This window comes from Vibrio ichthyoenteri ATCC 700023 (genome assembly GCF_000222605.1).
Taxonomy (GTDB): domain Bacteria; phylum Pseudomonadota; class Gammaproteobacteria; order Enterobacterales; family Vibrionaceae; genus Vibrio; species Vibrio ichthyoenteri.
Map to the genome: position 1 here is coordinate 1 of NZ_AFWF01000038.1, position 89,487 is coordinate 89,487.

At 44.6% G+C, this 89,487-nt stretch carries 75 protein-coding genes and 3 pseudogenes; 34 read left to right on the forward strand and 44 right to left on the reverse strand.

Translation table 11 applies throughout. The features are described from left to right. From RH85_RS03985 to RH85_RS03995, 3 genes are all read left to right on the forward strand, one after another. Positions 1–513: EAL domain-containing protein (locus RH85_RS03985; RefSeq protein WP_006710911.1), on the forward strand; the 513-nt coding region annotated here is incomplete at its 5' end. Between the two features lie 197 nt (positions 514–710). Further along, positions 711–2,015, forward strand: coding sequence for a flippase (locus tag RH85_RS03990; protein ID WP_006710912.1), 1,305 nt, complete (start codon positions 711–713; stop codon positions 2,013–2,015). A 201-nt stretch (positions 2,016–2,216) separates the two neighbouring features. Further along, complete coding sequence (locus tag RH85_RS03995; protein WP_006710913.1) at positions 2,217–3,251, forward strand: GGDEF domain-containing protein; 1,035 nt, start codon at positions 2,217–2,219, stop codon at positions 3,249–3,251. Between the two features lie 6 nt (positions 3,252–3,257). On the opposite strand, the gene RH85_RS04000 is transcribed toward RH85_RS03995, so the two are convergent. Next, on the reverse strand, positions 3,258–3,914 hold the full coding sequence (locus tag RH85_RS04000) for a DUF2726 domain-containing protein (protein ID WP_006710914.1): 657 nt from the start codon (positions 3,912–3,914) through the stop codon (positions 3,258–3,260). A gap of 373 nt (positions 3,915–4,287) precedes the next feature. Here RH85_RS04000 and RH85_RS04005 point away from each other — a divergent pair, with 373 nt between their 5' ends. The 4 genes from RH85_RS04005 (at position 4,288) to RH85_RS04020 (ending at position 7,667) form a co-directional block, all read left to right on the forward strand. Continuing rightward, entirely contained in the window at positions 4,288–5,019 is a 732-nt protein-coding gene (locus RH85_RS04005; RefSeq protein ID WP_006710915.1) for an amino acid ABC transporter ATP-binding protein, read from the forward strand. Further along, complete coding sequence (locus tag RH85_RS04010; protein WP_006710916.1) at positions 5,020–5,817, forward strand: amino acid ABC transporter permease; 798 nt, start codon at positions 5,020–5,022, stop codon at positions 5,815–5,817. Between the two features lie 9 nt (positions 5,818–5,826). Beyond that, complete coding sequence (locus tag RH85_RS04015; RefSeq protein ID WP_006710918.1) at positions 5,827–6,654, forward strand: transporter substrate-binding domain-containing protein; 828 nt, start codon at positions 5,827–5,829, stop codon at positions 6,652–6,654. 140 nt (positions 6,655–6,794) lie between these two features. Then, a complete protein-coding gene (locus RH85_RS04020; protein WP_241210353.1) occupies positions 6,795–7,667 on the forward strand; it encodes an amino acid ABC transporter permease in 873 nt (290 codons plus the stop codon). Positions 7,668–7,733: 66 nt separating this feature from the next. On the opposite strand, the gene RH85_RS04025 is transcribed toward RH85_RS04020, so the two are convergent. From RH85_RS04025 to RH85_RS04075, 11 genes are all read right to left on the reverse strand, one after another. Next, positions 7,734–8,915 (reverse strand): tetratricopeptide repeat protein, encoded by a 1,182-nt coding sequence (locus RH85_RS04025; RefSeq protein WP_006710920.1) that lies wholly within the window; start codon positions 8,913–8,915, stop codon positions 7,734–7,736. Next, positions 8,912–9,532 carry an energy transducer TonB gene (locus RH85_RS04030; RefSeq protein ID WP_006710921.1) on the reverse strand — a complete coding sequence of 207 codons (621 nt, stop codon included), beginning with the start codon at positions 9,530–9,532 and terminating at the stop codon, positions 8,912–8,914. The genes RH85_RS04025 and RH85_RS04030 overlap by 4 nt, the downstream gene beginning before the upstream one ends. After that, positions 9,532–9,936 carry an ExbD/TolR family protein gene (locus RH85_RS04035; RefSeq protein ID WP_005599193.1) on the reverse strand — a complete coding sequence of 135 codons (405 nt, stop codon included), beginning with the start codon at positions 9,934–9,936 and terminating at the stop codon, positions 9,532–9,534. The genes RH85_RS04030 and RH85_RS04035 overlap by 1 nt, the downstream gene beginning before the upstream one ends. Then, a complete protein-coding gene (locus RH85_RS04040; RefSeq protein ID WP_006710922.1) occupies positions 9,933–10,493 on the reverse strand; it encodes a MotA/TolQ/ExbB proton channel family protein in 561 nt (186 codons plus the stop codon). Before RH85_RS04040 ends, RH85_RS04035 begins: the two co-directional genes overlap by 4 nt. Continuing rightward, a complete protein-coding gene (locus tag RH85_RS04045) occupies positions 10,493–11,854 on the reverse strand; it encodes a MotA/TolQ/ExbB proton channel family protein (protein ID WP_006710923.1) in 1,362 nt (453 codons plus the stop codon). The genes RH85_RS04040 and RH85_RS04045 overlap by 1 nt, the downstream gene beginning before the upstream one ends. Then, complete coding sequence (locus tag RH85_RS04050) at positions 11,854–12,615, reverse strand: DUF3450 domain-containing protein (protein WP_006710924.1); 762 nt, start codon at positions 12,613–12,615, stop codon at positions 11,854–11,856. Before RH85_RS04050 ends, RH85_RS04045 begins: the two co-directional genes overlap by 1 nt. A 218-nt stretch (positions 12,616–12,833) precedes the next feature. After that, positions 12,834–14,942, reverse strand: coding sequence for a TonB-dependent siderophore receptor (locus RH85_RS04055; RefSeq protein WP_006710925.1), 2,109 nt, complete (start codon positions 14,940–14,942; stop codon positions 12,834–12,836). A gap of 460 nt (positions 14,943–15,402) precedes the next feature. Next, positions 15,403–16,791, reverse strand: a complete 1,389-nt coding sequence (locus RH85_RS04060) for a sensor histidine kinase (protein ID WP_006710926.1) — start codon at positions 16,789–16,791, stop codon at positions 15,403–15,405. Between the two features lie 3 nt (positions 16,792–16,794). Then, positions 16,795–17,460: a response regulator transcription factor gene (locus RH85_RS04065; RefSeq protein WP_006710927.1), complete on the reverse strand. Its 666-nt coding sequence runs from the start codon at positions 17,458–17,460 to the stop codon at positions 16,795–16,797. A gap of 179 nt (positions 17,461–17,639) precedes the next feature. Beyond that, the gene (locus RH85_RS04070) at positions 17,640–20,228 is read right to left on the reverse strand and encodes a TRAP transporter permease (protein ID WP_006710928.1); all 2,589 of its coding nucleotides are present in this window, start codon (positions 20,226–20,228) and stop codon (positions 17,640–17,642) included. A 146-nt stretch (positions 20,229–20,374) separates the two neighbouring features. Further along, positions 20,375–21,346, reverse strand: a complete 972-nt coding sequence (locus RH85_RS04075; protein ID WP_006710929.1) for a TAXI family TRAP transporter solute-binding subunit — start codon at positions 21,344–21,346, stop codon at positions 20,375–20,377. A gap of 615 nt (positions 21,347–21,961) precedes the next feature. Here RH85_RS04075 and RH85_RS04080 point away from each other — a divergent pair. The 4 genes from RH85_RS04080 to RH85_RS04095 all read left to right on the forward strand — a co-directional run bounded on the left by RH85_RS04080 (position 21,962) and on the right by RH85_RS04095 (position 25,800). Continuing rightward, positions 21,962–22,693, forward strand: a complete 732-nt coding sequence (locus RH85_RS04080; protein ID WP_006710930.1) for a glycerophosphodiester phosphodiesterase family protein — start codon at positions 21,962–21,964, stop codon at positions 22,691–22,693. A gap of 246 nt (positions 22,694–22,939) precedes the next feature. After that, the gene (locus tag RH85_RS04085; RefSeq protein ID WP_006710931.1) at positions 22,940–23,335 is read left to right on the forward strand and encodes a SulA-like leucine-rich domain-containing protein; all 396 of its coding nucleotides are present in this window, start codon (positions 22,940–22,942) and stop codon (positions 23,333–23,335) included. Between the two features lie 283 nt (positions 23,336–23,618). Further along, positions 23,619–24,722 (forward strand): phosphoribosylaminoimidazolesuccinocarboxamide synthase, encoded by a 1,104-nt coding sequence (locus RH85_RS04090; RefSeq protein WP_006710932.1) that lies wholly within the window; start codon positions 23,619–23,621, stop codon positions 24,720–24,722. A 169-nt stretch (positions 24,723–24,891) separates the two neighbouring features. Further along, on the forward strand, positions 24,892–25,800 hold the full coding sequence (locus RH85_RS04095; protein WP_006710933.1) for a LysR family transcriptional regulator: 909 nt from the start codon (positions 24,892–24,894) through the stop codon (positions 25,798–25,800). A gap of 25 nt (positions 25,801–25,825) precedes the next feature. Here RH85_RS04095 and RH85_RS04100 read toward each other — a convergent pair whose 3' ends face one another. From RH85_RS04100 to gyrA, 6 genes and pseudogenes are all read right to left on the reverse strand, one after another. After that, the gene (locus tag RH85_RS04100; protein ID WP_083824843.1) at positions 25,826–26,722 is read right to left on the reverse strand and encodes a YjjW family glycine radical enzyme activase; all 897 of its coding nucleotides are present in this window, start codon (positions 26,720–26,722) and stop codon (positions 25,826–25,828) included. Positions 26,723–26,727: 5 nt separating this feature from the next. Then, positions 26,728–28,269, reverse strand: coding sequence for a YjjI family glycine radical enzyme (locus RH85_RS04105; protein WP_006710935.1), 1,542 nt, complete (start codon positions 28,267–28,269; stop codon positions 26,728–26,730). Between the two features lie 175 nt (positions 28,270–28,444). Then, positions 28,445–30,317, reverse strand: a pseudogene (locus tag RH85_RS04110) (methyl-accepting chemotaxis protein). Positions 30,318–30,566: 249 nt separating this feature from the next. After that, positions 30,567–30,821, reverse strand: a complete 255-nt coding sequence (locus RH85_RS04115) for a hypothetical protein (protein ID WP_006710937.1) — start codon at positions 30,819–30,821, stop codon at positions 30,567–30,569. Between the two features lie 68 nt (positions 30,822–30,889). Continuing rightward, positions 30,890–31,519, reverse strand: coding sequence for a LysE family translocator (locus tag RH85_RS04120; RefSeq protein ID WP_039948552.1), 630 nt, complete (start codon positions 31,517–31,519; stop codon positions 30,890–30,892). Between the two features lie 294 nt (positions 31,520–31,813). After that, on the reverse strand, positions 31,814–34,471 hold the full coding sequence (gene gyrA / locus RH85_RS04125; protein WP_006710939.1) for a DNA topoisomerase (ATP-hydrolyzing) subunit A: 2,658 nt from the start codon (positions 34,469–34,471) through the stop codon (positions 31,814–31,816). 279 nt (positions 34,472–34,750) lie between these two features. Here gyrA and ubiG point away from each other — a divergent pair, with 279 nt between their 5' ends. The 4 genes and pseudogenes from ubiG (at position 34,751) to yfaE (ending at position 39,694) form a co-directional block, all read left to right on the forward strand. Beyond that, complete coding sequence (gene ubiG, locus RH85_RS04130) at positions 34,751–35,464, forward strand: bifunctional 2-polyprenyl-6-hydroxyphenol methylase/3-demethylubiquinol 3-O-methyltransferase UbiG (RefSeq protein ID WP_006710940.1); 714 nt, start codon at positions 34,751–34,753, stop codon at positions 35,462–35,464. A 451-nt stretch (positions 35,465–35,915) separates the two neighbouring features. Then, positions 35,916–38,198, forward strand: coding sequence for a class 1a ribonucleoside-diphosphate reductase subunit alpha (gene nrdA / locus RH85_RS04140; protein WP_006710942.1), 2,283 nt, complete (start codon positions 35,916–35,918; stop codon positions 38,196–38,198). Positions 38,199–38,283: 85 nt separating this feature from the next. After that, positions 38,284–39,416, forward strand: a pseudogene (nrdB, locus tag RH85_RS04145) (class Ia ribonucleoside-diphosphate reductase subunit beta). Beyond that, positions 39,416–39,694, forward strand: coding sequence for a class I ribonucleotide reductase maintenance protein YfaE (gene yfaE, locus RH85_RS04150; protein ID WP_006710943.1), 279 nt, complete (start codon positions 39,416–39,418; stop codon positions 39,692–39,694). Before nrdB ends, yfaE begins: the two are co-directional and overlap by 1 nt. Before the next feature lie 72 nt (positions 39,695–39,766). Here the strand turns inward: yfaE and RH85_RS04155 are convergent, their stop codons facing one another. Next, positions 39,767–40,015 (reverse strand): hypothetical protein, encoded by a 249-nt coding sequence (locus RH85_RS04155; RefSeq protein ID WP_006710944.1) that lies wholly within the window; start codon positions 40,013–40,015, stop codon positions 39,767–39,769. A gap of 165 nt (positions 40,016–40,180) precedes the next feature. Then, on the reverse strand, positions 40,181–41,446 hold the full coding sequence (locus RH85_RS04160) for a CinA family nicotinamide mononucleotide deamidase-related protein (RefSeq protein WP_006710945.1): 1,266 nt from the start codon (positions 41,444–41,446) through the stop codon (positions 40,181–40,183). A 175-nt stretch (positions 41,447–41,621) separates the two neighbouring features. Between RH85_RS04160 and RH85_RS04165 the strand changes: the two genes are divergently transcribed. Both RH85_RS04165 and RH85_RS04170 read left to right on the forward strand, forming a co-directional pair. Next, a complete protein-coding gene (locus tag RH85_RS04165; protein ID WP_006710946.1) occupies positions 41,622–42,515 on the forward strand; it encodes a DUF3943 domain-containing protein in 894 nt (297 codons plus the stop codon). A 228-nt stretch (positions 42,516–42,743) separates the two neighbouring features. Continuing rightward, entirely contained in the window at positions 42,744–43,256 is a 513-nt protein-coding gene (locus tag RH85_RS04170; protein WP_006710947.1) for a glycine cleavage system transcriptional repressor, read from the forward strand. 48 nt (positions 43,257–43,304) lie between these two features. Here RH85_RS04170 and nspC read toward each other — a convergent pair whose 3' ends face one another. From nspC to RH85_RS04185, 3 genes are all read right to left on the reverse strand, one after another. Beyond that, positions 43,305–44,438 (reverse strand): carboxynorspermidine decarboxylase, encoded by a 1,134-nt coding sequence (nspC, locus tag RH85_RS04175; RefSeq protein WP_006710948.1) that lies wholly within the window; start codon positions 44,436–44,438, stop codon positions 43,305–43,307. A 288-nt stretch (positions 44,439–44,726) separates the two neighbouring features. Beyond that, positions 44,727–45,971, reverse strand: coding sequence for a carboxynorspermidine synthase (locus RH85_RS04180; RefSeq protein WP_006710949.1), 1,245 nt, complete (start codon positions 45,969–45,971; stop codon positions 44,727–44,729). A gap of 15 nt (positions 45,972–45,986) precedes the next feature. Continuing rightward, positions 45,987–48,881 (reverse strand): pyridoxal phosphate-dependent class III aminotransferase, encoded by a 2,895-nt coding sequence (locus tag RH85_RS04185; protein ID WP_006710950.1) that lies wholly within the window; start codon positions 48,879–48,881, stop codon positions 45,987–45,989. 779 nt (positions 48,882–49,660) lie between these two features. Between RH85_RS04185 and RH85_RS04190 the strand changes: the two genes are divergently transcribed. Continuing rightward, positions 49,661–50,974 carry a TolC family outer membrane protein gene (locus tag RH85_RS04190; RefSeq protein WP_006710951.1) on the forward strand — a complete coding sequence of 438 codons (1,314 nt, stop codon included), beginning with the start codon at positions 49,661–49,663 and terminating at the stop codon, positions 50,972–50,974. Positions 50,975–50,976: 2 nt separating this feature from the next. Then, positions 50,977–51,597, forward strand: a complete 621-nt coding sequence (locus RH85_RS04195; protein WP_006710952.1) for an OmpA family protein — start codon at positions 50,977–50,979, stop codon at positions 51,595–51,597. A gap of 93 nt (positions 51,598–51,690) precedes the next feature. Here RH85_RS04195 and nhaA read toward each other — a convergent pair whose 3' ends face one another. The 5 genes from nhaA to RH85_RS04220 all read right to left on the reverse strand — a co-directional run bounded on the left by nhaA (position 51,691) and on the right by RH85_RS04220 (position 58,875). Beyond that, complete coding sequence (gene nhaA, locus RH85_RS04200) at positions 51,691–52,845, reverse strand: Na+/H+ antiporter NhaA (protein WP_006710953.1); 1,155 nt, start codon at positions 52,843–52,845, stop codon at positions 51,691–51,693. Positions 52,846–53,154: 309 nt separating this feature from the next. Then, a complete protein-coding gene (locus tag RH85_RS04205) occupies positions 53,155–54,276 on the reverse strand; it encodes a lipocalin-like domain-containing protein (RefSeq protein ID WP_006710954.1) in 1,122 nt (373 codons plus the stop codon). Continuing rightward, positions 54,277–56,730 carry an ABC transporter permease gene (locus RH85_RS04210; protein ID WP_006710955.1) on the reverse strand — a complete coding sequence of 818 codons (2,454 nt, stop codon included), beginning with the start codon at positions 56,728–56,730 and terminating at the stop codon, positions 54,277–54,279. Then, positions 56,711–57,382, reverse strand: coding sequence for an ABC transporter ATP-binding protein (locus RH85_RS04215; protein WP_006710956.1), 672 nt, complete (start codon positions 57,380–57,382; stop codon positions 56,711–56,713). Before RH85_RS04215 ends, RH85_RS04210 begins: the two co-directional genes overlap by 20 nt. A gap of 122 nt (positions 57,383–57,504) precedes the next feature. Then, positions 57,505–58,875: an MATE family efflux transporter gene (locus tag RH85_RS04220; RefSeq protein ID WP_006710957.1), complete on the reverse strand. Its 1,371-nt coding sequence runs from the start codon at positions 58,873–58,875 to the stop codon at positions 57,505–57,507. Positions 58,876–59,019: 144 nt separating this feature from the next. Here RH85_RS04220 and RH85_RS04225 point away from each other — a divergent pair, with 144 nt between their 5' ends. Next, positions 59,020–60,474, forward strand: a complete 1,455-nt coding sequence (locus tag RH85_RS04225) for a DUF2867 domain-containing protein (RefSeq protein WP_006710958.1) — start codon at positions 59,020–59,022, stop codon at positions 60,472–60,474. Positions 60,475–60,560: 86 nt separating this feature from the next. Here the strand turns inward: RH85_RS04225 and rnk are convergent, their stop codons facing one another. Then, a complete protein-coding gene (rnk, locus tag RH85_RS04230; protein WP_006710959.1) occupies positions 60,561–60,971 on the reverse strand; it encodes a nucleoside diphosphate kinase regulator in 411 nt (136 codons plus the stop codon). A gap of 645 nt (positions 60,972–61,616) precedes the next feature. Between rnk and RH85_RS04235 the strand changes: the two genes are divergently transcribed. Continuing rightward, positions 61,617–62,282, forward strand: coding sequence for a glutathione S-transferase (locus RH85_RS04235; RefSeq protein WP_006710961.1), 666 nt, complete (start codon positions 61,617–61,619; stop codon positions 62,280–62,282). 95 nt (positions 62,283–62,377) lie between these two features. On the opposite strand, the gene RH85_RS04240 is transcribed toward RH85_RS04235, so the two are convergent. The 4 genes from RH85_RS04240 to rsuA all read right to left on the reverse strand — a co-directional run bounded on the left by RH85_RS04240 (position 62,378) and on the right by rsuA (position 66,420). Continuing rightward, on the reverse strand, positions 62,378–63,340 hold the full coding sequence (locus tag RH85_RS04240; protein WP_006710962.1) for a hypothetical protein: 963 nt from the start codon (positions 63,338–63,340) through the stop codon (positions 62,378–62,380). Between the two features lie 269 nt (positions 63,341–63,609). After that, the gene (locus tag RH85_RS04245; RefSeq protein WP_006710963.1) at positions 63,610–64,275 is read right to left on the reverse strand and encodes a DUF2913 family protein; all 666 of its coding nucleotides are present in this window, start codon (positions 64,273–64,275) and stop codon (positions 63,610–63,612) included. Then, positions 64,275–65,477 (reverse strand): Bcr/CflA family multidrug efflux MFS transporter, encoded by a 1,203-nt coding sequence (locus RH85_RS04250; protein ID WP_006710964.1) that lies wholly within the window; start codon positions 65,475–65,477, stop codon positions 64,275–64,277. Before RH85_RS04250 ends, RH85_RS04245 begins: the two co-directional genes overlap by 1 nt. A gap of 211 nt (positions 65,478–65,688) precedes the next feature. Next, positions 65,689–66,420 carry a 16S rRNA pseudouridine(516) synthase RsuA gene (rsuA, locus tag RH85_RS04255; protein WP_006710965.1) on the reverse strand — a complete coding sequence of 244 codons (732 nt, stop codon included), beginning with the start codon at positions 66,418–66,420 and terminating at the stop codon, positions 65,689–65,691. Positions 66,421–66,493: 73 nt separating this feature from the next. Between rsuA and radD the strand changes: the two genes are divergently transcribed. The 4 genes from radD to RH85_RS04275 all read left to right on the forward strand — a co-directional run bounded on the left by radD (position 66,494) and on the right by RH85_RS04275 (position 70,742). Then, a complete protein-coding gene (gene radD, locus RH85_RS04260; protein ID WP_006710966.1) occupies positions 66,494–68,236 on the forward strand; it encodes a DNA repair helicase RadD in 1,743 nt (580 codons plus the stop codon). A 98-nt stretch (positions 68,237–68,334) separates the two neighbouring features. Next, on the forward strand, positions 68,335–68,748 hold the full coding sequence (locus tag RH85_RS04265) for a PepSY domain-containing protein (protein WP_006710967.1): 414 nt from the start codon (positions 68,335–68,337) through the stop codon (positions 68,746–68,748). Positions 68,749–68,752: 4 nt separating this feature from the next. Next, positions 68,753–69,412: a response regulator transcription factor gene (locus RH85_RS04270; protein ID WP_006710968.1), complete on the forward strand. Its 660-nt coding sequence runs from the start codon at positions 68,753–68,755 to the stop codon at positions 69,410–69,412. Next, complete coding sequence (locus tag RH85_RS04275; RefSeq protein ID WP_006710969.1) at positions 69,402–70,742, forward strand: ATP-binding protein; 1,341 nt, start codon at positions 69,402–69,404, stop codon at positions 70,740–70,742. Before RH85_RS04270 ends, RH85_RS04275 begins: the two co-directional genes overlap by 11 nt. A 110-nt stretch (positions 70,743–70,852) precedes the next feature. Here the strand turns inward: RH85_RS04275 and RH85_RS04280 are convergent, their stop codons facing one another. Beyond that, the gene (locus tag RH85_RS04280) at positions 70,853–72,040 is read right to left on the reverse strand and encodes a sugar efflux transporter (protein ID WP_006710970.1); all 1,188 of its coding nucleotides are present in this window, start codon (positions 72,038–72,040) and stop codon (positions 70,853–70,855) included. A gap of 190 nt (positions 72,041–72,230) precedes the next feature. Between RH85_RS04280 and RH85_RS04285 the strand changes: the two genes are divergently transcribed. Continuing rightward, complete coding sequence (locus RH85_RS04285; RefSeq protein ID WP_006710971.1) at positions 72,231–73,118, forward strand: AraC family transcriptional regulator; 888 nt, start codon at positions 72,231–72,233, stop codon at positions 73,116–73,118. Positions 73,119–73,143: 25 nt separating this feature from the next. Here RH85_RS04285 and RH85_RS04290 read toward each other — a convergent pair whose 3' ends face one another. Then, complete coding sequence (locus RH85_RS04290) at positions 73,144–74,454, reverse strand: LssY C-terminal domain-containing protein (RefSeq protein ID WP_006710972.1); 1,311 nt, start codon at positions 74,452–74,454, stop codon at positions 73,144–73,146. Positions 74,455–74,460: 6 nt separating this feature from the next. Next, positions 74,461–75,204: a glycosyltransferase family 2 protein gene (locus tag RH85_RS04295; protein ID WP_006710973.1), complete on the reverse strand. Its 744-nt coding sequence runs from the start codon at positions 75,202–75,204 to the stop codon at positions 74,461–74,463. A 356-nt stretch (positions 75,205–75,560) separates the two neighbouring features. On the opposite strand from RH85_RS04295, the gene rplY reads away from it, so the two are divergent. Then, positions 75,561–75,839, forward strand: a complete 279-nt coding sequence (gene rplY / locus RH85_RS04300) for a 50S ribosomal protein L25 (protein WP_005598831.1) — start codon at positions 75,561–75,563, stop codon at positions 75,837–75,839. Positions 75,840–76,092: 253 nt separating this feature from the next. Here the strand turns inward: rplY and RH85_RS04305 are convergent, their stop codons facing one another. Next, a complete protein-coding gene (locus RH85_RS04305) occupies positions 76,093–76,449 on the reverse strand; it encodes a PilZ domain-containing protein (RefSeq protein WP_006710974.1) in 357 nt (118 codons plus the stop codon). Positions 76,450–76,718: 269 nt separating this feature from the next. On the opposite strand from RH85_RS04305, the gene rarD reads away from it, so the two are divergent. After that, positions 76,719–77,609, forward strand: coding sequence for an EamA family transporter RarD (gene rarD / locus RH85_RS04310; protein ID WP_006710975.1), 891 nt, complete (start codon positions 76,719–76,721; stop codon positions 77,607–77,609). A 146-nt stretch (positions 77,610–77,755) separates the two neighbouring features. On the opposite strand, the gene RH85_RS04315 is transcribed toward rarD, so the two are convergent. Further along, a complete protein-coding gene (locus tag RH85_RS04315; protein ID WP_006710976.1) occupies positions 77,756–77,980 on the reverse strand; it encodes a hypothetical protein in 225 nt (74 codons plus the stop codon). Positions 77,981–78,325: 345 nt separating this feature from the next. Here RH85_RS04315 and RH85_RS04320 point away from each other — a divergent pair, with 345 nt between their 5' ends. Then, on the forward strand, positions 78,326–80,122 hold the full coding sequence (locus RH85_RS04320; RefSeq protein ID WP_006710977.1) for a putative bifunctional diguanylate cyclase/phosphodiesterase: 1,797 nt from the start codon (positions 78,326–78,328) through the stop codon (positions 80,120–80,122). Positions 80,123–80,189: 67 nt separating this feature from the next. Here RH85_RS04320 and RH85_RS04325 read toward each other — a convergent pair whose 3' ends face one another. Both RH85_RS04325 and RH85_RS04330 read right to left on the reverse strand, forming a co-directional pair. Beyond that, positions 80,190–80,666: a Dps family protein gene (locus RH85_RS04325; protein WP_006710978.1), complete on the reverse strand. Its 477-nt coding sequence runs from the start codon at positions 80,664–80,666 to the stop codon at positions 80,190–80,192. Between the two features lie 168 nt (positions 80,667–80,834). After that, a complete protein-coding gene (locus tag RH85_RS04330) occupies positions 80,835–81,182 on the reverse strand; it encodes a DOPA 4,5-dioxygenase family protein (protein WP_006710979.1) in 348 nt (115 codons plus the stop codon). Between the two features lie 198 nt (positions 81,183–81,380). Between RH85_RS04330 and RH85_RS04335 the strand changes: the two genes are divergently transcribed. The 5 genes from RH85_RS04335 (at position 81,381) to RH85_RS04355 (ending at position 85,554) form a co-directional block, all read left to right on the forward strand. Beyond that, on the forward strand, positions 81,381–82,379 hold the full coding sequence (locus tag RH85_RS04335) for a LacI family DNA-binding transcriptional regulator (RefSeq protein WP_006710980.1): 999 nt from the start codon (positions 81,381–81,383) through the stop codon (positions 82,377–82,379). Positions 82,380–82,609: 230 nt separating this feature from the next. After that, positions 82,610–82,918 (forward strand): PTS sugar transporter subunit IIB, encoded by a 309-nt coding sequence (locus RH85_RS04340; RefSeq protein ID WP_006710981.1) that lies wholly within the window; start codon positions 82,610–82,612, stop codon positions 82,916–82,918. Between the two features lie 20 nt (positions 82,919–82,938). After that, positions 82,939–84,279 carry a PTS cellobiose transporter subunit IIC gene (locus tag RH85_RS04345; protein ID WP_006710982.1) on the forward strand — a complete coding sequence of 447 codons (1,341 nt, stop codon included), beginning with the start codon at positions 82,939–82,941 and terminating at the stop codon, positions 84,277–84,279. 100 nt (positions 84,280–84,379) lie between these two features. After that, positions 84,380–84,676 carry a PTS lactose/cellobiose transporter subunit IIA gene (locus RH85_RS04350; protein ID WP_050799174.1) on the forward strand — a complete coding sequence of 99 codons (297 nt, stop codon included), beginning with the start codon at positions 84,380–84,382 and terminating at the stop codon, positions 84,674–84,676. Next, entirely contained in the window at positions 84,673–85,554 is an 882-nt protein-coding gene (locus tag RH85_RS04355) for a DUF7916 family protein (RefSeq protein ID WP_006710984.1), read from the forward strand. Before RH85_RS04350 ends, RH85_RS04355 begins: the two co-directional genes overlap by 4 nt. A 166-nt stretch (positions 85,555–85,720) precedes the next feature. Here RH85_RS04355 and RH85_RS04360 read toward each other — a convergent pair whose 3' ends face one another. From RH85_RS04360 to RH85_RS04375, 4 genes and pseudogenes are all read right to left on the reverse strand, one after another. Further along, on the reverse strand, positions 85,721–86,356 hold the full coding sequence (locus RH85_RS04360) for a response regulator transcription factor (protein WP_006710985.1): 636 nt from the start codon (positions 86,354–86,356) through the stop codon (positions 85,721–85,723). Then, a pseudogene (locus RH85_RS04365) lies at positions 86,349–87,688 on the reverse strand (cache domain-containing protein). The gene RH85_RS04360 and the pseudogene RH85_RS04365 overlap by 8 nt, the downstream one beginning before the upstream one ends. 137 nt (positions 87,689–87,825) lie before the next feature. Beyond that, complete coding sequence (locus tag RH85_RS04370) at positions 87,826–89,109, reverse strand: TRAP transporter large permease (protein WP_006710986.1); 1,284 nt, start codon at positions 89,107–89,109, stop codon at positions 87,826–87,828. A gap of 9 nt (positions 89,110–89,118) precedes the next feature. Beyond that, the coding region (locus tag RH85_RS04375; protein WP_006710987.1) for a TRAP transporter small permease subunit at positions 89,119–89,487 on the reverse strand (369 nt) is incomplete at its 5' end.

An 89,487-nucleotide genomic window follows, 5' to 3' on the forward strand; every position in this document is an offset into this window, starting at 1 on the left:
GCGCCTAAACAGCTACTCCATCCAGGCTTCATTGACTTGGTGGTTTCTACGGCTCAACGCCACAGGCTGAGCAATAATCTACTTGTTTTAGAGTTAACTGAAAATGTGTTTATCGAAGACCTTTGCGCGGTGCAACCAACCCTGACCACGTTACAAGAAATGGGATTTAGTATTGCACTTGATGACTTTGGTACTGGTTTCTCATCGCTCAGTTATCTTAATGCCCTGCCCATCACTGAAATAAAAATTGACCGCTCATTTATTATTAAGATGATGGAAGATCAGTCTAGCCTGAATATTGTCAAAACCATTATTGCGATTGCACAATCCAATGAACTTAATATTGTCGCTGAAGGGGTCGAAAACCTAGAGCAGCAAACTATTTTACAACGACTCGGTTGTACGACGATTCAAGGTTATTTCTATTCCAAACCCGTCCCGTTGGATAACATTATCGCCATGACTAACGAAGAAACATTCTCATCATCGTTACTGATCGGCTCCCCTACATAAATCATCGCATTATGTTTACGCATTCTCACTAAACAATTAAGACTTGTCTCATTTTTCAGACGCACGAACGGTGTAATATTGCCACTCAGTGATTTTTAGTTGGTTTGAGATTGTCGTACATATGAATAAGCTTCAACGTCTTGTACACGTGACGCACTCACCGCCCCTTCGGGGAACAAGGATGTTAAGTTGTTATTATGAGTTCTTTCGCTAAGTTATTTTTTGGTACCGCAAGTCTTCAATTAATCAGTCGCGGCTTATCTGTTATCTCTGGCGTCATTTTTGCGCGTTTTCTTGGCGCAGAACAATATGGCCTATATACCTATGTCTTTTCCATCATCTCTATCGCCGCTCTGCCTGTATTAGCCGGCATTCCTAATTTAATGGTGCGCGAGGTAGCCAATTTTCATTTAGAAAAAAAATGGTCACAACTTAACGGTATTATTTGGTGGTCCAGAGGCTACGTATTATCGGTTTCACTGCTTATTTTAGGCATAATGTCGGCTTTGCTTTATTTGGACTATTTCCAACCTCATGTCGCCGCACTAATTCTAATTGCCATGTGGGCAATCCCACTACGTGGCATTGCCAGCCAGCAGGATGCGGTACTTAACGGTTTTCAAAAACCCATTTTAGCTCAATTGCCGTCTAAACTCTTAGCGCCCGTGTTTACCTTGGTGGTACTGCTCTACTTTGTCTATTCTGACCGCCCTTTATCCTCGATGACGCTGGTTTCTATCGCTATCTTCGCTTTAATTCTAACCTGTGGTTTAAGTTATTTGCTGGTACGTCACGTGATTGCCAAATATAGCCAACCAGCAAAACCTGAGTATTTAACTAACTCTTGGGTAAAATCCTTACTCCCATTTGCGTTAATCACCTTTGTCGTCACGCTAAATGCGGAACTCGCTATTGTCCTGCTCGGCTGGCTTGGCAACTTAGAGTCCGTGGCCTATTTCCGTGTTGCAATGCAAGCGGTCATGTTAATTACCATCGTACTCTCTTCCATTAGCGCAGTTTTAATGCCTAATATCGCAAGACTGTACAAAAGTGCTGACATGGAAAGCACTCAAGCCTTGATTAGCCGTGCGGTCAAACTGACGGTTCTAGTCTCTCTACCGATCTTTTTGCTGCTGGTTTTCGTTGGTGATGTATTGATCCGTTGGTTGTTCGGTGCTGAATATCTCAATGCCTACCCGGCTCTGATTATTCTTTGTGTGGGGCACTTTGTCAGTATGTTACTTGGTCCGGTTGGCTTAGTGCTTAACATGACTCATAACGAAGGAAAAACGGTTCGCTCCCTAGCCATAACTCTGGCTCTCAACCTGGCACTTTTATTCAGCCTTGTACCTCTCTACCAAGAGATTGGCGCCGCGATTGCTATCGCTATCAGCCTTGTGGTGGGAAATCTGTTGATGACTCGTCAAGTATGGATTCAAACTCAACTAAAAACCTGGATTGGCTTTTCTCATTCTAAAAAGAACACGCACCAAAATGCCTAAACGTTCACCTTGCCGATGTAACCAGATCGAGTTGAACATCAGGAATATCAAAAGAGAGATATATCAAGAGCATACTTGTTGCAGACTTAACAACGAAAGTGTGATCTCGGTTCAAAACTTAGCTTGATCAATGGCGTTAAATGAATACCATTGTCGTTGCAATTAAATCGGCAGCATATGCAGACTAAGGAAAACTAATCAATGGAACCGGACATATTCAATCCTTCGCTGCATATTCGACGCGCGGTGCTATTTTGGTTGAGTCTTTTCTTGACTATCGCCTCTACCATTATGGCCATTTTGAGCATCAATTTGGCTCAGTCACTGTTCATGCCGGCTTATGAAGGGCTATTTGCACTCTTTTCAGCCTACATTTGCTACAAGACTTATCGCAATAATTGCCGCCAATATGTCGTTGATATTTACGCCTACTCACTGATTCTAATGATTGCTATTGGCGTTTCGGTTCACTCTATTCGCCACGGCATGCTCATTTGGGCATCGCTGTTCCCGCTGATGTTCTATCTATTGCTAGGCACTCAAAAAGGCACCGTCGCAACCAGCATTGGTATGATCACGTTAGTCACCGCGACCGCTTACAAAATGCTCCAGCACCAAAATGCCATTCATCCATATTTACTGGCAAACTTTGTACTCTGCTATCTCTGTATATGGGTTGTTTCGTATATTATTCAGGTGAAACGCTCACATTCAGACACTTCCTTGGGGCAATTGGCTTCGAGGGATTCTTTGACCGGAGTCTACAATCGACATGCTCTCGTACATCATTTCTCGCGCTTTCGCCAGCAAAGTCAGCCAATGCCGATGTCGTTGTTGATCCTTGATTTAGATTATTTTAAGCAAGTGAATGATAAACACGGCCATGATGTCGGTGACAAAGTGCTGATACAAGCAGCCGCCGTTATCGATGCTCATAGTGACGAGCATTCTGTTTATCGTATTGGTGGCGAGGAGTTTTGTGTAGCGCTTCGTAATACCTCAAATGGAGAAGCGATGGCCAGAGCAGAGCTGATAAGAAAATCAATCGAAGAATGCCCATTCTTCTCTGAAGAGAATCCGATTAAGTTGACGGCCAGTATTGGCGTCTATCAATGCGACCCTCTTAATAGCCTAGATAAGGTTCTGCATATTGCGGATATGGAGCTGTATCGAGCCAAGAAAAATGGCCGCAATCAAGTGATGGCTTACCAAGAAAATGAGCAAGCCATCTGTTGATAACGTCTATTCAACGTCCTCAAACACAACATTATAGTTTTCGGTATAAGTGCAATGTGGTTGACGGCTACAAGTAAAAAATCGCCGACCTTTAAAATCACCTTGGGCGGCGGTTTTCACTACCATAGGGCTGCCACAACGTTTGCAGAATCGCACTTCTTTATCCGGTTCAATCAAATCAATATGGGCAGCGAGCAAACGGCGTAATTTTCCAACCTGATAGCTATGCTTAACACTTGCACCAATCAAGGGAATGCCCGCTGATTTACACACGTGCATGAGCAACTTTTGCCGCTCTAACTTGCCTTTATTTAAAGCGTTACCATCATCCAGCTCAATGGCGACACGCACTTCTAGAGTTCGAGGATCACAAACCACATAATCAAAGTGGCTTTTTGCGATACGGTTGTTGGCGATAAACCAGCTTTTTTTATCCGTCGCCTTTGGTGCAATAACTTTAGACATCGCCACTTTAGACATCACAACGCCATGCTGTCCAACGGCCGAGATAAGCGCGGTATAAAATGCCGATTCTTTGCTGTTAAGTAACGGGCCATTTTTTTTGTACGCGCTGTCTTTAAGTTCGTTCTGGCCAAGGTATCGTTTCTGAACGAAAAGATAGAAACCAACAAACAGTAAGACAATGACAGCTACATATTCCATTGCGTGCAGGAGCTCCAAAGATTGAATTATTGATTAATTCTAACCTTAAATTCGCTGGCTCAAAATGGTTAATTGCCGCCAACTCAATGAACTGTGTGCCATATGACAGATTCTATGCCCTATTCCAGATTCGCTGCCGCTAACAATATTCCAAATCACACCGCGCTCCTTTCATCACTATTAGCGGGCATTAAAAGCATTAAGGCAATCATAACGACCAATGGCGACGTGCAAAAACTCACATATTTTGACTGCCAATTATACAATTTGACAACAAATCGCCAATTAGCTTCGCTTTCCAGCTATCAGCCAGTGCAAATCCGTTAATTAGTTGTTATTGTTTAAAAACAATAACAAAGAAAAATGTGTTCTGATGACTCAACCCCCCATCATTCAGTTTAGCAACGTCAACAAATGGTTTGGTGAATTCCAAGCACTCAAGAACATCAACCTTAGCGTTGTTAGCGGTGAGATTGTTGTCGTGTGCGGCCCCTCAGGCTCTGGCAAATCTACGCTTATTCGCTGCATCAACAATTTAGAGCAATTCCAGCAAGGTGACATCCGTGTATTTGATCACCCTACGGCAAGTAAAGCTATCAAACCGGGCAAAATTGGCATGGTGTTCCAACACTTTCATCTTTTTCCACATCTGACGGTATTGGAAAATCTCACGCTCGCGCCAATACGCACCCTAAAATTATCGAAGCAAGCAGCCAATGAACGCGCTCTAAAATACTTAAAACGTGTCAATATCGAAGAGCAAGCCAACAAATACCCTGTCCAATTGTCTGGTGGACAACAACAGCGAGTCGCGATCGCACGTTCATTGTGTATGGAGCCCGATCTGCTACTCTTCGATGAACCAACTTCTGCACTCGACCCAGAAATGATCAATGAAGTGTTAGATGTGATGGTCGAACTGGCACAAAGCGGTATGACCATGATTTGTGTCACCCATGAGATGGGCTTTGCTAAAAAAGTGGCTAATCGCGTGGTGTTTATGGATGAAGGCGAAATTGTTGAAATAAATTCGCCGACCGCTCTATTTGAAAATCCACAGCACCCGCGTACAAAAACGTTTCTCAACCAAATTCTAAGTTACTAGATGATTTTACGAATCGTTAAACCCGTCTTACAAGCCATGGTGCAAATTGCGCTTATCACCATTGCCATCGTGTGGCTATTGGATTCAGGTGCGCAAGCAATGGGTTACCAATGGCAGTGGCATCGTGTGATGGACTACATCATATTCTATGAAGATGGTGAATGGTGGCCTGCAGAATTGATCGATGGCTTAGTCGTTACCATAAAAATATCGGCCATCAGCTTGTGCTTCACCTTGTTGATCGGTCTTACAACGGCCTTATTGCGCCTGAGCGACTCTCTTGTCGGTCGTGCTATTGCAACCAGCTATGTCGAATTGATCCGTAACACACCACTGCTGGTGCAAATTTATTTGCTCTATTTTGTCTTTGGCCCAGTTATTGGTTTAGATCGATTCGCCACCGCGGTTCTGGCATTATCGTTATTTCAAGGGGCTTACACCGCTGAGATTCTCAGAGCGGGCCTCAATGGTATCCCTAAAGGCCAATTTGAAGCAGCCAAAACACTGGGGCTCTCACCACTGAACAGCTACAAAGATGTCATCTTGCCACAAGTGCTGCAAAGGACATTACCACCGCTGACTAATGAAGTGGTTTCACTGATAAAGAACTCCTCGATTGTCAGTGTGATGGCTATTTTTGATTTAACCACCGAAGCGAGAAATATCGTATCGGAGACCGCTATGCCCTTTGAAATTTGGTTCTCAGTGGCGGCAATCTATCTCGCTTTAACATTATCGCTTTCTGGCTTATCTGCATGGCTGGAAAGCAGACTAGGAGCCAGTTGGCGTAAAATATAAGGAGATAACATGAAGTTATTCAAGGCAACGATCACTGCGTTATTAGGGATAGCCATCGCGATCCCTTCGCTGGTGAACGCGCAAGAAAACACCGGTGCGAACTCGAACTTGGAGGCAATCAATGAGCGTGGAACGTTGCGCGTTGGTATGTCCACTTTTGTTCCGTGGGCAATGCGTAATAAACAAGGTGAGTTGATTGGTTTTGAAATTGACGTTGCTAAACGACTTGCGGCAGATTCAGGTTGGAAAGTTGAGTTTGTACCAACGGCATGGGATGGCATTATTCCGGCATTGTTAGCCAAAAAGTTCGATGTCATCATCGGCGGTATGTCCGTGACACCAGAGCGATCTAAGAGCGTTTTATTTACAGCGCCTTATTCACATTCAGGCGTTCAAGTGGCGGCGAGTAAAGAGTTAGCAGAAGGATTTAGTGAATTCTCTGATTTTGATTCTCGACGTATAAAAATAGCCGCTCGTCGAGGCGCTTATACGGTGCAAATCGCACGTGAAACATTCCCTAAAGCGAAAATCTTGCAGTTTGATGATGATTCTCAAGCGTTCCAAGAAGTTCTTAATGGCAACGCGCATGCCGTCATTGCATCGAGCCCAAAACCTGAGCACGAAGCCATCAAGCACGCAAATAAACTATTTATCCCGTTTGACGAACGCTTATCACAAGGTAATGAGGCATTTGCAGTGCGCTTAGGCGAAGATGATAAACAAGCCTTCTTTGATCAGTGGATCGAGCAACGGACTCAAGATGGCTGGTTAAAAGAGCGTTATGAATATTGGTTCTCAACCTTAGATTGGCAAGATCAGATCGCACAAGGCCAATAGAGCGCGATATCGTAGCGCAGTCGTCAACATTACCCCTGTAAACATACCGATTAGGCAAATGCTTAATCGGTAACTTCCAAGCTTGGAGCAATCGAGTGAGCGAGCAATTCCCATCCAAAACCCTAGCAGTAAACAAACCCATCGCAATATCACCATGGCGCTTTAAGCCATTAGATTGGGTTCTACTCGCTCTGTGTGCCGCCTTGTTTGCTTGGCTATATCATCGCTCGACCATTGGCGTAAATTATATCTGGCACTGGGAGGATGCTCTCAGCTTACTTTTTACCCCTCGTGCCGATGGCAGTCTACCCTATTTTTTCCAAGGGCTACTTTCCACATTACGACTCAGTTTGTGGGGCATCGCATTTGCTCTGGTAGTCGGAATAGCGTTAGGCATGGCCAAATTCTCGCGCTCAACGTGGTTCAATGTTCCCGCCAACGCTTTTATCCAGCTAGTGCGTAACATTCCTCCCCTTGTGTTCGTGTTCATTTTTTACTTTTTCATTTCGAATCAATTAATCCCGCTATTAGGGCTGGAAAACACTCTGCGTAATCACTCAGGAGAGTTAAACGGCTTGCAAGCCTTCCTCTTTGGCCCGGCCAATTTATGGGAAAATTTAGCCTCTGGAGTGCTTTGTATTGGTTTGCTTTCTTCTGCTTATATTGGCGAGATAATTCGTGCCGGGCTGCAAGGAATAGACCAAGGTCAATGGGAAGCGGCCGATTCACTCGGTATGTCACGTTGGACAAAATATCGTTACGTCATCGCTCCACAAGTGATCAAAGCTATCACACCAGCGCTTGCTGGACAGACGATTTCCTTGGTCAAAGACACCTCTATCGTATCGCTGATTTCGATACAAGAAATGACCTTTGTCGGCACTGAAATGGCCAATTCATCTGGGTATATTTTTGAAATTTGGTTGATTGTCGGCTTGGTCTACTTTGTGATTTGCTTTGGCTTATCACTATTTTTCCGCTTTGTTGAACACAGAAGTCATTTTGGTCACTAAGACATCTATCTTCAATTTTCTATTTTCCAGCCAAGAAAAAGGGAGCCTAAGCTCCCTTACTATCGATTAACTCGCTGCGGCTTGATTAGCACGACGCAGTTGAGTGAGGTATTTAATCCAGCTTTGAGACTGCTTACTCGGTTCAATATTATTAGCTTGTTTCGCTTGAATTAACGCCTGCTCAAATTGGTTCAACTTATAGTGAGCACGGGTTTTGGCCAATGCCACGTCAGCTTTGCGTCCTTGAACACGATCAAGAACAGTTAGAGCTTGCTGATACTGACCTTCTTGCACCATCAATTGCGCGACATTCCAATGGTATTTACCATCTAGCTTTGCCGCTAATTGCCACTGTTTCGTCGCTTGTTGCCATTCACGCGCTTGTTGCCAATAACTCGCCTGCGATACGATCAAATCAAGATCGGTAGTCGCACCATCTAATTGTGCTAATTCCATCGCTCCACGCTCAGGAATTCCTCTTTGCGCGTATAACTGCGCCAGTAGAATGCGATCTTGCTGTGATAACGCCACCCCCTGACCTTTAGCCAAAGCCAAGGTACTGAGCGCTTGCTTGTTTTGCCCCTGTTGAAGCTGAAGGCTGACTAACTGACGCCACCAATTGACTTTGTCAGGTTGCAATGTAACTAATCGCTCAAGCGTTGGAATGGCGTCATTCCAACGTTTTAATTGCAGTTGCGCACCCAATTTTAGTGACAGCGGTTGTAACTCATCTTTAGCTTGGAAGCGGCGATATTTATCCACGGCAGGAATCACCGCTTTCCACTCTTCAACTTGGTAATGAGCTTGGGCAATTCTCAACCAAATTTGGTCTTCTTTTTGTGTCGCTGGTACTTGCTTCACCAACTGATAGTAATGTGGTAAAGCTTGAGAAAACTGCTGGTCGCTAAGCAATAAGTCAGCCAGCATTTTTTCTGTTACCCACCCCTGCTCATCTTCCAGTTTGTTGCTATTCACCGCTAACGTAAGTTGCTTAATCGCTGGTTTTATTTGGTTATTTTGCCAGTAAAACACACCGAGCATACGAGCAACAAACGCTTGGTCATAAGCTTTAGATGTGTCAATTTTCTGCAATGCTTCAATCGCTGCGGAAAACTGTTCATCTTGCGCGAGTTGGTTAGCTTTTTGTACCCGAATAGCGGTGTATTGGCTCAGTTCTGCAGCATTTACAACGTTTACTGAGAGTGAGGCAAAGCACAAAAGAGCCGTTAAGAGATTACGTCCTATCATTTGGCTAATTTAAACTCCAATCGAACCGTTTGCCCAGCTTGAGCTAACGCATTGCCATCTTCCACTTTTGGTTGATACTTCCATTTACGCAGTGCTCGAATGGCTTCTTTTTCAAACATACGTTTTGGTTGAGCATCGACCACTTCAATGTCTTGTGGGCGCCCCGTAGGATCAATGGTGAATTTCAATACAACGTAACCTTGCGCACCACGTTTTAATGCTCGGGCAGGATAGCGCGGCTCAACCCGGTAAAGTGGCATCGCTTGCTGATTAACGCCAAAATCACCGAACGTCGGTGCGCTTATCGCAAGTCCGTCAATACTGGTACTCAAACCTAACATCGGCTGCATCGACATTGGCGATACTGTCGAGGCTTGGCTCTTCGCTTGTGATACCGGCATTTGCTCTGGCACCTCAGGCGCTTTTGGCTGTTCTGGTACACTCCGTTGGCGGCGCTGAACATCTTGCTCATCTTCAACCATCACCATGTTAAAGCTAAGAGCTTCACTTGGTTCAGGAGCACGACGGTGGCCATTATCCACCATCCACGCCATAAAGCTAAATAAAGCCAGCGCAATCGCTCCGGCTATAGGCAAAGCAAAAAGAACACGCAACACTACTTCTTCTCCGCCGCCAGCGCGATATTTTTAACACCAGCGCCCTTAGCCGCATCCATCACTTTTACTACCGTACCGCTATAAGCATGTTCGTCAGCCTGAATCACTAATGATGCATCTGGTTTATCTAATAGCAGGTGCTCTAGCGTAGCTTGCACTCGTTCTACATCCACGACTCGCTTATCGATATAGATATCGTTGGCAGAAGTGATTGCTACAAAAATACCGGCGTCTTTTTGGCTCACCACATTAGAAGCTTGAGGTCGATTAACTTCTACCCCGGACTCTCGTACAAACGAACTGGTCACGATAAAGAAGATCAACATGATAAAGACGATATCGAGCATCGAAGTAAGGTCGATTTGCGCCTCTTCTTGTTTATGTTGGCGTCTACCGAGTCTCATCGCTGACTCCTTAATGATTTTTCTAATTTAATTTCTCGAAGCTGGCAGGCTTTAGCTAAACGTGCATGCACAAACATGCCCGCCAACGCTGCAACCATACCAGCCATTGTTGGCAATGTGGCTAATGAAATACCTGACGCCATCAATTTAGGATTGCTGCTGCCTTGAGTGGCCATAACATCAAATACTGTAATCATACCGGTAACGGTACCGAGTAAACCTAGCATTGGACAGATAGCCACCAGCACTTTAATCATGTTTAGATTTTGATATAAAGCCATATGCGCTTGTGCGATCCAACTGTCACGGATGGCATGGGCATACCAAGAGCTTTGCTCTTGGCGCTGGTGCCACTGGTTTAGCCAGTCTTGGCGCAATTTAGGGTAGTGAACGAGCAAAAAAATCACTCGCTCTACAATCAATACCCAGCAGACCAATACCACAGCACCGAGCCACCAGAGTACTTGCCCACCCTGCTCCATAAAATGTTGCAGCGACATTAGCCAATCACTGGTTTGAATGCCATTTGGCAACCATGAGATTGAAAACAGATCCATTACGCAGCGTTCTCCACAGTACGCGCAGCGACCATTGGCTCAGCTTTTTCTGCTTGTTCAGCAACTAGACCAATGCCTTGTTTTTCTAGGATATTACGAATATTTTCAGCTTGAGAGCTCAACACATTGTGTGCCAACAATAGTGGCATTGCGGCAACAAGACCAAGCACGGTTGTCACGAGGGCCATCGAAATACCGCCCGCCATCACTTTAGGATCACCATTGCCGAACTGAGTAATCACTTGGAAGGTTTCAATCATGCCAGTAACGGTACCAAGCAGGCCAAGCATTGGAGCCAATGCTGCCAATAACTTGAGCATTGAAAGCCCTTTTTCGAGCTGAACTTGTTCATCAACAACCGCTTCAAGTAAGCGAAGTTCTAAAGCTTCAACACTGCGATTTTGCTCTTTGCTATAGACGGCTAGAATACGTCCTAGAGGGTTATTTCCTGGCACTGTTGGCGTTTTCAATTGCGCACGAATTTTTTGCAGAGCGCTTGCCAAACTCACACCACGGTAAACCGCAATGATGGCACCAATTGCCAGTAGACCAAGAATAATTTGGCCAACGACCCCACCCGCTTGTAAGCGATCTTTTAAGCTTGGTTCTAATGCCAATTGCTCAAGCATGATGCCGCGTGATGGGTCAACAACCAACGATTCAACCGCACCATTTTGCAGAGTGCTGACTGAGGCCAGTGTTGGGCCTTGCTCTGGCTGTTTTAGATACGCTTTCGCTTCACTTTTTTGACCATTCCAAGCTAGGTAACCGTCACTACCAATTAGTCCAATCGAACCCAAACGCGCCACTTCCACTTGGCTCGCTTTACCTTCACCATCAATAAAATTGACTTGAGTTAGCGCAATATGACCACTCGCTTGTACTTGCTCATCCAGCGCTTTCCAAAGTGCGGTCAGTTGTGGCATTGATGGCAAGCTAGTCGCAGCGATAATTTGCTCAATTTGCTCATTGTAACTTTGAGCATCTACACCCGTCACAGACTGCTGTAATTCGTTTTGCAGCTCTTTGGCATTTTGACGCACCACGCCAAATACTTCACCCAAGCTTCCCGTTTCTAAACGAAGTTGCTCTTCTAAGCGAGCCAACGCATCTTCATTCTCACCGAAAGTTTGCGCTAACTTGTCATTTTGAGTTTGCAGCTGCGCGCGCTTAGCATCGAGTTTCGCTTTCAGTACTGACAATTCTTTCTCTGTCGCTTTGAAGCCTGATTCGCGGACTTGATTGTGCTTTGCTTGCTGGTTGTTTTCGGTTGTTGCCTGACTGGTAAAATCACCGCTAGCGAATGCAGTCAAAGAAAGTACGCTTAGCGCACATGCTGAAACGAGTAATTTAAGTTTCATTATTTCGTCTCCGCAAGCAGTGAAACAGGAACAGTAATTAGGCTTGGCGCCGTTTGCTTCGCCGCCATTGCGTAGGCTTTATCAAGTTCAGACTTTAATGAACTGTCCACCTCAACCCAGTCGTTAGCTTGTTTATCCCACGCCCAAAACGTATTGCCATTAAGACTTCTGGCAATCAATGCGATACGGCCAAGATGTAAGATGTCCGCTTCGCGGTTTTCACCCGCAAGCGTAATTTGGCCTTGATACAAGCCAAGCTTAGTGCCGTAATCCATTTCGATTTGGTAAGCTTCAAGAATACGACGGTATTTCTCTGCATCACTGATATCAGCGCGAGTCATCAATACTTGTAGCTTTTCAACCCTTTTAAAACGTTGCTGTTTTTTGATTGGTGCATCAGCATCAATACGTAATTTAAGCGCATCAACCATTTGATACATCAAAGGCACAACGCCTTGGCGCGTCACTTTGATCTCTTGAACTTGCGCATCAATATTTGCCATCTCTTGCTCTTGATTAACGATCAGAGCATTGAGGTGTTTTTGATACACTTCTAAGTTTTTAACTTCTTCTTCTAGCTGTTCAATCTCAGCTTGCAATCTAAGTGAAGTATCAGCGCTATTATCAATACGCTTTTGACTCGAAGCAGACGCTGCGTTGGTTTTATTCTGGATAGCTTGAGCACTATCAAGGCTTGACGCGGAAACCGGACTCGTAGCCGCGGCGATAACAATAGCTAAACTGGTTTTAAATAAGTTCATAATCTTAAAATGTTCAGTAAATCAACAACCAAGCAAACTTGATTGACGCTTAAATTTCCAAATCCTATTTGATAAATATTATCATTAATATTTAGCATCGGATAGCAATAATCTTGTGTAAACGGCTACACACCAGGTCTACACGATGGTTTACGACAGATAGCAGAAAACACCGCTCCAAACAGAGCGGTGTTCATATTTATTTTAATTGGCGATATTTAGAATGTAGCATTCACAGAGAGCTTGAAGCGACGTTCGTTACCATAATGAACATCGGTCACGACATCGTTACTCACACTGCCGCCAGTACCTGCGACGTAATCAGTGTCAAATAGGTTCTCAATATTGAAACGGAAGTCCCAGTTCACATAATCACTGTGGATTGAGTGCGAAGCACCAGTATCAACACGAGTGTAACCATCCAATTTAACGGTATTCGCATTGTCAGCCCAGCGTTCTCCTTGGTAGAACACACCAAAGTTAAATGCTGTCGCTTCTGTCATTGAGTAACGCGTCCATACAGAGCCAGACCATTCTGGTACGTTAGCCGGAGCTTTGTCTTGGTATTTGTCATGTTTATCGTAATTTGCATCTAGATACATACCAGACATCATCACAAACCACTTATCAGAAATTTGACCTTGCGAACCAATCTCTGCACCGATATGGCGTTGAACACCATCCTGGGTTGTGATGCCGCTTTCAGTAATACTAATGTTACGTTTTTCAATATCAAATACCGCACCAGTTAGTAGTAGTCGGCTATCCATTAACTCCCACTTAGTACCCAATTCGTATTGGCTGCTTTCCTCTGGCTTACGCTCTGTAATGCTTCTATCATCATTAACGACATTGTTAACAGGGTTAAAACTCTCAGAGTAATTTACATAGATACTGCCGTTGTACGTTGGGTGGTAAATGATGCCCGCTTTTGGCGAGAATGATTCACTATCATTTGCCCCTTTTACAACTTCATCTGAATTGGTAGTACCGTCGGCCATGTACATATCATAACGACCACCAATCAGTGCTTGCCACTGATCATTGAAGGTAATTAAATCTTGTACATAGAAACCGTAGTAGTTGTTATCACTCTTATACGTAGTGTTATCGTTATGGTAATCAAGTCCTGGGTTTGCAGGGTTGTCACCTGGATTCACATTTACAGTGCTACCACTGACTCGAAGTTGCTCATAGTCGTAAAACTGGCCATTCACGCCCAGCAAGACTTGGTGGTCAACATTAAGTGCAGCAAATTCACCATGCAAATCTGCATGAAATGCTTGTGTTTTCCATGTGTCATGGCGATCAAATGGGCTAATCGTGTAGCTACCATCAACAGCAGTTTGGCTGGTTGGCTTCGGCGAAGAATCATAACGGTGACGCTTCATCTCTTGCGAGTTGAAACTAAAATTGGCACGCCATTGACTGCTTAGGTATACATCTAAATCCGCACCCCAGTTTTCAACATCATTATCGATGAACGACCAGTTCGCATCTCGAATCGCATCTCGATTACCGATGACATTGCCGTTAAGATCTAGCCACGCACCAGTGTCTAGTGGAGCTTTGTCATTGGTTTTTTCGTAGTTAAACGATAATAAACCCCAATCAGATAGATCGGCTTCAATCACACCGTAGCCTAAGAAGCGATCACGTTCGCGTTCATCACCCGTTGCATACTTACGGCTCTCAACAGAGTCTTGTTTTACAAGCACTGTACGCCCGCGTAATGTTCCCGATTCGTTTAATTTACCTGACACATCAATATGATGGTGGGTACTGCCTAAGTCATCAAAGTTTGTTCCAACATTTACTTGAGGCGCTTCCGTTGGTTTTTTCGAAACCATGTTGATTAGACCGCCTGGTGCGGTACGACCGTATAGCAAACTTGAAGGGCCTTTGATCACTTCGATGCTTTCAAGTGTCTCGATCGGCAACATGTAATGAGTAAATAACGAATGACCATTTCTTAGGTAGCCATTCGTTGAAGAAAGTTCAAAGCCACGAAGATAAAAAACTTCACGATTCCATTTTTGCGTACCCGCACTCACACTAGCATCGTTTTGTAGGGCTTCACCTAACGTTGTTGCTAATTGCTCTTCCAGTACAATCTCAGGGATAACATTGATTGATTGTGCCGTATCAAGCATGCTGGTATCAGTACGCATCGCACCTGTTGCACTATCAACTTTATAGTCATTGAAACTTTGAGCATGCACGACTATCGTTTCGTCTACCTGTATCTCTGTCTCTTGTGCATACACAACTGAGGTGCTAAGTGCTAATGCCACTGCACTGCAAATGGTTGTTACTTTGAAATTCATTTTAATTTTCCTACTCATTTTTGTCATTTAAAGTGAGATTGAACGCTCACCATAAATAAGAATGATTTTACGAGTCGAAATGTATTGGTAATGATCAGCCATCATGAGGGATACCCCTACGGCAGGACACATTAAGAGAGCATAAAAAACGGTTTGTCCGTAAAGTTTGAGTTATGCCCGATAGAGCCATTCTTCAACTGCAATGTCCCTTCAGGGAGTGACATTGTTGAAGAAGGTCATTCCTTCCACATCGTTCTGACTCTTAGTAAGCCGACCAACTCAGTTTGCAGTCCACTGCGACTGCCTGCATTTGGTGAAAAGGAATATAATTGATAATCACTATCATTTGCATTGAAATTTACATTCTTTGCATTTGTCAGCAAAATATTTCTGATAACAATAATGATCATTTCACTAATCAGTGCCGAATATGCTCACGATGAGACATAAAAAAACGCGCCTATTGGCGCGTTTTCTGTATTGGGAAAAGTAGTTCGATTCTCAAACCACCGATACTTCGATTGGAAGCTTGGACTCTGCCTTGCATTAAATGCATCGCTTCCTTCACAATGGCAAGCCCTAGCCCATAGCCACCTGACTTTTTGTCTCGTGCGGATTCAAGACGTGTAAAAGGCTGAAAAATTTCCCCCAGACGATTAACCGGAATACCTTTACCGTCATCTTGCACGGCTACAACACTGTATTCTTGTTCTTCTTGACGAAGTCCATAAATCAACACTTCAATTGTCGCCTTCTCTCCGGCGTACTTCGTTGCATTGGTGATCAGATTTCTTACACAGCGAACCACCAATCGCTCATCCGCAAGAACTTGCTGATCAAGATGGCTGGGAACAAAGTTTAAATATTGCTCCGCTCCAAGAGCAAATTGGCTTTGCCTAACTTGGGAGCCGACATAACTTTCTAAACACACCGGCTTTAGATTCACTTCATAACGAGAATTTTCGAGCTGGCTAAAAGTGAGAATTTCGGCCACCAGAGAATCCATCTCCTCCACTTCACGCTCAACGCGTTCAACCAATTCTCGATCTTTCTCGGGGACTTTGTGTTTTAAAAGGTGCAGTGCCAAATTTTGGCGAGCTAATGGCGTACGGAGCTCATGGGAAACATCCCGAATAAGCCGCTTTTGTTTTTCAGCTAACGAATGGATCTGGATGCTCATCTGATCAAAATCCTCAGCCAATTCATTAAACTCACGTGTATTCGATTTCAACTCAGCCACCACCTTCACTTTAAAGTCTCCTCGAGCAACGCGGTGGCTTGCCTCTCTAAGACGATCAAGTGGCTGCTGTAACTTACGCGCTAAAATAAGCGAAAACAGCGCCAAAATGAAAAAGGCGATGATAAATTTACTAATCGCTAGGTAGCTTATAAAACGATGGGCTGGATGCATTTGACTTGGCAGTTGAACCACTAGCGTATGACCGCCGTCCAGCGACTGACCTATCAATGGCTTAGTCACTCTATCGCCCATCATCTGGTCTAACTGACGTAGAAACTTCAATTTGAAGGCAAAATGCGGATGCATTTTTCGATGCGTAATCGGTTGATTATTTTTATCTAAAACAAACAAGTAGTAAGGTTGAGCATTGGCCCAGTCGGCCAATTCATTCATATCACCTTCGCCAATCATGACATTGGCTTGAGAGGCCAAATCGCGCAATTCAGTTTTGACTGAATCTGGCAGTACTAACACAGTACGAATTAAGGCTTGCTCAGTAATCCCTTGCAATAGCAAGATACTCAGCACTACCGCAGACATATAGCTAAACAGTTGAAACGCTAAACTGCCTTTGCGGTTTGCAATTATCTGCGACCATTTCAGTTTCATCAATTACTCCTGAATGCTGGCGACAAAACTATAACCGCGCCCCCTAACTGTTTTGATATGCTGCTTTGACATGCCCGCCTCAACTAGTTTGCGGCGAACATTGCTGATATGCATGTCCAAGTTTCGGTCAAAAGGGCTCAACTCTTTCTTCAGCACTTCGATTTGTAACTGTGCTTTTGAAATCACCACCCCTTCATTGCGCATTAGATAGTTGAGTAGATCCGCTTCTGTGCCGGTAAACGGTAAACCTGAAACGGATTCAGAAAAACCATGGGGATCAGCACAATAACTTTGACGCTGTTTTTCTAAACCCACACGGCGAAAAATCGCTTTAATTCGTGTCAGTAATTCAGGCACTTTAAACGGTTTAGCGACATATTGATCGGCGCCAGCTTGATAACCATCCAGCATTGAAGATTCATCGTTGAGTGCCGTTAGCATCAAGATAGGCGTTGCAAAGCGCTGACAGATTCGGCGTGCAACTTGTAATCCACTTAATTTTGGCAACATGACATCCAGCAAAACAAGGTCCACCGGATGTTTTTCAATATAGTGTAAAGCGCTTTCACCACAATGAACGCACTCTACTTGATAACCTTCTAACGTTAATACTTCTGATATCAACTCACACAGTTCGATATCATCATCAACGACCAAAATTTTCGACATTTTTATTCTTTCACAACGATGAAGGATGCGATTCTAAATCTCAATTATTATCAGTACAAGTAATTGTGGCGAATTACTTGTTGTTCTCTGCTGTGCTTCCATCTTCACTATGTTTTTTGTTTCACGCAAACACAAAAAACCCGGACAAGCCGGGTTTTCGATTGATTTAATGAGCGTGATTACGCCATCGCGACATGCTCTTGCTTGGCTACTCTTCGGCGTTGCATGACGACCACCAAACCAAATAGCAATAGCGCTGGTATCCACATCCACTCTTTCCGTACCCGCTCAACAGTGATTCTGACATCGACAATTTGTTGGTCAAATTGCAAACCAGCCGCTTCTGCAGGACTCGCAAAGGCGACGATATCAATCAGTGTTTGCTCATCTTGCTGATACGTTTCGATACCGAGTGCATCTAATCGGTCTTGGCCCGTATCCCCTTCAGGCACTTCAAGTAGCACGGAAAATTCACGCATCTTACCAACACTATCTTCTCCGCTAATTCGCATGCGTAGCACATCACCTGGTTCAAGCGACTCCAAGGTTTGAGTCATCACTTTTGGACTGGTTGATTGATAAGGATCAACCACCAAATCAACCCAATAACCCGGTCTAAACAAAGTAAAGGCCACTAAAAGCAATAACACGCCCTCGTACCATTTATTACGTGTTAAGAACCAGCCTTGCGTTGCGGCAGCGAAAATTAGCATCGCCACCGTTGAGACAATAAAGATCGCAATACCGTGCGCCCAATCGACATCAATTAAAAGCAGATCGGTGTTGAAAATGAATAAGAAAGGTAAAGCCGCCGTGCGTAAACTGTAGTAAAAGGCGGTTAACCCCGTTTTGATCGGATCACCTTTCGATACTGCAGCTGCGGCAAAAGAAGCAAGACCAACCGGGGGCGTTACGTCGGCCATAATGCCGAAGTAAAATACAAATAAATGCACCGCGATCAATGGCACAATTAAACCATGCTGCTCACCTAGCGTCACGATGACCGGAGCCAACAGACTTGAGACCACAATGTAATTGGCCGTAGTGGGCAGCCCCATACCCAGGATTAAACTAAGCACCGCCGTGAGCAATAGCATCAATAATAAGTTGCCCATTGATAGCATCTCGACGAGATCCGCCAGCACTAAGCCCACGCCCGTTTGAGAAACCGCACCAACAATGATACCGGCCGTCGCGGTTGCAATGCCAATGCCAATCATATTACGCGCACCAGCAACTAACCCTTCACGTAGGTCAGTACAACCCTCTTTAAAACTACCGTAATCATGCTTACCATCTTTGCGCATCCAATTGAGCAATGGACGTTGAGTTAGCACAATCACAACCAAGATTACTGAGCCCCAAAATGCTGATAATCCAGGAGACAAACGCTCTACCATCAAACACCACACCAAAACCACCACTGGTAGTAGATAGTGCAAACCAGAGAGCAAAACGTGGCGAGTATTTGGCAGTTGGTCTAGAGGCTGATTTGGGTCTTCTGCTGGCAAAGGTTCATTATTCGCCGCAATACGCAGTAAGCCTAAATAGCTTATCGCAAGCAAAACCGCGACACCCTGCAAGGCGTAGTCACCTAACATTGGTTTTAGCCAACCGAGACCATAATAGACGGCCATCGACAATCCACTCACGAGAGTAACGCCAAACGCAAAACCCGTTAAGCGAACTAACCAAGGTTTCGATTGCGCCGTTTCAAGTGGCTCCATACCGAGTTTCAATGCTTCAAGGTGTACGATATAGAGTAAGGCTATATAGGAAATCGCTGCGGGTAAAAACGCATGTTTGATGATCTCAACGTAAGGGATTCCGACGTATTCAACCATTAAAAACGCGGCCGCCCCCATAACCGGAGGCATGATTTGACCATTCACCGATGAGGCCACTTCGACTGCGCCCGCTTTTTCGGCGCTAAAGCCAACCTTACGCATCATAGGGATAGTAAACGTGCCGGTGGTCACTACGTTAGCGATCGATGAGCCCGAGATCAATCCCGTTAGACCCGATGCAACCACCGCCGCTTTCGCCGGTCCGCCGCGCAAATGACCTAACATACTAAACGCTAGTTGGATGAAATAGTGCCCCGCCCCAGCTCGCTCTAATAGCGCCCCAAACAGCACAAATAAGAACACGAAACTTGTCGATACACCTAAAGCAATACCGAACACACCTTCGGTGGTGATCCATTGATGGTTTGCCAGCGCATCCAGTTGAACGCCACGATGGGATAAAATGCCCGGCATCCATGGTCCAGCCAAGCTGTAAATGACAAACACTATTGCAATAATCGGCAGCGCTGGGCCAAGTACACGTCGCGCCGCTTCCAACAATAATGGCAAGCCAATCAGCGCAGTGACAAAATCACCCGTGGTCAATGTGCCTGGACGCTGAGCGAGAGCTTCGTACATCACAAACAAATACAAGGATGAAGCACAGGCAATTAAGCCAAAGACAATATCGCTGACAGGAACACGATCACGCGGGGAACGCTTAAACGCAGGGAAAACGAGGAAAGCAAGTAGTAAGGCAAAACCTAAATGAATCGCCCTGGTTTCTGTGTCATTCATGACACCAAAGCCCACGATAAACGGTAACGGCGAAGCGATCCAAAGTTGGAATAGTGACCAAAGTAGTGCCAAGGATGCTATAGATTTCTCCATAATGCCGCCTGGCAGTCGCGCACCTACATCCTGGGCGATCAACTCTTCAGCCGACGTCGCTTGTGTCGCGGTAGACATCGGTTTATCCATAGTTATTCTCTAATTATTGTAATACAAAGTAAAAAGACTAAGCCTTACGTAAATCACCAAGGTAAGGCTTAGTTAAAAAGGGGAAACGGCATTCCTCATGCATCAACAGTGTCATGGCATGAGGAAGATTATTATCGTGATCGAATTTACAGCCAACCACGTTCTTTGTAGTAGCGCACCGCACCTTCATGTAACGGAGCTGACAAACCAACTTCGATCATCTCACTCTCTTTTAAATCTTTAAATGCAGGGTGAAGACGCTTGAAGCGATCAATATTGGAGAAGACCGATTTAACCAGTTGGTAAACCAACTCAGGGTCGGTGTCTACTGTCGTTGATAGAACCGCTTTACCACCGATTGACGGCGTGTCGTCGGGATTACCACGGTACATGCCACCTGGGATCACCGCTTTAGTAAAGTAGGCTTTATCTGCTAAAAGTTGGTCGATTTCTGGACCAGTTACTGCAACCAATACTGCATCTGTCGTGGTCGATGCTTCTTGAATTGCCCCATTTGGGTGGCCTACAAAGTAACTCATGGCATCGATGTTATTATCACTCATCGCTGAAGCTTGCTCTGCCGGTTTCAAATCGGCCACCAAGCTAAAGACTGACGGTTCCCAACCTTTGACTTCCATTACCTGTTCAAACGTATCACGCTGGCCAGAACCAGGGTTACCGATGTTGACTCGTTTGCCTTTCAAATCATCTAGGTTGGCAATGCCTGCATCTTTACGCGCTAAAATGGTAAACACTTCACTTTGCAGTGAGAAGACGGCGCGAATATCAGTCATTGGCTCACTATTTTGAAACGGAGCAACACCTTCTAGAGCTTTATATTGGTGATCGGATTGCATAATACCGAAGTTATATTCACCACTACGTAAACCGTTGACGTTAGCCACGCCACCGCCACTTGCAGGCGCATTACACTTAATGTTGTGTTCGTCACCGCCTCTGTTTACGAAGCGACAAATTGATTGCCCTGCTACGTAATAAACACCTGTCTGGCCACCGGTACCGATGGTGATGTATTCTTCCGCCGCCTGAGCATTCCCAGCAAATGAGAAACCACTTAATGCCAACGCACACGTAGAGGCAAGAGTTAATCCTTTCATTCGAAAATTCCTTCTAAAGCACCAATGAGAATTTATGCATACACACTCATTTCCATGGACTTATCAATTACTACTCCGAATCATCTAACCACCAAACAAAACAAAGGTTAAACAACTCAATTAACCAATCAAGGCAGACTTAAATAATGCAAAATGGCTAGATAAATAAAATTTAACGCCATTTATAAGCTTTAAATTGAAACCATTGCACATCACCTTGCCAACAAAAAATTAACACAATAAAAAGAATTGTCAGCCAGACAAAAAAGCACCAATTCTCAACTGGTGATAATCAACAAGAATTACTTTCATGAAATAAAACGGTTTTTTGTAACAAAAACCTGGTAAGTATCTGTTTTGAAGGGATAAAAATTGATTATTCTTGTAGCAACGAAATCTCATTAGCGAAGAAACTAAACTTTGATCTACCTCATGCTTTACCCACGAATTAACTAAGTTGCATATGGTGATAATTCAATCGAATTTAAACAATCGTGTAATCCAGCCCGCTTTTATATCGTTCATGTATCGACAAAACCAAATGGATAAATCATATCGATAGCGCCCTATTCGATCTAAAATAGAATTCACCCAAATCATAAATATAGGTTTACCATGACGCTCACAATTGTTGGCCACCGTGGCGTTGCCGGCCAATACCCAGAAAATACCCTTGCCAGTATTCAAGCAGCAATAGATATGGGCTTAGAATGGATTGAAGTTGATATTCAACCGACACAAGACCATCAATTGGTCGTGTGCCACGATCACACCATTGATCGCTGTAGCAATGGCTATGGCCGAGTAGACAGCTATACCTTAGAGCAATTACAGCAGTTTGATTTTGGCGCTTGGTTTTCGCCGCAATTTAATTCGCAGCCAATCCTCACGCTAGAGCAACTATTGCGTTTAATTCAGCCACTCAAGATTGGCCTGAATATCGAAATTAAAATTGACACGCAAAACTTTGAACCCGTCATCAAAGAATTAAAACGCCAACTCGAACTGGTCGCCCTTCCAGCGGAAAGAATTTTGATTTCCAGTTTTGATCACCAAACCTTGAGGGAGGTCCACCAAGCACATCTTGGCTATCCAATTGCGGTGTTAAGTGAAAAACTCTCAAAACAAGATTGGCTATTACTGGCAGAAATTGACGCAGTAGCATGTAACCTAAATGCTCGTACAACCAATAAAAAACAAATCGCTGCCTTACAACAAGCTGGATATCAAGTTTGGTGCTTCACCGTGAATAATCCACATCAGCTAACCCATCTACAAAGCGTCGATGCTATCTTCAGTGATTTTCCGCAGCGCTTCTTAACAAGCCACTCATCACTGCTGGCATAGCGACCATATACAGCGACTATATAAAACTGCTGTATAAGATCAGGATATGAATGTGTTACTCATCACATTCTTATCCTCATGCCCTCTAGTAAAAATTAAACATAAGCCACTGATTTTTATTTAATTAAATAAAAACTCATCATTGATCGCATAAAAAAAGCGTCTATAAATCGAACATAATACTTGACCCATACGCGCAAAATAACTACTGTATAAGCGTACAGCATGTATATAAGGACAGTTATTATGATTCATACACAAGCACACAGTCACACTTACTCTAAGTACAATGTACTGGCGCAACCTACGCAGCCAATGAACATTGCAGACTCTATCTTGGATCGTTTGGCTGGTCTTTCTATGCAGCAGCAGTGGATATTTTTTACCGCGCAATGTCCACGCCCTGATCATGCGCAATTTTCTGCTTCTAATGTGAGTTGCCAAAAGATCATTCAATTGAAATCCTCTAACACTCAAACCGAAGTGGAAATTGTGATTAAAGCAATTCAATCAGGCAATGCGAGTGCTGTCGTTGCCTCAAACCAAATCGATCAGGCTAACAAATTACAATTGCAAGATTTAGCCCTATCCCATGGCTGTGAAGTCTTTTTCGTCGAGGGCAGAGTAAACCAGTATCATTAATAAGCTCGATGATTTACAGCATTGCCTTTTGCCTCTCTAATTTGAGAGGCTTTTTATTTGAGCCTGAAAGATCCTTCTTATTTCGATACCCCTTTGTTCTTACCTTCTCTTCCCGCTCAATTCACCTATTAATCTTAATTCTTTCTCATCTTTCCCGCTGTAGAGAGGTCATATTAAATTTTTGCGCAAACGTTTGCTTTTTATCTGGCGGCGAATCTCAATTCTGGGTATGATGCCATTCAAACGGATAAACTCTCTTTCATGTAAACGATAGGAATGTCTCATGAGCCTCGCAGATCAAGTCCTCGCCGTAAACGACGATCTCCCTATTCGCACTAATAAACCGGTTCACAGTGGCAAAGTTCGCTCTGTCTATTGGTTAACAGAGCAAGATAGCCAACGTCTTATTCAAGAGAAAGGCTACGATGTTGCCCCTGATGCCCCACTTGCTATCATGGTGATCAGCGATCGCATCTCAGCGTTCGATTGTATTTGGCATGGTGAAGGCGGCCTTAAAGGTGTGCCGGGTAAAGGTGCCGCCTTAAACGCCATTTCTAACCATTGGTTTAAGCTATTTAAAGATAATGGTTTGGCAGATAGTCATATCCTTGATATTCCGCACCCATTGGTTTGGATCGTACAAAAAGCGAAACCAATCATGATTGAAGCGATTTGTCGTCAATACATTACTGGTTCTATGTGGCGTGCCTATAGCAAAGGTGAACGCGAATTCTGTGGTATTCAATTACCAGACGGACTTGAAAAAGATAAAGCGTTACCAGACCTACTCATGACACCTTCAACCAAAGGTATTTTGAAAGGAATTCCTGGTGTGGCTGAAGCAGATGATGTCAACATTACCCGCAAGAACATTGAAGACAATTTTGCTGCATTTAATTTTAGCAAGGCTGACGACATCGCCTTATATGAAAAACTGCTAAGCGAAGGCTTTGGCGTGATTAGCAAGGCGCTATCAGAGGTTGAGCAAATCTTCGTTGATACCAAATTTGAATTTGGTTATGTCAACGATGCAGCAGGCAATGAGAAACTGATCTACATGGATGAAGTTGGTACCCCCGATTCCTCTCGCATCTGGGATAAGCAAGCCTACCAACAAGGAAAAATAGTCGAAAATTCGAAAGAAGGCTTCCGCCAATTCTTGCTGAATCACTTCCCTGACGCCGATATTTTGTTAAACAAAGAGCGCATGCCAGAACGTGAAGCACTCGCCCGTGACAACATTTTGCCGCTTGACGCTTTAATGGATATTTCTAAAACTTACATTGCTATTGCTGAGAAGATCACCGGTAGAGCGATTGAGTTAAGTGATAATCCTAAGCAAGAAATCATTGATATTCTTGGTTCCCAATATGGTTTAATTGACTAAGACAGTTTCACCGCTGCCTAGTCGAGATTCTAGTATCTCAAACGCGCTTTTATCCAAGCGCGTTTTTGTTTGCCGAGCCACTATCCACGAGATAGACACGTTAGCGCTTCTTCCTCAACAGCACTTCAGTCTATAATAGCCACTTGTTGCTGCCTATTTGTCGCTACTTATGGATTTTATTGCCCTTTCTCGCATCAGCCTAAAGCACTTAACTGTGTTGCACGTGATGTTAACCACACACAGTGTTACTACCACTGCCAGTACGCTATGTGTCACACCATCAAGTGTCAGTAAAACAATGGCGCAATTGCGCGAACAGTTAAATGATGAATTGTTTTACCGTGACGGTTCACAGCTCGTTCCAACCCCCTTCGCGCTTGGTATTGCAGCACAAATCCATAAAATATTAGCCAGTATGAATGGCATCCTGCATCAAGGGGAATTTAAGCCTGAGCAGTTTAATGGCTCCATCGCGCTCTCTATGCGAGAGAGTACCTTTGAACTATTTGCCGATAAAATTAGTCTGATCCGCGAGCGATTGCCGCTGGCCAATCAAATTAATGTCTATGCGAAAGAACAAATGAGTTTTGAGGCACTGATCCGTGGCCAAGTCGATTTTATGATTTTACCGCATGACATTAGCCAGCCGCCGACGACCAGTCGTGAGTTGGTGTGGCAACAGTTACTCAGTGATGAGATGGTGTGTTTGATGAACCCTGCTCATCCACTTGCTGAGAGGGATCTTTCCATCACAGATTACCTTGCCTACCAGCACATCGGAATTCAAGACCGCGACTTGTCAGAGCCCTACTTTGAACAGAACCTTAAGCAGCAGCATGGCACGAGAAATGTGGCGATGTCAGTAGCAGATTTTGGAGCGGCAGCCGTTATGTGTCATCACTCGATGCATTTGCTGACGTGTTCGAAGAGATGGGCACAACAAGCGTTTCAAGCCCAAGGGTTAGTGCAAAAGCCACTGCCATTTGAATATGGCAAAGTGGCTTATAGTTTAGTTTGGAATGAAGTAAGTTTGAACGACCCAGCGCTACAATGGCTGCACGCAAAATTACTCGGCTAGCGTTAGTAAAAACGGACAAACACCATCACATATAAACACGGGGTAACTGCAATGTATGCGCGACCCGTGATTGTAATGCCCGATGGAACACCGTCATTTGCTCTTCACTGCACTTATCCCACGTCAATGCCTCACCAATCACACCATGATGCTGAAACGCATTCAAACGGATTATAACATCGGTCGACAAAGTACTAATGAGTTGAGATACCGCTTCAATCTCACAATCTAAATCACTTTTACCAGGAATATGCAGTAAGCGAAGTTCATGTAACTTGTTTGCCTCAGCCAACAACTTAATCGAAGCGATCACTTTGTGATTGTCACGGCCAATCAACCATAAATGCGTGTCGTTTTGCCATGCTTTGAGGTCGATCATCGCGCCATCCATATAAGGCATTACTTTCTGCCAACCGGTCGCGCCCAAATAACCATTACTATCAATAAAACAGCTGAGATGTTGTAGATCCGTATCAGCCTTAATCGCTTTAAATAGCTCGATGATAAACGGCAGTTGTACTGTCGCCTCTCCGCCAGAAATCGTAATGCCACTGATGAAAAATTGCTGCTTGCGAATGATCGCTAGCATTTGCTCAACGGTGTAATGCTTAACCTTCGGGTTCGACTTATTATCGCAGATATCGACGCATTGATCGCAATGAGTACACTTGGCTTCATCCCAAATTACTTTAGGTTTTAGGCCGTGTAGTTCGCTTGTGCTAAACGTCAACGCCCCTGTAGGGCAACCATCAACACAATCGCCGCAATGATTACAGTAATTGATGGTATGGGGATTGTGACAATTTAGGCAATTGAAGTTACAGCCTTGAAGGAAAATGACCAGGCGATTGCCTGGTCCATCCACACAAGAGAAGTTCAAAATACGACTAACGATTGCCGACTTGTTGAACGTGTGACTCATCGTGATTAACGGTAAGTTGGAGACATTTCCATGCTCACCACTCGTGGAGCACGGTCTAAGATACCCGTTCTTTCAGCCGCTTCTGCACCTAAGCCAGTCGTATTGGTACGCGAACCACACTCAGAGAATTTAGCGATGTCAGACAACTTAACCATGTAACCTGTTACGCGTACTAAATCATTTGATGCTACGTTGGCTGTAAACTCGCGGTAACCCAGAGCCAATGCACCTTTACATAAATTGAACATCGCTTCAGGGTTTGATTTAACCGTTTCATCAATGGTTAGAATATCGCTAATGCCTGACGTGTAGTATTGGTGATGAGCCGCGTTTGCCTGAATATAGCTCACTGGATCAGGCTCTGTACCGTAAGGTAGACGCACACCCGGAGTCACGCCTTCATCAAGACTGATACCGCCTTGAGCATGGAGCAACGCGCGGCCTTCTAGTCCGTATTTTACCGGTGAGTTATCTACGATTTCAGCCAACTTAGCTGAAATTCGGTGACCCATTTGATTAGCCGCTTCATCTTGACCATAACGAGCAACATTACCTTCTTTTTCAATCAGGATATTCACCGCTTCTGCCATGCCGTAAATACCAAACATCGGCGCAAAACGAGACTCTTCAATTAGGCCTTCTTGCGTTAGGAAGCCTTTAAAGAAGTTTGAGTTTTCGTGCAGATGGCTGCTACGCGCATCCATTAACTCAATCATTAACGCACAGTATTTTGGCAGTACGTTCGCTAGGAAATCTTCGCTATTTCCTGATACTTTTGCCACTTCTTTCAGGTTCATACGAACAAGAGTATTTGAACCACCTGCCAGTGGCAGCGAGTTGTAACAACTTACAATACCAAACTTCTTATCACCATAGCTTTGAGCGTGGATTGGGTAGTTAGCAATATGAGGTTTGCTGCACTCACAAATGTTCGATGCGGCTTGACGTAACAAGTCATCTGGCGTGATAGCAGGATCGTACATAAAGGTTAAGTTTGGTGCGATCTGTTTTAGCTCAGCGTCGACTTTCAAAATAGTGCGACAAATAATATTGTCTGCAGGGCCGATGTTCACGTGCATGAATGCATCTGGTAACGTACGGTCCAACATAATCCAGAAGCGTTTTAGTTTGGTGTAAATTTGTTCGTCGCTCAGATCACCAACAAACGGCATCAACACATCATCTAATTGACCAAGGTAAACCGGAATATTGGTTACTGACGGTACGTGATGGTAGATAATGGTTAATAGATTCAACGCATCATCAAAATCTTGTGCTGCCGCAAGCTCAAGGTACTCAGAGCCTTGCTGTAGGAATTTCGCGTAATCAGGCAATACATAACGAGGTTTAAACGGTGCATGACCTTCAAACATGTCACACAACACACCCTCTTCCATTGCTTTAGCAACCTCAGTAGAGATTGGCATATAAGGCAAATTCGCTTCCGCTTCTAAAGCTAAAAACTGGTTCTTTTGCTTAGGGTTAAGATTCGCATCCGTAACGATTGAGTGGATACGTTGTTGAAAAGCATTAAGAGTGTTGGACATGGTCTATTCCTTATAATTTTCATGGATTTTATCCCGCACCAATGATGTCCACAATTGAAATTAGATGAAATACACTTTTCCATTATGGAAACATGAAAAACAAAAATGATATTGACCGAATAGTAAAAAGCCCGGTGATTAAACCGGGCTCGATTGGTTGTAGAATATCGCTTAATTACAGCTTAAAGCGACGGATCTCATTCTCTAGTTCCTGAGATAAATTGGATAATTTAACCGCTTGTTCCGCAGCCATATTGGCCTCTTCAGCCAACTCAAATGAAACGTCACGAATACCAACCGTATTACGCGTGATTTCTGAAGTCACTGACGCTTGTTCTTCTGCCGCCGACGCAATTTGGGTTGCCATATCACTGATTGATTCCACGGTGGTATGAATTTGTGCCAAGCTTACTGCCGCTGAATCCGCATCAGTTACGCTGGTATCAGCCAACATACGGCTATCACCCATGATGTTCACGGCACGCGCCGTTGTTGCTTGCAGCGTTTCAATCATTTGCTGGATCTCTTGCGTTGAAGAGTGAGTGCGCTGACTCAACACTCGCACTTCATCTGCAACCACAGCAAAGCCGCGGCCTTGCTCACCCGCTCGTGCCGCTTCAATGGCGGCATTTAATGCCAACAGATTGGTTTGTTCTGCAATGCCCTGAATGGTCGCCAAGATTGAGTTGATGCTATGACCATGGCTTTCAAGCTCTTGAATCACTTCTGTCGCCACGACAACTTCTTGCGCTAGGTTTTGAATTGAACTTTGAGTTTGTGTCACTTGCGTACTACCGTGAGTACACGCACCGACTGCTTCTGTTGCATTTTGCGCAGTATTTTCTGCGTTGCCGGCAATCTCTTGTGTCGCCGCAGCCATCTCGTTGATCGCTGTCGCGACCATATTGATTTCATCTTGCTGAGTACGAATACGAATTCGACGATCTTCAGCTTGCTTTGCTGTATCGCTTGCTTGACCATTTAGCGCCGTTGAAACACTGCTCAAAGTCGTCACCATCTGGTGCATATTGCCGACAAAGGTGTTGAAGCTAATCGCCAAACGACCCACTTCATCTTGGCTATGTGGTACCAGGCGCTGAGTCAGATCTGCATCACCAGACGCGATTTCATCCAGTGCTTTTGATACGCGCAAAAGATCGCGGAAAAGGAAGCTCACCAGCCATGACACAGCAAAAGCAACAAATGCAGTGATCATTAGCGCGGTCAGGATCAGCTCTTGCAACAAGTCACTGTGGCCTGCTTGCTCTGTTTCACGATCCATTTCAATCGCGAACATCCAATCGGTATTCGGGACATTTTTAAAGTAATAGAGCTTCTCAACACCATCTTTTTCTACGATTTCAATATCACCTTTATTAGCTAAACCTTCGATAACCGACAAGGTCATTTGAGGTGACAGCGCGGTGACAGGCTTTAATAGCAAATTCTTATTTGGGTGTGCCATCTTGCTTATCGATAAGCATTGCGTAGGCATTTTTACCCGCATCTAAGCTGATCACGTCATCAATCAACTGATCCAGCAAGACATCTGCCGCAACCACACCAACTTTTGTGCCATTAACCGTCACCGGCTCAGCAATTGAAACCAGTAGCGCGCCAGTAATCGCATCTTGGTATGCGGTCGTAATAATTTGGCGACCCGCATTGTTCGCATCAATATACCAAGGGCGAGTACGAGGATCGTAATCAGCACGATTACGTTCTGGATGGGAACGGTACATATTACCCGCTGGCGTTCCTAAGAAAATATCATCAAAGCCACCCGCCACTCGTGCTTACTTCAAAAAGGGAACAACGTCGGCTTGTGTACTGTGTTGATTAAAAGAGGAAGCAATATCACGACGAATGCTAATCCAGTCAGAAATACCAACCGCAGCCGTATTTGATAAACTTTCCGCACGGGAATACATACCATTGCGAGTTTGCTGATATAGCTGATCAGCAGAAAGCCAAGTCAGTGCACTCGCCATTAGCATGACCGCTAACAGGCTTGCACCAATCAATTTTTGTTTTAGTGACAGGTTCATATAATTTTGCTTCTATTGATGAAAATTTGCGAGGAAGATAACAGAACTTCGAGGGCGAATTTTAGTGGTAAAAACAGTTAGTTGCACGGAGTATTGCAACAAATTGTTTCTATCAACAATTCTGCGAGCCTATACGCAACCATATCAATATAGAAAAAGAGGAAGAGAATAAAGAAGAGAGTACAACGTGATGAAATATAGGTTAAAAGCTAAAAACAACTCACTACTACAAGCTGTCCGCCTAAGCAGCTAATTTGCGCTGGTGTTTAACCAATCTAACAGTTCCTTACCGTAAAAAACCTCGGTTTGCAGGTGGAGCACTAAGAGAATCATAAAAGCAGCGGCGCAGAGAAGGTTGATGCGCTTGGTATAGCGTTTCTTATTGTATTCTCCGTAGGTAATGATCTGCGCAGTGACCAACATAAAAGGATAAGCAATAATGAGAGCGATCAGCCACACCAAATAGATCGACATGGCCATTTCTGTTAACTGCCCGTTAGGCATAGTCCGCTCCTAATAAAGAAGTTACGATGCGAGCGTAGCAGAGTTAATAAACCATCATTGCGAATCAGTTAAGCTTTTGATGCTGTAGACAGCAAGGTTCCCGCACCGATAAACACCCCTCCGGTAATACGATTAAACAGTTTCGCTCTACCCTTTGCAAACAACCAATTAGACGATTTAGCGCCCAACTTGGCATAAACCGCGAGCCATGAAAATTCCATCAGCATAAAAGTAGCAGTGAAAATCAGATATTGAGCCAGTAACGGCGCGGTCGGATCAATAAACTGAGGGAACAATGCGGTAAAAAACAAAATCGCTTTAGGGTTACTGCTACCAACGATGAAACCGGAAAAGAAATGCTTCAAAGGTGCTTGAACAGAATCTGAGGCATCCTCTTGCAGTTGGTACTCGCGCTCTTTAGAAGCAAACGCCTTGATACCCAGATAAATCAAGTACGCAGCGCCTGTATACTTAATAATATTAAACGTGAGTTCAGATGACGCGATAATTAAACCAAGGCCTGTGAACGACAAGGTTAAGATAATCGTAATCGCCACTAAACTGCCCAACGCGGTATAGATACCAATGCGAAAACCATGTGTTACTCCTTTGGTCATACAGAGTAATGAACTTGGCCCGGGAGATGCTGTTAAAATGAGGATCGCAACAAAATATAATGCCCATGTATCTAAGCTCATGACTGAACTGACGATAAATAGGCTGTCAATAAACTCTGACGATGATGGCATAACTCTCTCCCTGTTAGTCTTTGCATTACTTCCTGTGATGCCCTTTCAATTCAACAAATTCTAAATCGTTTGTCCATAGGCCATTGGTCTAAAGACGCCATACGATAAGTATGGTGGGTAACGCTTTGAAAAGCAGCAATCGTTACTTTTCCCTGAGGCCACAACCACCGAAGTTTTGATCTAGATATATTCCAGCCATAAAAAAACCGAGCCTTAGGCTCGGTTCTTATTTACGCTTAGAGATTACTCTTCAGAGTCATCTTCTGCTGCATCATCAACTGAATCACTTGCTTCAATATCTGTTGCTTGTGGCGCTGTTTCCGATGTCGCTGCTACTGCAACTTCACCCTCTTCACCTTCAAGCAATTCAGATTCTTCAACTTCATCAATACGTTGCAGACCAACTACGTTTTCATCAGTTGCTGTACGGATTAGAGTCACACCTTGGGTATTTCGGCCTACTTGGCTTACTTCCGCAACGCGCGTACGAACAAGCGTACCTGCGTCAGTGATCATCATCATCTCATCGCCTTCTTCTACTTGAACAGCGCCAACTACAGGGCCGTTACGTTCAGAAACTTTGATAGAGACAACACCTTGAGTCGCACGACCTTTGGTTGGGTACTCAGCAAGCTCAGTACGCTTACCGTAACCATTTTGTGTCACTGTTAGGATGTCACCTTCATTTGAAGGAACAATCAGAGACACAACTTGGTCATCACCCGCCAAACGCATGCCACGCACGCCTGATGCTGTACGGCCCATGGCGCGTACTTTATCTTCGCTAAAGCGAACAACTTTACCCGCTTTAGAGAACAGCATGATGTCGCTTTGACCATCGGTAATGTCAACGCCAATCAAAGAATCATCATCACGTAAATTAACCGCAATTAGACCGTTTGCACGAACGTTAGCGAACTGGTTCAGAGGTGTCTTCTTAACAGTACCGTCACCAGTAGCCATAAAGATGAACTTCTCAGCGCTGAATTCAGACACTGGTAGAATCGCCGTAATACGCTCGCCATCTTCTAGAGGAAGAATGTTAACGATAGGCTTACCACGAGCAGTACGACTTGCTAGAGGCAATTGATATACTTTCAGACGGTACGTCTTACCACGAGTAGAGAAACATAAGATGTTGTCATGAGTGTTAGCAACAAGCAGACGCTCGATGTAATCCTCTTCTTTCATCTTAGTTGCACTCTTACCTTTACCACCACGACGCTGAGCTTCGTAGTCGCTTAGGATTTGGTACTTAACGTAACCTTCGTGAGAAAGCGTTACCACAACATCTTCACGAGCAATAAGCTCTTCCATGTCGATATCATGACTTGCCGCAGTGATTTCTGTACGACGAGCATCGCCGTAAGCTTCACGTACTAACTCAAGCTCTTCACGAATCACTTCCATCAAACGCTCAGTGCTTGCAAGGATATGCATTAGCTCAGCGATTTCTTCTAGTAGTGCTTTGTACTCGTCTAAAATCTTCTCGTGCTCTAAACCGGTTAGACGGTGTAGGCGAAGTTCTAGAATAGCTTGCGCTTGGGTTTCAGTGAGGAAGTATTGACCGTCACGGATACCGTATTCTGGCTCTAACCAATCTGGACGTGCAGCATCGTTGCCGGCACTTTCAAGCATTGCTGCAACGTTACCAAGATCCCAACCACGTGCAATTAGGCCCGCTTTCGCTTCTGCTGGTGTTGCTGCATTACGAATCAGCTCGATGATTTCATCGATATTCGCTAGTGCAAGAGCAAGTGCTTCTAGGATATGAGCGCGTTCGCGTGCTTTCTTCAATTCAAAGATAGTACGACGAGTTACAACTTCACGACGGTGATCGACAAAGCACTTCAACATTTCTTTTAAGTTGAATAGCTTAGGCTGGCCGTGATCCAACGCAACCATGTTGATACCGAAAGTCGTTTGCAGCTGAGTTTGTGCGTATAGGTTGTTTAGAACCACTTCGCCCACTGCATCACGCTTACATTCAATAACAATACGCATACCATCTTTATCAGATTCGTCGCGCAGTGCACTGATGCCTTCAACTTTCTTATCTTTAACAAGCTCTGCGATTTTTTCAATCAAGCGAGCTTTGTTCACTTGGTACGGAATTTCGCTGACAATAATGGTTTCGCGACCATTTTTCTCAGTTTCAATCTCCGCTTTTGAACGCATGTAGATCTTACCACGGCCCGTTTTATAAGCATCGATGATGCCTTTACGGCCACTGATAAGTGCAGCTGTTGGGAAGTCTGGGCCTGGGATGTAATCCATCAGCTCATCAATCGTGATGTCTTCGTTATTGATGTAAGCCAAACAGCCGTCAATCACTTCCGTCAGGTTATGCGGAGGAATGTTTGTTGCCATACCTACTGCGATACCGGATGAACCGTTTACCAATAGGTTAGGAATTTTTGTCGGTAGAACCGCTGGGATCTGTTCAGTGCCATCATAGTTAGGTACGAAATCAACGGTCTCTTTATCAAGATCCGTCAACAACTCACCGGCGATTTTTGACATACGAACTTCGGTGTAACGCATTGCCGCTGCTGAATCGCCATCGACTGAACCAAAGTTGCCTTGACCGTCAACTAGCATATAGCGTAGTGAGAACGGCTGCGCCATACGAACAATCGATTCGTATACTGCACTATCACCATGTGGGTGATATTTACCGATTACGTCGCCAACAACACGGGCAGATTTTTTATATGGTTTATTCCAATCGTTGCCTAGTACATTCATCGCGAATAGAACGCGGCGGTGTACTGGTTTTAGGCCATCACGCACATCAGGAAGAGCACGACCGACGATAACTGACATCGCGTAGTCGAGGTATGAACCTCTAAGCTCATCTTCAATGTTTACGGGCGTGATCTCTTTAGCTAAATCGCTCATAGAGCCATTATCCCTCTATTTTCAGATCGTAAATACGATTCGTGTAAGGTGCAAAAATATAACATATAAATCGTCACTTCGGCATCACTTTCCCTCTCCTTTTATCAGGTTGTGAGCTTTGTTGTGATTCAACTGTCGAGAATTTGCACACAGTGCATATATCCTGCTGATTAGTGGTTATATTTTCAGCAATATTCGAGAAAACTCGCTTTGCCTATGGAGAGCGAACATTTTGTCGCTATAATGCCAAGCGAAGTTTGCCAAATAGATAGATGGATTATGACAAAAACACAAAACGTAGATCCGAGCGAGATCAAAAAGTTTGAAGAGATGGCGTCACGCTGGTGGGATTTAGAAGGTGAATTCAAACCTCTACACCAAATCAACCCGTTGCGTTTGAATTATGTAATGGAATGTGCTGATGGTCTATTTGGTAAGAAGGTTCTTGATGTGGGTTGCGGTGGTGGCATCCTTGCAGAAAGCATGGCGCGTGAAGGCGCTATCGTAACCGGCTTAGATATGGGCAAAGAGCCGCTTGAAGTTGCACGACTGCATGCACTTGAAACAGGCACTAAGCTGGATTACATCCGTAGCACGATTGAAGACCACGCGGTTGAGCATGCAGGCACTTATGATGTAGTGACTTGTATGGAGATGCTAGAACACGTTCCTGACCCATTATCGGTTATTCGTTCATGTGCTGCACTGGTTAAACCCGATGGTCATGTTTTCTTCTCTACCCTCAATCGCAACATTAAATCGTATTTGTTTGCGATTGTCGGCGCTGAGAAACTACTGAAAATTGTTCCAGATGGCACTCACGACCATGAAAAATTCATTCGCCCTTCAGAAATGATCAAAATGATCGATCAAACCGATCTTATTGAATTGGGCATCACAGGCCTGCATTACAACCCACTGACTGGGCGTTACAAGCTCGGCCAAAATGTTGATGTCAATTACATCGTCCATACGCGGAAAACAGGCGCCTGACGAACGATTGACCAATTTGAGGCGGCCGCACAAAATGTCCGCCTTTTTTGAGTAATTTTGCATATTTTTCGTGCGACCGATTCCACTTTGTACAGCAGTAAAATCACTTTCATTTTTTCTCGAAGATCAAGATATTTATTTTTGTTTAAGGTTAAGATTAAACCGATTCAAAAACAGTATTTTTCTACCGTCAAATCCCACCTAATTTCATGAGTTAGTATCCACTTACTGTTTTTTTTGATTTTGTCAGTTATCCACAAGTCATCCAAGATCTTCAACTTGAAAAGAAGTGTCAATAGCACTATCTTGTAACCCGCAGACAAGATTACCCCTATATCTTGTGTTTGCACTACAATATATAGATAGATTTTGCTCGCAAAGCCGAACACGATTTTACAACAACTACACGAAAATTCGGCTTTAATCAGTTTTGTTAGGGAAAAGAATCAGAATGAACCAACAACTCACCGTCACCAAGCGCGATGGCCGCAAAGAAAACATTGATCTAGAGAAACTTCACCGTGTTATTACATGGGCAGCAGAAGGCCTAGATAACGTTTCAGTTTCACAGGTAGAACTGAAAGCTCACATTCAGTTTTATGACGGCATCACGACATCTGACATTCACGAGACCATCATTAAGTCTGCAGCCGACTTAATCTCTGAAGAAACGCCAGACTATCAATACTTAGCCGCTCGTCTTGCCGTATTCCACCTACGTAAAAAAGCGTATGGTCAATATGAGCCACCAGCGTTATTCGACCATGTTTCTCGTCTTGTCGATATGGGCAAGTACGATAGCCACATTCTAGAAGATTACACCAAAGCAGAACTTGATGAGCTTGGCGCTTACCTTCAGCACACTCGCGATCTTGACTTTTCATACGCGGCGGTAAAACAGCTCGAAGGCAAATACTTCGTGCAAAACCGTGTATCTGGCGAAATCTATGAAAGTGCGCAGTTCCTTTATATCTTGGTGTCTGCTTGTTTGTTCGCTAACTACCCTAAAGAAACTCGTCTTGACTACGTTAAGCGTTTCTACGATGCGACTTCAACATTCAAAATTTCTTTACCTACACCGATCATGTCTGGTGTACGTACCCCTACTCGTCAGTTCAGCTCATGTGTTCTTATCGAGTGTGGTGATAGCCTAGATTCAATCAACGCAACGGCAAGCTCAATTGTTCGTTACGTTTCTCAACGTGCTGGTATTGGTATCAACGCGGGTCGTATTCGTGCGCTCGGTTCTGAAATCCGTGGCGGTGAAGCGTTCCATACCGGTTGTATCCCGTTCTACAAATACTTCCAAACAGCGGTTAAATGCTGTTCTCAAGGTGGTGTTCGTGGTGGCGCGGCAACTGTGTTCTACCCAATGTGGCACGGTGAAGCTCGTTCTTTAATGATTCTAAAGAACAACCGTGGCGTTGAAGAGAACCGTGTTCGTCATATGGACTACGGTGTACAACTGAACAAGCTGATGTACCAACGCCTAGTTCAAGGTGGCAACATCACACTATTCTCGCCATCTGATGTTCCAGGCCTATACGATGCGTTCTTCGAAAACCAAGCGGAATTCGAGCGTCTATACGTCCAGTACGAAAATGATCCAGCGATCAAAAAAGAGAGCGTAAAAGCGATCGAAATGTTCTCTTTGCTAATGCAAGAGCGCGCTTCGACCGGTCGTATCTATATTCAAAACGTTGACCACTGTAATACTCACAGTCCGTTTGATTCTGAAGTCGCACCAATTCGCCAATCAAACCTATGTTTAGAGATTGCACTGCCAACCAAACCTTTGGTTAACGTAGAAGACGACTCTGGTGAAATCGCGCTTTGTACACTGTCTGCATTTAACCTAGGTGCGATTAATGGGCTTGATGATCTTGAAGAATTGTCTGAGCTTGTTGTTCGCGCTTTAGATGCACTACTTGATTACCAAGATTACCCGCTACCAGCGGCTTACAAATCAACCATGAACCGTCGTACTTTGGGTGTGGGCGTTATCAACTACGCATACTACCTAGCGAAGAATGGTGTGAAATACTCAGACGGCAGCGCGAACGGTCTAACTCACCGTACGTTTGAAGCGATTCAATACTATCTATTGAAAGCATCTGTTGGCTTAGCGAAAGAACAAGGCAAGTGCCCGCTGTTTGACGAAACAAACTATGCGAAAGGTCTATTGCCTATCGACACTTATAAGAAAGATATCGATCTTATTTGTGATGAAGCACTGCACTACGATTGGGATGAACTGCGCCAAGAGATCATGACTCACGGTTTACGTAACTCTACCCTAACTGCGCTAATGCCATCTGAGACCTCTTCTCAGATCTCAAACGCGACCAACGGTATTGAGCCTCCACGTGGCTATGTTTCGGTAAAAGCCTCAAAAGACGGTATTTTGAAGCAGGTTGTGCCTGATTTCGTTAACCTGAAAAACAACTACGAGCTACTTTGGAACATCGGTTCAAACGATGGCTACTTGCACCTAGTGGGTATTATGCAAAAATTCGTTGACCAAGCGATTTCGGCTAACACTAACTACGACCCAAGCCGTTTTGAAAGCGGTAAAGTGCCGATGACTAAGTTGCTGCAAGATTTGCTGACCGCGTACAAATATGGCGTAAAAACGCTTTACTACCATAACACTCGCGATGGCGCGAAAGACGATCAGAAAGATGCAGTACAACCTGTAGAAGAAGATTGTGAAGGCGGCGGCTGTAAGATCTAATCTTACCCAGCAATGCAATAGAACATTTATTTTAACGAACATATGCCCCTTGAAATTCGAGGGGCTTAAAAGGAATTGAGGCATCATGGCTTACAGTACTTTTAACCATACAAAAAATGACCAACTAAAAGAACCAATGTTCCTTGGTCAATCAGTGAACGTTGCACGTTACGACCAACAAAAATTTGAAATTTTCGAAAAACTGATCGAAAAACAACTTCTTTCTTCTGGCGCCCAGAAGAAGTTGACGTATCAAGCGATCGTATTGACTACAACAAGTTACCTGACCATGAAAAACACATTTTCATCTCAAACTTGAAGTACCAAACACTGCTAGATTCAATCCAAGGCCGTAGCCCGAACGTTGCCCTACTTCCTCTGGTATCACTACCAGAGCTAGAAACGTGGATTGAAACATGGTCGTTCTCTGAAACGATTCACTCGCGTTCATACACCCATATCATCCGTAATATTGTCAACGATCCAGGCATCATCTTTGATGATATCGTGGAGAATGAACACATTCTAAAGCGCGCAAAAGACATTGCTCGTTACTACGATGACCTGATTGAAATGACTAACGATTACCACCGTTACGGCGAAGGTACTCATCAAATCAACGGCGAAGAAGTAAAAATCAGCAAGTACGAGCTGAAGAAGAAACTTTACGTTTGCTTGATGTCAGTGAATGCACTAGAAGCGATTCGTTTCTATGTTAGCTTCGCCTGTTCATTTGCTTTTGCTGAGCGTGAGCTAATGGAAGGTAATGCAAAAATCATCAAGCTAATCGCTCGTGATGAAGCGCTGCACCTTACCGGTACTCAACACATGATCAATATCTTGCGCAATGGTCAAGATGATTTCTCATTCATGCAAGTAGCTGAAGAATGTAAGCAAGAATGTTTTGACTTGTTTAAAGAAGCGGCTGAGCAAGAAAAAGAGTGGGCAGAATACCTATTCAAAGACGGTTCAATGATCGGTTTGAACAAAGACATTCTATGCCAATACGTTGAGTACATCACTAACGTGCGCATGAATGCTGTTGGTTTACCAACCGCTTACCCTGAAGCAACATCGAACCCAATTCCATGGATTAACGCTTGGTTGTCTTCAGATAACGTACAAGTAGCCCCACAAGAAGCTGAAATCTCATCTTACCTTGTCGGTCAAATTGAAAGCGATGCGAAAGCAGACGACTTTAAGGACTTCGAACTTTAATGGCTAGAGTCAAAATCAACGGACTGCATACCATCACCACCAATCCATCGAGTACATTATTGGAAACGATGGAAGCGGCTGGAATGGAAGTCGAATACAACTGCCGAGATGGCCACTGTGGCGCTTGTCGTTGCAAGCTGAGCTCTGGAGAAGTTGAATACGTTGGTTTTGCGATGGCGTATACACAAGCGGATGAAATATTGCCCTGTGTAACGCGAGCGAAAAGTGATCTGACCTTAGAAGAGGTCAGTTACAAACTTAAAGAGAAACGAGCTTAGCCTCTTTCCTGTTTGTGTCAGTTAACAATAAGGCCAGCAAATGCTGGCCTTGTTTTATTCTATATCGGCGTTTTATTCTATATCGACACCGAGCAGAAGCTGATCCGCAGTACACATTGATATTGCTTTGCCTGCAACCTCTCGCCCACCATCATCAAACAAAGAGAGGCGAAAGCCCATACCTTGCTGACGCTCATCCTCTTCAGGAGCACGGCGCCAAATTGAATGAACATCGTAATTTTTACGACTAAACGCCTCACCCAAAACTACTTTCTGACTTGCGACTTGATACCACACTAAGATCTTCGACTGTTGATACATGCCACCCTCCTTGTGCATTCCGGCAGAAGAACCTTCAGTTTAAGATCATATTGATTTTTTGCATGTCACAATAACGAGAATTATTTAATTATCATTAAAATTCAAAACTTTAAGCCTTAGAAGATTTTCTTCTAAGCCCTGCTAAACTGGTGTAATTAAGTCAGGCTATTCGCCGAGGATCGCGCTAAAAACCCCAGTCAAAGCACTCTGTGGGATATACATTTCTTTTTCTCTGGTCATCGAACTGTATTGCGCAAAAATCGTTTTACTCGACAAATAGCGTCGCAACATATCGGCCGCAATAGTGGTGATCAATAGCGCTTGATCATCTCGATTATAAACACGATTAAATGACAAGGTTTGCCCCCACTCGCCCTCCGGAGTTGCCAAAGCCAAAGTGAACGTTTTGTCGATCAGTTGCCCTGTCACAATGGCAATGTCGGTGGCACATTTGTCTTTGGTCGCACCAGCCAGCGCTAGCGTTTCTGCCAAAACATCGCTCTCATTACCACCCACCGCCACTTGACCGCCGAGCACCCAACCATGGCCACAATAGTCTGCCGCTTTTTCATGTGAATGCAGCCACGTTGCTAAGCGACCGTGAGTTGACCGTTCCGCGATCGAGATAGAGAATTTTTTATCACTAATCAGGTTACCGACATGGGCCTGCATCGGTTCATCAACGCTGACAACACTGCCGTCGATAAGCTTAAATATCAATTGCATCAACTTGAGACGTGTATCTAGCTCACCTTTAGGCCCAAAGAGCTTAACTTCGATAAACGGCAAATATGAGCGATAGCCAAGGCTATATCCAGCCGGTAGCTGAACTTTATCAAGCTTATCAGATAACGCTGATTCAGACGTTCCTAAGGTATAAAGACGACTGCAATCAAGACCTATTACGCCATGATGATGCTGTTTCATGTCTGGCAATATCTGCTCTAACACCATGCGCTTAAATTCACTTGGCACACCGGGTGTAAAATAGAAGTCACAGTCGTTGATGCGCATTTTAAAGCCACACGCAGTACCAATTGGATTGTCTAGAAATGTCGCCCCTACAGGCAGCATAGCTTGCTTGCGATTACTTTCTGGCATCGCCATACCGCGGGAAGCAAAAAATGCTTCTAAGCGTTCGAGCCATTGTGGATACAGCTCAAGATCGACCTCAGCGGCAATTGCCGCCGCTTCCGTGCTTACATCATCACTGGTTGGCCCTAAACCGCCATTAACAACAACAATATCGCTGTTAAAACTCAGCATCAGCAATTCTTCCGCCAAAGACCCTAGCGTATCGCCGATTGTCGAGCGCTTTGTCAATGCGAAACCTTTTTGGAAAAACTGCTCAGACAGCCAAGCCGCATTGGTATCGACGATATCGCCGTGTAATACCTCTTCGCCGGTGCTTAGCATCGCTATTTTTAACATGACTTTCCTTAAAATAAGAAAATTTAACAACTATTTATTTATCTTCTGACAAAAAAGCACTATTTTGATTACGGTATCGTCCCGTAAACATTTCGCTAATTTATTGTTTCTATGTGCGCGAAACTATTAGATAATTGTGACAATGATCACTAACTATATTATATGGAGTCATTAGGTGCTAAATAAAACCGTCGGTGCTTTGATGTTATCGCTTTCAGCTTGTGCCAATGCCAATGACACAAATGGGCACTATGAGTTTTCATATACCGTAGACTCTCAAGTTAATGAACATCTTTATATCAATAGCTATGGTTATTCTCAACCTACAGATGCGTTTTCATTAAGCTACGATGATTCACAATTAGATTTGAGTGATCCTGAGTTACCCAAATATCTACAAGTCTCAGATCAACGTGACTGGCAATATCTCAAAGAACAAACCTATACCGTACTCGGATTAAGTGTCGTGACCGTAGGTTTGATGACCATGCTACCTGAATCAATCACAAAATGGGATGAGGAAGATCGCGACATCGCCAACCTTGGTAAAAAATGGTCTGATAACGTCAGTGCGGGACCAGTATGGGATCGCGACGAACACGTACTGAACTATGTCATGCACCCCTATTTTGGTGGTGTCTATTACACCGCAGCACGACATGCCGGCTTCAATGAGTTCGATTCATTCCTCTACTCGGCTTTCCTCTCAACTTTTTTCTGGGAATATGGCGTAGAAGCCTTTGCCGAAGTGCCATCTTGGCAAGATCTGTTTATTACCCCATTCTTTGGCGCGGTTGTCGGCGAATTAATGTTTGAAACCGAACAAGATATTGTTGCCTCAGGTGGTGAAGTACTCGGCTCTGAAACCATGGGTGATGTAACACTATTTTTCCTCAATCCAGTAGGTCATATCCATGGCTGGGTATCCGGAGCTTGGGGTGGTAGTGCTGACTTCCAATTTAGCAGCAAGCCTTGGTTTGGTAATCAAGACGCCGCTAAGTTTGCGCTAGATGCAGGCGCTAACTACGATAGTCAATTTTACGGCATGAAGCTTAAAGTCACGTTTTAATCGGCCTGCCTAAACAATAGCTTTCTTTTCAAGCGGTTCTGCGAACCGCTTTTTTTGTGCTTGAGATTTGATATTAACAACCTCGGTCGCGAATTAGGGCAAAAAATTGACCTAAATCAAACCTTACCGCGCTTTGGCTTCTACACTGAATATATCGGCAATACGTGCTCATCAACATTTCATCCAACGTATTGTTCCCTGCTCCGTCATGCATTTAGGAGGCAAAGTATGAATACTACTTTCATTGCAAACTTCGTTGGTAAAGCGACGCCAGCAACCATCAAACAGCTCGCAGCTGTCACTCATGAAAATGGCGGCAAGTGGCTAATAAGCAAAGTCAACTTTATTGAAGAGCAAGTCGCTGCTGTGATTAAAGTCGAACTGCCTACTGAAAATGCAAAAGTGGTTCAAGATGCTTTTAAACAGCAGCCCAACCTACTTGTCGAAATTGTTGAAGCTGACAGCTCAAAACACAATGTCGATCGTATTTACCAACTTAGATTGGATGCGAATGACCGCGCAGGCATTGTTAACGAAATCACCCATGTTCTCGATGGACAAGGTATCAATATCCTCGATATGGATTGCCAGCGTGTCTTTATTGCGGGTGGCGGTGGTATCAGTTCGAGCTTATTTACTTCAACCATCGCACTTAGATTACCAAGCGATATAGAAATTGATGATGTAGCGAAAGAACTCGAATCATTAAGTGAAGATACTCGAGTTATCATCGACAGTTAATCAGGTACTGAGCATAAAAAAGCCCGCACTAAAGTGCGGGCTTTGGCATTATTGAATCGTCCACTGACTCAATGTTCGTTTAAAATCAGCGTAATCAAACTCATTAATTTTTTCGACCTCGCCATTACTACGCTGACAATACACCGCTGGCATACGTAGACCGTTAAACCAATTTAATTTCACCATGGTGTAACCTGCACTATCTAAGATATGCAAGCGCTGGCCAATCTCTAATGGCTCATCAAAGTTGGCGACACAGAATTGGTCCCCTGCTAAGCATGAACAAGAACCAATAATATATTCATAGGCACCATGTTCAGACGCTTCAAGCAATGAAGCTGGCTCATTATAGATAAGGGTGTCTAAGCGATGAGCTTCGGTTGCCGAATCTACAATCGCAGTTTTCTTGCCATTATCAACAATGTCCACCACGGTCACCACCAAATCGGTTGTTTGGGTAATGATCGCTTCGCCCGGCTCCAAATAGAGTTGCACACCATGTTTGGCTGAGAACGATTTCAATGCCAAGGCTAACTTGTCGATATCATAGCCTGGCCATGTGAAGAACACCCCACCGCCTAAGCTAACCCAGTCCAACTTATCTAAATACGTACCGAAATTAAGTGAGATTGCGTCTAAAAGAGCGATAAAAGCATCAACATCTTTGTTCTCACAGTTCATGTGGAACATCACACCATTGATTGAATCAAACACCGCGGGATCAATATGATCTGTTTGTACGCCTAACCTTGAAAATTGACGCGCTGGATTCGCCAAGTCTTGCCCTGCATAGCTCACCCCTGGATTTAAGCGAAGCCCTAATGAGGCTTTGCCTTCAACCAGATGACGATAAGCCGCTAATTGTGATTGCGAATTAAAAATCATCTTATCGCAAATATCGGCCACTTCACGCACGTCATCTTCACTGTACCCCACGCTATAAGCGTGGGTTTCACCACCAAAGGTTTCATAACCAAGTTTTACTTCGTATGGGCCTGAGCTGGTTGTCCCATCAAGGTAGGGTTTAATGATGTCAAACACCCCCCACGTGGAGAAACATTTTAGTGCGAGTACCAGCTTCACACCTGACGCTTCTTTTAGGCGCTTCGCTTTTTCTAGGTTTTCTATCAACTTATCTTCACTGATCATGAAGTAAGGTGTTTTAAATTCGTTCTGCTGCATATAAACCTTTCTCGCCTTCTGTCATGAAGGCGCTATATGTGACGTTGATTATTCCAGAGCTGCCGTCTAAATCTCGCGCCCTAAAATCACGCTCGTGCCTAGCGGCACGGGATGACCAATACCATAAAGATATTCGACCTAAACACCGTCGTCATTCCAGATTGTGCCCCAAGCACAAGTCAGGAATCTTCGCCCCTAAAGGCAAGATCCCGTATCACGCTCGTGCTTCGCTGCACGAGATGACCAATGTGGCAACATGCCCTCTGCTCACAAGAGCAACATCAACACTTATTTCAGCGTGTGAATCTCAGGCTGACCCGGTTCTAACTCTTGCACACCCCACGTCAAACCAATTGATGGCATGGTTTCAAGGAACGGATCAGGATCAAGCTGTTCCATATTAAACACGCCAGCGTCTGCCCACTCACCACGGAAGTATTGCAGCGCAGCAGTGATGGCAGGTACGCCAGTGGTATAAGCGATCGCTTGATGCTCAACGTCTGCATAAGCCACTTCATGATCAGCATTATTGTAGATAAACACACTGCGTTCTTTGCCATCTTTACGCCCTTGAACCCAAGTGCCAATACAAGTTAAACCTTTATATCCTGGCGCTAAAGAGGTCGGGTCTGGCAACAGAGCCTTCAATACATGTAGCGGCTGAACAACCGTACCATCATGCAAAGTCAATGGTTCTGGGCTCAAAAGGCCTATATCGCGCATACAGTTGAAATAGTTAAGGTATCGGTCACCAAATCCCATCCAAAATTCAATGCGCTTAGCAGGAATGAACTCTTTCATCGAGCGAACTTCGTCGTGTGCCATCGAGTAAACTTTGTGTGTACCGCAGTGCGGAAAGTCAAACTCAAGCATGCGCGAATGACATGGCACTTGCTTCCATTCTTCATTCTCCCAGTAAAAAGAATCCCCCTGAATTTCCAACATATTGGTTTCCGGATCAAAGTTGGTCGCAAACTTTTTGCCATGGTCGCCGGCATTAACATCCATAACATCGATGGTGTCGATTTCATCGAATAAATGCTTCACCGCATAAGCGGCAAACACAGAGACAACACCCGGATCAAAACCCGCACCAAGAATACCGGTGATGCCTGCTTGGGCAAATTTTTCACGATAATCCCATTGCCAATCGTAAGCTTGAGGCACTTGCTGCCCTTCACTACACAAATCAACCGCCACAGAAGTATCAAGATAAGAGACCTTAGCTTGTAGACACGCTTCCATGATTGCCATATTCACCCAAGGAGGTCCGGCGTTAATCACTAAATCAGGCTTTACGTCTTTGATCAGTGCAACCAATGCCGTCACATCATCGGCATTAACCGCACGGGCTTGCAGTGTCTTCGCTGGATCTTTGCGATTATTCTTTTTCTCAATAGATGCTATGATTTTTTCACATTTTTCTACCGTACGAGAAGCGATGGTGATATCACCGAGCACATCGTTATTTTGTGCCGCTTTGTGTGCAACAACCCAACCAACGCCACCAGCTCCAATTTGTAAAATAGCCATTGTTTTCCATTACCTCTATTTGACTAGCTCATTAGCTAGTGTGTTGATTTTTTTAAGTAAAGATTCAAAGTCCGCCATCGTCAGACACGGATTAAGTAGGGTGAATTTCAGTGCGGATTTGCCATCGACAATCGTCTCACCCAATACCGCGATACCGCGGGTGAGCGCTTCGAGACGCAGCGTTTTATTCAAAGCGTCTAAGTCACTCACATCACGGCGAACCACGCGGAATAAAATCGTCGAGAGTGAAGGCTCAGCCAACAGTTCCAAGCCCTGATCACTTTGTACTTTTTTAGCCACTTGCTGTGTTTGCACAATCAAGTGATCGATCATTTGCCCCAACGCCTTTGGCCCAACACTTTGCATCGTCATAAACACTTTCAGTGCATCAAAACGCTTGGTCGTCGCGATCGATTTATCGACTAAATTCGGCAGTTCATCGTGTTCACGATTGAGATAATCTGCGTGATGCAATAGATACTTGAAGTTAGCTTTATCTTTGAGTAACACCGCACCACAACTGATGGTTTGATAGAATAATTTGTGGAAATCAACGCTAACAGAATCTGCGCGTTCAATGCCGATTAAGCGCGCTTTATGGCTACTCAAGATCAAGGCTCCGCCATACGCACTATCCACATGAAACCAAAGCTGATGAGTTGCTGCGAGCTTAGCGATCGCATTTAAATCATCAATCGCACCATGATCTGTGGTTCCGGCCGTTCCGACCACAGCGAAAGGAATCAAACCCTGATCTCGTAACCGGACAATTTCACGCTCTAAAGATTCCACCTTCATCGTGCCGTTGGCGTGTGCATCAACGCAGCAAACGCTCTGCTCACCTAGTCCCAATAGTGAGGCTGATTTTTGCACCGTAAAGTGGGATTTTTTTGAGCACAAAATGCGTAGCTTGTCGGCAAAAGAAGGTAAACCTTGTTTTTGAATTGAATGCCCTGCGAGCTTGTCTGCAACTCTGTCACGCGCCAACAGCAAACCCATTAGATTGCTTTGCGTTCCCCCGCTGGTAAAAATGCCATCGGCCTGCGAGCCCAAGTCAAACTTACCGCACATCCAATCCACCACTTTTTGCTCGACATACGTCGCAGCGGAGGCTTGATCCCATGAATCCATTGACTGATTTAACGCCGCAATCATCGCTTCAGCGATCACGGAAGGCATCAGAGGCGGCGTGTGGAGATGAGCAATACAGTGAGGGTGCTGTAACATCACCGAATTTTTGCCAACTAATGCCGTTGTTTCAGTGATGATTTGCTGCAAAGAACCATGAGCGCTATCAAGATCAACCGCATTGATCGCTTGCTCAAGTTGTTTTGGAGGTAGACCTGAATATGGTCCATTGACCTGCTCAAATAACGCTTTCATCTGCATTGTCGTGTGGTTCATGGCAGCCACAAACGCATCGCTACCCTGCTGACCCACTTGAATAAAGTGTTGTCGCCACTCCTGTTGATGCTCACCGTCCAACTCAGACAGAGAATCAGCACCAGCAACAATCATTGCTTGCTCAAGTACACGCAGTACAAAATCAATCTGCTCGAATGAAATGATCAGTGGCGGTAACAAACGAATCACCGAACCCTCGCGGCCACCTTTTTCGACCATCAAGCCACGCTCAAGCGCTGCGGTTTGAATTCTCAACGTAAGGGCACCATCGGCCACGGGCTCACCAAATCGATTGAGCTCACTACCCGGCTTGCGTATTTCAATCCCAAGCATCAAACCTTTGCCGCGTACTTCAGCAATGCAGTTCACCCTTTTTTGCAGCGCTTCTAATCCATGGCGTAAATACTGCCCCGCGATATTAGCGTGCTCAACCAAACCATCGCGCCGGATAACTTCCAATGCTTTGGTGCCAGACACCATGGCTAATTGGTTACCACGAAAAGTGCCAGTATGTTCACCAGGGCGCCATGTATCATACTGCTTGTTGATCACCAGCAATGACATTGGCAAGCCACCACCAATGGCTTTAGACAAACACAAAATGTCAGGCTGAATACCCGACTCTTCATAGGCAAAATGGTAACCAGTTTTGCCTACACCACATTGAATTTCGTCGAAAATCAATAAGATGCCATGTTCATCACACACCCGACGTAACTCTCTAAGCCAAAACGCAGGTGCCGGAATTACCCCACCTTCGCCTTGTACAGGCTCAACCACCATCGCGGCAGGTTTCATAATGCCAGCTTCGTCGTCAGCGAGTAGGCGCTCAATATAGCGAATACTTGCTTTGGCACCTTCATCTCCGCCCAATCCAAATGGGCAGCGTAGATGATAAGGAAACGGCATAAAGTGAACGTCCGACATCAAACCTGTGCGGCGGGCTTTTGTGCCCAAGTTACCCATCATTCCCATGGTGCCATTCGTCATACCATGGTAAGCACCACGAAATGCAAACATGGTATTGCGACCGGTCACTTGCTTGGCAAGTTTGATAGCAGCTTCAACGGCATCTGCACCAGAAGGACCACAGAACTGCAACACAGAGTTCGTTGCCAGTTCTTGTGGAAGAAAACGCTTAACCGCTTGGATAAACGTGTTTTTTACGTCGGTGGTGATATCCAACGTTTGATAGGGTAATCCCGCATCCAATTGATCTTTGAGCGCTTGATTTATCTCTGGATGGTTGTAACCCAAAGCGAGTGTTCCTGCTCCAGCTAAACAATCAAGATAAATTTGGCCCCGAGTGTCTTCCACTAGCATGCCATAAGCCTGTTTAATGGCTATCGGCAATCGTCTTGGGTAAGAGCGCACTTCTGATTCGTGAGCCGCTTGGTCAATCAATGCTTGATCGACAGTAAGATCGTAAACGCCATCAACCAATGGCACCTGTGTTGAAAAATAAGTCGCGATATCTGGAGTATCGACTTCAAAGGCTGTACTCATGAAAATTCCCTTGAAATGTAATCATCCTACATTGACCTAGAGAGGCCAAACATTAGGTACAACAATTCATTCCGCAGCCTATAGGCGTGCGAAAACCAACCCGTCAAAGTGACGGATTACATGTCAAAAAGAAAAATCAAGGTTCAGTAATGCTGCTGTTTTGTAAAACAGGACATTTTGGAAGAATAAAGCTGATTGGTGCTTGGACTATAGAAGCATGGATTAATGCTTGTTGGTTACATAATTTCAATGTTGGGTTTCCCATTCACATGTCACTGAGCGACATTAGTATCCCGTCTATCGATAACGGATTTATCGATACCTACCCTACGTGAGAACACTCAGCCAGAATGCTGCTCACGCGTCTCCCCCAGAGTATTCAAATGAATAGCTACCGAGATTGCGCGCGAAATTAACACAAATCCACATTGTCTGGCAATCAATTTTCACATTTTGAATTATTATCCTCTACATTGGACATATAACGTGGCTATTTTTAAATGTATCAGTACAAAGTCAAGCGCCCGTTCGTCAATGGCTGTCTTACAAAGAAAACCTCACTTTCAGCGAATCCACTCTATTTTTGTCACCTCACACCAATGAAGAGATAAAACTAAAGTGCTAGCAGAAAATTAAAGTCAATGGATTTAGTAGTATTTTTTTTTACGAAAACTTCTACTTTTTTCAAAAGCTAAGCTAACATTTAGTTAACCTTTCAAGCCGTACGGTTGGCTTGGAGCTCCATAGTGGTATCTAGTCCATGGAATAGGGAGAGAAACGTGATAACTAAAACAGCGCTATTTTTAACCGTCATAGTTGTTAGTGCCAGCCAAGTACACGCTCAAACTCTTGAGCAGGCTGTAGCGCTAACGATGGCAACAAACCCTGAAATCAAGCAAGCTTTTAATGAATATAAAAGCGCGGTAAAGGAACACGACGCTGCAGGGGGAGCTTATTTACCCAGCATTGATCTGGATGCGGGGATTGGTTATGAAGGCATTAATCCTGCCAACTCTACTGGGCGAGATGACACCGACTACACACGGAAAGAAGCCACACTAAGCCTCACTCAACTTTTGTGGGATGGTAATGCCACTATCAATGACATTGGTCGTACCGGAGCAGATGCTGAGTCGGTTCGTTTGCAACTGATGTCTAATGCCTCTGATTTAGCTTTGCGCGTGACTGAAATCTATCTCGATGCCGTTAAAGCTCGCGAAGTTCTCGCCCTGTCAGAAAGTAATTTGGCGGTGCACAAAGACATCTACCGAGACATTAAGAAGCGAGCGGATTCCGGCATTGGCTCCACTGCCGATGTCACCCAAGTCGAAGCTCGTATCGCCAAAGCTCATGGTAATTTACTTGCGGCACAAAATAACCTTATCGACACTCATACGCAATTTCGTCGTGTGGTCGGTCAAGAACCGCTGGGGTTGATCTATCCAAGAGCCGATGAAAATAAACTGCCACTCTCTCTTAATGAAGCTGTCGATCTTGCCTACGAGATGCACCCCGTGATCATGATTTCGAAAATTGATGTTGATGCGGCACGCTACCAGTACAAGCAATCGAAAGGCAATTACTACCCGACTATTTCCATCGAAGCAAGTCAGTCTTGGCGCGATGATGCCTCCGGTGATCTTGGCAGCAGCGAAGAGACACTCGCCATGCTAAGAATGCGCTACAACCTCTACAATGGCGGCAGCGATAGCGATTTATCCGAACGTGCTGCCTACCAGTTAAACAAAGCAAAAGATTTGCGTGACAACGCATACAGACAAGTAGAAGAAGGTTTGAAACTCTCGTGGAGCGCGCTGGATTTAACTCTGCAGCAAAAAGAGTTTTTAGCCGATCATGTGGATTCAGCCTCTGAAACGGTGATTGCTTACGAAAAGCAATATCGTATCGGCAAGCGAACCTTACTCGACTTACTGAATACCGAAAATGAGCTATTCCAAGCTCGTAAAGACTATCTAGACGCCCACTATTCTGAGCAATACGCTAAGTATCGTGTCATGAATGCAACGGGCAACTTATTAGATGCTCTTATCGTAGAAATACCGAAAGAGTGGACAGAGAAAGTGGAGTATTAATCATGAAAACACAATATCTGTTTACCCTACTACCTTGCTTACTCGTTGCACCTTTCGCTTTGGCCGAAGAAGAGCAAGATGAGTACGAATACATCGCGACGCCCGTCGTGACACAAATTGCAGATCAAACTGATGATGACAGAGACGGCGTGATCAACGCTCGCGATATGTGTGTCGATACCGGTGAAGGCGACCTGATTGATAATGATGGCTGTGGCTTTGTCATTGCGACTGAAGAAAGCCTGCAGTTGCGCATTCTTTTCGCCAATGACTCATCCAACATTGAACCCATCTTTGAAAATCAAATCCGCAATATGGCTGATTTTCTCAAACGTTACCCTGAAACTGCGATTGAGATTAAAGGCTTTGCCAGCCAAGTGGGCACAACGGAATACAATCTTGCACTTTCCAAGCGACGTGCCGTTGCCGTTGAAGATGAACTGCTATCCAATGGTATAACCGCTGATCGTCTCTCCATCATCGGTTATGGGGAATCCAACTTAGAAGAGCTTGGCGATGATGAGTTATCGCATGCTAAAAACCGTAAAGTCACTGCGACAGTGGTAGGCTTTGAAGAAGAAGTAGAGCAAGAGTGGACCATATTCTCGGTCATTGAAAAGTAATCTCTCCGAAACAAAAAACAAAAAAGCCTCAGTCATCTACTGAGGCTTTTTTATCAATGCTGTTGTTTCATTGATGTTTTTTGATCGGGCACGCTATGCGTGACTTTTGTCTTTCGGTAGTGAAAGTCTCAGCAGAACATAACCTAGTACCGCTGCGGTCGTTGAGCCCATCAAGATACCAAGACGCGCATAGGTATCGAATTCTGCATTCACCGGGCCAAACGCCAATGATGAGATGAAAATTGACATGGTAAAGCCGATACCACAAAGCACCGAGACCGCAAAGATGTGCTTAAAGTTAATGCCATCAGGTAATTTCGCAACACCTGATTTTACTGCAACCCAACTGAAGGCAAAAATACCCAACGGCTTACCAACTAATAGACCCATCGCGATACCGAGTGGCAGCATAGATGTTAGACCATCCATCGATACCCCTTCCAATGAGATACCTGCGTTCGCAAACGCAAATAGTGGAAGAATAAAGAAAGCCACATAAGGGTGCAAAGCGTGTTCCATATGTTTCAATGGTGATCGTTCACCTTTATTGCCTTTCAATGGGATCGCAAAACCGATAACAACACCTGCAAGCGTCGCGTGTACACCAGATTTAAGTACTGCAAACCATAGAATCGCACCCACGATCATGTATGGGAGCAACTTGCTCACATGACGAGAGTTAAGCGCAAACAATGCTGCCGTCATTGCAAAGCCAATCGCAAGCGCTGTGGTCGACAAATCGCCGGTATAGAACAGAGCGATAATCACAACAACACCAAGGTCATCGATGATCGCAAGCGCTAAGAGGAATACCTTAAGGCTGACAGGAACACGGCTACCCAATAACGCCATAATACCCAGAGCAAATGCAATATCAGTCGCGGCAGGAATTGCCCAACCTTGAATGGCTGCTGGATCGTTGATGTTAAATAGCACATAGATTAGTGCTGGCGCTAGCATGCCGCCCACAGCAGCAATCGCTGGGAAAATCGCTGTCTCTTTAGACTTTAGCGCACCTTCCAATAATTCACGTTTAACTTCTAAACCAATTAACATGAAAAAGATGGCCATTAAGCCGTCATTAATCCAATGCGAAACCGACATACCCAAAACATAGGTATGTAAAAATGCTTGGTACATTTCATTTAATGGTGTGTTGGCAATAGTCATCGCAATTGCAGCGGCAATCACAAGTAAGACGCCCCCTGCCGACTCCATTTTGAAGAAGTCGCGAATAATATCACTCATGATATCGTCCTTATATTTATTATGTTAATAAGTGATTAACAAAGAATAGCCCAGAGTGTATAGCTATACTTAGGTAAGGAAAAATCGCTTGTTTAGAGTATTACCTTCGGAATTTCCGAAGTAAATGATTCTATTTTGCGCATATTCCTTATCGGCTTAGTCATTAAGCCGGCGTTACGTGCTACAAGATAACTTATTTTCCGCCCATAGTGGTTATATTACTTGGATAGAATATAGAAAAAGCGCGATGTTTTCACAAATGTGAAACAACGCGCTTTTCGGCATTATATTCTGAAAATCAGATAATAATCAATAACCTGCTAACTGCATAAAGCCAACACTTTCATGACTGCCCGTGGTTGAGATTGGTCCTTCCCAATATGGCACCACAAAAGGTAGCCACATGTCCTCGTTCAACACTTGAGTTGTCAGGTTAATATCGTAATCGGCAACGTTGATCACCCATTGCAAAGGAATACGTTTCTGATTAGTAAACAAAGTTGGCTGCAGTGGTACCACTGAAATCTGAGAAGCATCGAGATTGATGACTTTTCCATCATTGGTCGCCAGTGTACCAAACACAAATGGCGCCTGTCTTCGATGGCGATAGCGATTCACAGAAAGAGTCGTTTCATCATCAAGATGGAAAATGAACCAATCCCAACCTTGCTGACCTTCCGCCAACAAACCGCTGCCCCACTCTTTACTCATCCAACCTTCGCCGGACACTCGGAAGCTATCCTTACCATCTAAGCTGATTTTTCCCGCTACATCCACAAAAGGGACGGTGAAGTTAAGTGACGCCAACGTCTGAAGATCATGCTTCACCACATAGCCACGATCACCAGGCAGTACAAAAGGACCTGAAGCACTGGTTCGCAAGGTTAAATCGAAAGAATCTGAACTGGCATTGAGCTCTCCGGGAAATGGCGTGCTGCCTGATGAATCCCATACCCAATTATCAATCCATATTTTAAACGGATTGACGTTCATCCCCGCTTGCCCTATTCCACCGCGAGATAGACGCTGTTCTTTCCAAACATTGCGACCATCAGAAATAACCACATGCGCGATATAAAGCTGAGGACTTTGCCAGCCCGCGCGTTCTCGCTCGCTGCTGCTAACACGGAAATAACTCCACTGAATACCATAACGATGACCCGCGCGATCTTGAACATTAGCAAAAAAATGCCACCAGCCATGTTGATATTCATTATGAAAACCAAAATCACGAGGCAACACCACCGGCGCATCTGGCAGGACGGGCTCAAAAACCTGTGGCCCACGGTGTTGCAACATCGTCACTTCATGATTTTTTAGCGATGAACGCTCAGCATAATAGTGATGATACACACCCCAAATAGCCAAGCCCATCACCAACACAAATAGCAGTGAGGCCAATAGTGATTTAAATGACTTTGAACTCTTCATTTACAATGCATCCCTTAGCGATTTCATCGGGGTGTTGCGCACCAAACGCAAGACAGGCATCGCACCAGCAAGCACCAGTGATAACATCGCCAAAGCCACGGTATTGATGTATTCGTATGGAATAAATTGCAACTCTAATGTCCAACCAAACGACTGCTTAATGATGATATCGACCACCAAATGGGCCAACATCAAACCAAGCGGCATCGCAATAATGACGGAAATCGCGCCAAAGACGAACAACTGCAAGCTACCCATCAAGATGAGCTCTTTGCCCGACATCCCCAAGCAACGCAGTAAAGAGATATGCCGCTGACGAGAAACCTCCCCTGCAACAGTTGAGAAGAAGATACCAAACACGGCAATAACTAAGGTAATGTTACCCAAGGTATCGGCAATAGAGAATGTACGATCGAACACCCGCATTGCTTGTTTATGAATACTGCTATTATCGAATATACGTTCTGAATTGAGCCTAAACACGGACTCCATGCGACGCTTTAATCCAACCGAACTGACATCTTCATTTAATACCGCTCCCAGCGCGACTGTGCCGCTGCCCGCGTAAGAATAAAGCCAGTTGCGATGCGACAACAATACTTGATTATACGGATTACCATAGTCGTAATAGACGCCAACGACTTGCCAACCTTGACCGAGCTTGCCATACAAATTTATGTAATCGCCTGGACGCATATTGAGTTTAAGCGCCATCGACTCACTGATCATCACCCCTTTAGAATGGTGTAAATGATACCAATAGTTCGGCACACCTATCTTGACTGTCAATGCAGCCAATTCACCTTCTGATGGGCCGGTACTGACAACTTGCAGCGCACCATTCGGAGTTACCGTCTCTTTCTCCCAGCGCCACCAAACCGATTTCACTTCAGGTTGGCGATCAAGCCAAGTGCTTAAGCGAGCGGCGGAACTGCTGTTCGGATAAATATAGATATCGGCAGCCAAACGCTGACTTAACCATTTATCTGTAGTGTCACGGAAGCTACCGACCATCGTTTCCACACCAATATTCGCCGCCATCGCCAACATAAAGGCCATGGTTGCGACACCGCGATAACTCATACTTGCCGCTGCATCAGAAAAGAACCAACGCACTTTTACCCAGCGCATCGAGTAGCTAAAGCTAATAAAGACACGCCATAGCAAAAACGGAGTGAATAGCGCCACACTCAACAGCATCAAGGCAATAATCGTAAAACCGGTCTCTTGAGTTTGCGGGGCCTGATAGATAGCCACTGCCGCCACACACAGCGCACACGCAATTAGCGCTTGGATAGAAAACTCGGTTCCAGTAAAACGCAGTAGCGATAAACGTGTGGTTAAACGAATTGGCTGCGCACGCAATAAACGTACTAAAGGCCATGCACAAGAAGCAAGAGCGCCTAACAGTGTCATGCCTAAGCTGACATAACTCGATTTCCAATTCCAACTAATGGCAAGGCCAACATTCGCATCATAAAGATCACCTAAGCTAGCCGATACGCTTGGGATCAACTGATTGGCTAAAATCATGCCAAGCACATTGCCACAAAGCCAGCTAATCAAAACCAGCGCGAGCAATTCGAGTAACATCGCCTGAGTTAATTGCCAGCCTGACACACCTGTCTGACGCAAAATGCCCACCAGCGGCTGACGTTGAGTCAATGACAGGGACATTGCTTGATAGAAAATAAACAAGCCAACCAAGAACGCAAGCATCCCCATCGCGCTGAGGTTCATGTGAAAAGCTTGCGTCAGTGATTCTAGCTCCGCGCGTGAGCTACGAGCTAGCGCCAAACCATTCGGTAAATTGGCTTTTAACTTCTCTAATTTTTCTGGCGGCATATCGCCACAGGCAATCGTAGAAATACCAGAGCTGCGCTCTAACATACGGATCAACGCCATATCAGCAATAATGCGCGTACCGTTTAGGCGATTATCTCTATCAACAACCAGTGGCCCAAGCTCGCTACCATCATCAAGATGAATGAAATCACCATCACTCCAATCCATATGGCTTGCAAGATCACTGCTCACTAAAACGGGATAAGGCGGGTTCATTAAACCTAAGGTGGTGAGATCTTTTAAATTCACCCCTGGTTGAAGTTGCAACAACGCAATTGGATCAATACCGATAAGCATTAGATCGGTATTGTCAGCAGTGTTAACTCGTAGGTTAGTAAACGGCGCGCATTGATTAAATCCTTCACGGCGCAGTTGAATATAATACCCCTGAGGAATTTGATTGGTCGTGTGTTTAGGACGAATTCGATAAGGTAAAGGATTAGAAAAAAGTTGTTCACCATGCGCATAACTTTCGCGCGCATGTTCATTAATTGCCGTCACTCCAACCAGTAGAGAGACGCCTAAAGTTAAGCCAAGCCAGACAAGAAGGATTTGAAAAGGGTAACGTCTGTAGTGGCCGAGCAGTGCTTTAACTACGGGCCATAACATGAAGTTGTCCTCCTTGAAGACGGATTCGTCCTTCCATATGCAGTGCCACTTTTTCACTGTGCGTCACTAGTAACAAAGTACACTCTAATTGACGGGTCAATGACGTAAGCAAGCGCATTACCGCTTCGGCGTTACGTTCATCCAAACTACCAGTAGGTTCATCGGCAAGCAGCAGTTTCGGCTCCATATACAAAGCACGAGCTATCGCAGCACGTTGTTGTTGGCCACCGGAGACTTCTTCGGGATAACGACCAAGTAGCGGCATTAAATCCAAAGCAGACAGGATCTGACGCCATAATCCTTGATCTTCTGGCAAACCTTTTAGCTGGCGACAGAAGCGGATATTATCAGCAACATTCAAGGTAGGTAGCAGGTTAAACTGTTGGAAGATAAGACCAATATTGCTGCGGCGATAAGCGGTACGTTTACTTTCCGATTCATTTTGCATCATGAAGTTCGGGAATTCGATTTCGCCCGAGTCAACCGTATCTAGGCCGGCAATTAGGTTCAAAAGGGTACTTTTTCCAGAACCACTTTCACCCATTAACGCCACTTGTTGACCTTGATGTAACGACAATTCAGCGCCTTGTAAAACAGGGTGAAATTCGCCCCCATCCACGTAGCCTTTGCACAGGTCTGATAGTCGTAACATTTGTCGCTCGAAGAAGAAAAAAACAGGAGTGTGAATCTACACTAATACGCCTTCAGTAGGAAGCATTTTGCATGACAGCTCACAACATATGCATCAAAACACAATAACTTAGCGTCATATCTCTAATTTTCAATCAAATTTCGTAACCATTTCTTACTTCGTACTCGGTAAAGCGACCCACCCCACTTGATCACCTCTTCGGTTAAAAACAATAAGTACACGGCTTCTGGAGGCCAGCCCCAATAGATAGCTGCCAGTGCCGCTAACGGGATACCAATCATCCATTGAGCAATAATGTCTTGATAGAGACAAAATTTAACGTCTCCACCGGCTCTCAGCACACCCACAATCGTCGTCATCGGAACGCAGCGAACAATCAAACCGATGCTTAAAATGATGATAAACTTGTCAGCCAATGCTCGAGTTTCATCGCTTAATGCACTGAAAGAATTGAGCACCAAATCTCGGCTTAAAAACAGCGCAATCGAAACAACAATCGCCACCATCACACTCAGAATCGTAATCCCGATCGCTTGATAATAAGCCTCATCGTATTTCTTAGCGCCAATCTGGTTGCCGATCAAAACCGCAGCGGCATTCGACATGCCAATCAGCAGAGCCAGCGAGATAGACTCGATCGGCGTCATTACCGACAAGGCAGCCAACCCTTGCACCCCCGATTGCCCCATAATGGCGTGATACGCAAATAATCCGCCAGCCCAAGCGAGAAAATTGAGCGTCATTGGCATCGAAAGCTTCAAGAAACGGCGCACCTTATCAAGGCGCAATGTGGCTTGAATATCGGCCAACTTAAATGCTAATAAATGCTTTTTAAAATGCAGATAACCAAACAGAGTCGCGACTTCAATCGCACCACTCAATACTGTGGCGATTGCCGCACCTTTAATCCCCATCGCAGGGACACCGAACTTACCAAAGATCAGCACCCAGTTGAGAAAAATGTTGGAAAGGATACCGATACCGCTAAATGTGGTACTTAAACCAGGCTGATGGATCGCGCGAAGCCCCACAGCCATACTCGCGACACAGCCGACAGCGAGCATCGTCACTGACGAGATCACTAAATACTCACTGCCAAGCTGCTTGATAAGCACGGAATCGGTCGTGAGTCCCATAATTTGCTGAGGAAAAAAAACAAATAGCGCCACCGCGAAGCAGGCAAAAATCATGGCGATAAACCAGGTTAACGCGGTGCTTTCCCGCACACCTTGCTTGTCATTTGCGCCCCAATATTGCGCAGTTAGCATCGCACCACCAGTGGTGACGCCAACCAACATAATCGTAGTAACAAACGTCGCTCTTGCCGCCACTCCTACCGCCGCTATCTCCGCTTCACCCAATTGCCCTAACATCAACACATCAACTAGGCTGCGGCTAGAGAACATAATACTCTGCAAGGTGATTGGCAAAACGATGGCAATTAAGCGGCGTAGGAAATCCCCACGGGTATGGAGTAGCACTTGAGAAAACACAGGATTAAGCCTCTAGAAACGCACCGCCAAGAACAGCCTCGACAATTTAAGTGCGGCATGATTGCCAATTGAGCAGCTCATTATATACTCAATTAAAAACAAACAGATATCTTTTGCTAACAGTGAGAACGGGTGGCGATTTTTATGAAGAAAGTATTGGTGCTTGGCGCCTCTGGTTATATCGGCTCCCAGTTACTGGCCAAACTATGTGATAAAGGTTACGCCGTCACTGCCGCAGCGCGACAGGTCGACTACCTCAGCGCACGAACGATACCGCGACCGAATCTTGAGCTCTGTTACCTCGATCTTGCCGATGCAGAAGCGACGCAAGCTCTCGTCTGCCAATTTGATTTGGTTTATTTTTTAGTGCACGGCATGGCACAAGGGCATGACTTCATTGAGTATGAAGTGTCGTTAGCCGAGAACTTTAAGGCCGCGCTAGAACGCAGCCATGTACAACAGGTGATTTACCTTAGCGCAATCCAGCCGCAAACCGGCAATTCCGAGCATTTACTCGCGCGAAAAATGACAGGCGACATCTTACGTAAAAGTGGCGTCCCGATTATCGAGATTCGCGCAGGTGTTATTATTGGCCCGGGCTCTGCGGCCTTCGAAATTATGCGAGATTTCGTTTACAACCTACCCGTGTTAATCACCCCCAAATGGGTCGATTCTCAAGCCAACCCGATCGCACTCGAAAACATCAACTATTACTTGCTACAACTGGCAGAAAACCTCAGCGATGAACATCAGATTTACGAGGCCGGAGGACCTGATTTACTCTCATACCGTGAGCAGTTCAAAGTGATCTGTCAGGCCAGCCACCAGCCTTATCGCCTTTATGCCACATCGCTACTCACACCCAAAATGGCTTCATACTGGTTAGGTATGGTGACCTCAGTTCCAGCCAGTATTGGTTCCGCGTTGTTAGCAGGGCTAGAGCATGACTTTATCGCCGACTCATCGCAACTTGAAGCGCGTTTTCCACAAGCGATGATTTCATTTGAAGCAATGGTCACAACCAGTATTGAGCAAGAAGGGAAATTTGTTCGCAGTAACGTATGGGGCTTTGATCCTGCAGCGTTGAATCGCTGGCAAGCAGGATACGGATATTATCCCAAACAAACCGGCGCCAGTATCGAAACGAAATTAAGTGCCGAGCAACTATGGCAAGTCGTCAAAACCCTTGGTAACCCAAAAGATCCCTACTTCTTTGCCAATGCTTTATGGCGTACCCGAGAATGGCTTGATATCTTTTTTGGCGGAGGTAAACCGATTCGACGCTCGCCAGAAGGCCCTGAACTCAAAGTCGGTGATTATATCGATTCTTGGAAAGTCATTCGCTGTGAACAAGATCAATTTTTGTCCTTGCTATTTGGTATGCAAGGGCCGGGCTTAGGAAGGTTGGAGTTCTCTATCACCGATCAAGGTGACACTCGCCTACTTAACATCACGGCATGGTGGCACCCACAAGGTTTTAAAGGGCTGCTTTATTGGTTTGCGATGATGCCCGCACACCTGTTTATCTTTAAAGGCATGGTCAAAGCCATTGTGCGTAAGGCCAAGGCCAATACTCATAATAGCAAAGAGCCAAAATAACCAGCGACCTGTTACCCCTCACCTCCTATCAAAAGTAAAAGCGCAACTAAAATGCCCAAGTGATTAACTTGGGCATCATAACGAGATCACAACAAATATTGCCCTTCCCGCTCAGGTTGATACGTCACATCAATAATAGAGACATTCACCAGCATCCCATCAGGTTTTGGCCACTGAATCGTGTCGCCCACCGAAAGGCCTAACAATGCGCTGCCTATAGGAGCAAGAATCGACACCTTCTCAAGGCTATTATTCATATCTTTTGGATAAACCAATGTCATTTCAAACTCTTTTTGGCTTGATTCAATAACAAATTTCACTCTCGAGTTCATTGTGACCACATTCGGCGGAAGTTGCTCTGGCGCGACAATGGTGCCGCGTTCAAGCTCTTGCTCCAGCTGTTCCGTTGAAACGCTGTTACGTGATAACGACTCAATCAAATTGTAGATTCTATCTACATCAAGTGATGAAAGGGTAATTTCAGGTTTGATATTCATACTGTCCTCAATACAACAAAAACACGTTTAACGTGCTTCCTTACAAGACATTCTGACGCTAAACAAAACGCCTCAAGACTTCGTATAACAAAGTCTTGAGGCTAAATAGTTTGAGCTGAACTGTCTAAGACGTAATGTGTCTAGTTGCGTAATAATAAGCAAATCTGAAGATTAAAAAATGAGTGGTCGAACAGCATTTTCAAATTATTTTAAGCTATTGAATTAAAAGGCAAGTGTTAGTTAAACTCTTTTCTTTTTTAGTGATATTTTCAGCAATATTCTTTTTACCTCTGATAACAAAGCGTTGAAACCCATTACCTTAATAGCATCATAGCCTTAGCAACTTGATGTTTGAGTGGTTAGTTATCAATCTCAACCTGATTGAACGATACGCCAATGAGCAAATCACATCACTCCGCCATACTTTAGTTGTTTTTTAGCCTTGGCTTTCCTAGGTTCTGAGCGAGCAGCATCAATCCAATGACGGTTATGTGTATAACGCTAGTAAAGAGTAACCATGCAATTGAAATCAAAGCCAACGAAGTCGCCAAAGCCAGCTTGCTTGAGAATTTCTCGCAAAAGAACTGTTGGCATGAACTTGAAAACGCTACGCTCATATTTGAAAGCTCACGGAAATGAAGAGACATGAACAAAACGCCAATACTCTATTCACTGCAAAACTGTCCTTACGCAATACGAGCTCGTATCGCGCTATTCAAGTCTGAGCAAAAGGTGCTGATACGGGCAGTAAAGCTCAATAACAAACCCACACAAATGCTAATCACCTCGCCGAAAGGCAGCGTACCGATATTAGTGGTGGAAACGCATGATGACAGTACCGTGATGATAATCGAAGAGAGTTTAGAGATAATGCTGTGGGCGTTATCCCAACGCGATGAGCATAACCTACTACGCAGTGATCAGCCTTCCGCATTGGTTGAGATGGTCAATATAATTACCCGTTTTGAATCCGACTTTATCCCCGCTTATAACGCCTATAGTTGTGCGAAACGCTATCATGAGGACAACTTAGTTGAATGCCGTCAGGCGTGTGAAGTGTATTTACAATCACTCGAAGCGAAATTAACTCAGCACGCGTTTTTGTTTGCTGAACAAGAAAGCTTGGTTGATATTGCGTTTCTGCCCTTTCTGCGCAAGTTCGCCCGCATCGAAAAGCAATGGTTTAGACAAAGTCCCTACCCTAAATTACAAGCATGGTTAAACCACTACTTACAAAGTAGGATGTTCTCAAAAGTAATGGAAAAACATGAACTCTGGCTTGATAACCATAAGGACATTTATTTTGGTTAGAGATTCATTTGAATTAGGTAATCCAGAGGGGAAACAGCAAAACTAGCGGCTTCCAATGTAATGGGAGTGAACGAACCGCGATTTGCTCGCGGCCATTAACTTGCCGCCGCAATGACTAAATTTTGCAAAAACGTCTGTTCATCTTTGTAGTAGTTATTTTTCTTATATTCAATCAAAGAGACATCGGGAATTTGTGCAGCAAAAATGTTATTGATGCCAGCCATCGGTGCTGGATAGTGATAAAAGAGCTCGCCTTTCGGGTAATGATTGGCAATTTGCCAGTCATCAAACTCTGCGCAAAAACAGCGATGATTCGGACGTGTTAGCCGAGCAAAAAAGTCAGGAACAATAAATCTAGCAAAATAATACAACCCATGAACTTGGTCAGCAAAACACTTACCTAGTCGATCTATCAATCGGGATTTTTGCCAACCGACACAAGCCAGCTCTAATGCCTGACTGGCCATATCTGCATCACGCTGAAGCAAAGCAATCAGATATTGAATAACAGCTTTATCTAAAACCGGGCTTTTTTTATTGAGGAATTTCTGTGCTTTGTCTAGCACGGGCGATTCTTGTTCTACTTCGCGATAATAGATAACTTTAATCAAGTTCATCGCTGGAGAATTATAAAATGGGTATTTAGTAAAGGGTAATTGTTTGGGGAAAAAAGAACTGAACACGGCAAAATCATTGCAAGCAAAAGCGGTCACAAGCGCATGATAAAAAATGCTGTGATCAGTCCCGCTGCCCGTGATGGCGCTCGATAGTAGCTGCCTTCTTGAGCTTTGATACAACGCATTGTTCAATAACTGGCAATCTCGTTGCTGAAAAGCGAGATAAAAACTAAACGGATCAAGTGAGTCAGACAAGGTATCCAAATACCTAGTCGTTTTTCTCTTATCACATTGAATATCCTTAATATATTTATCAAAGACATCGTGATTATGTTTTTGCAATTCATCCCACGTTCTAAACGGGTAATACTCACCAAAGCGCTTAAAACGTTCAGCGACAACCTCATCATAGCGTTTCAAATACTCAGCGGCTATTTTCATACGTACTCAGTGGATCATGTTGTAGTAGATTAAATCACGACCGTTTTTTCATTGTCCGTACAACGCGCCATCAAGTGAACAATAGGGGTTGTTGAACATGAATAATCTCATGGTAAACAACATTTTAAAATCATTTGCTCTGATGGTTCAATTTGCGCCCTCACGTAACACAAAAAATATCATAACGTTCTTTCAATCATTCGATATACCTCTAGAAACAAAAAGAGCCTCCATACGGAAGCTCTTTTTATCGTTTGATACGATTACGCTTATTTGCTGACAACAAAACTGTTTGGAATTTCAGCCAATTGAGTCCCTAAGTTATTAGGGAAGACTATGTATTCGCCGTGATACTTCACGTTCGATTTATAATCGGTCACTTTATGCAGCATAAAGCCAGCATTTGCCGCTAGTTCAATGAATTTAGCGTGATTACCTCGAACAAACCAGTTCATTGGTTTAACCATTAGCTCGCCATCAAAACAGCTATCGCATTGCTCGGTACAAAGAGCAAATGAGTTTTGCCCTTCAATAAAGATTTGTACCTTACCAACACCAACTAAAGGTTCAGAGGTCGAAACCTCCCAGTCATTCTCTTCCATAAAGTCGAGAAACTGATTAATTTGGCTATCTTTGACTGCTTTTTGCTCTTCACCTTGAGGGAAAAACTCCGCATAAAAACCTGAGATACGCTCAAAGGTTGCCATCAAATTAGAGGCATTGCCTTTAGTGCGTCCCTCTTTTTGCCAACGAGTTAGGTCACTCACTACGCAGCGATGAAATCGTTGGGCTTTTAATGATTTAGTCACCCAGCGAATCAAGAAATTGTTGTTTGCTACCGGCGCATTAACCAACTTCTTTGCTTGATGCTCAGCATGGATTTCTTCCAACGCTGCATTAACCAACTTTTGAATTTCAACTGTATATTCAGCCATTAAGCCTTTCTTCCGTATAACCAATAAAATGCGGCAGATAACAGTGAACATGCCGTCATTACGACTATCATTGGCCATGCTACGCCATTTGGCAATGCAGCAACAACGCCGCCAATAATAGAACCAATACCAAAACGCAGTGTACCCGCTAATGAAGACGCTGTACCTGCCATCGTTGGATAACCACTCAGTAGTAAGCCCATCGCATTACTACCAATGGTTGAAATTGTGCCAATAAAGAGCACAACAAATACCACGATGCCCCATAAGCCAAGATCCATCATCCACGCAGCAAACAAACCAATGCCAGCGAACAACTGAACCCATAAACCAAAGCGCAACATAGTGTGAGAGCCAACTTTTTTAACCAATCGGCCATTGATGCTGGTCATAATAATCATAGCAACAATATTTAAGCCAAATAAGTAACCAAACTGATCAGGCCTCACACCATAAATATCAATGTAAACGAACGCGCCGCCAGTCAAGAAGGCGAACATGCCAGCAAACGAAAAAGCACCAGATAACACCAAACCCATCGCAACAGGGTTACGGCACAAACGGACGTAATTACGCAGCGTGGTCGCGATACGTAAAGGCTGACGATTTTCGGTTGGTAAGGTTTCAGGAATTTTCCACAACACCAACACGATAACGATGGCCGCAAACGCAGCTAATACCCAAAAAATAGAACGCCAACCAAACCAAATCGCTAAATAACCACCGATCATTGGCGCGATCAAAGGCGCAATGGTGATCACCAAGGTTACAAAAGACATCGCGCGGGCGAAGTCTTCACGATCGAACATGTCACGCACTACAGCCTGAATAACCACAGCCGCCGCAGCGCCAGCAAAACCTTGCGCAGTACGAACCCAAGTTAAGGCATCAATGCCATTGGTGGTCGCACTGACCACAGACGCGATACCAAACAGCAATACGCCTAGGATCAAAACTGGTCGGCGACCAAAGCTGTCGGCGAGCGGACCATGGAACAATTGTCCTATTGCAAATCCTGCGGTATAGGCCGTGAGAGTTATCTGGACTTCACCAGCACCCACCCCCAAATCACGGGCAATGGTTGGCATTGCTGGCAAATACATATCAATAGCAAGCGGTGTTAACGCGCCAATTGCACCCAAGACAAGAAATAATAGAAAATTGATTTGTGGGGCATTGGATTGTGAAGCAGTGGCAGACATACGTCTCCTAGTCAGTTGCGATTGCGCTGCAGCGCTCCTTGCTGCAACCAAACAGAGTTTGAGACAAACCTATCCGTAGGGTATCTGATCTATCGTCGTTGAAAATAGCGCAAAAGACTACTTCTCAATAGGAAATAAATAATTTCCTAAGATGAGTATTATTTCTCACTAGGAAGCGCATTCAACAAAATGTTGACTGCGAAACAGCCGATTATTTCCAAATAGAATCAATTTCTGCTTGGGTTAAATCGCGGTATTCACCTGGCTCTAGATTCTCATCCAGTGCGATGCTGCCAATACGCTCACGGTGCAGTTCATCTACTTTATTGCCTAAAGCTGCGAACATACGTTTCACTTGGTGGTATTTACCTTCAGTGATGGTCAGTAAAACTTCATTGTTTGCCGCATCAACAATCTCAAGTTTCGCCGGTGCCGTTAGGCCTTTCTCATTGCGAAGCTCAATACCTTGCGCCAGTTTTTCTGCATAATCATCACCAATCGCGTCAGCAAGTAGAACACGGTAGGTTTTTTCACATTTGTGCTTAGGTGCGGTAATACGGTGAGACCATTGGCCATCATCCGTCACCAAAACTAAACCTGTGGTATCCACATCCAAACGACCAGCAAAATGCAAATCTTCTTTTTTAATGTCGTCGATCAAAGCCAGTGCCGTTGGATGAGCGCCTTCGTCATGTGAACATACAAAGCCATCCGGCTTGAATAGCATGATATAGCGAGGACCGCGCATTTTAAGCTCGCGATCTTGCCACATAACCACGTTCTCATTGGTCACTTTTACTGATGTGATCTTACAAATCTCACCATCAATCGTCACTTCGCCACGTTTCACTAGAATCGTCGCTTCACGGCGTGTCACGTCCAACGTGTCGCATAAAAATTTGTCTAAACGTGCTTTTTCTTGCTGCACTTTATTTTGAGCCATAGATACCTCATCTCTGTTAGCTGCGCTATTATAGTGCGCCTAAGACAAATAGTTGAGCTATTTCACATAATTTATGTACACCCTGCGCCCCTATCAAGCCGACTCAGTAAAAGCGGTCATTCATTACTTTCGTAAACACACCACTCCTGCGGTCATTGTGCTGCCTACCGGAGCGGGAAAAAGCTTAGTGATTGCTGAACTTGCACGCCTTGCCAAAGGCCGAGTTTTAGTGATGGCACACGTGAAAGAACTGGTTGAACAAAACCATGCCAAGTACGAAGGTTACGATCTCAAAGGCGCGATTTTTTCTGCAGGTTTAGGGCGTAAAGAGACCGACCAGCAAGTGGTTTTTGCTTCGGTACAATCCGTGGTGCGCAATCTGGATGAATTTAAAGACCAGTTTTCACTGTTGGTGATTGATGAATGTCACCGTGTACCGGAAGAAAAAACCTCCAGCTACCAAAAAGTGATCTCTCATCTACGGGAGCTTAACCCCGGGATGAAAGTGCTGGGTTTAACCGCGACCCCATATCGTTTAGGCGTAGGCTGGATCTATCAATACCACACCCGAGGCCAAGTGCGCAGTGAAGAGCCACGCTTCTTTCGTGATTGTATTTTCGAGTTGCCCATTCGTTATTTGCTGGATGAAGAGTTCCTCACGCCCGCGAAAATGATGGATGCACCGGTTTTAAGCTACGACTTTTCACAACTAAAACCCGCTAGCACCGGTCGCTATAAAGAAGCGGAAATGGACATGGTCATCGACCAAGCAAAGCGCGCTACACCACAAATCGTGCAACAAATCATTCAGTTTTCCGCGGATAAACAAGGCATCATGATCTTTGCTGCCACCGTGCGCCACGCCCAAGAAATTTTTGCTCTTTTGCCACCAGGTCAAACCGCGATCGTGATTGGGGATACGCCCACTCCCGAACGTGATGCGATTATTCAAAGCTTTAAGCAGCGTGAGATTAAATTCTTAGTCAACGTGTCAGTTTTAACTACAGGCTTTGATGCCCCCCACGTTGATCTGATTGCCATTTTACGCCCAACCGAGTCGGTCAGCTTATATCAGCAAATTGTTGGCCGTGGTTTACGCTTGTCTCCGGGAAAAACCGAATGCTTAGTGCTTGACTATGCGGGCAATAGCTACGACCTCTATCAACCGGAGGTAGGCAATCCAAAACCCGATTCAGACAGCGAAATCATCACCATTCCCTGCCCTGCCTGTGGTTTTAATAACAACTTTTGGGGCAAGTTGGATAACAACGGTTTTTTGATTGAGCATTTCGGTCGTCGCTGCCAAGGCTATTTTGAAGATGAAGATACCGGAGAGCGCGAACATTGTGGCTACCGTTTCCGCGCCAAATATTGCGGTGAATGTGGGGCGGACAATGATATCGCAGCACGTATTTGCCACGAATGTGACGCCACCTTGGTAGACCCCGATAAAAAGCTAAAAGAAGCGCTCAACTTAAAAGATGCCTTGGTCTATGAATGCCTTGAAATGGACTTTAACTTGTTTAAAGACGACAAAGGAAAAAACCAACTCAAAGTAACCTATCGAGGGGAAAACCAAGCCGCGGTGCACGAGTTTTGGTCCCTCAATACACCAAAGCAAAAGCAAACGTTTTTAGCGCAGTTTGTGCGACCCCACCTCGCCGATAAGCATCGTCCTTTTATCGAATCCTCGCCGAGCAAAGTCATTGCCAATCAACATCGTTTTCGACCACCGCAGTTTGTTATTGCGCGTAAAGTGGGACGTTTTTGGAAAATGCGCGATAAAATCTTTGCTGATGAACTCACCGACGGTTAATACTAATAACACAGACACCGTGTGGTTATGTATGATTCACGCTGTGTTCATGTTTCAATATTTATAATAGCGACAAGAATTTGCGCAAAGGTAACGCTATGTTTAAAAAGCTCATCGTCGGTTTACTCACTTTGGCAGGGTGCTCCCTACTCTCATTGCCAAGCTACGCTGCGTGGCACAATGGTGACAAACATAACGACGGTCACGCATTAGTGCGTGATGTGGAAAAACCAGGCGCAAAAATTGAATTTGAAGAAGATCAAGACGAAGTCTATGAAGCGGTACAAAAAGGCTATATTCGTCCCTTCTCTGAAATGTATGCCGCGGTCGAACGCGACATTCACGGGCGTATCATAAAAGTAGAATTAGAAGAAGACGATGATATTTGGATTTATGAGCTAAAGATTAACTACAACAACAATATCATCAAAGTCGAATACAATGCACAGACATTAGAAATGATCGAAATCCGTGGTCGACATCTAAAGCAAGCCCTCAAAACAGAAGATTAAAATAATGAAAATACTGGTAGTGGAAGACGAGCCTCGTCTAGGCGAACAAATTATCGAATCACTAGAGCAAACCGGCTGGGTGCCTGAGCTGTCTACCGATGGCATTGATGCTCTCTACCGAGCCACCTCTGAAGAGTGGGATGTCATCGTGCTAGATCTTGGCTTACCAAAGATCGACGGTTTAACCGTCCTTAAAGGGATTCGTGATGAGAACATCAACACTCCGGTGGTGATACTAAGCGCGCGTGACACTCTCACTCAACGTGTTGAAGGCTTGAACGCAGGCGCCGATGATTACCTAACTAAACCGTTTGAAATGGTTGAGTTAACCGCACGCATTCGTGCGCAACTTCGTCGTGCTTCTGGTAATGCCTCACCAGTGATGCAAGTGGGTAACCTCAGCCTTGACACCCGAACCTCCAAGGTGATGTGGCAAGGATCAGCTATCAGCTTGACGGCACTTGAATATAAGGTCGTTGCCTACTTTATGCATAATGCCGATAAAGTCATTTCTAGAACCGAACTGGTTGAACATATCTACAAACAAGATTTCGACCGTGATTCCAACACCATCGAAGTATTCATAGGCCGAATTCGTAAAAAGATTGCGCCTAACGTTATCAAAACCGTACGCGGTTTAGGGTACCAGCTGAATGCCGATTAATAAGCTGCCGTTTATTAAACGACTTAGCCTCAAAAGCCGCCTTGTTCTAGCGGCTGTTGTCTGGCTGACAGCGATGATCATCGCCGCTGGTGTGACTGTGCCTTCGCAAGTATTCAATTACATGGTGACCGATACTAAATCGCAGTTATCACTGTATATGGATGAGATTTCAGGCAACTTGGAAGTTGATAAAGCAGGCCAACTCACCCTTAGTGCACAACTTTCCGATCCACGCTTTTCTCAACCATACAGCGGACTCTATTGGTACGCTTCCACGGCAGACCATCAATTACGCTCTCGCTCGTTGTGGGATCGTGATATTGAATTAAAAGACAAGCAAACCGAAGCGCTTGGTGCGCGCGGTGAAAAACTTATTTTCGTTCACTCTAATCTTTATTTTCCTGAGTACGATGGCCCAATCACCGTCTTAGTTGGCGTCGACGAGCAGCCGATTGAAGATACCGTACAAAAATTAATGGGTGAACTTGGCGTTATTCTCGCCCTACTCTATTTTGGCGTACTGGCCGTGATCTTAATTCAAATTGCATGGTCATTAAGCCCGCTGACAAAAATGCATAAGGAATTAAGTGAACTACGCAGTGGGGATAAAACCAGTCTTAGCGGTGATTATCCAAAAGATATCTCACCGTTGGTGTCTGATCTCAACGCACTACTGTTCCACTATCAAGAACTGCTTGAGCGCGCCCGCCATCATGCCGGTAATCTATCTCATGCTTTGAAAACACCCTTGTCAGTGCTAAAAAATGAAGTTCAGCACTGTGAGCCAGAGTTAAAAGCCAAGCTACAGCCACCGGTTGATCAAATCCAAACTCAAATTGACTATCACCTTGGCCGAGCTCGTATGGCAGGAGCCAAAAACATTTTGTCGGTGAAAGCCTCACCTACTGAGCGCATTGATGCCATTTCAATGGCATTCGATAAAGTCTACGCTACGCGCGAGATCACCCTCATCAACGAAATTGACGATGAACTTGAGGTATCAGTCGATCCGACTGATCTCGATGAAATGGTAGGTAACTTACTTGAAAATGGCTATAAATGGGCGAATTCGATCATTCGTGTTCATGCCAAAATGGTCGATAACGAAAATGTCTGCATCATAGTAGAAGATGATGGTCCGGGGATTCCTGACGACCAACTGGAACAGGTGGTAAAACGAGGCGTGCGATTGGATGAAACCACTCCAGGCACTGGCCTTGGACTGAACATCGTGAGTGAAATGGTGCACAGTTATCGGGGTAATTTGGCGCTAACTCACAGCGCGATGGGTGGTGTAAAAGCCGTTCTGACAATGAAGTTGAGCCATTAAACACCGACTGTGACAAATACGCTTTTTCAATCAAAAAGGCTTACCGATAAATGGTAAGCCTTTATTTTTACGCCTATTTACATGCTAAAGGTATCGGCACTAATACGCCATTATCCTGCTTGTTGCACGACCTTCAGCTTCTCTTCTTTCGCTTCATTCAGTACAAAATAGAGCAGCAATATCAGGGCACACAACACACCAATAAGGCAAATATAGAACCCAGCGTAGTAACTGTATAATTCACCAACAACGCCGACCGATAAACTCGCAAACAACATACTCACTTGCATCAGATTAGAGAACAGCGTTGAAGCCGTACCTAATCGATCGTGCATCATGTCTTGAATGGCGACCATCCCTAATGTCGCAGTTACACCAATAAAGACACCGTTTAGCAACTGAATGGAAAGGAGTTGCCAGAACTCAGTTACATTGAGCATCGCGACAAAGAATAAACATCCGCTCACTAACGATAAAGCCAGCAACTTCATCGTGCCAAATTTTGCCGCCATTCGGCCAACTTTAAGCATTATTGGAATTTCACATAACGCGGCAAAACCAAACATATAACCAACCCAACTCGCATTCACTTTCAACTCTTGAGTCAAATAAAGCGGCATACTGGTGACATATAAGTTGTTCGCGCTAAACATGAATACTAAAGCGACGGAGAACAGAATCACGGTCGAGCTAAAAGGCCCTTTGCTCTCCTCTACTACTTTTTTTTCTTTTATTACACTGCTTGGCAAATATAAGTACGCCAATAGAATACTCAACAATGTCGCCACAGCAGCGACGGCAAAAGAAGCACTAAAACCAAATGAAGCTTTTAAGATAAAAGCGATTGGAGGCCCTACGACCCATGCAATGGCAATGCCTGCACGCATGACAGCCAAAAACGTTGTACTGTCTTCAATATGCTCGTCGGCATATTCACGACCAAGGGCAAACAACTGACCAAAAATAGAACCGCTCAAACTGCCGAATATCACAGCAATGCCGACTGCAAGGTAATAGTTTCGAATCACACTAAACGCCAACACAGTAATCAAGTAACAACTTAAGGCCACCAAGAGTACCGTTTTTCGATTCCAGCCTTTGTCGGATTTAACCGCCATAAACTGAGAAACCACCACCGCCGAGCATATTGATAAAATCATATACGCACTGAGCATGGCTGGCGATGCTCCTAATGCTTCGATGATAAACAGGCTCGACAGCGGGTAGAAAAATGAACCGCATAAACCTGAAACTAACGTCATAATCAAAAATATCAAGGCTGTTTTTTCCTTGAACATACTCCACTCCTAACCCGTTTTAATTGTTGTTTACCTGACCTAACTCAATGCACTCAGTCTACGCAAAATCGTGCAAATCAATTAATAACTTGCCGCCGACTAATAATACTTTTCATTCATTTTTTGGCTTTTTTTTGACTGATTTTGCTTAACACAGTAATCTAACGTTAGGCAGAGAAAGGAAGCAATGATGAAGCCGACAATAGAAAACGTTTTAAATAACAACCAGTTCAGCTGGCAATTTAAAGAGTATCACTGCAAAAAAAAGACCGAGCAGTTCTCCTGCCCTTGGCACTACCATTCAGAATACGAACTGGTGCTTTATCGTGACCCAAACCATGTCTTCCAAGGGACTTGCTTTGCCGGAGACAGCGTCACCACCATTCAACGCAATAGCCTATTTCTATTCGGCCCAGGTTTGCCACACATGGTCTCTGGCATGATTAACGATGACAAAGGCCAAGGGCACTATTCGATGATTTTGTGGTTTAGCCACCAATGGCTAGAGTCTTTAGTGGCAAGCATGCCGGAATTGAAGTTTATCAAAAAGTTTCTACAACGCGCCGCTTACGGGCTGCAATTTAGCCCCGATACCGCAGAGAAAATCTTCCAGTCTCTCAATAATCTCGACAGTTATGAGCCCCATCATCAGCTGTTGCGCGTGCTGCAATCTCTTAGCCTACTGGCCGATGATGCCAACTCCGATAAATTGTCGGTTAATGCCTATGGCTTACATATGAATAATAGCGATGATGAATCGAGTAAGCGCGTGGAAGCGGCAAGACGATTTATTGAACGTAATTACGCAGCACCGATTAAAATCAAAGATTTATGCCAATCTCTTCACATTAGTGAAAGCTCAGCTTACCGTCTGTTTGAGCGTCATTTCTTGGAAAGTTTTTCCGATCATTTAAAGCGATTTCGTGTTGGTAAGGCGTGTGAAATGTTATTGAACTCAGAGCTTTCGATTGCGCTCATCGCAGAGCAAAGTGGATTTAATAATCTCTCCAATTTTAATCGCCAGTTTAAAACCGTGAAAAACATGACACCTTCTGACTTTAAAGCGCAATATAATTAGACCGCATTAGCGGCCTAATTATAGATTAATGGGGTAGTGCATTTTGATTGCCACGCACCGAAGCCAAGTTTTGCGCTTGGATAACCAGCACTCGCCCGTCGGTTGAATATTCATGCTTTTCATCATGCTCAAGGGGGGCTAACAATGGCTTTAGTTCCGTCTGGTATTGCGATAACAATTGGGTAACTTGCGATGCTAAGCGATCGCGTTCTCTATCCACATCGGGGTCAATACTGTGTAATACGGTAAAGATGCCAGAGTAAGGTGTTAGCTGTAATCCGTTATCATAGCTAAGCGCCCCAACCCAAATCGGCTTTTGCGTGGCACTATCAAGCCCCGCTTGCCACCAGCGGATATGACTGCGATGCATTAAATCTCCCGGCAACTGGAAAGCCATTTCTTGTGGTAATCCTTGCCAAAACAAGTCAGAAACTGGCGGCGTTTTTGCTCGTAACAAGCCTAAATATTTCTTAAATTCAATTTCATCACGCGAAAATGTTCGGTTTTCAATCCAACCTAATTGTTGCATAAACCCGCGTGGTTGCTCGCCAATGTACATAACATTGATCGCTTGCGCATCGAACACCCCGGACTTACCCGGATACGCTTTCAATGTTAAGTCGCTCAGACTAACAATACTTTGTTTATAACTCTCATCCATTGTTTGTTTTTGAAAATCATCCGCAAACCAGAAAAAATGGCTGTAATTCGCAAACAACATCATTGAAAAAAGCAGTGTGGTGAATTTAGCAAATAAGAAACGCCAATGAAGCTTACGCCCCACATAAAGAAAAACAACACTACACAAGAGCACCAACAGTAAATATTGATGTTCGATAAGCACTGCTTTTGCTTGAGTCAATATAGGAAATTTATCTATACCAATGGCCAAAAGGTAGCCCCAAACCACAAATTGCCCGACACCCAGTACCACGCCAAATAAATCAAACGTCGCAAAACGCGGCCAGCTAATCCGATTAGTCCCAGCCATAAAAGGCACCACCCAGGCTATTGGCCCAAGTAGGCGCGCGAAGGCTAATACATAATTGCCTTTCTTGAACATCAGCCTACGGCAACGAGCAATAGGCCGGCGCGTTTTAGGCTGCCACTGGATCAATCTTCTTTGAGCTGAAGCCCCCAAATAACGCCCCACCCAGTAACTGATATGATCACCAAGTAAAGCGCCTAGTAAAACGGCAAATAGCCCATACCAAACGCCTTGCTGTAATTGATAACCTGCGGCGAGCAAAAATGGCTCGCCGGGAACAAATAAGTTAGGGCCAATCAGAGCATCAAGTAACGCTCCCGTGAAAAGGGGGTAGCCTTCAAACAACATATTCTGTTATCCAGCCTTATTATTCTGCCCATTATAGTGACCAAACTTATATTCCATCTCGTTATTACGCATCTCACCAAAAAAGAAGCGGCGCACATTCGCTTTGAGATACGTCCCTCCCATTTTAAAAATGCCTTCTTGATCCAGACGACGCGGATCAAAACCAAACGTCAGATTTAGAAAACGAAAACGCCATGTTTTACTGGCACGTTTAACATAGTCACAATCTTCACACAGGGTAATTTGTTCATCAAACCCCCCAATGCGCTGATGCACTTGCTGAGACGAAAAAATGCATGCACCCACCGCGGTAGGAAAAGTGAACTGCGTGATAAATAAGCCTAAGTTAAATAAGCCGTAACCAAGCTTATGTACCGCGGGAAGAGCTTTCGCCCCCATGTAAACACCCGCTACTTCCAGTTGTTTTTGTTCTAACTGCTCAATAGCGTTAGTTAAAAATGTTGGGTTAAGACGAACATCCGCATCTAAAAATAATAAACGTTCATGCTGTGCCAAGCTGGCTCCGGTATTGCGACCCAAACTGACGCCACGCTGTTCCATCTTATGTACAGTTAAGGCTGGCAAAGCACTTTGATATGCCTGTGCTACTTCAATGGTATTATCTTCACTATTTGAATCGACGACGATAACTTCAAAATGCTGATGAGTCTGTTGGCTAAGATCTTCTAATAAGCGACCAATGCGTTTTTCTTCATTTAATGTAATCACAACAATGCTTACTGGGCTCATAACTTGCTCCTAAATCAATAACGTATTTTGGAACTAGATTACCGTGGTAAGTCTTAACCTATTGTGACACCTTCGTTCAGATCCCATTCATATTTTGATCATGTGGCCGCGGCGTTGAAAGCGAGCAACAATCAAGGAGTAAGCACAGATCGACTGTTAACTAACCAATTCACTAAAAAGCCTTTTTTAACGCTTAGAATCTCGCCACACAGACGGCAAAGGTATTGCTCAAATTGGGATAGAGTGCTAGTATCCGCGCTCGCTGTTAGAGTTACTTTTAGTTTTCTGCAGCGTATACCACAACTCGAGGTCGCATCGTGTTGTGAAATCTATATTAATTTTACGAGAGTAATACTATGAAATTTGAAGCAGTAGTACGTACTGAACTAGGTAAAGGTGCGAGCCGCCGCCTACGTCACGCTGGTAAATTCCCTGCTATCGTTTACGGTGGTTCTGAAGCTCCAGTATCAATCGTTCTTAACCACAACGACATCGTTAACCAAATGGACAAGCCTGAGTTCTACGAAGGTATCGTTCTAGTGATCGATGGCGCTGAAGTTAAAGTTAAGCCTCAAGACGTTCAACGTCACGCTTTCAAGCCAAAAGTTGAGCACATGGACTTCATCCGTATCTAATTTCCTTTACCGAGGAATTAGTTGGATAAAAAGCCAACCTTTTGCATATAAGAATATCGGCCTTACCATCCGAAAATTCTAAAAATTCGAAACCCCAGAGACTTACCACCTCTGGGGTTTCACCGTTTTTGGAGCAAAAAAAAGAAGCGAGAAGCGAGAAAAGCTTGGTTTGCTGATGATGGACAGTCAACCCACCAATAACACAGAAATTAGATAATAATGGTGAGTCTACATACGATGATGATTAAGCGTACTAAGCGGCGTTAGCACGTAGACGAGCAAAATAAGCCGGGTATTTATTTCGGATATGGCGCTGCTGCTCTACCATATGCTTGAACGAAGGTCCTTTGTGCAGTTGGATGATCACTTCGTTTTTATCAAAGCGTAAAATCACCCCTTCAATTGGCACCTTACAATCCACGCCTAAGCTTAAAGAACCCGTTAACGACAAACCTTTATATAATGTGGTTAGGTTATTCATGATCACACGAATCCCCTTTTCCGACACTTCACTGACGTGAAACAGTTCATCTTGGATGCGAACAACAGGCATAGCTCGGCTAGGATAACTTAATCGGTAATACTTGCGCTTTTGCACTTCGTCGTTCATGCCATCGATCCTTTACGTGTATTCATCGCGAAAGCGACTTCCCTATTTCTTATTTTCCTAATTATAACCATCGGCTATAAAAAACAAAACTTTAGCGATTAGTTTTGCATAAATCAATCACCACATAGTCTTTTCCTTGCGCTAAATCACTTTCTATCCATATGTTTTTACTGATAAAAACTTTCTTCTGTGGATAGAAAAATCTATTGCTTTACTTCGCAATAATTAGGCCTAAAATTGCCGCCTGTTCTACACACTCATCAACTAACATGAACGATTCTCGCTTCGGTAATAGCATGGCAGCGCTTTCTTTCGCGCTATGGGGCTTATTGCCACTTTACTATCAGTTCTTACCCAATGCAGCGATGGACGAATTACTCGCTTTTCGCCTTATTGCATCAGTGCCTTTTGCCGCCCTGATGATTATCTTTGTGCAACGTAAACGCATCGATATTAAAACCATATTTGCTGATAGAGCCTCTTTAATCCGAGCCTTTATCGCCAGTGCATTAATGTGTATCTCTTGGACTGCTTTTACGTGGGCGATGACCAATGACCGAGTTATCGATGCAAGCTTAGGCTTCTTTATCAGTCCACTAACGATGGCAGCTCTCGGCGTCTTTGTGCTTAAAGAACATATTAGCGCCGGAAAAAAAGTCGCCTTAGTTTTAGCGACAGCAGGCTTAAGTTACCAAGTCATGCAGTATGGACAAGTACCGTATGTCGCCTTGACCATGGCCATCTTTTTTACGCTCTATGGCTGGTTTAAAAAGAAAATCAATTATGACTGGGCTACCTGCTTGTTCGTTGAGGTGCTATTGCTGACCCCTATTGCGCTCAGCTACTTAGTGGTAAAACAAGCAACCGTCGGTACGGTATCGTTAGAGTCAGGCTGGCAAACACTGTTGCTTTACATCGGTTCAGCCCCTGTAACTTTGCTGCCGCTAATTTTCTATTCAATGGCGATCCGTTTAACCTCTATGTCTAACGTGGCATTGATGCAATACATCGAGCCTAGCCTGCAATTTGTGCTGGCGGTCTTTGTCTTTGGCGAACTTTTTGATGAAGTTAAGCTGGTTAGCTTTAGCCTAATTTGGGCCGGATTACTGTTTATCATCCTTGAAACTCTGGTGAAAAGTAGACCTTTGGCAAAACCTTAAGCAATGCTTTTACACTCTGATGCCTCCAAGACATCACACAGCTAAAACAACAAAGCCCCAGCCATAAGCTGGGGCTTTTTACTAACACGTTTAACTAACAAGGTAATGAACAGAGCACAGCACTTATTGGCCTCTTGCTCTTTAATTTAATGCTCACGCCCCGACGGATTCGAACCAAATTCGACTTGTTGATAAATGTCGGCCAATTTCTTTGGCGACTTCGGGCTATGATGATGTGTTGAATTAGGGTTAGAAGAATAGGATTGCGTTTGTAACGCTTTCTGATGTGCTTTCGCAGATTCTAAATACGCTGAGTCGGCCATCGCCTGTTGGCGTGCACGGTTTACGCGTTCGAGAGTTTCCCACAACATACCTCACCTCCAGTTACTGTATTTATATACAGCATAGCTTTCGTAACGAGAATGTCAACAAAATTGCTGTATAAACACACAGTTCTTTTTGGGGTAAATTAACTAACCGTGGTTTACCAGCCTCTAATGTTTGCGTTAAGTGTCCCCTTTAGAGTAGATAGCCTAAGCACAAAATTCCGTGCGCGGGGTCAATTATCTGATGTGAATTAGCTCGAATAACATTTTTAAAGTCGCGCAAAGCGATAACATCTTAATCAAGCCATGTTAGTGTCTTCTGACACATTTATAAGTAGTTAGAGAACCGGAAGGATCGCTTGCAAGCTTTGCAAGTTGCCGAGACGCTAAATGAATAACATTGCACTAAAAATAGTAGATGCACTCAACATCAATATAGTGATCCGTATTGGTTATATTGTCGCTATCAGCCTGATTTCATATACCTTAATTATGGAACATGAGTCGGTGGGTTGGTCATATGTCCTATTTCCGATAGGAATGATTGCAGCCCTAAAAACGAAATCTTTACGCCGCAGAAAGCTATTAGCCTTTCTCTCCTTTGCTCACATTTTGGTGGGTGGACTGATTGAGCCTTTAGAATTAGATGCCATCGAAGAGACCTTTCTATTATTACCCTTGTGTTATTTAGTTCTTTTCCCTGCCACAATTTGGCCGGTATTTGTGGTGATATCGCTGGTTGCCCATTATTTCTTTACCGTTCCAGCGGAATTGCTACCAGAGTTGATCGAAGACGCCATTGAGCTTCTGCTTATCACCATCTTTGCCACCATAATGACCTATTATAAGCGCAAGTTTGAAGAACAACTCAAAGTCTACCGCAAAGAAAGCTTGAGCGATTTCTTAACACAACTACCGAATCGACGCGCATTCTATGAGTACGTCAACGCTTACGTTGACACCAACATTAATAACCGAGATTTCGTGTTGTTTAAGATTGATGTCGACAACTTCAAAGACGTTAACGACTCTTTTGGCCAGCATCAGGCGGATATGTTATTAAAAGCCATTGCAGAAAAACTCAAATATATCGTGATTGATCGCGCCCAGTTATTCCGTTTAGAGGGCGATGAATTTGTCATTCTGCTTGGTGAGCGAGCCAATATTGACCATCAAGTGAGTGGTATGGTGCGTGAATTAACCCGTACTGAGCAATTTCAATTCGAACTCGATCGCGGATCGTATCAAGTTACCTTCTCTGTGGGCATATCATCACTGAAAAAAGCCGCCAACAATCATGATATTTGGATCAAAAATGTCGATATGGCGACGAACAAAGCGAAAACCACGGGTAAAAATCGTGTTCGTTGGTATGACGAATCCTTACTGGACGAAACCATCCGAAGCCATCAAATTGAAGCGGAACTTGAACAAGCGATTAAATTGGCGCAGTTCGCTTTGGTCTATCAACCAAAAGTCTGTGTTAAGACGCAATGCGTGACGGGCGCCGAAGCTCTGATTCGCTGGGAGCATCCTCACCTAGGGACAATCAGTCCTTTTGAATTTATTTCCATTGCCGAGCAAACCAAACAAATTATTGCCATTGGTCGCTGGGTAATACGTACCGCCTGCTTACAAGCTAAACAGTGGGCAGACGCTGGAACACCAATCACCATCTCAGTCAATGTATCAACGGTTCAGTTCGCTCATGATGACCTATTCCCATACATCCGTCATATCTTGCTGCAAACAGGCTTAGCACCACACTTACTGCAAATTGAAATTACCGAAACAACGTTGATGAAGGATACCGAGCGCGTCACTAAAATCTGTCGCCGCCTACAAAATGAAGGCATAACCATCGCGATTGACGATTTTGGTGTCGCCTACTCATCGCTCAATTACCTAAAACATCTACCTATCGACGTACTGAAAATTGATAAATCGTTCGTCGATGATTGCGTTCGCGAGCATAACGATCACATGCTAGTCAGAACCATCATTCAACTTGGTCATAACATGGGTAAGAGAGTGATAGCGGAAGGGGTTGAGCACGAGGAGCAGCGTATATTGCTGCATAAAGAAGAGTGTGACGATTTTCAAGGCTACCTATTTTCCAAGCCGATTTCCGCAACTGAGTTCACCGAGCGCTTCGTTAGTCAACGCTGCTCTGCCGAACTCAATTAACCCGGCCAAAATCAGGGAGCCTAAGCTCCCTGATTTGTTAATTACTCATCACAGATGAAATGGTGACTTACTGCAAATAGGCATTGAGCATCCACATCAGTTTCTCTTGCTCACGAATATAGTCGCCCATCAGCGCCGCTGTTCCCTCATCATTCGCATCACCTGCAAAAGCTAGAATTTCGCGCTGTTTAAGCAACAATAAGCTAAAGCCATTGACCAAACCTTGCACACATTCTTGGCCATTGCTGGCGTTAATGTGTTCTTTAAGCTCACTGAGTTCAAGGTAACGAGTAAAACTATGATTTGGCGTTTCGCCAAGCGTCAAAATACGCTCTGCAAGCTCATCGATTTTAGTTTGGAGATCGGTGTAGATTTCTTCAAATTTCACATGAAGTTCGAAGAACTGCTGCCCCTTGATATTCCAATGGTAGCCACGGGTATTCATATAAAGCACTTGATAGTGTGCAAGCAGTTGATTGAGCTGTTGTGAGATTTGAACCGATTGTTCGTGATTTAGGCCGATTAAACTGACTTGATTAGACATAATGCAATTCCTATTGAATTTGATAGTGAATAGTGTGCGCCTAAGTCGTGATACAGCGCGTATTCGTTTGATGGAGTAAGAATACCGTGCTTACTCTCATCAGGATATTTGCTTGAATCTATTATTTTAATCGGCTTAACCTATCAATAGCATTGTAGGTTGAGTGACTTATTGCGGGCTAAATAGCGATAAATCCAATCGAACTGGCTCGCCCAACCAATAGACATAATCGGTATGGTCAAGATAATCGTCACCGGTAACAGCATGAACTAAAACGGTATGTGTATGGCGGGCATTATCGAGCCAATTGATGACATCATCAAACTGCTCGTGATTAAAATCGATTTCAAAACTCCAATGAGTATGAGGGCCAACCAAACGTTGGTTAAAGCGGCCGACAAACACCCCGAACGTTTCATGGATCTCTTGGCGTACTTTGGCAGCATAATCGCTACTTGATTGATCAAAGTAAAAATGGGCGTGGTAATCTTGATGTCGATTGATTGGGAAAGTCATTGTGGCTCTCAAGCGATAGTTGATGCCGATATTCTAACCTTTTCTCATATACTTCTCAGCCACACTTACATAGCTTACATTTGTGTGACCTAACTCTCTGTATGTTCGCTTAACGGCTTGGTGCTCAGTATATCGCTATTCAGAAATCCTCTTTTCATGTTATTAATCGATAATAATAAAGTCATTTAAGAGGTATCAATGGCAACAATAAACGACGTCTGTCGGATTGCTGGCGTATCGAAAGCGACGGTTTCAAGAGTGATTAACGGTACTGGCCAAGTACGACAAAGCACTCAAGAAAAAGTAAAAGCCGTCATGGAAGAGCTAAACTACCGCCCAAGCTCTGTCGCTCAAGCTCTGGCAAGTCAGAGTAGCAATAGTATTGGTTTGGTTATTTCAGACTTTACTGGGGGCTACTTTGGCAGTTTATTAAAACAAGCATCCGTTAGCGCCGAGCAAATGGGCAAACAGCTCTTATTTGCCGACGGTCACAACAATGCTGAAGATGAACTCAAAGCCGTCTACTCTTTGGTTGAGAAAAAATGCTCTCTCATCATTCTCTATAGCCGCAAATTGTCCTGTGAACAGGTTATCGAGCTCAGTCATTCCGTCTCAATCCCTATTATTAATGTTGGCCGATCATTACCCGCAGAGGCTGGCTTTTCAATTACCTTTGACCAAAGCAATGCGGTCGAGCTTGCGGCATTACACCTAATTGATTTAGGACATAAACACCTCACCTATATTGGCCCAAAAGCAACAACGCCAACCTCTCGTCTTCGTCGCCAAGGCTTTGAAGAACTCATCGCCGAACACCAAAGCAACGGCGTTATGGCTGGCTATTGCGAGTCTGAATTTGGTTTTGAGGAAGGCTATCAAGCAACCAAGTTGTTTCTCACGCAACAAACGTTCGGCAGTGCTATCGTCGCAGCAGCCGATGATATTGCCATTGGTTGTATTAAAGCGCTCAATGAACAAGGCATACGAGTACCACAAGATATCTCCATTGTGAGTATTGATAACGACCCTTGCTCGGCTTTTGTCTCTCCACCGCTCACCACGGTCAACATTCCAATCAAAGCCATTACCGAGCGCGCGATGGACGTCGCCAAGATTTTAATAGAAACCGATCTGGCACCTCAACCTGAGGTCGTACAAGGCAAACTGCTTATTCGCCACTCAACTCAACACGCTTAACCTCCGGGCAAGTCGTCAGCAATTCGATACCTCCACTATGTTGCTGACGACATCAATACAACCAACTCCCATCACTGAACAAAACTTGAACTAGTCGACACTAATTCCTTCCCCTCAAGCAAATTATGTGAACTCATGCGCATCAATGTAACCGGTTACAGAAACCGGTTTCTTTTTTGTCTACATTGACTATTAAATAATCAACGCAATATCTAACAAGGAACAAGAATATGAAAATTTTTCTTTGTTGTGCTGCTGGGATGTCCACCAGCATGCTGGTCACCAAAATGGAAAAAGCGGCCGAAACCAATGATATTCAATGTCAGATTTCGGCCCACTCTGTCTCAGAATTTGAAGATTGCTTAGCGGAATGTGATGTTTGCTTAGTCGCACCTCAGGTCAAATTTAAGTTTGAAGAATTCAAACGTGAAGCCGATGCGGTAGGTAAAGGCTGCGGCCTCATCGACATGATGAACTATGGAATGCTCAATGGTGAAGCGGTGTTAAACCAAGCGATTTCACTCTACGAAGCACGTTAAACAGCGATGAGGGATTAACCATGTCTATATTCGATACAACTATGCGCTTCGTCGAAAATGTCGTCGCGCCAATCGCGGGAAGAATATCCGCACAAAAACATGTCATTGCGGTGAAAGATGGTTTCGTCGCAACCATGCCTTTTTTGATTGTCGGTTCACTGCTACTCGTATTGGCGTTTCCACCTTCTGACTCAGGCTTCTTCTTTGAAGGTTGGCATTCATTAATCAATGCTATTGGTCAAGACAACATACTGGCACCTTTCAATGTCAGTATGGGGATCTTTGCTGTCTACGCGGCATTTGGCATTGGTTTTAGCTTGGCTGAATCCTACAAACTGAGGCCGATGAACACGGGTATGTTGTCAATGTTTGCCTTCATCCTCGCGGCTGCCCCCATGACCACAGTCGAGATCGGCGGTGTATTACCAGGGGCCTTCCTTGGCGGTGCAGGTGCGTTTACCGCTATTTTATGTGGTTTATTAGTGCCCGAAATGCAGCGTTTGCTGATCAAATACAATATTCGAATCAAGATGCCCGAAGCCGTACCACCTAAAATTTCCGCTTCTTTTGATTTGTTGATCCCGATTGTGTTTATTTCCATCATCATCATGGTGATGAACACACTTTTGACGCAATACGGTCTTAAAATTCCGTCCGCAATCATGGAGCTGTTTAAACCGTTGGTTTTGGCGTCAGATTCATACTTTGCCGCCCTACTCGCTGTCATGTTGATCCAGTTACTTTGGTTTAGTGGCATTCATGGCGGGTCAGTGGTCGGAGGCATCATCGCCCCTATGCTACTGGTCAACCTTGGTCTCAACCAAGAGGCATTGGCCGCTGGTGAAGCGCTGCCAAAAATCTTTGTTAACCCTTTAGTCGACTTCTTTGTGTTTGTTGGTGGGGCTGGAGGAACATTTGGTCTAGTGGTGCTGATGATGCGCTCAAAAGCAACTCAATTAAAAACCATTGGCAAAATGTCGATTGTGCCGGGGATGTTTAACATCAACGAACCCGTAATTTTTGGTACTCCGATTGTCATGAATCCGATCTACTTCATTCCTTGGATTGTGGCGCCATTCATCAACACCACCATTGTATGGATGGCATTTAAAACTGGATTCGTGGCGAAAATCATCGCTCTCCCACCATGGACAATGCCTGCTCCTATTGGCGCGGTCATGTCAACCAACTCAATCACGGCAGCCGTGGTCGTCTTAACCTGCCTAACCGTCAGTATGGTGGTGTTTTACCCATTTATGAAAATCCACGAGAAGCAGTTACTGGATGAAGAAAAAGCGGCTAAACAAGCCTCATCGCCAAAAGCCGCAAAACAAGGAGAGCTCAATGCAGCCCGAAGCTAACTCGACGACTCACCAGCCCGCTGATTTACCGGCTCACACCGAAAATAACATCAGCGGTAATAGACCCAAGCCGGAGCTAGACATCACCGAAGAGTTTTTAATGACCTTGCTGTGCTATGTCGGCTCAGCCCGCTCTGCCTTTATTTCAGCTATGCGTTCCGCGCGAGGTGGTGATTTTGAACTGGCCAAGCAGCAAATTGCCGAGGGCGATCAAGCATTGAAAGATGTGCACAAATCGCAAACAGAGTTGATAGGTTACGACGAAGGCTCAGGTAAGGTACCGATGACGCTAATACTGACGCACATTCAAGACCACATCATGACCACCATGCTATGTCGCGAGGTCACAGAAGAAGTGATCGCGATTCATCAAGAATTAAAAGGAATCAAATCGTGAATAAACGCATTTTTGACTACACCGCAGAAGATTTTCGTTTGGCGAATCGAGAGCAGCTGGTTGCAGCGATACGCCACTCTGAAGGACGAACGATCATGGTGGAAAACGTTGTAGCACTGACACCACCGATTGACATGGTTTCCGGGCCCGAATTGGCGGCGGCGTTTGGTGCTGACATGATCACTCTAAACTGCCTAGACGTGTTTGACCCCAAGATCCGTATTCTCTCTGAAAACCCTGATGAGTACATGACGGTCGAACAGGTAAAAAAATACACTGGTCGTTTGGTAGGCTGCAATCTTGAACCAATTCCAGCCGGCGTCAATCACCTTGCGGTGGGGCGTACCGTGACCGAAGCCACCATTGCACGCGCCGTAGAGATAGGACTCGACTATGTGATGTTAACGGGAAATCCTGGTAATTGCGTCTCACAAGAGACCATCTTAGATGCCATTGGTTTAGTGCGTAGTATCGCTCCAGAGTTATTAATTGTTGCCGGGAAAATGCATGCCGGTGGTGCCGGGAATGATTATAACCTCAACATCGTCCCTGCCTTTGCAGAAGCTGGCGCTGACATCATGATGTTCCCTGCGGCTTATACCACTCCGGGCGTAACCCCTGAGCTTGCACAACAGATGATGACGGCAGTTCATCAAACCAACATGCTAGGAATGCTCGCGATTGGGACTTCACAAGAAGGGGCTACTGAAAGCTACATTGAACAAGTGGCAATTGCGGCCAAAGCGGCTGGCGCTGATATTGTACATATCGGGGATGGTGGCTATAGCGGTATTGCCCCATTAGAGAACATTCTGCGCTTAGGTTTGACGCTACGCGGTCGACGTCACCAATTCAAACGGATGGCAAATCGCCGCTAAAATGTTCACCTTTGGATTGAGCAAGATAGCCACTTATTATCGCTCAATCCTTTTCCTTTGTTATCAAGAGTCAACCCAACTGAGATAACAAGTTTGTCCTCCTTGCAGAAGCGGATTTAGCTGTGCCTCTATCGAACCGGTAGAGGCTTTTTTCTATTGTGATGGCCTAAATAATACCTCTTTCCACCGCATACTTCGCCAACTCAGCAATGCTACTGAGTTCGAGCTTATGTTTGATATTCTGCCGATGAGTTTCCACCGTTCGATAGCTGATATCCAGCAATGTCGCGACCTTTTTACTACTGTGTCCTTGTGCAACCAACTTTAGCACCGCCTCTTCTCTGCGACTAAGTGGATTGGGTTTACTCGCCACCGGAATTTCGCCATGAGAGAACAGCGTTTGCGTGACCGATTCGCAAAAATAAGTCGAACCTTGTTCAACGGTTTTGATCGCTTGCACCATCTTCTCCGATGAAATTTCCTTGAGCATGTAACCCACCGCACCCGATTGCATCACTTTCATAATGTACTCACGGTTATCGTGCATGGTTAACATCAATACCTTAACATCGGCGACTTCATCTTTGATGACTCGCGTAGCATCAATGCCGTTCATCACTGGCATACTCACATCCATTAACACGACATCGGGTCGAAGACTTTTCACCACTTCAATTGCCTCGACGCCATTGCTGGCCGTGCCGATCACTTGAATATTCGGTTCTAGGCTCAATCGCGCCATAAACCCATCTAGAACAACTTGATGATCGTCAACGATCACTACCTTGATTGGTTTATCCATAAACTAATTCATCCAATTGCAGTAATACGGTGATTTCCGTTCCCAAGCCGGGCTCACTCTCTAACTCAAATTCACCACCAATAAACTCTACCCGTTCACGCATATTACGCAAACCAATACCCGTTTTGCGTAACGTTGTTGCCACCTCAAAACCAACGCCATCATCGCGGATAATCAGTTGTAGCATATTCCCCATTTGCTGCAAAATCACGTTAACGGTATTGGCCTGCGCATGCTTCTCAATATTAGTGAGTGACTCTTGGGCCACACGATAGAGCGTTGTTGCGATTTCTGACTTCAACTTAACGTCCTGTCTATTGAAGACCACTTCCACCCGAATGCCAGAATGAGAACGAAAGTCTTGTAGCAATGTGTTGAGTGCCGCTTCCAAGCCAATATCATCCAATGCACTCGGCCTTAATTTATGCGAGATATGGCGCACCTCATTGATGGCCATCATGATCGATTGTTGAGATTGAGTTAAATGCTGCTTTTGCGTTTCATCATCCAATTTATTACCGAGTAATTCCAAATGGCATTTGCTCGACACTAGCAGTTGATTGATACCATCGTGCAATTCTCGCGCAAGGTGTTTCTTCTCATCCTCTTGAAACATCACGGTTTTATGCGCAAGCTCTTTTAAACTTCGGTCAGCAATTCGATGCTCGTGTAAGTTCACCGCGAGTGTCACCACCACAATCACTGCCACGGTTATCACCACGATCACCATCATAGAGAAAAAAGTGGTCTCAATATTCTTATCCACCGCTCGCTTGAGCTTGGTCACTTCATCGCTGATATCTTCGATATATAAGCCGGTACCAATCATCCAGCCCCATTTATCCAGCCAAGCGGCATAACTGAGTTTAGGGACGGTTTCTGCCATAGATACTGATGAAATCCCCCTCCCATTTGTGCTTTTTCTAGCAAGGTTTTAATCAGGAAATCACCGTTTTCATCTTGAATATGGCGCAGATTTTGTCCTTGTAACTCAGGCATGATCGGATGAACTAAATTGGTGCCATCACGGTAATAGACAAAAAAGTAACCATCTTTTCCATAACGTAATTTAGAGATAATCTGCTTCACTTGTTGCTTAGCTGAGCGTTCATCAAGGCTGGCGTCCGTGTAAACATGTCTGATCGCATCAAAGGCCAAATCTACGCTATCTTTAAGCGCAGTTTCCTTCGATTGAATCAAGCTTGAGCGAATGATCTCCACTTCCTTATCTCGTAAGGCTTGCGACTGATGTACCGAAATCCAACTAATGCTGACCGTCACCAAGAGTAATGGCAGCAAACTCAATAGTATCAATTTGACTTTAAGAGGCATCCTTGCTCCTGAGCAAATTTGGCAGATGGTATTTGGCGGTATTAGCTTAGCTAACTCATTGCAGCCAAAAAGAAAACGGCTTACCTAAGTAAGCCGTTCAATGTAACATTTACACCACGTTAACAAAAATCACATGATCACATTCCATAAAATTCTGGGAAAATCAGTAACGATGCAAGGACCACTATTTGTATCGCGATAAACGGCATCACCCCTCGGTAAATGTCGCGCGTAGTCACACCGTTTGGCGCAACCCCTTTTAAATAGAACAGGCTGAAACCAAAAGGCGGTGTAAGGAAGGAGGTCTGAAGATTCATCGCAATCAGGATCGCAAACCAAGTCATATTAATGCCCATCAACTCAGCAACGGGGGCAATGATTGGCACGATAATAAAACAGATTTCAACGAAGTCGATGAAGAAGCCCAGCACTAAAATCACCAGCATGGTAATGATCAAAAAGCCCCACTTCTCCCCGGGAATTTGCAGCATCCACTGCTCAACCAGATGGTCACCACCGGTATAAGTGAAGGCCATTGAAAATGCGGTAGCGCCCAGTAAGATCGCAAAGACCATCGCGGTCACTTTCACCGTCTCTTTTGATGCGTCGTAAACCATTCTCCAACTGAACTGCTTATACAGCATCGCCAATACAATCGCACCGGCTCCACCAAGCGCCGCAGATTCGGTCGGCGTAGCAATACCAGCAAAGATAGAACCCAACACCACCACAATCAGAGCTAGAGGTGGGATAACGGCTTTCAGCGCTTTGAACACTTCCTCAGAACGGCTGACGTTTTCATCTCGTTCGATAGGTTGTGCCGCATCCGGATTCATCTTGGCGTAAATCAAGATGTAAACCACGTAAGCGCCAACCAATACTAATCCCGGCCAAATCGCGGCTTGGAACAAATCACCAACAGGCACTCCAAGGACATCACCCAGTAAGATCAGGACGATTGACGGCGGGATAATCTGTCCGAGCGTACCAGAGGCACAAATGGTGCCACACGCTAAACCCTTATCGTAATTGTATTTCAACATCACCGGCAATGAGATTAGCCCCATGGCAACCACTGAAGCGCCAACGACACCCGTCGAAGCGGCGAGTAACGCGCCAACTAACACCGTAGAAATGGCAATGCCACCTCGCACACCACCAAACAATTTGCCCATCGATTCAAGCAACTGTTCAGCTAGGCGTGTTTTCTGTAACACCAATCCCATAAAGACAAACAGTGGTACCGCCATAAGAACGGTATTTTCCATGATTGACTGGATGCGATAAGGCATGAAGGCGAACATTTCGAAGCCTTCTGCCCAAACACCAAAAATAAGAGCAATACCACCAAAGGTAAAAGCCACCGGGAAACCTACCAGCAACGCAAGTAAGGCGACAAAAAACATTACTATACCGACCATTTTCGTCTCCTACTTACTAGCTTGGGCGTGCATCAGATGCGGATTAACAATTCTATTTAGCGAGTGCAGCATCAGGCCAATGCCACTCACCGCCATAAAGAGAAATGAAAGCGGGATCATACCTTTAATGATCCAGCGATAAGGCAAACCACCAGGATCGCCAGATGTTTCACCGAGCGCATAGCTTTCTTTGGCGAAATCAACGCCATACCATGCCACAAGTAAACAAAATGGAAGGAGGAAGAAAACCGTACCGAGCAAGTCGATAATGGCTTGAGCTTTGTTTGATAAACGTTCGTAGAAGAGGTCAACACGTACATGCCCCCCCGCTTTGATCGCATAAGGAACACCAATCAGAAATACCGCCGAGAATAAGAA

Bases quoted from the DNA above. Each gene is read 5' to 3' on its own strand.
- RH85_RS04075 (WP_006710929.1), bottom strand. From the start codon at position 21,346: ATGAAAGGATTAACTCTTGCCTCTACGTGTGCGTTGGCATTAAGTGGT.
- RH85_RS04060 (WP_006710926.1), bottom strand. From the start codon at position 16,791: ATGAAACTGAAATGGTCGCAGATAATTGCAAACCGCAAAGGCAGTTTA.
- RH85_RS04055 (WP_006710925.1), bottom strand. From the start codon at position 14,942: ATGAATTTCAAAGTAACAACCATTTGCAGTGCAGTGGCATTAGCACTT.
- nrdA (WP_006710942.1), top strand. From the start codon at position 35,916: ATGAACCAACAACTCACCGTCACCAAGCGCGATGGCCGCAAAGAAAAC.
- ubiG (WP_006710940.1), top strand. From the start codon at position 34,751: ATGACAAAAACACAAAACGTAGATCCGAGCGAGATCAAAAAGTTTGAA.
- RH85_RS04195 (WP_006710952.1), top strand. From the start codon at position 50,977: ATGAAAACACAATATCTGTTTACCCTACTACCTTGCTTACTCGTTGCA.
- RH85_RS04305 (WP_006710974.1), bottom strand. From the start codon at position 76,449: ATGAACGACGAAGTGCAAAAGCGCAAGTATTACCGATTAAGTTATCCT.
- RH85_RS04225 (WP_006710958.1), top strand. From the start codon at position 59,020: ATGAAGAAAGTATTGGTGCTTGGCGCCTCTGGTTATATCGGCTCCCAG.
- gyrA (WP_006710939.1), bottom strand. From the start codon at position 34,471: ATGAGCGATTTAGCTAAAGAGATCACGCCCGTAAACATTGAAGATGAG.
- RH85_RS04010 (WP_006710916.1), top strand. From the start codon at position 5,020: ATGATTTTACGAATCGTTAAACCCGTCTTACAAGCCATGGTGCAAATT.
- RH85_RS04335 (WP_006710980.1), top strand. From the start codon at position 81,381: ATGGCAACAATAAACGACGTCTGTCGGATTGCTGGCGTATCGAAAGCG.
- RH85_RS04050 (WP_006710924.1), bottom strand. From the start codon at position 12,615: ATGAACTTATTTAAAACCAGTTTAGCTATTGTTATCGCCGCGGCTACG.
- RH85_RS04105 (WP_006710935.1), bottom strand. From the start codon at position 28,269: ATGTCCAACACTCTTAATGCTTTTCAACAACGTATCCACTCAATCGTT.
- RH85_RS04290 (WP_006710972.1), bottom strand. From the start codon at position 74,454: ATGTTGTTTGAAGGCTACCCCCTTTTCACGGGAGCGTTACTTGATGCT.
- RH85_RS03995 (WP_006710913.1), top strand. From the start codon at position 2,217: ATGGAACCGGACATATTCAATCCTTCGCTGCATATTCGACGCGCGGTG.
- RH85_RS04210 (WP_006710955.1), bottom strand. From the start codon at position 56,730: ATGTTATGGCCCGTAGTTAAAGCACTGCTCGGCCACTACAGACGTTAC.
- RH85_RS04295 (WP_006710973.1), bottom strand. From the start codon at position 75,204: ATGAGCCCAGTAAGCATTGTTGTGATTACATTAAATGAAGAAAAACGC.
- RH85_RS04360 (WP_006710985.1), bottom strand. From the start codon at position 86,356: ATGGATAAACCAATCAAGGTAGTGATCGTTGACGATCATCAAGTTGTT.
- RH85_RS04350 (WP_050799174.1), top strand. From the start codon at position 84,380: ATGACCTTGCTGTGCTATGTCGGCTCAGCCCGCTCTGCCTTTATTTCA.
- RH85_RS04185 (WP_006710950.1), bottom strand. From the start codon at position 48,881: ATGAGTACAGCCTTTGAAGTCGATACTCCAGATATCGCGACTTATTTT.
- RH85_RS04245 (WP_006710963.1), bottom strand. From the start codon at position 64,275: ATGGCTGAATATACAGTTGAAATTCAAAAGTTGGTTAATGCAGCGTTG.
- RH85_RS04065 (WP_006710927.1), bottom strand. From the start codon at position 17,460: ATGTCGAAAATTTTGGTCGTTGATGATGATATCGAACTGTGTGAGTTG.
- nspC (WP_006710948.1), bottom strand. From the start codon at position 44,438: ATGCAGCAGAACGAATTTAAAACACCTTACTTCATGATCAGTGAAGAT.
- rplY (WP_005598831.1), top strand. From the start codon at position 75,561: ATGAAATTTGAAGCAGTAGTACGTACTGAACTAGGTAAAGGTGCGAGC.
- RH85_RS04115 (WP_006710937.1), bottom strand. From the start codon at position 30,821: ATGCCTAACGGGCAGTTAACAGAAATGGCCATGTCGATCTATTTGGTG.
- RH85_RS04035 (WP_005599193.1), bottom strand. From the start codon at position 9,936: ATGAGACTCGGTAGACGCCAACATAAACAAGAAGAGGCGCAAATCGAC.
- RH85_RS04045 (WP_006710923.1), bottom strand. From the start codon at position 11,854: ATGAAACTTAAATTACTCGTTTCAGCATGTGCGCTAAGCGTACTTTCT.
- rsuA (WP_006710965.1), bottom strand. From the start codon at position 66,420: ATGGCTCAAAATAAAGTGCAGCAAGAAAAAGCACGTTTAGACAAATTT.
- RH85_RS04235 (WP_006710961.1), top strand. From the start codon at position 61,617: ATGAACAAAACGCCAATACTCTATTCACTGCAAAACTGTCCTTACGCA.
- RH85_RS04315 (WP_006710976.1), bottom strand. From the start codon at position 77,980: ATGTTGTGGGAAACTCTCGAACGCGTAAACCGTGCACGCCAACAGGCG.
- radD (WP_006710966.1), top strand. From the start codon at position 66,494: ATGTACACCCTGCGCCCCTATCAAGCCGACTCAGTAAAAGCGGTCATT.
- RH85_RS04095 (WP_006710933.1), top strand. From the start codon at position 24,892: ATGGATTTTATTGCCCTTTCTCGCATCAGCCTAAAGCACTTAACTGTG.
- RH85_RS04340 (WP_006710981.1), top strand. From the start codon at position 82,610: ATGAAAATTTTTCTTTGTTGTGCTGCTGGGATGTCCACCAGCATGCTG.
- rnk (WP_006710959.1), bottom strand. From the start codon at position 60,971: ATGAATATCAAACCTGAAATTACCCTTTCATCACTTGATGTAGATAGA.
- RH85_RS04100 (WP_083824843.1), bottom strand. From the start codon at position 26,722: ATGAGTCACACGTTCAACAAGTCGGCAATCGTTAGTCGTATTTTGAAC.
- rarD (WP_006710975.1), top strand. From the start codon at position 76,719: ATGAACGATTCTCGCTTCGGTAATAGCATGGCAGCGCTTTCTTTCGCG.
- RH85_RS04080 (WP_006710930.1), top strand. From the start codon at position 21,962: ATGACGCTCACAATTGTTGGCCACCGTGGCGTTGCCGGCCAATACCCA.
- RH85_RS04250 (WP_006710964.1), bottom strand. From the start codon at position 65,477: ATGTCTGCCACTGCTTCACAATCCAATGCCCCACAAATCAATTTTCTA.
- RH85_RS04090 (WP_006710932.1), top strand. From the start codon at position 23,619: ATGAGCCTCGCAGATCAAGTCCTCGCCGTAAACGACGATCTCCCTATT.
- RH85_RS04370 (WP_006710986.1), bottom strand. From the start codon at position 89,109: ATGGTCGGTATAGTAATGTTTTTTGTCGCCTTACTTGCGTTGCTGGTA.
- RH85_RS04085 (WP_006710931.1), top strand. From the start codon at position 22,940: ATGATTCATACACAAGCACACAGTCACACTTACTCTAAGTACAATGTA.
- RH85_RS04015 (WP_006710918.1), top strand. From the start codon at position 5,827: ATGAAGTTATTCAAGGCAACGATCACTGCGTTATTAGGGATAGCCATC.
- RH85_RS04285 (WP_006710971.1), top strand. From the start codon at position 72,231: ATGAAGCCGACAATAGAAAACGTTTTAAATAACAACCAGTTCAGCTGG.
- yfaE (WP_006710943.1), top strand. From the start codon at position 39,416: ATGGCTAGAGTCAAAATCAACGGACTGCATACCATCACCACCAATCCA.
- RH85_RS04275 (WP_006710969.1), top strand. From the start codon at position 69,402: ATGCCGATTAATAAGCTGCCGTTTATTAAACGACTTAGCCTCAAAAGC.
- RH85_RS04180 (WP_006710949.1), bottom strand. From the start codon at position 45,971: ATGGCTATTTTACAAATTGGAGCTGGTGGCGTTGGTTGGGTTGTTGCA.
- RH85_RS04005 (WP_006710915.1), top strand. From the start codon at position 4,288: ATGACTCAACCCCCCATCATTCAGTTTAGCAACGTCAACAAATGGTTT.
- RH85_RS04205 (WP_006710954.1), bottom strand. From the start codon at position 54,276: ATGAAGAGTTCAAAGTCATTTAAATCACTATTGGCCTCACTGCTATTT.
- RH85_RS04265 (WP_006710967.1), top strand. From the start codon at position 68,335: ATGTTTAAAAAGCTCATCGTCGGTTTACTCACTTTGGCAGGGTGCTCC.
- RH85_RS04000 (WP_006710914.1), bottom strand. From the start codon at position 3,914: ATGGAATATGTAGCTGTCATTGTCTTACTGTTTGTTGGTTTCTATCTT.
- RH85_RS04040 (WP_006710922.1), bottom strand. From the start codon at position 10,493: ATGGATCTGTTTTCAATCTCATGGTTGCCAAATGGCATTCAAACCAGT.
- nhaA (WP_006710953.1), bottom strand. From the start codon at position 52,845: ATGAGTGATATTATTCGCGACTTCTTCAAAATGGAGTCGGCAGGGGGC.
- RH85_RS04320 (WP_006710977.1), top strand. From the start codon at position 78,326: ATGAATAACATTGCACTAAAAATAGTAGATGCACTCAACATCAATATA.
- RH85_RS04170 (WP_006710947.1), top strand. From the start codon at position 42,744: ATGAATACTACTTTCATTGCAAACTTCGTTGGTAAAGCGACGCCAGCA.
- RH85_RS04325 (WP_006710978.1), bottom strand. From the start codon at position 80,666: ATGTCTAATCAAGTCAGTTTAATCGGCCTAAATCACGAACAATCGGTT.
- RH85_RS04025 (WP_006710920.1), bottom strand. From the start codon at position 8,915: ATGATAGGACGTAATCTCTTAACGGCTCTTTTGTGCTTTGCCTCACTC.
- RH85_RS04155 (WP_006710944.1), bottom strand. From the start codon at position 40,015: ATGTATCAACAGTCGAAGATCTTAGTGTGGTATCAAGTCGCAAGTCAG.
- RH85_RS04270 (WP_006710968.1), top strand. From the start codon at position 68,753: ATGAAAATACTGGTAGTGGAAGACGAGCCTCGTCTAGGCGAACAAATT.
- RH85_RS04345 (WP_006710982.1), top strand. From the start codon at position 82,939: ATGTCTATATTCGATACAACTATGCGCTTCGTCGAAAATGTCGTCGCG.
- RH85_RS04330 (WP_006710979.1), bottom strand. From the start codon at position 81,182: ATGACTTTCCCAATCAATCGACATCAAGATTACCACGCCCATTTTTAC.
- RH85_RS04280 (WP_006710970.1), bottom strand. From the start codon at position 72,040: ATGTTCAAGGAAAAAACAGCCTTGATATTTTTGATTATGACGTTAGTT.
- RH85_RS04160 (WP_006710945.1), bottom strand. From the start codon at position 41,446: ATGTTAAAAATAGCGATGCTAAGCACCGGCGAAGAGGTATTACACGGC.
- RH85_RS04215 (WP_006710956.1), bottom strand. From the start codon at position 57,382: ATGTTACGACTATCAGACCTGTGCAAAGGCTACGTGGATGGGGGCGAA.
- RH85_RS04070 (WP_006710928.1), bottom strand. From the start codon at position 20,228: ATGGATAAACCGATGTCTACCGCGACACAAGCGACGTCGGCTGAAGAG.
- RH85_RS04120 (WP_039948552.1), bottom strand. From the start codon at position 31,519: ATGAGCTTAGATACATGGGCATTATATTTTGTTGCGATCCTCATTTTA.
- RH85_RS03990 (WP_006710912.1), top strand. From the start codon at position 711: ATGAGTTCTTTCGCTAAGTTATTTTTTGGTACCGCAAGTCTTCAATTA.
- RH85_RS04240 (WP_006710962.1), bottom strand. From the start codon at position 63,340: ATGAAAATAGCCGCTGAGTATTTGAAACGCTATGATGAGGTTGTCGCT.